108 protein-coding genes, 1 other RNA gene and 4 pseudogenes (1 of these 113 cut by a window edge) are annotated in these 101,473 nt (G+C 36.3%); 87 read left to right on the forward strand and 26 right to left on the reverse strand.

Annotated features, from left to right (window positions below; translation table 11 throughout):
* Nucleotides 1–26: the final stretch of a zinc metallopeptidase gene (locus BMZ31_RS08420; protein WP_090831278.1), read on the forward strand. 652 nt of this gene lie to the left of the window's left edge; 26 of the gene's 678 nt are visible here — the last part of the coding sequence; its start codon lies beyond the left edge, outside the window; the stop codon is at nt 24–26.
* Between the two features lie 72 nt (nt 27–98).
* Here BMZ31_RS08420 and BMZ31_RS08425 read toward each other — a convergent pair whose 3' ends face one another.
* Nucleotides 99–971: a YitT family protein gene (locus BMZ31_RS08425; protein ID WP_090831279.1), complete on the reverse strand. Its 873-nt coding sequence runs from the start codon at nt 969–971 to the stop codon at nt 99–101.
* A 227-nt stretch (nt 972–1,198) separates the two neighbouring features.
* Between BMZ31_RS08425 and BMZ31_RS08430 the strand changes: the two genes are divergently transcribed.
* From BMZ31_RS08430 to BMZ31_RS08515, 18 genes are all read left to right on the forward strand, one after another.
* Nucleotides 1,199–1,516 (forward strand): nucleotide pyrophosphohydrolase, encoded by a 318-nt coding sequence (locus tag BMZ31_RS08430; protein WP_090831401.1) that lies wholly within the window; start codon nt 1,199–1,201, stop codon nt 1,514–1,516.
* Nucleotides 1,517–1,521: 5 nt separating this feature from the next.
* Nucleotides 1,522–2,322 (forward strand): 4-hydroxy-tetrahydrodipicolinate reductase, encoded by an 801-nt coding sequence (dapB, locus tag BMZ31_RS08435; protein WP_090831280.1) that lies wholly within the window; start codon nt 1,522–1,524, stop codon nt 2,320–2,322.
* A gap of 10 nt (nt 2,323–2,332) precedes the next feature.
* Nucleotides 2,333–2,758, forward strand: coding sequence for a methylglyoxal synthase (gene mgsA / locus BMZ31_RS08440; RefSeq protein WP_090831281.1), 426 nt, complete (start codon nt 2,333–2,335; stop codon nt 2,756–2,758).
* Nucleotides 2,745–3,458 carry a bacillithiol biosynthesis deacetylase BshB1 gene (bshB1, locus tag BMZ31_RS08445; RefSeq protein WP_090831282.1) on the forward strand — a complete coding sequence of 238 codons (714 nt, stop codon included), beginning with the start codon at nt 2,745–2,747 and terminating at the stop codon, nt 3,456–3,458. The genes mgsA and bshB1 overlap by 14 nt, the downstream gene beginning before the upstream one ends.
* Complete coding sequence (bshA, locus tag BMZ31_RS08450; protein ID WP_090831283.1) at nt 3,458–4,606, forward strand: N-acetyl-alpha-D-glucosaminyl L-malate synthase BshA; 1,149 nt, start codon at nt 3,458–3,460, stop codon at nt 4,604–4,606. Before bshB1 ends, bshA begins: the two co-directional genes overlap by 1 nt.
* Nucleotides 4,599–5,795 carry a CCA tRNA nucleotidyltransferase gene (locus tag BMZ31_RS08455; RefSeq protein WP_090831284.1) on the forward strand — a complete coding sequence of 399 codons (1,197 nt, stop codon included), beginning with the start codon at nt 4,599–4,601 and terminating at the stop codon, nt 5,793–5,795. Before bshA ends, BMZ31_RS08455 begins: the two co-directional genes overlap by 8 nt.
* Entirely contained in the window at nt 5,780–6,757 is a 978-nt protein-coding gene (locus BMZ31_RS08460) for a biotin--[acetyl-CoA-carboxylase] ligase (protein ID WP_090831402.1), read from the forward strand. Before BMZ31_RS08455 ends, BMZ31_RS08460 begins: the two co-directional genes overlap by 16 nt.
* Nucleotides 6,758–7,098: 341 nt before the next feature.
* A complete protein-coding gene (gene panB / locus BMZ31_RS08465; RefSeq protein WP_090831285.1) occupies nt 7,099–7,935 on the forward strand; it encodes a 3-methyl-2-oxobutanoate hydroxymethyltransferase in 837 nt (278 codons plus the stop codon).
* Nucleotides 7,932–8,789 carry a pantoate--beta-alanine ligase gene (gene panC / locus BMZ31_RS08470; RefSeq protein ID WP_090831286.1) on the forward strand — a complete coding sequence of 286 codons (858 nt, stop codon included), beginning with the start codon at nt 7,932–7,934 and terminating at the stop codon, nt 8,787–8,789. The genes panB and panC overlap by 4 nt, the downstream gene beginning before the upstream one ends.
* 14 nt (nt 8,790–8,803) lie before the next feature.
* A complete protein-coding gene (gene panD / locus BMZ31_RS08475; RefSeq protein ID WP_090831287.1) occupies nt 8,804–9,187 on the forward strand; it encodes an aspartate 1-decarboxylase in 384 nt (127 codons plus the stop codon).
* Between the two features lie 205 nt (nt 9,188–9,392).
* Nucleotides 9,393–12,197 (forward strand): ATP-dependent DNA helicase DinG, encoded by a 2,805-nt coding sequence (gene dinG, locus BMZ31_RS08480; protein ID WP_090831288.1) that lies wholly within the window; start codon nt 9,393–9,395, stop codon nt 12,195–12,197.
* A 219-nt stretch (nt 12,198–12,416) separates the two neighbouring features.
* On the forward strand, nt 12,417–12,587 hold the full coding sequence (locus BMZ31_RS08485) for a YpmA family protein (protein WP_090831289.1): 171 nt from the start codon (nt 12,417–12,419) through the stop codon (nt 12,585–12,587).
* Nucleotides 12,588–12,601: 14 nt separating this feature from the next.
* Nucleotides 12,602–13,075 carry a cell wall elongation regulator TseB-like domain-containing protein gene (locus tag BMZ31_RS08490; protein ID WP_090831290.1) on the forward strand — a complete coding sequence of 158 codons (474 nt, stop codon included), beginning with the start codon at nt 12,602–12,604 and terminating at the stop codon, nt 13,073–13,075.
* Between the two features lie 27 nt (nt 13,076–13,102).
* Nucleotides 13,103–14,290 carry a pyridoxal phosphate-dependent aminotransferase gene (locus tag BMZ31_RS08495; protein WP_090831403.1) on the forward strand — a complete coding sequence of 396 codons (1,188 nt, stop codon included), beginning with the start codon at nt 13,103–13,105 and terminating at the stop codon, nt 14,288–14,290.
* A 142-nt stretch (nt 14,291–14,432) separates the two neighbouring features.
* A complete protein-coding gene (asnS, locus tag BMZ31_RS08500; protein ID WP_175478052.1) occupies nt 14,433–15,725 on the forward strand; it encodes an asparagine--tRNA ligase in 1,293 nt (430 codons plus the stop codon).
* Nucleotides 15,726–15,939: 214 nt separating this feature from the next.
* Entirely contained in the window at nt 15,940–16,644 is a 705-nt protein-coding gene (locus BMZ31_RS08505) for a DnaD domain-containing protein (RefSeq protein WP_090831292.1), read from the forward strand.
* A 168-nt stretch (nt 16,645–16,812) separates the two neighbouring features.
* Entirely contained in the window at nt 16,813–17,466 is a 654-nt protein-coding gene (gene nth, locus BMZ31_RS08510; RefSeq protein ID WP_090831404.1) for an endonuclease III, read from the forward strand.
* Nucleotides 17,466–17,837 carry a YpoC family protein gene (locus tag BMZ31_RS08515; RefSeq protein ID WP_090831293.1) on the forward strand — a complete coding sequence of 124 codons (372 nt, stop codon included), beginning with the start codon at nt 17,466–17,468 and terminating at the stop codon, nt 17,835–17,837. The genes nth and BMZ31_RS08515 overlap by 1 nt, the downstream gene beginning before the upstream one ends.
* Nucleotides 17,838–17,874: 37 nt before the next feature.
* On the opposite strand, the gene BMZ31_RS08520 is transcribed toward BMZ31_RS08515, so the two are convergent.
* On the reverse strand, nt 17,875–20,538 hold the full coding sequence (locus tag BMZ31_RS08520) for a penicillin-binding protein 1A (RefSeq protein WP_090831294.1): 2,664 nt from the start codon (nt 20,536–20,538) through the stop codon (nt 17,875–17,877).
* A 31-nt stretch (nt 20,539–20,569) separates the two neighbouring features.
* Entirely contained in the window at nt 20,570–21,184 is a 615-nt protein-coding gene (recU, locus tag BMZ31_RS08525) for a Holliday junction resolvase RecU (RefSeq protein WP_090831295.1), read from the reverse strand.
* A 112-nt stretch (nt 21,185–21,296) separates the two neighbouring features.
* Here recU and BMZ31_RS08530 point away from each other — a divergent pair, with 112 nt between their 5' ends.
* The 3 genes from BMZ31_RS08530 to BMZ31_RS08540 all read left to right on the forward strand — a co-directional run bounded on the left by BMZ31_RS08530 (nt 21,297) and on the right by BMZ31_RS08540 (nt 23,714).
* Nucleotides 21,297–22,274, forward strand: coding sequence for a DUF2515 domain-containing protein (locus tag BMZ31_RS08530; protein WP_090831296.1), 978 nt, complete (start codon nt 21,297–21,299; stop codon nt 22,272–22,274).
* Between the two features lie 372 nt (nt 22,275–22,646).
* Nucleotides 22,647–22,889, forward strand: a complete 243-nt coding sequence (locus BMZ31_RS08535; RefSeq protein WP_090831297.1) for a hypothetical protein — start codon at nt 22,647–22,649, stop codon at nt 22,887–22,889.
* Between the two features lie 468 nt (nt 22,890–23,357).
* Entirely contained in the window at nt 23,358–23,714 is a 357-nt protein-coding gene (locus BMZ31_RS08540; protein WP_090831298.1) for a YppE family protein, read from the forward strand.
* 103 nt (nt 23,715–23,817) lie between these two features.
* Here BMZ31_RS08540 and yppF read toward each other — a convergent pair whose 3' ends face one another.
* A complete protein-coding gene (gene yppF, locus BMZ31_RS08545) occupies nt 23,818–24,030 on the reverse strand; it encodes a YppF family protein (RefSeq protein ID WP_368086634.1) in 213 nt (70 codons plus the stop codon).
* A 190-nt stretch (nt 24,031–24,220) separates the two neighbouring features.
* Nucleotides 24,221–24,583 (reverse strand): hypothetical protein, encoded by a 363-nt coding sequence (locus tag BMZ31_RS20710; RefSeq protein WP_254778707.1) that lies wholly within the window; start codon nt 24,581–24,583, stop codon nt 24,221–24,223.
* Here BMZ31_RS20710 and BMZ31_RS20715 point away from each other — a divergent pair.
* The 3 genes from BMZ31_RS20715 (at nt 24,538) to BMZ31_RS08560 (ending at nt 28,279) form a co-directional block, all read left to right on the forward strand.
* Entirely contained in the window at nt 24,538–24,807 is a 270-nt protein-coding gene (locus tag BMZ31_RS20715) for a YppG family protein (RefSeq protein ID WP_368086638.1), read from the forward strand. The genes BMZ31_RS20710 and BMZ31_RS20715 overlap by 46 nt on opposite strands.
* 219 nt (nt 24,808–25,026) lie before the next feature.
* Nucleotides 25,027–25,890: an ABC transporter permease subunit gene (locus BMZ31_RS08555; RefSeq protein WP_090831300.1), complete on the forward strand. Its 864-nt coding sequence runs from the start codon at nt 25,027–25,029 to the stop codon at nt 25,888–25,890.
* Nucleotides 25,883–28,279: an ABC transporter permease subunit gene (locus tag BMZ31_RS08560; RefSeq protein ID WP_090831301.1), complete on the forward strand. Its 2,397-nt coding sequence runs from the start codon at nt 25,883–25,885 to the stop codon at nt 28,277–28,279. The genes BMZ31_RS08555 and BMZ31_RS08560 overlap by 8 nt, the downstream gene beginning before the upstream one ends.
* Before the next feature lie 75 nt (nt 28,280–28,354).
* On the opposite strand, the gene BMZ31_RS08565 is transcribed toward BMZ31_RS08560, so the two are convergent.
* Nucleotides 28,355–28,834 carry an Hsp20/alpha crystallin family protein gene (locus BMZ31_RS08565; RefSeq protein ID WP_090831302.1) on the reverse strand — a complete coding sequence of 160 codons (480 nt, stop codon included), beginning with the start codon at nt 28,832–28,834 and terminating at the stop codon, nt 28,355–28,357.
* A 188-nt stretch (nt 28,835–29,022) separates the two neighbouring features.
* Here BMZ31_RS08565 and hcp point away from each other — a divergent pair, with 188 nt between their 5' ends.
* Nucleotides 29,023–30,321: a hydroxylamine reductase gene (hcp, locus tag BMZ31_RS08570; RefSeq protein WP_090831303.1), complete on the forward strand. Its 1,299-nt coding sequence runs from the start codon at nt 29,023–29,025 to the stop codon at nt 30,319–30,321.
* Between the two features lie 37 nt (nt 30,322–30,358).
* On the opposite strand, the gene BMZ31_RS08575 is transcribed toward hcp, so the two are convergent.
* Nucleotides 30,359–31,054, reverse strand: a complete 696-nt coding sequence (locus BMZ31_RS08575; protein WP_090831304.1) for a Crp/Fnr family transcriptional regulator — start codon at nt 31,052–31,054, stop codon at nt 30,359–30,361.
* 155 nt (nt 31,055–31,209) lie between these two features.
* Here BMZ31_RS08575 and BMZ31_RS08580 point away from each other — a divergent pair, with 155 nt between their 5' ends.
* The 15 genes from BMZ31_RS08580 (at nt 31,210) to BMZ31_RS08640 (ending at nt 47,805) form a co-directional block, all read left to right on the forward strand.
* Complete coding sequence (locus BMZ31_RS08580; protein ID WP_254778670.1) at nt 31,210–31,989, forward strand: alpha/beta fold hydrolase; 780 nt, start codon at nt 31,210–31,212, stop codon at nt 31,987–31,989.
* 227 nt (nt 31,990–32,216) lie between these two features.
* Nucleotides 32,217–34,517, forward strand: coding sequence for a DEAD/DEAH box helicase (locus tag BMZ31_RS08585; protein WP_090831305.1), 2,301 nt, complete (start codon nt 32,217–32,219; stop codon nt 34,515–34,517).
* On the forward strand, nt 34,508–35,773 hold the full coding sequence (locus BMZ31_RS08590; RefSeq protein WP_090831306.1) for a ribonuclease H-like domain-containing protein: 1,266 nt from the start codon (nt 34,508–34,510) through the stop codon (nt 35,771–35,773). Before BMZ31_RS08585 ends, BMZ31_RS08590 begins: the two co-directional genes overlap by 10 nt.
* Before the next feature lie 199 nt (nt 35,774–35,972).
* Nucleotides 35,973–36,068 carry a hypothetical protein gene (locus tag BMZ31_RS20720; RefSeq protein ID WP_254778672.1) on the forward strand — a complete coding sequence of 32 codons (96 nt, stop codon included), beginning with the start codon at nt 35,973–35,975 and terminating at the stop codon, nt 36,066–36,068.
* An 86-nt stretch (nt 36,069–36,154) separates the two neighbouring features.
* A complete protein-coding gene (locus BMZ31_RS08595; RefSeq protein ID WP_090831307.1) occupies nt 36,155–36,538 on the forward strand; it encodes a spore coat protein in 384 nt (127 codons plus the stop codon).
* 134 nt (nt 36,539–36,672) lie between these two features.
* A complete protein-coding gene (locus BMZ31_RS08600; RefSeq protein WP_090831407.1) occupies nt 36,673–37,233 on the forward strand; it encodes an SLOG family protein in 561 nt (186 codons plus the stop codon).
* 92 nt (nt 37,234–37,325) lie between these two features.
* Nucleotides 37,326–37,628, forward strand: coding sequence for a cell division regulator GpsB (gene gpsB / locus BMZ31_RS08605; protein WP_090831308.1), 303 nt, complete (start codon nt 37,326–37,328; stop codon nt 37,626–37,628).
* A gap of 80 nt (nt 37,629–37,708) precedes the next feature.
* An RNA gene (gene rnpB, locus BMZ31_RS08610) (RNase P RNA component class B) lies at nt 37,709–38,102 on the forward strand.
* A 94-nt stretch (nt 38,103–38,196) separates the two neighbouring features.
* Complete coding sequence (locus BMZ31_RS08615) at nt 38,197–39,348, forward strand: THUMP domain-containing class I SAM-dependent RNA methyltransferase (RefSeq protein WP_090831309.1); 1,152 nt, start codon at nt 38,197–38,199, stop codon at nt 39,346–39,348.
* 106 nt (nt 39,349–39,454) lie between these two features.
* The gene (locus tag BMZ31_RS20275) at nt 39,455–39,619 is read left to right on the forward strand and encodes a hypothetical protein (protein WP_175478033.1); all 165 of its coding nucleotides are present in this window, start codon (nt 39,455–39,457) and stop codon (nt 39,617–39,619) included.
* Between the two features lie 121 nt (nt 39,620–39,740).
* Nucleotides 39,741–41,669, forward strand: coding sequence for an ATP-dependent DNA helicase (locus tag BMZ31_RS08620; RefSeq protein WP_090831310.1), 1,929 nt, complete (start codon nt 39,741–39,743; stop codon nt 41,667–41,669).
* 548 nt (nt 41,670–42,217) lie between these two features.
* A complete protein-coding gene (locus BMZ31_RS08625; protein WP_090831311.1) occupies nt 42,218–43,594 on the forward strand; it encodes an LVIVD repeat-containing protein in 1,377 nt (458 codons plus the stop codon).
* A gap of 362 nt (nt 43,595–43,956) precedes the next feature.
* Complete coding sequence (locus BMZ31_RS08630; protein WP_254778674.1) at nt 43,957–44,400, forward strand: Imm26 family immunity protein; 444 nt, start codon at nt 43,957–43,959, stop codon at nt 44,398–44,400.
* 463 nt (nt 44,401–44,863) lie between these two features.
* A complete protein-coding gene (locus BMZ31_RS08635) occupies nt 44,864–46,366 on the forward strand; it encodes a malate:quinone oxidoreductase (RefSeq protein ID WP_090831312.1) in 1,503 nt (500 codons plus the stop codon).
* 455 nt (nt 46,367–46,821) lie between these two features.
* The gene (locus BMZ31_RS08640) at nt 46,822–47,805 is read left to right on the forward strand and encodes an NAD(P)-dependent alcohol dehydrogenase (RefSeq protein WP_090831313.1); all 984 of its coding nucleotides are present in this window, start codon (nt 46,822–46,824) and stop codon (nt 47,803–47,805) included.
* A gap of 220 nt (nt 47,806–48,025) precedes the next feature.
* On the opposite strand, the gene BMZ31_RS08645 is transcribed toward BMZ31_RS08640, so the two are convergent.
* Both BMZ31_RS08645 and BMZ31_RS20280 read right to left on the reverse strand, forming a co-directional pair.
* The gene (locus BMZ31_RS08645) at nt 48,026–48,715 is read right to left on the reverse strand and encodes a Crp/Fnr family transcriptional regulator (RefSeq protein WP_090831314.1); all 690 of its coding nucleotides are present in this window, start codon (nt 48,713–48,715) and stop codon (nt 48,026–48,028) included.
* Between the two features lie 200 nt (nt 48,716–48,915).
* A complete protein-coding gene (locus BMZ31_RS20280; protein ID WP_175478034.1) occupies nt 48,916–49,071 on the reverse strand; it encodes a hypothetical protein in 156 nt (51 codons plus the stop codon).
* A gap of 164 nt (nt 49,072–49,235) precedes the next feature.
* Here BMZ31_RS20280 and BMZ31_RS08650 point away from each other — a divergent pair, with 164 nt between their 5' ends.
* Entirely contained in the window at nt 49,236–50,744 is a 1,509-nt protein-coding gene (locus tag BMZ31_RS08650; RefSeq protein WP_090831315.1) for a carboxypeptidase M32, read from the forward strand.
* A 43-nt stretch (nt 50,745–50,787) separates the two neighbouring features.
* Entirely contained in the window at nt 50,788–51,732 is a 945-nt protein-coding gene (locus BMZ31_RS08655; RefSeq protein WP_254778675.1) for a DMT family transporter, read from the forward strand.
* A gap of 55 nt (nt 51,733–51,787) precedes the next feature.
* Here BMZ31_RS08655 and BMZ31_RS08660 read toward each other — a convergent pair whose 3' ends face one another.
* Genes BMZ31_RS08660 through BMZ31_RS08670 form a run of 3 tightly spaced genes read right to left on the reverse strand, consistent with a single transcriptional unit; the run spans nt 51,788 to nt 54,089 of the window.
* Nucleotides 51,788–53,443, reverse strand: a complete 1,656-nt coding sequence (locus BMZ31_RS08660; RefSeq protein WP_090831316.1) for a b(o/a)3-type cytochrome-c oxidase subunit 1 — start codon at nt 53,441–53,443, stop codon at nt 51,788–51,790.
* Entirely contained in the window at nt 53,443–53,919 is a 477-nt protein-coding gene (locus tag BMZ31_RS08665) for a cytochrome c oxidase subunit II (RefSeq protein WP_090831317.1), read from the reverse strand. Before BMZ31_RS08665 ends, BMZ31_RS08660 begins: the two co-directional genes overlap by 1 nt.
* 20 nt (nt 53,920–53,939) lie before the next feature.
* On the reverse strand, nt 53,940–54,089 hold the full coding sequence (locus tag BMZ31_RS08670; protein WP_090831318.1) for a cytochrome c oxidase subunit 2A: 150 nt from the start codon (nt 54,087–54,089) through the stop codon (nt 53,940–53,942).
* Nucleotides 54,090–54,637: 548 nt separating this feature from the next.
* On the opposite strand from BMZ31_RS08670, the gene BMZ31_RS08675 reads away from it, so the two are divergent.
* On the forward strand, nt 54,638–55,411 hold the full coding sequence (locus BMZ31_RS08675) for an SDR family NAD(P)-dependent oxidoreductase (RefSeq protein ID WP_090831319.1): 774 nt from the start codon (nt 54,638–54,640) through the stop codon (nt 55,409–55,411).
* 66 nt (nt 55,412–55,477) lie between these two features.
* Here BMZ31_RS08675 and BMZ31_RS08680 read toward each other — a convergent pair whose 3' ends face one another.
* The gene (locus BMZ31_RS08680) at nt 55,478–55,945 is read right to left on the reverse strand and encodes a chemotaxis protein CheX (protein WP_254778677.1); all 468 of its coding nucleotides are present in this window, start codon (nt 55,943–55,945) and stop codon (nt 55,478–55,480) included.
* A gap of 356 nt (nt 55,946–56,301) precedes the next feature.
* Here BMZ31_RS08680 and BMZ31_RS08685 point away from each other — a divergent pair, with 356 nt between their 5' ends.
* The 5 genes from BMZ31_RS08685 to BMZ31_RS08705 all read left to right on the forward strand — a co-directional run bounded on the left by BMZ31_RS08685 (nt 56,302) and on the right by BMZ31_RS08705 (nt 63,316).
* Complete coding sequence (locus BMZ31_RS08685) at nt 56,302–57,390, forward strand: type III polyketide synthase (RefSeq protein WP_090831321.1); 1,089 nt, start codon at nt 56,302–56,304, stop codon at nt 57,388–57,390.
* A gap of 2 nt (nt 57,391–57,392) precedes the next feature.
* Nucleotides 57,393–57,944, forward strand: a complete 552-nt coding sequence (locus BMZ31_RS08690) for an isoprenylcysteine carboxyl methyltransferase family protein (protein WP_090831410.1) — start codon at nt 57,393–57,395, stop codon at nt 57,942–57,944.
* A gap of 7 nt (nt 57,945–57,951) precedes the next feature.
* A complete protein-coding gene (locus tag BMZ31_RS08695) occupies nt 57,952–58,137 on the forward strand; it encodes a hypothetical protein (RefSeq protein WP_139205924.1) in 186 nt (61 codons plus the stop codon).
* Between the two features lie 521 nt (nt 58,138–58,658).
* Nucleotides 58,659–62,318, forward strand: a complete 3,660-nt coding sequence (locus tag BMZ31_RS08700; RefSeq protein ID WP_090831323.1) for a dynamin family protein — start codon at nt 58,659–58,661, stop codon at nt 62,316–62,318.
* A 107-nt stretch (nt 62,319–62,425) separates the two neighbouring features.
* Nucleotides 62,426–63,316 (forward strand): 5'-3' exonuclease, encoded by an 891-nt coding sequence (locus BMZ31_RS08705; RefSeq protein WP_090831324.1) that lies wholly within the window; start codon nt 62,426–62,428, stop codon nt 63,314–63,316.
* Nucleotides 63,317–63,647: 331 nt separating this feature from the next.
* Here BMZ31_RS08705 and sspL read toward each other — a convergent pair whose 3' ends face one another.
* Complete coding sequence (sspL, locus tag BMZ31_RS08710; protein ID WP_090831325.1) at nt 63,648–63,785, reverse strand: small, acid-soluble spore protein L; 138 nt, start codon at nt 63,783–63,785, stop codon at nt 63,648–63,650.
* Nucleotides 63,786–63,866: 81 nt separating this feature from the next.
* Between sspL and BMZ31_RS08715 the strand changes: the two genes are divergently transcribed.
* Both BMZ31_RS08715 and BMZ31_RS08720 read left to right on the forward strand, forming a co-directional pair.
* Nucleotides 63,867–64,364, forward strand: a complete 498-nt coding sequence (locus tag BMZ31_RS08715; RefSeq protein ID WP_090831326.1) for a divergent PAP2 family protein — start codon at nt 63,867–63,869, stop codon at nt 64,362–64,364.
* A 36-nt stretch (nt 64,365–64,400) separates the two neighbouring features.
* Nucleotides 64,401–64,670 carry a DUF6123 family protein gene (locus tag BMZ31_RS08720; RefSeq protein WP_090831411.1) on the forward strand — a complete coding sequence of 90 codons (270 nt, stop codon included), beginning with the start codon at nt 64,401–64,403 and terminating at the stop codon, nt 64,668–64,670.
* 87 nt (nt 64,671–64,757) lie between these two features.
* On the opposite strand, the gene BMZ31_RS08725 is transcribed toward BMZ31_RS08720, so the two are convergent.
* On the reverse strand, nt 64,758–65,681 hold the full coding sequence (locus BMZ31_RS08725; RefSeq protein ID WP_090831327.1) for a DMT family transporter: 924 nt from the start codon (nt 65,679–65,681) through the stop codon (nt 64,758–64,760).
* The gene (locus BMZ31_RS08730; RefSeq protein ID WP_090831328.1) at nt 65,674–66,081 is read right to left on the reverse strand and encodes a reverse transcriptase-like protein; all 408 of its coding nucleotides are present in this window, start codon (nt 66,079–66,081) and stop codon (nt 65,674–65,676) included. The genes BMZ31_RS08725 and BMZ31_RS08730 overlap by 8 nt, the downstream gene beginning before the upstream one ends.
* A 145-nt stretch (nt 66,082–66,226) precedes the next feature.
* On the opposite strand from BMZ31_RS08730, the gene BMZ31_RS08735 reads away from it, so the two are divergent.
* On the forward strand, nt 66,227–66,883 hold the full coding sequence (locus tag BMZ31_RS08735; protein ID WP_090831329.1) for a reverse transcriptase-like protein: 657 nt from the start codon (nt 66,227–66,229) through the stop codon (nt 66,881–66,883).
* Between the two features lie 16 nt (nt 66,884–66,899).
* A complete protein-coding gene (locus BMZ31_RS08740; protein WP_254778679.1) occupies nt 66,900–67,079 on the forward strand; it encodes a zinc-finger domain-containing protein in 180 nt (59 codons plus the stop codon).
* Nucleotides 67,080–67,154: 75 nt separating this feature from the next.
* Here the strand turns inward: BMZ31_RS08740 and cspD are convergent, their stop codons facing one another.
* A complete protein-coding gene (gene cspD / locus BMZ31_RS08745; protein WP_090831330.1) occupies nt 67,155–67,355 on the reverse strand; it encodes a cold-shock protein CspD in 201 nt (66 codons plus the stop codon).
* A gap of 269 nt (nt 67,356–67,624) precedes the next feature.
* Between cspD and BMZ31_RS08750 the strand changes: the two genes are divergently transcribed.
* Together BMZ31_RS08750 and BMZ31_RS08755 are read left to right on the forward strand one after the other, a co-directional pair.
* Nucleotides 67,625–67,927, forward strand: coding sequence for a hypothetical protein (locus BMZ31_RS08750; RefSeq protein WP_368086635.1), 303 nt, complete (start codon nt 67,625–67,627; stop codon nt 67,925–67,927).
* 121 nt (nt 67,928–68,048) lie between these two features.
* A pseudogene (locus tag BMZ31_RS08755) lies at nt 68,049–69,599 on the forward strand (DNA topoisomerase 3); the annotation flags it as partial.
* 211 nt (nt 69,600–69,810) lie between these two features.
* On the opposite strand, the gene BMZ31_RS08760 reads toward BMZ31_RS08755, so the two are convergent.
* Nucleotides 69,811–70,086, reverse strand: a complete 276-nt coding sequence (locus BMZ31_RS08760) for an HNH endonuclease (RefSeq protein ID WP_302846842.1) — start codon at nt 70,084–70,086, stop codon at nt 69,811–69,813.
* 17 nt (nt 70,087–70,103) lie between these two features.
* Complete coding sequence (locus BMZ31_RS08765) at nt 70,104–70,688, reverse strand: hypothetical protein (RefSeq protein WP_090831334.1); 585 nt, start codon at nt 70,686–70,688, stop codon at nt 70,104–70,106.
* 130 nt (nt 70,689–70,818) lie between these two features.
* Here BMZ31_RS08765 and BMZ31_RS08770 point away from each other — a divergent pair, with 130 nt between their 5' ends.
* From BMZ31_RS08770 to BMZ31_RS08810, 9 genes are all read left to right on the forward strand, one after another.
* The gene (locus BMZ31_RS08770; RefSeq protein WP_090831335.1) at nt 70,819–71,157 is read left to right on the forward strand and encodes a helix-turn-helix domain-containing protein; all 339 of its coding nucleotides are present in this window, start codon (nt 70,819–70,821) and stop codon (nt 71,155–71,157) included.
* 583 nt (nt 71,158–71,740) lie between these two features.
* Complete coding sequence (locus tag BMZ31_RS08775) at nt 71,741–73,930, forward strand: type IA DNA topoisomerase (protein ID WP_090831336.1); 2,190 nt, start codon at nt 71,741–71,743, stop codon at nt 73,928–73,930.
* 745 nt (nt 73,931–74,675) lie between these two features.
* On the forward strand, nt 74,676–74,957 hold the full coding sequence (locus tag BMZ31_RS08780; protein ID WP_090831337.1) for a hypothetical protein: 282 nt from the start codon (nt 74,676–74,678) through the stop codon (nt 74,955–74,957).
* Nucleotides 74,954–75,172 carry a DUF7660 family protein gene (locus BMZ31_RS08785; RefSeq protein WP_090831338.1) on the forward strand — a complete coding sequence of 73 codons (219 nt, stop codon included), beginning with the start codon at nt 74,954–74,956 and terminating at the stop codon, nt 75,170–75,172. Before BMZ31_RS08780 ends, BMZ31_RS08785 begins: the two co-directional genes overlap by 4 nt.
* Nucleotides 75,173–75,464: 292 nt before the next feature.
* Nucleotides 75,465–76,142, forward strand: coding sequence for a DUF2711 family protein (locus tag BMZ31_RS08790; protein WP_090831339.1), 678 nt, complete (start codon nt 75,465–75,467; stop codon nt 76,140–76,142).
* 297 nt (nt 76,143–76,439) lie between these two features.
* Nucleotides 76,440–76,970 (forward strand): hypothetical protein, encoded by a 531-nt coding sequence (locus tag BMZ31_RS08800; RefSeq protein ID WP_090831341.1) that lies wholly within the window; start codon nt 76,440–76,442, stop codon nt 76,968–76,970.
* 289 nt (nt 76,971–77,259) lie between these two features.
* The gene (locus tag BMZ31_RS08805; protein WP_175478035.1) at nt 77,260–77,679 is read left to right on the forward strand and encodes a DMP19 family protein; all 420 of its coding nucleotides are present in this window, start codon (nt 77,260–77,262) and stop codon (nt 77,677–77,679) included.
* 268 nt (nt 77,680–77,947) lie between these two features.
* Entirely contained in the window at nt 77,948–78,112 is a 165-nt protein-coding gene (locus tag BMZ31_RS20285; protein WP_175478036.1) for a hypothetical protein, read from the forward strand.
* 239 nt (nt 78,113–78,351) lie between these two features.
* Nucleotides 78,352–78,621: a hypothetical protein gene (locus BMZ31_RS08810; protein WP_090831343.1), complete on the forward strand. Its 270-nt coding sequence runs from the start codon at nt 78,352–78,354 to the stop codon at nt 78,619–78,621.
* A gap of 968 nt (nt 78,622–79,589) precedes the next feature.
* On the opposite strand, the gene BMZ31_RS08815 is transcribed toward BMZ31_RS08810, so the two are convergent.
* The gene (locus tag BMZ31_RS08815; protein WP_090831344.1) at nt 79,590–80,801 is read right to left on the reverse strand and encodes a translocation protein TolB; all 1,212 of its coding nucleotides are present in this window, start codon (nt 80,799–80,801) and stop codon (nt 79,590–79,592) included.
* Nucleotides 80,802–81,387: 586 nt separating this feature from the next.
* Here BMZ31_RS08815 and BMZ31_RS08820 point away from each other — a divergent pair.
* From BMZ31_RS08820 to BMZ31_RS08850, 7 genes are all read left to right on the forward strand, one after another.
* A complete protein-coding gene (locus tag BMZ31_RS08820; protein ID WP_254778681.1) occupies nt 81,388–81,876 on the forward strand; it encodes a DUF2750 domain-containing protein in 489 nt (162 codons plus the stop codon).
* Nucleotides 81,877–82,075: 199 nt separating this feature from the next.
* The gene (locus tag BMZ31_RS08825) at nt 82,076–82,480 is read left to right on the forward strand and encodes a hypothetical protein (RefSeq protein ID WP_254778683.1); all 405 of its coding nucleotides are present in this window, start codon (nt 82,076–82,078) and stop codon (nt 82,478–82,480) included.
* Between the two features lie 181 nt (nt 82,481–82,661).
* Nucleotides 82,662–82,946 carry a hypothetical protein gene (locus BMZ31_RS08830; RefSeq protein WP_090831345.1) on the forward strand — a complete coding sequence of 95 codons (285 nt, stop codon included), beginning with the start codon at nt 82,662–82,664 and terminating at the stop codon, nt 82,944–82,946.
* Nucleotides 82,947–83,047: 101 nt separating this feature from the next.
* Nucleotides 83,048–83,650, forward strand: a complete 603-nt coding sequence (locus tag BMZ31_RS08835) for a hypothetical protein (protein WP_090831346.1) — start codon at nt 83,048–83,050, stop codon at nt 83,648–83,650.
* Between the two features lie 209 nt (nt 83,651–83,859).
* Nucleotides 83,860–84,357 carry a GrpB family protein gene (locus BMZ31_RS08840; RefSeq protein WP_090831347.1) on the forward strand — a complete coding sequence of 166 codons (498 nt, stop codon included), beginning with the start codon at nt 83,860–83,862 and terminating at the stop codon, nt 84,355–84,357.
* A 91-nt stretch (nt 84,358–84,448) separates the two neighbouring features.
* Nucleotides 84,449–84,670 carry a hypothetical protein gene (locus BMZ31_RS08845; protein ID WP_090831348.1) on the forward strand — a complete coding sequence of 74 codons (222 nt, stop codon included), beginning with the start codon at nt 84,449–84,451 and terminating at the stop codon, nt 84,668–84,670.
* Between the two features lie 257 nt (nt 84,671–84,927).
* A complete protein-coding gene (locus tag BMZ31_RS08850) occupies nt 84,928–85,614 on the forward strand; it encodes a hypothetical protein (protein WP_139205925.1) in 687 nt (228 codons plus the stop codon).
* A 231-nt stretch (nt 85,615–85,845) separates the two neighbouring features.
* Here the strand turns inward: BMZ31_RS08850 and BMZ31_RS08855 are convergent, their stop codons facing one another.
* The 3 genes from BMZ31_RS08855 to BMZ31_RS08865 form a co-directional block, all read right to left on the reverse strand.
* A complete protein-coding gene (locus BMZ31_RS08855) occupies nt 85,846–86,238 on the reverse strand; it encodes a hypothetical protein (protein WP_139205926.1) in 393 nt (130 codons plus the stop codon).
* The gene (locus tag BMZ31_RS21025; RefSeq protein WP_175478038.1) at nt 86,201–86,341 is read right to left on the reverse strand and encodes a helix-turn-helix domain-containing protein; all 141 of its coding nucleotides are present in this window, start codon (nt 86,339–86,341) and stop codon (nt 86,201–86,203) included. Before BMZ31_RS21025 ends, BMZ31_RS08855 begins: the two co-directional genes overlap by 38 nt.
* 853 nt (nt 86,342–87,194) lie before the next feature.
* A complete protein-coding gene (locus BMZ31_RS08865) occupies nt 87,195–88,094 on the reverse strand; it encodes a hypothetical protein (protein WP_090831352.1) in 900 nt (299 codons plus the stop codon).
* Between the two features lie 389 nt (nt 88,095–88,483).
* On the opposite strand from BMZ31_RS08865, the gene BMZ31_RS08870 reads away from it, so the two are divergent.
* The 8 genes and pseudogenes from BMZ31_RS08870 (at nt 88,484) to BMZ31_RS08905 (ending at nt 93,105) form a co-directional block, all read left to right on the forward strand.
* The gene (locus BMZ31_RS08870; protein WP_090831353.1) at nt 88,484–88,666 is read left to right on the forward strand and encodes a hypothetical protein; all 183 of its coding nucleotides are present in this window, start codon (nt 88,484–88,486) and stop codon (nt 88,664–88,666) included.
* A gap of 156 nt (nt 88,667–88,822) precedes the next feature.
* Nucleotides 88,823–89,192 (forward strand): annotated as a pseudogene (locus BMZ31_RS08875) (VOC family protein).
* 178 nt (nt 89,193–89,370) lie between these two features.
* Nucleotides 89,371–90,030 carry a suppressor of fused domain protein gene (locus BMZ31_RS08880; protein WP_090831354.1) on the forward strand — a complete coding sequence of 220 codons (660 nt, stop codon included), beginning with the start codon at nt 89,371–89,373 and terminating at the stop codon, nt 90,028–90,030.
* 223 nt (nt 90,031–90,253) lie between these two features.
* On the forward strand, nt 90,254–90,685 hold the full coding sequence (locus BMZ31_RS08885) for an SMI1/KNR4 family protein (protein ID WP_090831415.1): 432 nt from the start codon (nt 90,254–90,256) through the stop codon (nt 90,683–90,685).
* 158 nt (nt 90,686–90,843) lie between these two features.
* A complete protein-coding gene (locus BMZ31_RS08890; RefSeq protein WP_175478039.1) occupies nt 90,844–91,422 on the forward strand; it encodes an SMI1/KNR4 family protein in 579 nt (192 codons plus the stop codon).
* A 50-nt stretch (nt 91,423–91,472) separates the two neighbouring features.
* Nucleotides 91,473–91,793 (forward strand): hypothetical protein, encoded by a 321-nt coding sequence (locus BMZ31_RS08895; RefSeq protein ID WP_090831356.1) that lies wholly within the window; start codon nt 91,473–91,475, stop codon nt 91,791–91,793.
* 169 nt (nt 91,794–91,962) lie between these two features.
* On the forward strand, nt 91,963–92,676 hold the full coding sequence (locus BMZ31_RS08900; RefSeq protein WP_090831357.1) for a hypothetical protein: 714 nt from the start codon (nt 91,963–91,965) through the stop codon (nt 92,674–92,676).
* Nucleotides 92,677–92,814: 138 nt separating this feature from the next.
* Nucleotides 92,815–93,105 carry a hypothetical protein gene (locus tag BMZ31_RS08905; RefSeq protein WP_090831358.1) on the forward strand — a complete coding sequence of 97 codons (291 nt, stop codon included), beginning with the start codon at nt 92,815–92,817 and terminating at the stop codon, nt 93,103–93,105.
* Between the two features lie 108 nt (nt 93,106–93,213).
* Here the strand turns inward: BMZ31_RS08905 and BMZ31_RS08910 are convergent, their stop codons facing one another.
* Nucleotides 93,214–94,053, reverse strand: a complete 840-nt coding sequence (locus BMZ31_RS08910; protein ID WP_090831359.1) for a tyrosine-type recombinase/integrase — start codon at nt 94,051–94,053, stop codon at nt 93,214–93,216.
* A gap of 182 nt (nt 94,054–94,235) precedes the next feature.
* Between BMZ31_RS08910 and BMZ31_RS08915 the strand changes: the two genes are divergently transcribed.
* Nucleotides 94,236–94,772: a hypothetical protein gene (locus BMZ31_RS08915; RefSeq protein WP_090831360.1), complete on the forward strand. Its 537-nt coding sequence runs from the start codon at nt 94,236–94,238 to the stop codon at nt 94,770–94,772.
* Nucleotides 94,773–95,184: 412 nt separating this feature from the next.
* Here BMZ31_RS08915 and BMZ31_RS08920 read toward each other — a convergent pair whose 3' ends face one another.
* Complete coding sequence (locus BMZ31_RS08920) at nt 95,185–95,805, reverse strand: hypothetical protein (protein ID WP_090831361.1); 621 nt, start codon at nt 95,803–95,805, stop codon at nt 95,185–95,187.
* 972 nt (nt 95,806–96,777) lie between these two features.
* Between BMZ31_RS08920 and BMZ31_RS08930 the strand changes: the two genes are divergently transcribed.
* The 7 genes and pseudogenes from BMZ31_RS08930 to BMZ31_RS08955 form a co-directional block, all read left to right on the forward strand.
* Nucleotides 96,778–97,209: a hypothetical protein gene (locus BMZ31_RS08930; protein WP_090831363.1), complete on the forward strand. Its 432-nt coding sequence runs from the start codon at nt 96,778–96,780 to the stop codon at nt 97,207–97,209.
* Between the two features lie 118 nt (nt 97,210–97,327).
* Nucleotides 97,328–97,945, forward strand: coding sequence for an SMI1/KNR4 family protein (locus tag BMZ31_RS08935; protein ID WP_090831364.1), 618 nt, complete (start codon nt 97,328–97,330; stop codon nt 97,943–97,945).
* A 102-nt stretch (nt 97,946–98,047) separates the two neighbouring features.
* Complete coding sequence (locus BMZ31_RS20295; protein WP_175478040.1) at nt 98,048–98,200, forward strand: hypothetical protein; 153 nt, start codon at nt 98,048–98,050, stop codon at nt 98,198–98,200.
* A gap of 71 nt (nt 98,201–98,271) precedes the next feature.
* The gene (locus BMZ31_RS08940) at nt 98,272–98,643 is read left to right on the forward strand and encodes a hypothetical protein (protein ID WP_090831365.1); all 372 of its coding nucleotides are present in this window, start codon (nt 98,272–98,274) and stop codon (nt 98,641–98,643) included.
* 368 nt (nt 98,644–99,011) lie between these two features.
* Nucleotides 99,012–99,647, forward strand: a pseudogene (locus BMZ31_RS08945) (SpoVR family protein); the annotation flags it as partial.
* Nucleotides 99,648–99,891: 244 nt separating this feature from the next.
* Nucleotides 99,892–100,437 carry a signal peptidase I gene (gene lepB / locus BMZ31_RS08950; protein WP_090831366.1) on the forward strand — a complete coding sequence of 182 codons (546 nt, stop codon included), beginning with the start codon at nt 99,892–99,894 and terminating at the stop codon, nt 100,435–100,437.
* A gap of 479 nt (nt 100,438–100,916) precedes the next feature.
* Nucleotides 100,917–101,159 (forward strand): annotated as a pseudogene (locus tag BMZ31_RS08955) (IS3 family transposase); the annotation flags it as partial.
* Nucleotides 101,160–101,193: 34 nt separating this feature from the next.
* On the opposite strand, the gene BMZ31_RS08960 reads toward BMZ31_RS08955, so the two are convergent.
* The coding region (locus tag BMZ31_RS08960) for a DUF3231 family protein (RefSeq protein ID WP_254778685.1) at nt 101,194–101,473 on the reverse strand (280 nt) is incomplete at its 5' end.

Raw genomic sequence — 101,473 nt, forward strand, 5'->3', positions numbered from 1 at the left:
TCACTGGTATGAATAGACAACAATAGGAGTCAATTAGTTGATAACAAAAGCGATGCCGTATATTGGCATCGCTTTTGTTACATATCTAATCTAATTATTTAATGTTCAATAGGTTTCTTGTCTTGGTCTAATGTAAAACCTTCACCTAAAACGTCATGGACAATGCTTACTGATACAAAGGCATGTGGGTCTACAGAGGTAATTACGTTTTTCAGACGGACGATCTCGTTTTTACCAACAACACAGTAGAGAACTTCGCGATCACTTTTCGTGAAAGAGCCATAACCCCTTAATACGGTTACACCACGATCCATTTCTTTCATAATTTTGTCAGCAATTTGCTCGTTTTGTTCAGAGATAATCATCGCACCTCTTGCAGAATATGCACCTTCTTGCATAAAATCAATCACTCGTGCACCGATAAAGACTGCTACTAACGTATACATAGCTTCACGATAATTCAGATATGTAATGAGTGAAAGAGCAATTACGCAAGCATCGAACAGGAACATTGTTTTCCCCATGCTCCAGCCCACGTATTTATGTGCGAGTCTCGCAATGATGTCCACTCCACCAGTCGTACCTCCATATCTGAAAATGATTCCAAGTCCAATCCCGATAAAGACACCTGCAAATAATGCAGCGAGAGTCATGTCTTCATATAGTGGCATATTCACCTGATAGCGTTGGAAAATCCAAAGGAAAACAGAAACCCCCACAGTCCCAATCATAGTGTATAAGAATGCATTCCTACCTAATAATTTCCAACCAATAAAAAATAGCGGAATGTTTAAGAGTAAGTTGGTATATGCAGGGTCCCATTCGAACAAGAAGTAAAGGAGCAATGTTATCCCTGTAAAACCGCCTTCCGCCAAATTGTTTTGCATGTTGAAATTTACAATGCCAAAAGAAAAAATGGCTGAACCAAGCAATATGAACGCAATATTTCTCAATTTTAAGTTAAATATCATACAATAATGCCTCACTTTTCGACTTTTTTCACCTATAGCGGCTTTTATTATATAGGATAAACATTCTAAGAGCAATGAGTCCTAGCCGATGTGGCTGTTTAGGACAAAAACATTTGTAAAAAGAGGATAATTTAGCTAACATGTTAGATGAAAAGTGATAAAACAATCTTACTAAACTAAGCCTTCAGAGGTGAATCCATTTGGATAAAGATAAAACATTAAAAGAAATGCAAAATGAAGTTGATACATATATCAGCCAATTTAAAGAAGGTTATTTCTCTCCTTTGGCGATGTTGGCAAGAATGACGGAAGAGTTAGGTGAACTTGCACGCGAAATCAATCATTATTATGGTGAGAAGCCCAAGAAATCAACTGAGAAAGAAAAGACAGTAGATGATGAAATGGGTGACATTCTGTTTGTCCTCATTTGTTTCGCAAATTCTCTTAATATTGACCTTGAAGAAGCCCATAACCGAGTTATGGCAAAGTTTCAAATACGTGATAAAGACCGATGGACAAGAATTAACGAAGATGAAAAGGAGTGATCGCTATGGAAAAAACAAAGATTATCATTGCCGGTCCACGAGGTAGAATGGGATCAGAAGCTGTTAAGTTGGTAAATGAAACGGATCATTTTGAATTGGTAGCTGTAGTGGATTATAAGAATGGTGGTAAACATTTAAGTGATCTCCAAGGATTCTCATCAATAGATGCACCCATTTTTGCAGAGCTAGAAGATTGTGTGGCAAAAGTTAAGGCGGATGTTCTGATTGATTTAACGACCCCTGAATTCGGAATGCATCATGCGAAGACGGCACTTCAACATAACATTCGTCCAGTTGTTGGAACAACTGGCTTTACTCAAGAAAATCTAGCCGAATTGGAAGAATTATGCCTTGAAAAGGAGCTCGGTTGTATCATTGCTCCTAATTTTGCCATTGGCGCTATCTTAATGATGAAATTCTCAAAGATGGCCGCTCAATATTTTTCAGATATTGAAATCATTGAACTTCATCATGATAAAAAATTGGATGCCCCATCTGGAACTGCCATTAAGACTGCAGAAATGATTTCTTCAGTTAGGGAATCGAAGAATCAAGGCCATCCTGATGAAAAAGAAACCTTAACAGGTGCTCGTGGTGCCAATTTTGAAGGAATGCACATACATTCAGTCAGACTGCCTGGGTTGGTTGCGCATCAACAGGTTATGTTTGGTTCCGAAGGTCAAACTTTGACAATTCGACATGACTCCTACAATCGCACTTCTTTTATGTCTGGCGTAAAACTTGCTGTGGATCAGGTTATGAAAATCCAATCATTTGTATACGGTCTTGAAAATCTCTTAGATTAGGAGCTGACTTATGAATATCGCTTTAATTGCCCATGATAAAAAGAAAAATGATCTTGTTCAATTTACAGTCGCCTATCAATCCATTTTTGCACAACATACATTATTTGCAACTGGAACAACGGGATTACGCATTAGCGAAGCGACAGGGTTAAATATACATCGTTTTAAATCTGGACCTCTTGGAGGAGATCAGGAAATTGGTGCAAAGATTGCACAAAATGAAATGGATGTTGTATTTTTCTTCCGTGATCCGCTCAGCTCCCAGCCGCATGAACCTGATGTAACCGCTCTGGTTAGACTATGTGACGTCTATGCCATTCCGCTAGCAACGAATATGGGTACTGCTGAAGTTTTAATCCGAGGCGTTGATGAAGGGCTCCTACAATGGAGAGAAGTAGTGAAAGAGAGATTAGGTGAAGGTAATGACAAACAGTAAATTACATATCCTTGCTTTTGGTGCTCATGCTGATGATGTTGAGATCGGCATGGGTGGTACCATTGCAAAAATGTCTGCAGAAGGAAAAAATATTGGTATATGTGATTTAACAGAGGCAGCGTTGTCGTCTAATGGTACGGTAGAAATTCGCAAAGCGGAGGCTCTAAAGGCTGCTCATGAAATTGGAGTGAAAATCCGTAGCACTTTGTCACTGCCAGATAGAGGTCTTTTCCTTAAAGATGATTACATTAAAAAAATAGTTGCAAAGATCAGAGAGCATAAGCCTGAAATTGTCTTTGCCCCTTATTTTGAAGATCGTCATCCTGATCATGGAAACTGTGCCCGCCTTGTTGAAGAGGCGGTTTTTTCGGCTGGTATTCATAAATACCTTTGCGAAGATGATTCTTTGATGGCTCATAAAGTAAAACGGGTTTATTTCTATATGATGAATGGTTTTCATCAACCTGATTTTACAGTGGACATTACTGATTATATACAAAAAAAGATAGCTTCCTTACAAGCTTACGAAAGCCAGTTTGTAAAAGGTATTGGAAGTTTTGATACACCTCTCGTAAATGGTTACATTGACACCATTGAAGCAAGAGAAAGACTTTACGGTAAAATGGTTGGAGTAACATATGCTGAAGGGTTCAAAACAAAGGTTCCCGTATTAATGAATGACTTATTAGGAGAAGTGTAATGAGAAAGCTGAAAATTGGAATTACCTGTTACCCAACGGTTGGGGGATCAGGAGTTGTCGCAACTGAATTGGGTAAAATGCTTGCTGAAAAAGGACACGAGATTCATTTTATTTCTTCTAGCATGCCATTCAGACTCAAAAAAATGTACCATAATGTGTTTTATCATCAGGTAGAGGTTAACCAGTATTCGGTTTTTCAATATCCTCCATATGATATCGCACTTGCTAGTAAGATGGCAGAGGTCGCAGATCGTGAAAAGCTGGATATACTTCACGTTCACTATGCTATTCCTCATGCAGTGTGTGCAATTTTAGCCAAGCAAATGAGTCGTCGCGACTTAAAAATCGTTACAACTTTACATGGGACTGATATCACTGTATTGGGTTATGACCCTTCCCTTGCTGATGCTATTAAATTTGGAATCGAGAAGTCAGATTATGTCACTGCCGTTTCTCATTCATTGATAAAGCAAACATATGACTTGATGAAAACCGAGAAAGAAATTGAAACAGTATATAATTTCATTGATCAAAGAGTTTATTACAAACGTTTAGATGCTCATTATCTAAAAAAAGAATATGGAATTAAAGAAGAAGAAAAAGTCATCATCCATGTTTCCAACTTCCGTCCGGTTAAAAGGGTACAGGACGTTGTCAAAACGTTTGCTAAAATCTCTGCTCAAATGCCTGCCAAGCTTTTACTTGTAGGAGACGGTCCGGAGATTTCGCTTGTTTGCAAACTCGTATCAGAACTTGGACTAAATGAAAAAGTCATTTTTCTTGGTAAACAAGACAATGTAGAGGAATTATATTCAATCAGTGATTTGATGTTACTTCTTTCAGAGAAAGAAAGTTTTGGTTTAGTGGCTCTTGAAGCGATGTCATGTGGTGTCCCGTGCATTGGTACTAATGTAGGTGGTATTCCTGAAGTAATTACAAATGGCGAAAATGGCTTTATTTGTGAGCTTGGCGATATTCAAAGCATGTTTGATAAAGGAATTACATTGCTTTCTGACAACATTTTACATGAAAGCTTTTCTCAAAATGCCATACAGACGGTAAGAGATAAATTCAGGGCAGACCTGATTGTCGAACAATATGAAAAGATATACTTCCGATTACTAGATAGTGGTGAAAACCATGAATAAAATGTTTCTGGCTGCCGCTCCACTATTGAAAAAAATAGAAGAAGCAGGTTTTGAAGCATATTTTGTAGGCGGAGCTGTTAGGGATTATATTCTCGACAGGGACATCTCGGATATTGACATAGCGACTTCGGCCACGCCAACCGAAATAAAGATGATTTTCCCAAAGACGATTGACGTAGGAATCGAACATGGAACAGTTGTTGTCATATATCAAAACGAATCCTATGAAATTACTACATTCAGAGCTGAATCTCAATACGAAGACTTTCGACGTCCTAAGGAAGTTTCATTCATCCGATCTCTTGAGGCGGATCTTATGAGAAGAGATTTCACGATGAATGCAATTGCTATGGACTACAATGGCAGACTGTTAGACCCCTTCGGTGGTAAAGAAGCAATACGTAATAAAGTCATTTCTACTGTTGGGAAACCTGAAGAGCGCTTTGGTGAAGATGCATTAAGAATGCTAAGGGCCATTCGCTTCTTAAGCCAGCTTTCTTTTTCAATTGAAAGTGAAACATATAACGCTCTGATTAGCCAAGCCCCATTACTCGTCAATATTGCGGTAGAAAGAAAAAAAACAGAATTCGAAAAAATGCTTCAAGGCCCAAATCGTAAAGAGGCATTGGAACTTCTCATTGATTCTGGGACTCATAAATATTTACCTGGATTTGACGGGATGAAGGAACAGCTTACTAAGCTCTTGAAATATGATTTAGAGATGCATTCTATCACTGAATTGTGGGTTTTAATTCTTACCTGTTTAGACTTAAAAGAGAAATCTGCTGAATCATTCTTGAGGTCCTGGTGTCTCCCTGTTAAGCAAATCAAATACATACAAAAAATTTCGAAGTACTTGTCTAAGAGACTAAGTAGTGAATGGGGACTATATGATCTTTATTCGGCCAAATACAATGTTATTGAATCGGTAGAGAATTTGTATGCTTCTCTTAACGATACTATTAATCGTCATGCATCCTACTGGCTGTCAAAATATGATTCACTTCCTCTTAAAGATAGAAATGAGCTATGCGTAACTGGAAAAGAAGTAATGGAATGGCTCAATCGTTCCGGGGGACCTTGGTTAAAAGATTTGTTAAAGTCGATTGAAATAGAAATCCTGGGAGGAAAGTTAGCGAATAATCCGGATGAAGTAAAAGAATGGGTGATGAGATGCAATCAGAAATAAGGAAAAGCCTATTAGATGCCTTTACAAACGCAGGGGAAGAATATCTTTCTGGTCAAAAGCTGGCGGATTTACTTGGATGTTCGAGAACGGCAATTTGGAAGCATATTGAAGACCTTCGAAAAGATGGTTTCGTCCTTGAAGCCGTAAAAAATAAAGGTTACCGAATTATTAGAACCCCTGAGAATATAACCGCTGATGAAATTCGTTTAGGATTGCGAACAAGTTTCATTGGAAAGAGCATTCATTATGAGGAAAGTGTAGGATCTACGCAAAAAATTGCGCATGAACTCTCATATAATGATGCTGAGGAAGGAACCGTTATCATTGCAGAAGAACAGATAACAGGCAGGGGAAGAATGGGGCGGGAATGGCATTCTCCTAAATTTACGGGCATATGGATGAGCCTTATTTTACGTCCGAAAATTTCGCCAGCAAAGGCTCCCCAGTTGACATTGCTAACAGCAATAGCAGTTGTCCAGGCAATCCAAACCGTTACTGGTCTAGAACCTCAAATAAAGTGGCCAAATGATATATTGTTGAATGGAAAGAAAATAACAGGAATATTAACAGAAATGCAAGCCGAAGCAGATCGGATTAATTCTATTATCATTGGTATTGGTATGAATGTTAACCAGAATAAAGAAGACTTTCCTAAAGAGCTTCAGTCGATAGCGAGTTCCTTACTGATCGAAGGGGAGGAATATGTTTCCCGAGCATCTCTAGTAAGGGAGTTTTTCATTCAGTTTGAAAAGCTTTACTTGCTATACTTGGATAAGGGGTTTTCTCCTATTAAATATCTCTGGGAAAGCTATGCTATAAGTATTGGGAAAACCGTAAGGGCGCGCACTCTAAACGCAGTGATAGAAGGTAAGGCTCTTGGAATTACAGATGATGGAGTGTTAAGGCTTGAGGATTCATCCGGAGAGATACATTTTATATATTCGGCTGATATTGAATTGTGATAGTGCTAACACTATAAGTAGCCAAAAATTGTGTTCATTGCTATAATCTTTTTGGGCAGTATCGTTAAGAACTGCACCTCTGAACAAACAATATAAAATAGTTTCTGCCTAGATCCGAATTCGGACAAGGACAGAGGGATAAAGAATAACGAGTAACGGGATCCTTCTGGCAATTGAGGGGTCTCTTTTGTTTATCTAAACGGCTTTGTTACAGCTCAATGTTGATTTCGGCACGATCTTGATTGGAGAGCCAGAGGCGGAAAATCAACCAGTTATGTTAGCAGAGTCTTTTAAACATACTCTATAACTTTTTCTCCTCTTTCATCAAAAGGAGGTTAATTATGAAGAAAACTACTGAATTTCTAAAAATGAAGCAGGCAAGTGAAAAAATAGTCATGCTTACAGCTTATGACTATCCATCTGCCATGCAGGCAGAACAAGCAGGAGTCGATCTCATCTTAGTTGGGGACTCGCTTGGAATGGTCGTTCTTGGTTATGATTCAACGGTTAACGTAACAGTGAATGACATGATTCATCATGCAAAGGCTGTTAGACGAGGGGCAAAGGAGACATTCGTGGTTGTAGACTTGCCATTCCTTAGCTACCATCTTTCCATTAAGGATACGCTTTTAAATGCAGGTAGAATTCTTCAAGAGGCAGATGCCAATGCTGTAAAACTTGAAGGGGCTGACGGAGTACTTGATCATATACATGCATTGACAAGTGCAGGGATACCAGTGATGGCACACCTTGGATTAACTCCACAATCAGTCGGTGTCTTAGGTGGTTATAAAGTACAAGCTAAAGATGCCACAGCTGCAAGAAAGTTGCTTGAAGATGCCAAGAAATGTGAGGAGGCAGGAGCATTTGCGATTGTCTTAGAGTGTATTCCTATGCAATTAGCAGAAGAGATATCAAGTACGCTTAGCATTCCTGTTATTGGTATTGGAGCAGGTGTAGATGTTGATGGACAGGTTCTCGTTTACCATGATGTGTTGGGTTATGGAGTAAATCGTGTTCCAAAATTTGTAAAGAAATATACGGATATTGATCCCCATATTAAAGACGCATTGGTACAATATAGTTCGGATGTAAGAAATAGACATTTCCCTGAAAGACAACATTCGTTTACAATGAATGAAGAAGAACTGAAAGGTTTTTATGGTGGAAAAGAATGAAAGTAATTACAACCATCCAAGAAATGCAACTTCTTATGAAAAAAGAACAACAGCTGAATCATTCAATCGGGTATGTGCCGACAATGGGTTTTTTGCACGAAGGACATGAAAGCTTACTAAAGCAGTCACGTAAAGAAAACCAAATCAGTGTACTTAGCATATTCGTAAATCCTTTGCAATTCGGTCCGAAAGAAGATTTATCAACTTATCCAAGGGATTTTGATAGAGACAGAAAAGTAGGCGAAGAATGTGGAGTGGATTATATTTTCTACCCGAGTGTAGAAGAGATGTATCCTAGTAAGTCATCGGTTAAAGTAGTCGTAGAAGATCGTACAAATGTTTTGTGTGGAAAATCACGTCTAGGACATTTTGATGGCGTTGCTACAGTTTTAACAAAACTTTTTCATATTATCATGCCTACACGCGCCTACTTTGGAATGAAAGACGCTCAGCAGGTTGCAGTTGTCGAAGGACTAATTAATGATTTTAATTTTCCTATCACGGTGGTGAGAGGCACAACTGTTCGTGAGAGGGATGGCCTTGCCAAGAGTTCGAGGAATGTATACTTAAGTGAGCGAGAACGAAGTCAGGCACCTGCACTGTATAAGAGCCTTCAAGTCGCAAAGTCAGCCATTTTAAAAGGTGAACGAAACCCTGATACTTTAAGGAATCAAGTAATTGAGACGATCGAGAGGGAAACTTCAGGTCAAATCGACTATGTAGAGGTATACAATTACCCGGAATTGACAGAAGTAAATGAGTTGGAAGGAACGACAATCATTGCGATTGCCGTGAAATTTTCCAAGGCTCGTTTAATTGATAATATACTAATAAATAGAGAAGAACTGAAATAGAGGGGGAGCAAAAAATGTTTCGCACAATGATGAACGGGAAGATTCACCGTGCTAGAGTAACCGAGGCGAATTTGAATTATGTTGGCAGCATTACCATTGATGAAGATATTCTAGATGCTGTAGGTATGATAGCTAATGAAAAGGTGCAAATTGTTAATAATAATAATGGTGCAAGACTTGAAACGTATATCATCCCAGGTAAAAGGGGTAGTGGAATCATTTGCTTAAACGGTGCAGCGGCACGTCTTGTTCAAGAAGGAGATGTAGTTATAATCATCTCTTATGTGATGGTTCCAGAAGAAAAGGTAATGTCCCATCAGCCAAAAGTTGCGATTATGGATGAGAATAACCGAATTGTTGAAATGATAAATGCGGAACCAGCTCAAACGATCATGTAGTCCCCTTCATTAAGGGGGCTTTTCTTTAAAAATGGCTCTGTTTACTTTTAGTGAAAAATCAAAAACATAATAAGAAGATAGCTAAAAATAGATAAATTGTTGTTCATTTGCTTCTGAGGGTAGTTTTTCTTTTTCGTTTCCTTTTTCTTTTATTGGTTTTTGTGTTACCGTTTGAATGAACAAAGTTTGAAGGTGTGTTGTGAGAATGAGTAAATATATCGTAGTAGATTTGGAAACGACAGGCAACTCACCGAAAAAAGGTGATAAAATCATTCAATTTGCGGCAGTTGTGATTGAAGGCGGCAAAATAATTGATACGTACTCTTCCTTGGTGAATCCTGAAAGAAATATACCCATTTTTATTGAAGAACTTACTGGAATTAATGACGAAATGGTAAAGAGCGCACCTGTGTTCTCCGAAATAGCGCCAAAAGTTATGGAGCTACTAAAAGGAGCTTATTTTGTGGCGCACAACGTACTGTTTGATTTGTCTTTTTTACAAGAAGAACTTTTTCAAGCTGGCTATGAGGGTTTTTATGGACCTTCATTAGACACTGTAGAATTAACTCGAATATTGAATCCGACAGCAGATGGTTATAAATTATCCGACCTAGCACAAGCATATGGATTATCCCATGATCGTCCACATCAAGCTGATAGTGATGCCTATGTCACCGCTGAACTTTTACTTTTACTTCTAAAAAAGTTGGAATCTCTGCCAAACAAAACTTTAAAACTGCTAGTTGGACTTGCTGGCGGACTAAAAGGGGACTTAAAAACCCTTTTTGATGAAACACTGATACGCAAGCAAGCTTATCTGGAATATTTGGACGAATCCTTGGAAGAGTTTCATGGATTGATAATTAAGAAATTCCCTCATCAATCGGACTTAAATACCGTACAATTTATACATAGTTTTCCTTCTAGTGAAGAAGAAAAAATAAGTCTTTTTCAAAAATCATTTTCTTCAGGTATTGAAAAAAGAATGGGACAGTACCGGATGATGGACGAAGTCATGGTTTCTTTTGACAAAGGTAAACATCTTGCAATAGAGGCAGGGACAGGTGTAGGTAAGTCTTTAGCGTATCTGGTTCCTGCTGCGTATTTTTCTAATAAGCATGGAACTCCCGTGGTGATTAGTACACATACCATACAATTGCAGGAACAGCTTCTTCAAAAAGAAATCCCGCTACTCATGAAAATGTTGCCGTTTGATACAAAAGTCGTTTTGCTAAAAGGAAGGCAACATTATTTAAGCTTGGAAAAATTCATGTATAGCCTAAATGAAGCTTTCGATAATTACGATACAACTTTGACGAAAATGCAAATTCTTGTTTGGCTGACAGAAACGAATTCCGGAGACAGAGATGAATTGAATCTATCAAGTGGTGGACAGCTGTACTGGAATAAAATTAAGAGTGATCGTTCTCTATTCTCTTCAAAAATTAATTGGAAAGATAGAGATTTTTATACAAGGGCCAAAGACCAGGCAGTAAATGCAAATATTGTAATTACAAATCATTCGCTATTGTTAAGTAATATGGAGAATCCATCGACTGTCCTGCCGCCTTATGAGTATGTTGTTATCGATGAAGGTCATCACTTTGAAAAGACTGCGGGCAGATATTTAGGAACCTCTTTAGATTATTTGAATTTGAGGATGACACTGAGCCAATTTGGAACATTCGAACAGCGTCAACTTTTTTATAAGCTAGAGCAAATTTTGGAACAAATAAATGTGGATACTGACGGAATTATAAGGGCATCAGAACTTAATGAATTAATGTTCAATATTTCTTTAGAAAATGATGAACTTTTTAAAGTAGCCTTAATCCTGGCTAAAAGGAAATATAGTATCAATAGGTCTTCTACAAAGAGAGTACAATTCAGTATGGAAAATAGGACTCATAGCATGGAATGGCAGGCTCTAAGCAATAGTGGGGAGCGATTGTTCTTTGCTTTGAAAGATTTGATAGCGGCCATTGAACGGCGCCTACAAATTCTTCAGTCTGTCGATTCACGTTTGAACCATATTCAACGAGGTGTACTCGAAGAATTATTAACTTATGTGACTGAGCTAGAAGAAATAAGATCGTCTTTGAGAACGTTTATTTTTGAAGACCCAGAATTAGTTAAATGGCTGGAAGTCGATCTTAGAGCACCACAAAATGCGACTACGTTCCACGCGCAACCCCATGCAATTGGTGAGAAATTAGCAAAGAGATTCTTTTCTCTAAAAAAGAGCGTCATCATTACTTCTGCTACATTAACTGTGAATAATTCTTTTACTTATTTATTCAAAGGCCTTGGAATGGAGACTTCAACTAAATCTATTCAAGTTCCATCTCCATTTCACTACGATAAACAAGTACAGCTTATGGTTTGTGAGGATCTACCTGAAATAAATTCCGTTCCGATGGATGAGTATGTTGCGTCAATTACAGAGCATATTATTTCAATTGCTGAAGCAACAAAAGGTAGAATGTTAATCCTTTTTACTGCACATGAGATGTTAAAGAAGACATATGAGCTGGTGAAAGAAAGTGGATTCCTCGAGGATTTTGTTATAATGGCTCAAGGCATTACAAGCGGTAGTAAAACAAGGCTAACAAAGAACTTCCAAAGATACGAAAAATCTATTTTATTAGGAACAAGCAGTTTCTGGGAAGGTGTAGATATCCCAGGAGAGGACTTAACATGTCTTGTTATCGTCCGCCTTCCATTTACTCCACCAGACGAACCTTTGACAAATGCAAAATGTCAGCAGATAGAAAACGAAGGGGGTAACGCCTTCCACGACTTTTCATTGCCAGAGGCCATTTTAAGATTTAGACAAGGCTTTGGCAGATTGATACGGACAAAAAACGATCGTGGAATAGTCGTTGTATTTGATAGAAGAATCATATCTGCAAATTATGGAAAGTATTTTCTTGATTCAATTCCAAAAGTATCTATTTTCAAAGGGAACATTGACAGTGTTACAGATAGAATCCATAAGTGGTTATCGTAATCATTGAGGTGTTAAATGACAGAAAAAAAAGGACTGCGAGCAAGTCGCAGTCAATGACGTGTGAAGTAGAATTATTAGATTTGTGTTGCATGACATTAATTTTATGAAGCAGTCCTGCTATAATAATTAAGAGTTATTAAATCTGTGTAATTATATTGTAGCCCTTCATGATTGATCGTATAAGTTACAATATTTGTTCATTTCTAGGAGGAATAAAGTATGGAAAGCAAAATTGAAATTATTTCGACAGTAAAACTTCAACACAGTCCTGATTTATACAAAGTGGTAGATGCGCTTAATCGGACATTGAAAGACAGAGACTTAATGTTTGGCCTTGCTCTCGATAATGAAGATCAAAATAAAGCGGTATTTACCATTTATCGTACATAAGAAGTGAGATTAAATTGAAAAAGTGGATTTGGATCATAACCATTGTAGTCATAGTTGTCATAGGATTATATGTAAGAGTATATCTGAAGGCGGTTGACCCTTTAGACGTAGCTGAAAATAAGGCCGTAGCGATAGCTAAGGATAAAACCGATTTAGATGTGACAGAAGATTTCCACCTTTATCACGGTAAAGAAACAGTGTATGTGATTGAAGGTAGGAATAACAAAAATGAAAGAATTATCGTATGGATTCCAGAGAAATCAGGGAAGCCAACCGTTATACGTGCAAAAAAAGGGCTTTCACAACAAGAAGCAATAAAAAGGCTCTATGAAGATGGAAATCCCAAAGAAATTTTAGCAGTCCGTTTGGGAATGGAAAATAATTTTCCACTATGGGAAATTTATTACCTTTCTGATAATAATTTAATAAATTATTATTATGTACACTTTGAAACAGGGGAAAGACTTAAGCTAATTGAAAATTTGTAAGATTGCTACGGAGGGGAAACAATGAAAATACAGCTTGCAGAAAGAGTGAAAGCTTTAACTCCATCAACAACATTAGCAATAACTGCTAAAGCCAAGGAATTAAAGGCTCAGGGCATGGATGTCATTGGTCTTGGAGCTGGAGAACCGGATTTTAATACCCCGAAACACATTATTGATGCAGCATTCAAGTCAATGAATGAAGGTAACACAAAATATACCCCTTCTGCTGGACTTCCTGCTTTAATTTCTGCAATCATTGAGAAATTTAATAAGGACCAAGGCATCGAGTATAAAAAGAACCAAATTATCGTAACAAATGGGGCAAAACATGCACTTTATACATTATTTCAGGTTTTGTTAAACGAAGGCGATGAAGTAATCATCCCAACTCCATATTGGGTAAGTTATCCTGAACAAGTAAAGTTGGCAGGCGGCGTTCCTGTATATGTCGAAGGAAAAGAAGAAAATGATTTTAAGATCAGTGTAGATCAACTTGCTTCTGTTATTACTTCGAAAACAAGAGCATTAATCATCAATTCGCCAAGTAATCCCACTGGAGTTATTTATTCTAAAGAAGAATTATTGGCAATAGGTAACTTGTGTATGGAGAAAGGAATTTTAATTGTCTCCGATGAAATTTATGAAAAGCTGATTTATGGAAATAATGAGCATGTTTCTATAGCTCAATTATCAAGCGAACTCAAAGAACAGACAGTTATCATAAATGGTGTTTCAAAGTCACATTCAATGACTGGGTGGCGAATTGGCTATGCTGCAGGAAACGAAGAGATCATTGAGGCTATGACAAATTTGGCTAGTCATAGTACGTCAAATCCAACGACCACAGCTCAATATGGTACGATTGCAGCATATACTTCTTCACAAGAAGCACTGGAGGAAATGAGAAGTGCCTTTGAAAATAGATTAGAAACTATCTATGATCAATTACTTGATATCCCTGGTTTTTCATGTGTTAAACCACAAGGCGCTTTTTATTTGTTTCCAAACGTAAAAGATGCTGCTGAACGTTGCGGCTATGAAAATGTAGACGCCTTTGTTGAAGGTCTATTGGAAGAAGCAATGGTTGCTGTCATTCCTGGTTCCGGATTTGGGGCACCTGATAATATCAGACTATCTTACGCAACTTCACTTGATGTTTTAGAAGAAGCAATTAGACGAATGAGGAAATTCGTCGATTCAAAAATTTTCGTTTAAAAACATAAATAATTGGACGTCTCATTATTGCGGCGTCCAATTATTTAATATTATTCAAAGAATATTGCTTGCAAAAATTTAGAACTGTATAATAAGACGGTACATAGATGTTTTTTAGGCTTTGGAGGGATAATAAACGATGATTAAAACGACAATTTCGAACGTTTATAAATATGTCGATCAAGAAGTTAAATTAGGTGCTTGGGTAGCAAATAAGCGTTCAAGCGGTAAAATTGCATTTTTACAACTCCGCGATGGGACAGGCTTTATCCAAGGTGTTGTGGTGAAATCGGAAGTAGCGGAAGAAGTTTTTCAAACAGCTAAATCTGTTACACAGGAATCTTCTTTGTATGTAACGGGTGTTGTACAAAAAGATGAGCGTTCTCCACTTGGCTATGAGTTAGTAGTAAAAGGACTGGAAGTATTGCATCATGCGGTTGACTTCCCAATTACTCCTAAAGAACATGGAACTGAATTCCTTATGGATAATCGCCATTTATGGCTGCGCTCACGTAGACAACATGCCGTGATGAAAGTTCGTAATGAAATCATTCGTGCAACATATGAATTCTTCAACGAAGAAGGATTTGTAAAAGTAGATCCGCCTATCCTTACTGGCAGTGCTCCAGAAGGGACAACAGAACTTTTCCATACAAAGTACTTTGATGAAGATGCATATCTATCTCAAAGTGGTCAATTATATATGGAAGCGGCAGCTATGGCGATGGGTAAGGTATTCTCATTCGGCCCTACTTTCCGTGCAGAAAAATCTAAAACTCGTCGCCATCTGATCGAGTTTTGGATGATTGAACCAGAAATGGCTTTTTGTGAATTTGAAGAAAATCTTGTAGTACAAGAGCAATATGTATCGCATATCGTACAATCTGTACTGAAAAATTGCCAATTAGAGCTTAAGACACTTGGACGTGATACGAGTAAACTTGAACACATCACTGCTCCATTCCCAAGAATTACTTATGATGACGCAATCAAATTCTTACATGAAAAAGGCTTTGAAGATATTACATGGGGTGATGATTTAGGTGCTCCACATGAAACAGCTATAGCTGAAAGTTTTGACAAGCCAGTATTCATTACTCATTATCCTACTACATTGAAGCCATTCTACATGCAGCCAGATCCAAATAGGGATGATGTTGTTCTATGTGCAGATATGATTGCACCAGAAGGTTATGGTGAAATCATCGGAGGTTCTGAGCGTATTCATGATTATGATATGTTAAAACAACGTTTAGAAGAGCATGGGTTAGCTTCTGACGCTTATAAATGGTACCTTGAACTCCGTCAATATGGTTCAGTACCACATTCAGGATTTGGATTAGGTTTAGAAAGAACAGTAGCTTGGTTATCAGGCGTTGAACATGTTCGTGAATCCATTCCATTCCCACGTTTATTAAACCGTCTATACCCATAAGCTAGAAGTCCGCAAAAGCGGACTTCTTTTATTCGAAGGCTTAGATAGTATTTAACAAAAGATAAACCAGAGAGTCCGCTGAAAGGGAGAGGCTTTCAATGTTTATCAAACTAGAGTCTAATGAATAACTAGAAAATGAAACATATTTCTAATTACTTAAATTTCTTACTCGGTTAAGTTGTTCGTGTTATACTGAGGGAGAGGTGGCAATACCATGAATAAAAGTTTAATGTCATGGTTGCAGGAAGGAAATATTACCATTCCTGCGGCTTTAATATCACAATATAAGAACTTAAATTTAAGCGAATATGACCTTGTTCTCATTCTTAACTTACTGGCATTTCAGGAAAAAGGAATTAACTTTCCCACTCCAGATGAACTGTCACTAAGAATGACTTTACCTGTAAGGGAATGCACTGATAAATTACGTAAACTTATCCAAAAAGGTTATATAGAAATTATTGAAGAATATTCCCATGATGGAATCCGCTTTGAAAAGTACTCTTTGCAACCCCTTTGGGAAAAATTAATTGATCAATTCCTTTTAGTTGGTAAACAAGCCGAGACAGTTGTTAAAAAGAATGAAGAAACGAACTTATATACATGCTTTGAAAAAGAATTTGGAAGGCCATTATCACCGTTTGAATGTGAGACATTGGCGATGTGGATGGATGATGATTTACATGATCCGATTATCATTAAGGCTGCTTTAAGGGAAGCAGTAATGTCAGGTAAATTAAACTTCCGTTATATCGATCGAATCCTTTTCGAGTGGAAGAAAAATGGTATTAAAACAATAGATCAAGCGAAAAGCCAAGGGAAGAAGTTCCGCCAAAATCAATTTTCCAACAAACCGACAAAGCAAGATATTCAACCTCAAGCGAACCCTGTACCTTTCTATAACTGGCTTGAGCAATAAATGGATTTTGGAGAGATGCTGTCTCTCTTTTTTTGAGTCGTTTTAGACAGTTATTCTGCATATAGGGTGCGGTTTCTCTCTAAAACAACTCGTAATTGAACACTTTTTTTGGATAATGGTTTACTGTCTGATGAGACAGTTTTTCGCTTTTAAGTGAGGTGTAATATTATTATGAATAAAAGTGAAATTCGATATTGTCTGGATCAAATGGGAGAAATGTTTCCGGATGCCCACTGTGAGCTTGTACATTCCAACCCGTTTGAACTTGTTGTAGCTGTAGCTCTTTCTGCACAATGTACAGACGCGCTAGTTAACAAAGTTACAAAGGGACTTTTTATGAAATATAAGTCGCCTGAGGATTATTTAAGTGTGCCATTAGAAGAACTGCAGCAGGATATCCGATCGATAGGTCTATATCGTAACAAAGCGAAAAACCTTCAAAACTTATCTAAGATGATTATTGAAGAATATGGGGGAGAAGTACCGCGTGATCGAGATGAATTGACTAATCTCCCTGGTGTAGGTAGAAAAACTGCGAATGTAGTCGTTTCAGTTGCATTCGGTGAGCCTGCTATAGCTGTGGATACTCATGTAGAGCGAGTTAGTAAGAGGCTGGGTATTTGTAGATGGAAGGATAGTGTCCTTGAAGTAGAAAAAACGCTGATGAGAAAAATCCCCAAAGAGGAATGGTCGGTTACTCATCATCGCCTGATATTTTTCGGTAGATACCATTGTAAAGCGCAAAACCCGCAATGTCCAGAATGTCCATTGCTTTCTGTTTGTCGAGAAGGCAAAAAGCGAATGAAAAAGGTGAAAGGGTAATGGAAAACATTTTTGATTCTCAGGAGAATTCGATTTCGTTGCTCATAGAGAAATGGAATGAAATATATCCTATCTTGAAAAATGCTTTTGAGCAGCGAGAGTTGTCTCAGGTGAGTCGCCAGATGGAGAACGGAATGCAGTTATTTATTGAATTCCTATTTCGTAGCAATGGAAAGTCAGTGCAACCCTCACTAAATGCAGAAATGTTGGATTTTTATCCTGTAAACTTTCAGGAACGCATACAGTTTGTAAAATCTAGACCAACATCCTATCATGCCTTCATTCAATTATCTGAGCTATTCCGAGAACATGAAAAACTATATGCAAAGAATATAGCATTAAAAAAAGCGTCTAAACACAAAACTGTTTAGACGCTTTAATTTTATTATCTTTTTGGTCATTAAGAATTTAGGTTCCAGTACCACCAGTACCACCAGTACCACCAGTACCACCAGTACCACCAGTACCACCAGTACCACCAGTACCACCAGTACCACCAGTACCACCAGTACCGCCAGTACCGCCAGTACCGCCAGTACCGCCAGTACCACCAGTATCACCAGTACCGCCAGTACCACCAGTACCGCCAGTACCACCAGTACCATCGTTGCCTCCAGTGCCAGGAGTGGTGTCTTCACCATCGTCTCCGGTGTCACCTTCTCCATCACCTTTGTCTTTATCTTTATCTTTGTCCTCATCTTGAGGTGTTTCACCAGGAATTAATACTTTCGCGACACCTGGTTCACTGCTTTCAGTTCCTCGAACAGCTATGACCTTGAAGGTATAAGTTGCTCCTGGGGAAGCGTTCGATAATTTAAGGGCTTTTTCAGATGTGGTAGAGATTTTTTGTTCTCCACCTGCATCGAGTGAAACATATACGTCAAATTTAACATCTTTGGATTCTTTGTGATTCCATGAAAGTAAAATTTCGTTTTTCTCAGCATTATATTGAGCTGCTACATTTGTTGGTGCCTCAAGCTTATCAAACTTTTCAGAGACTGTTTTTGGTCCATGACCTTTAACTGCATATTCATGTAAGACTTGGTCATCTGGTGTAAATTCACTTGCAAGCTTTGCTGGGAACGAGCCCTTTTCAATTCTCACTTTCTCTACGCTTTTTGGTACCGAAAAATCTGCAGTCTTTATATCTTGAGAAACATAGTTCATTAGATTTTTAAACAAGTATTGGGCAATTTTCTGATCATCGCCAGCCGGAATCGGAGTGGAACGGTCCTTGTAACCAGTCCAAATGGCAGCAGTATAGTTCGTTGTGTAGCCAGCGAACCAAGAGTCGGGAACTGCTCTACTATCCGAGATTCCATATTCCCTTAGCTCATCGTCTGTATAATTTGTTGTACCAGTCTTACCGGCAATAGGAAGGCCAGGTACTTTTGCTTTTGTTCCTGTACCGTATTCCAGTACACTCTTAAGCATATCAGTAATCATGAACGCCGTATAATCTTTCATTACCACTTCAGTTTCTGGAGTAGTATCTATGACGGTATCATCACGAAGTTCAATTTTCTTAACCGTATACGGTTCTGTATAAAATCCATTATTACCGAATGCACTGTACGCCCCTGCTAATTGAAGAGGGGAAATACCGACTGTCTTTCCACCAAATCCGCCAATCGCATAGGACTCATAAATTTCTTTAAGCGGAATTCCTAAATTAATAGCGAAAGCCTTAGCTTTTTCAAGTCCAACTTGCTGCAACGCTTGAACAGCAATCGTATTTTTTGATTTCGCTAGAGCATTGCGGATGGTCATTGCGCCTTCGAATTTATCATTCCAGTTTCCAAATGAAGTCTTCTTCTTATCTGAATAGGTCATGGCTTTGTCTTCAAGCATTTGATACGTTCCCCATTGTAAATACTCAACAGCAGGACCATAATCCAGCACAGGCTTTATGGTTGAGCCTGGTTGACGCTTGATATCAGTTGCGTAATTGAAACCGCGCTTAACAATGTTTCTTCCTCCACCGATAGCTCTGATTTCACCTGTCTTTGTATCAAGTAAAGTGATACCGGCTTGAAACTCATCATCAGGATATTGTACGATTTCATTTGAGTTTAGCATCTTTTCTACATAGGACTGTGCTTTTGGATCCAAAGTAGTGTGTATAGTCAAACCATCAGAAAAGATATCAAAATCACCAAATTTTTCGACTTCCTCGATAACTGTGTCAACAAAAGCATCATATGGCTCTTCATTATGTTGACGTTTATCAGCTGCAACAAGTGTAGATTCAACAGGGATTTTCTGTGCAGCTTGCATTTCAGCTTTTGTTATGAATCCGTGTTTATTCATTAATAGTAGAACGATATTTCTTCTCTTTTCTGCTTCTTCAGGATGTTTAAAAGGATTATAGTTATTAGGGCTTTGTGGCATTCCAGCAAGCAGTGCTGCTTCATGAAGCTCAAGGTCTTTTAATGGTTTACCAAAATAGATTTTTGCAGCAGTAGCAACTCCATGGCTTCCTTCTGACATGTAAATCTTATTCACATACATTTCGAAAATTTCATGTTTCGTATATTTTTGCTCTAATTGATAAGCTAGCCAAGCTTCCTGTACTTTACGAGAAATGGTCTTTTCGAATCCAAGGAATGAGTTTTTCACAACTTGTTGTGTAATCGTACTAGCACCTTCAGAACCAAATCCACTCGTCACATTGGCAATAACAGCTCCTCCAAGACGAATCAAGTCTACACCATGATGCTTATAGAATCGGACGTCTTCAGTTGCTAAGAAGGCATCCTCCACTAACTTAGGTATATCTTCATAATTCACATAATCCCTGTTTTCAGAGCCGACTTCAGTTACAACATTGCCGTCTTTATCTAGGATTTTTGATGAGATAGGGTCCTTTAGTAAAGACTCATCCAATTTAGGTGTATCTTTTACAAAAAATGCAAAAGTGGCAACGCCTGCAAGCATACCGATTAGTCCAAGAGAAATGAGAATCAGGAATACTTTTCTAAAGAATCCTGTCTGTTTTTTCTTTCCTTTTATTTTATCCTTATCGGTAATCTTCTTGCGGCGCTCCTCTCTTGATTGATACTTTTCAGCCATATATCTGTTCCTTCCTTTCGTGCTACAAAAATCAATAATGCATAGTGATTTGATCTATTATCTTAATATAGTCAATTCTCGGATGAAATCCAAGCGGAATGCTATAACCAACTTTCATGATTTCTTCCTTAGGAATGGACTTCCTACCGCCTTTCGACATTTCATCCCAGTAAATGAGCAAATGCCTTGCTTCCAACAAAAATACTTCTTCACTTTCAGAGAATCTCAAAATGATAAAGCATATGCCATTATGGAGTATAACATTCTTCATATGATCTATCTGATGTTGATGGAAATTTTTTAATGGGAAAGATGTCTTGTTTTTTGTTTCCTTCGCTTCAAAGTCGATGTAATGTCCTTTGTATAACCCATTGTAGTCTGTTGTTGAAGCTTGTTTGAAGTATGCCTCCTTGATGACGGCTGCACTTCTTTTTGGATAATCTACCTGAACGATTTGTATTGGGGTAGGTTTCTTGTGAATGACAGCGATTTTCCTTTCAAGGTAAAAGGTATTCGTTTCGTTTAGGTCATCCTCAAGAGTCATTCCTCTATTGCTGTAGGTCGTTTTTTTTACTTGCTTTACTTTCAAATTGGCTTCTGATGTTCTTGGGACAAATTTTCTGCCGTTCGGATAATTGAAATTCATTGATAAGCACCTCGCAATACTCCTTATCATAACAAATCTCACCGAAGATTGGTTGAATAAAAAATCCTATTCCGCGTTACTATAACTTTAAACATAAGAGGGAAGAAGACCCATGGACAAGTATGTGCTCACTTTTAATGACAAATGCTTAATCAATGAAATCAGGAATGAAACGAAAAGAAATAATTTGGATAATATTTCGAGAACACAGGCATACTTTGAGTTTTTCAAAAAACATCCGGAAATCAATTGGGCCTTTCTTGCTAGCATGGTGTCCCGAAATGGCGGATATAACATGTGCGACCTCGAAGGTGGAATTTTTAGAAAGATCATTCATCCGAGAGAAAGGAAACAACTATTCCTTACATATGAAAGGGCCAATTGGCTGATTTTTCATGATATCTTTCCTCAATTACTTCTCTACCATCATTCGACGAAAATAAACCGCCCAATGTTTCATCTCATGCCATTTTTAGAAATTTCTTTCTTTATTCAATGTGAATGGGAAAACTTTTGGAAATACAATGATCAAATTCGATTAATGTATGCACTTATCATTAACGAACAGAACGTTATACAAAAACCTATTATTGAACATCCTGTGTATAGAAGTAAAGTATTTCGTTCCTGGATGTTTTCAATTCAGGACTGGCTTCACTTCAGTTCGGTCGTCTTTCCTACCTGTGGGGGGGAAATTTATGGAGCAAGTGTAAACGAATTTCGCAAACTCCATAAAAGGATTGATCTTGGAAAAAGGCTCTCTTCTATATTGTTTCATAGGAGATTATTTCCTTATTTCCTTGAGTTTTCGGAGAAGACTCCACACACGGGGTCAAGACACGATTATGAAAGATATTTTAAATTAAAGATAATAAGGGAAACTCCATTTTTGAGGACTACTTTTCCTATCATTCATCACCATCGTCATGAGTATTTAGATTGGAGTAAAACGAAGAAGATTTCAGAAAGATATATAAAAAGAATTCCTAAACATATTCATCCAATCCATATTACAGATTGGTATTTGGCTAAACGTGACGAGCTTCACTTATTATCGGCAGCTAAAATTGTTTTATCAGGAAAAGATTAAAGTAATAAAAAAGCAAGGAGACCCTTGCTTTTTCGTTTTTTTCTTCATTTTTTACCATTATTCAACCCATTGTGCCTATGTGGAAGGTCGATTCGGGCCGTTTAGCTTTTTATCGCCAGTACCTGGTTTTCCATTTTCATTCATATTAGACTGTTGCTTGTTTTCTGTACCCTTTTTTGCCATCTGTAAACACCTCCGAGATTAGTTTGCTCGTAGGAAACTCTTTTATTCTTAGATTGGCTGTCGAAATGAAGCGATGTATAAGAAATCTCACTTTCTTTGCCGAATTACTTCTAGTTTTGTCGGTGTGGAAGGAGGCATATTAGGAACAACGAATATGTATAGTGTAAAAGCGTAAAAGGGGGCCAAGAAATGAACGGAACAGTTACCAAAAAGGAAGAGCTATTAATGATGCTAAAACAAATCAATCAGGAATTAGATGATTTGGACAATAAGGTGAAGGATTCTTTTTCTGGCCTGAAAACGGATTTGCACAAAGAGGAGAATTCAAAATTAAACACACAAGCAAAAAGAATTGCAAAGATAGAAAAAAAGCACATTGAAGCTTCTAGAAATGAAAGTTCTGCAGTGTTTACCTTACAGGCAGCTCTTTAAATTTGTAATCCTATCTAATATGATAATAAAATAGAGTATGCCAGCAGCTATTGATTCATAAAGCTGCTTTTTTTAATGGACACTTTTATTGATTAGGCTCTGTTGTATGTTACTGTTGTTTATTAATAAAGCTATTTTAAAATACAATGTTGATTTTCTGCACTTTGTTGATTGGAGCGGAGGGCGCTTGACTCCTCGAAATTCCTCAATGATGCTATCGCATCATTTCGAGCGATGTAAATTCGAGGATGCTTTCCTTGTGCTAACGCATTTTCTTCGTGCGTGGGCTTTTTCGAGGAAGATCATCAATGTCCTGGGGGATTAGCGTTACAGGCTCGACGAACGCCCCCAAGACGAATTTGCTTATTCGTACCGGAATGCAAGCGTCAGGAGCGGAAATCAACAGGCAACAGAGCCAAATATAATTTATGACTGAAAAGAGAGATTAATTAAAGGAGAACAATAAGGATGACAAATGAATTGTTAACGTTGACAATGAAATTACTTAGATATAATGATGAATTAATGAAAAGATTTGAACATACAAAAGAGACGGGGAAGGATCCTGATTTTTTTGTAGAGGTGAAGCCATTTGTAGATGAAGTGAAGAAGTGGAATGACCAATGGCTTGAACATGTAACGGTGTGGGTTAAGCAGGAAAGGCCTAGACAGCTATACATGAATCAAATTGAATCTACTCACAATCATTTAGAACAAATTTCTGTACAGGCATTTTATTCTTCATCAAGTAAGAAAAGATTCATTGATGCATCGAAATCCATTGAATTTGTATTAAAAACGATTATTCAAAAGTTATCTGAGTAAAAATAGGTGCAATTCACTACAATACTTTAAGTAGAAGATAAGATTCAACGAGTTTCTTCTACTTATTAGTGTTGAATAGTGTAATGCACCCGGAATTTTACGACTAGTGTTTCTCGATGAGAGGTTTTTTCGAAAGAGATTCAGGTAGATCCGCTCCCTGGGCTTCTAACATCCCAACAATTAAGCGATAATCTTTGATACTAATTTCGTTGTGGATATAGGCTTTCTTTGCATAGTCCATTAATTCGTTTACATCAATTGCTGAATAATTGCGACTTTGGTAGAATCTTTCTTTTAATTCCTGAATATCCATCATGTTTCCTCCCCATCTTTTTTTCTATCGTATCATGAAAAGGAAGCTTTTCTAGTTTTTAAAAAATTGAAACTTCCGACAATAAATATCAAGTTTTGACAAACGTGAATTAGGCACCATTAATGGGGGGCAATCATACTATACAGTAATGAAGAGAAGAGGAGATGTTTGCCCATGTTTGGGAGATATCAAGTTAGACCAACCTTTCATTCTGGGTATATCCAGCAGCAAATGGGTGGCGGACAGCAATTTCAATATTTTGGAAGGCAAACTCCGCCCTTAATGCCATATCAAAGTCCCTTTCAAATGCAGACGAACATGAATTTACCTTACATGCAACAAATGCAAGGGTATTACGAAAATTCACAGCAACCAACCAATCAATTTTCAAATCCATACTTTCAAACAAACTTAAATTATCAAAACCCGCAGCAACCGCTATACCCACAACTCCAACAAACACAACAATCACCTTATAATCAATCACCAGTTTCAAGCGAAGCCCAGTTTTTGTTTCAGAACCCTTTGCAACCCCAAGATGATTTGCTGCATCCATATTATCAACATCATCAAAAACCGGTTTCTAATGCAAATCCATACCCTAAACAAGCAACCATGAATAAACAGGGAAGTAGCGGTAAATCAATTTTAAACTCATTTAAAAGTCAAGACGGATCAGTTGACCTAAATAAGATGATGGATACAGCAGGACAGATGATGAACGCGGTGAATCAAGTCTCGTCACTTGTGAAAGGACTTGGAAGCATGTTTAAAGCATAAATGAATCAAATCCATAAAATGCGGAGAACGTCTGAGTGGCGTTCTCTTTTTATTGTGTTTTCACATTATGTACATCTGTCTTTAAAAACCAATGATATTTCACCCGCAAATTCCTTCCATTTTCATGTAAAATATGGTATTTTTAAAATTATGACAATTTACCTTGATGTTTGAAATGGTAAAAATTAACAGATAGATAGAGTTAAAGGGGGAAAAGAGATGTTTCGGGTTGTTCAGCAGGCAATTGTTATTTTTGTTCTCATCTTGTTTTTGGCAGCTCTTCCCATGCTAATTAGCATCGATCCTTACGAAAAAACATTAGCTTGGGATTTTGAAAAGTTACCACAGATTTATAACGATTTTGTAAATGAAATTGGAAGCGGAAGCTTAGGTACATATCAGCTTGGTAGCGAAACTCGTGAAATCTCCGCAGACATTGGGGACAATTTCGTTACGAGTCTTACTATTATGATCATCGGGGTGAATATTGGTGTTATTTTCAGCTTGATATTCGGCATATTTATTAGTAGATTCCGTCTAACTAAGTTGTTTAATAGTGTATTAAATATACTTTCAACCATACCTGATTTTATCATCATCATTTTATCGTTAATTTTGGCTGTAAAGATTTACAAGGCAACAGGTATCAGGATGGTTTCACTACGCCCTGATGCAGGGGCCATCAATTCCTGGTTTCCTATGCTGCTAGTAGGGATTGCGCCGACCCTATATTTGTTTAAACTTGTGGCAGTGAAATATTATCAAATCAGTGGCGAAGATTATGTGAAAACAGCTGTCGCAAAAGGGATGGGCTTAAATTATATCAATTTCCAGCACGTGTTTAAAAATATCGAACCTTTCATAATAGCGGAACTTACAAAAGTCATTTCAATTGGGATCGGAAATCTCTTCATCATTGAATATTTATTAAATGTGTCGGGCATCACAAAGTTCATATTTTTGAGTAATGAAGTCCAACCTTTAGCTATTGGTCTGTTTTCATTGTTGGCGATATCATTGATTGTATATCTATCTATCAGGTTCATATTATTCTTGATCAAGAGAGGGTTTATATATGAATAAATTCTTGAGGATTAACTATTCTTTGTATATCGGAGTATTCTTAGTTTCGGTAATCCTGTTTTTATCAATATTCGGTCCAATCATTGCTCCACATTCATTAACTGAAACATTTGAGACCTACTACAGCAAGGGGAAGGTATTTGCTCCACCACTAGAACCTTTCAAGACAAAGGATTACCCTCTTGGTACAGATCGTTGGGGGTATGACTTAGCTTCAATGGTCCTGAACGGAATTCGTTATACGATATTTGTGGCTATTGCCATAACCATTATTAAAATATTGGTAGGAACGATTATTGGAATATATATGGGTACGTTGAAAAAAACGCCAAGTGTTGTAGAAGCTTTCGAAAATGCTTGGAGTTATGTGCCTGTATTTATTATTTTGTACTTTTTCCTTCGCCCCATTTCATTCAATAGCGGGTTACAACCTGTTACACTAGCAATTTATTTTATTGTGATTACAGCTCTGATAAGTGTGCCAAGTATCATATCTTCCATTCGTAAAAAAACGCAGGAAGTTCATAAGTCCGTTTTTATCGAAGCTTCTAAAACACTTGGTGCAGGAAGACATAGAATTGTTTGGAGACATATCTTTCCGCAGATGAAAGAATCGATCATGATTATGTTTGTCATAGAAATTGTTCATTCGATTACCATTATGGGGCAATTGGCATTAATGAACATTTTTATTGGTGGCACTATCATGCGTACAGACCCTGTCTTTTACATTTCAATTACGAAAGAACTTTCTGGGCTGGTAGGAGCGGCACGTGGGAATATTTATTCCACGATTCATGTACTGACAGTTCCACTTATAGCTTTATTGATTACGACTCTAGCTTTTAGTTTGCTTGCAAATGGTTTGAAAAATAGATATCAATCAAACTATCAAAGAACTCCATGGATTAGAACGGGTTTTGAACCAACGCTTGTTCCTGTACGTAAGCAGTTTAACGGGCAGAAGTGGTGGACTTTAAAAGGGGAGAATTTAGCCTTTGCCATTCTACTTATTTCTTTTGTTGGAGCAGGAAGCTATTTATATGCAACTAAAGATGATGATATCGGTGTAAAAAATTATTCGCAAGCTGAGTATGAACTTTCCTTGAAAATGGATAAGAACGGTACATTTCATACGAAAGCGGAAATGGATGTTGAAAACCTTTCGATGCAAGCATGGGATGAACTTGTTTTTTATTTCATTCCGAACGTATTTCAAAAAGGACATCGTTTCGAAGGGATTAAAGGCGAATCTGAAGTGAAAATCAAGAGCGTTAAAGTCGATGGGGAAAAGGTGCACTTCGAACTTCAAAATGACTCACTTAAAATTAGTCTAAAAGATAAAATGGAAAAACGTGACAACAGCTCTGTGGAAGTTGATTATTCTTTTACCGTTCCTGAAGGGGGCAGTCGTTTCTCGAAAGTCGGAAATGAATATTACCTTGCTCAGTGGTATCCTATGTTAGCGACTTTCAAAGATGGAAAATGGAACAAAAATGATTATATGGAAGGTCTTGAAACATTTGATACTGGTTTCGCTGATTATAAGGTAAATTATAAAATACCTAAAGGATATTCTTTTGTATCTACAGCAGACCAAGATGCAAAGTTGGGTAAAACAGAAGGAATCGTCGAGGCTAAAAATGTCAGAGACTTCTTTATCGCAATTGTAAAGGATATGGATGTACTAGAAACGAAATCAAAAGACGTAAAGATCAGACTCTTTGCGAGGGATAATACAATACAAGATCCTAAGGAAGCATTGGAACTGGCAAAGAAAGCATTAACTTTTTACCAGGACAACATCGGGGAATATCCTCATGAACAACTTGACATTGTGCTTGATCAAGGTCAGAACATGGAGTATCCAGGGATTGTAACGGTTGATCCCGATCACGATCAAACGGCCTTTTTTAGAACAGCCGTCGTACATGAAATTGCCCACCAATATTTTTATGGTGTAGTCGCAAATGATTCTTATAATGAAGCATGGTTAGACGAGGGCTTTACGGAATTTGCAACGAATATGTATTTTTTCATTGGCGAAAAACAAGGGATGATTCGTTCCCAGAAGCTTTCCATGGATAGAATGAGTAGAATCGAAGCAAAGGGATTGGGGAGATCATACTCAAATCGTCCACTTCATGAGATTAAGGATGTTGGATATGTTTATGGTCAACCTGCATTAAAATTATTTACTCTTATCCAAGACAACTATAAAGTCAAGGGTACAGATTTAGAAGCTGTTACGATGCAGTATCTATCAGATTATTATCATCACTTCCAACATAAAGAAGTCGATACGAATGAGTTTTTAAAGTTTACAATGGATTATTTCCAGGTTCCAAAAGGGTACTTCACCGAATGGTTGGACACATCAAAAGGCTAAACAAGCAGGGAGTTTCCCTGCTTGTTTTTTTACTCTGTTAAACTACTTTGATGTTTGTTACAGCGCTACCACTTTTTATTCTTGTATGAGAATATTTTTGCCTTTTTGTTTTTTGATATGAATCTCAAGCAGGCCATCTTTATATGTTGCCTTAGTGGTGTTTTCGTTTATTGGATAAGGCAAAGTAAACGTCTTTGAAGAGTGCTGCCTCCATTGTCTGCTGAGAAAGGTAGAATTCTTGCTATCTTCTTCTCTCATTGCTTCTTCATGTTTCACAGAGATGGTCAGTTCCTTGCCGAGGATATCAATCTTTATTTGCTCTCGTCTAATACCAGGAAAAGCTGCACGAATGATGTGCTCATTCTCGGTTTCTTCTAGGTCGGATTGAAATAGCGACAAGGAATTTGGATTGTGGAAAAATTCATCCATTGTCTGCAATAGGCCCCGAACAGGTTTTTCTTGAAAAAAATCATTCATGGATTTCATCAGCTGTCCGAATGGCTGATCACTTCGTTTTGTTTCCTTCGGTTCATTTCCTTTAGATTTTTCCGACATAAAACCGCTCCTTTCAAAATTCTTCAAAATATCTTATGTCTAAATACGCCCAAGAGTGACCGACAAAAAATCTGCAAAAGTTTGTGAACGATTCTTGACAAAAGCTAAAAGTGTGACGTGCATCACATTTTTTTGCTTTGTAACCTTGTTATGCTGAGAACAGAATTTACAGGGAAGAGGGGATTGGAATGTTTTGTTATCAATGTGAACAAACGCCTACGGGTGGTTGTAAAGTGGTTGGAGTCTGCGGGAAAGACGAAACGATAGCAAGTTTACAGGATACCATCATTTTTGCTTTGAAAGGTATTGCTGCATACCGTACTCATGCGAATCAATTGGGGTATAAGGATGACTTTGTAGATGCCACTACACATGAAGCACTCTATTTGACACTTACAAATTCAAATTTCAATGTTCAAGAGCATATAGAAATGGCTATGAAGGTTGGAAAGTCCGCGGTAAGAATAATGGAAGTACTTGATGAGGCCCATACAAATTTGTTAGGTGTTCCAGAACCAATTAGAGTTTCTCAAAATAAAATCAAAGGAAAGTGTATCGTTGTAACAGGACATAACTTATTTGCCCTTGAACAACTACTTAAACAAACTGAAGGAAAAGGCATCAATATCTACACTCATTCTGAAATGCTTCCTGCTCACGGCTATCCAGCTCTGAAAAAATACTCGCATCTTAAAGGGAACATCGGAAAAGCTTGGTACGATCAGCGAAGATTATTCGAGAAATTCCCTGGCGCCATCCTCGCTACGACTAACTGTGTGATGCCTATTAAGGGAAGTTATGCAGATCGGTTTTTCACCTATGAAGTTACAGGGCTTGAAAACGTTAAAAAAATCGAGAATGATGATTTTACAATTTTAATAGAAAGAGCACTTGAACTTCCAGAAGCAAATATCGAATCCGATCAGAGCTTATTAACGGGCTTTCACCATGAAACAGTTCTCGGTTTGGCTCCTGAAGTGATCCAAGCCGTAAAAGAAGGGAAAATTAAGCGATTCTTTGTTATTGCTGGTTGTGATGCCCCGGGAAAAGGTGGAGATTATTACCGGGAATTGGCTACCTCATTACCTCCTGAAACCGTAATTTTAACGACTTCTTGCGGTAAATTTCGATTTAACGATGTAGACTATGGATTAGTTCCAGGTACGGAGATTCCTAGATACATTGACTTAGGACAATGCAACAACTCTGGCTCTACTGTAAAAATAGCATTAGCATTAGCGGATGCCTTTGGATGCCAAGTAAACGAACTGCCTGTAAGTATTGTTCTTAGTTGGTTTGAACAAAAAGCTGTTGCCATTCTTTTGGGGCTATTCAGCCTTGGAATACAAGATATTCGCATTGGACCGAAGCCGCCTGAGTTTATCTCAGAAGGTGTGCTACAAGTTTTACAAGAAAAGTTCAACTTAAAATTGATTACTAACGCTCATGACGATATGAATGATATGCTTCAGTTGACTACTATATAAGAAAAGAACCGCATTTTTTCTAAATGCGGTTCTTTTCTTATTGTAATATTTCATTGAGAAGTTGGTCGGGCTCAATAAGCATATTACCTTCTTCATCTGCTTCAATCAATTCATCTTTTTTCATTTTTGTCAGCGTGCGACTAACCGTCTCTCTTGTTGTACCTATCATATTAGCAAGATCACGATTCGTAAATTCTGATTGAATAAGTATTTTGCCATTTTCCTGAACTACCCCGTGTTTTTTTCCGAGGCGAATGATTAATTTAATAATTTGTTCATAAGTATTGTTTAGTATCTGTTCTTCTAAACGGTCTTGTAAGTCAACAATTTTTTCACCAAGGACTCTAAAAACTTTAATGCTTAATTCAGGGTTCTCAATCAAAACCTTCTCAAAATCAAGTATAGGAACAGCTATTAGAATAGATGGCTCCAGAACTTCCGCAAATGCAGGATAATTTCCTTTACGGAAAAAACCAACATGTGGAAACATTTCGCCTTGCTTAAGCATTGCGACAATTTGTTCCTTCCCATGTATATCGCTCTTGTAAATTTTTATCTTTCCACTGTAAATGAAATATACACTTTCGAGAGGATCTCCCTGTAGAAATACATGACTGTTTTTCTTCCATTCTCTAGTAATGGAAATATTTACGATATCTTCAATTTCGTTTTCAGTTAGTTCTTTGAAAAGTGAAAACTGTCTTAGCGTTTTTTTGATATCAAGTGATTTCAAAAAATCTCCCCCATGAAAAAATCTATAAGATAATTTTATCAAATGAAAGGAGCAATGGCACTTTTATTATTAATTTCAAGGTTAATCCTCGTTGCATGTTTAGGCAACTGACTTACGGGAACGGTAATATTATTAGAATCGAAAGGGGAATAAAAATGGAGAAGTTGATTTTGTCAAACGGATTGGAACTTGCTTATGAAGAGGATGGGGAAGGAAAGACGGTTATTCTCCTACACGGATTTTGTGGTTCACACTCATATTGGGACTATGTATTTCCAACCTTAACTCAAAATTCACATGTCATCAGAGTGGATTTGAGAGGACATGGACAATCTGGCGAAGTGAACGGTGAATTTTCGATTGATGATATGGCTGATGACATAGCCGGATTTTTGGAAAAGAAGAAATTGAAAAATGTGTGTTTATTAGGACATTCATTAGGTGGATATATTACATTAGCCTTTGCAGATAAATATCCAAAAATGCTTTCCGCACTAGGGTTGATCCACTCAACCGCTTTTCCAGATTCTGAAGAAGCGAAAGCAGGTAGGGGTGCATCTGTTCAAAAGATAAAAAATGAAGGGATTAACGAATTTGTGAATCAGCTTGTACCTAAGTTGTTCTCAAATAATCAAGTTAAAGATGCCCAAAATATTGTAAAGGAAATCGGTTATCGTACCAGTCAAGAAGGCGCCATCCATTCATTGATGGCAATGAAACTTCGTGAAGATAAAAGACAAGTGCTCGAGAACAGTGATATACCAATACTGTTAATAGCTGGCAAAGAGGATAAGGTTATTCCGCCAGAAAAGGTTTTTTCAACAGACGGTACTCATATTACAAAAGTTAATTTGGAAAAATCAGGGCACATGAGTATGTATGAGCAACCGAATGAGTTAGTCTTGAGTCTAAAGAATTTCATAAAACAGATATAGGTAAAGGAATTATCCTCTTTTAAAGAGGTTCTTTTCTACAAGATTGTTGTTCATATATAAGTTTTATGAAAGCAAGCCATCAACTACTACAAACTATTTGATAAATAGCAACAAAGTTTACGAAAACAGTCTTTAAATATTACCAATATTTTTTTTTACTTTTAAGTGTCTTTCTCTTTCGCTCCGAACGTTCATTCGATAAAATGATAGTTAATGAGGTGAAAGAGATGAAGGTAAGAAAGAATCTCCAGGAAGTTCTGGATCAATTACGAACGGATGAAGGGTTTAACGAAAATGTAGTTAGTTGGAAGACAATTGATGAAAAACCAGCTGTTACAATGCCGTTCCCTGCATCATTAAACCCATTACTTCGAGAGGCCCTTGAACAAAGAAATGTGAATCGCTTATATACACACCAGTTAACAGCTTATGAAGCTGCTATGAATAAAGAAAGTTTTGTAGCTGTAACGCCAACAGCATCCGGTAAAACGCTTTGCTATAACCTCCCGGTGTTGCAGACAGTCATTGATAATCCTAATGCACGAGCATTATATATATTTCCAACTAAAGCTCTTGCGCAAGATCAAAAGAGCGAAATCAATGAGATTATTCAACAAACGGGACTAGATGTAAATAGCTATACGTATGATGGAGATACTCCAGCAAATATTCGCCAAAAAGTCAGGAAATCTGGACATGTCGTGATTACTAATCCTGATATGCTTCATTCCGCTATACTTCCACATCACACAAAATGGGTTTCCCTTTTTGAAAACCTTAAATTCGTTGTAATAGATGAACTTCATACTTATAGAGGTGTTTTTGGAAGCCATGTTGCCAATGTAATTAGGCGATTAAGAAGGATTTGCCATTACTACGGAAGTGACCCTGTATTCATTTGTACTTCTGCTACAATCGCCAATCCTCTAGAGCTTGCAGAAAATCTCATCGAAAAAGAAATGAAATTAATTGATAATAACGGAGCTCCGAGTGGAAAGAAACATTTCTTATTTTACAATCCACCAGTAGTAAATAAGCCATTAAATGTTCGGAGAAGTGCTACGCTGGAAGTAAGAAAAATCGCGGGTAATTTATTGAAAAATAGGATTCAAACGATTGTTTTCGCCAGAAGCAGAGTAAGAGTCGAAATCTTATTAACATATCTTCAGGAGTTAGTGAAAAACCAATTGGGCCCTAAATCGATTCGAGGTTATCGAGGAGGATATCTTCCTACAGAAAGACGTCAAATCGAAAAAGGGCTACGATCAGGCGAAATATATGGAGTTGTCAGTACAAATGCTCTTGAACTTGGTGTCGATATAGGACAACTCCAAGTCTGTATCATGACGGGCTATCCAGGAACGATCTCCAGCGCTTGGCAACAAGCTGGAAGAGCAGGCAGAAGACATGGGGAGGCTCTTGTCATCCTTGTGGCAAGTTCAAGTCCTCTAGATCAATATATTATTCAGAATCCAGATTATTTTTTCACCAGAAGTCCAGAAACAGCCAGGATTAATCCTGATAATCTGATTATTCTTGTTGACCATCTGAAATGTGCGGCATACGAACTTCCTTTTAAAATGGGAGAGAAATTCGGTACGGTGGAAACAGAAGATCTCCTTGAATATTTAACGGAAGAAAGAGTGTTATATCAAAATGGTGATAAATGGTATTGGATGAACGATTCTTTTCCTGCCCATAACATTAGCCTGCGCTCAGCATCTCAAGAAAATGTAGTAATCATTGATCAAACTGATGTTGCAAATGTGAGGGTAATAGGCGAAATGGACCGTTTTTCAGCTATGACATTATTGCATGAAGAAGCCATCTATTTGCATCAAGGTGTACAATTTCAAGTCGAATTTCTCGATTGGGACGAAAAAAAGGCGTTTGTAAGGGAAGTAGATGTAGATTATTTTACTGATGCTAATCTTGCGGTCCAGCTAAAAGTACTTGAAGTAGACAAACTTACTGAAGGTCCTGGGGCAGAATGCGGATTTGGTGATGTCAGTGTCAGGGCGATGGCTACAATTTTCAAAAAAATAAGATTCGAAACGCATGAGAATATCGGCTCAGGTCCTATTCATTTGCCCGAAGAAGAACTTCATACGAGCTCAGCATGGATTTCATTAAATAAAACCTTTAAGGAAATGGGTCATGACCAACTCGAACAAGGTCTTGTTGGAACTGCACATGCACTTAAACATATTGCACCTTTATTTGTAATGGCCGATCCACAAGATATACATGTTGTGCCACAAGTAAAGGCGGATCATAATGAGAAGCCAACCATTTTCTTTTACGATCGTTATCCTGGAGGCGTCGGGTTAAGTGAAAAGATTTTTGTCGGCATGAAACCTGTATTTGAGGAAACGAGAAAAATGGTAGCTGGATGTCATTGTGAATACGGGTGTCCTTCTTGTATAGGGACAGATACCATCTCAAAAACAGCTAAGAAGGATGTCCTTGAAATCATTGATGTATTTATAGAAGAGTCATCTAAAACGGAGAGAGAATCATGTCGTTAAAGAATAAGCTTAACAGGCTGAAATCTCATATGGCACATGAGCAGCCGAAAACACAATTCGAAGTACCTATTGTTACTTCAAAACTTTCAGTCCCATTTTTAGAGGAGTGGGAAAATAATCAAGTAAAACCTTACTATTTCGACGATCAATTCTGTTTGATAAGGGAAGTTAGATATCCAATCTCACATCAGCATGGACGCTATCGCTTTTCTGATTTTCAAAAAGCGGTCACTGCATGGAAAAAGTCAGGACTGAATCACCCTTTATCTACAGCTGATCATGAAGCTGGAGAATTGTTCTTTTTTGACACGGAAACGACAGGTCTTGGTGGTGGGGTGGGGAATACCATTTTCTTGCTAGGGTATGCGAGTGTAACTGATACGGAGGTTATTCTAAAACAGCATATATTGCCTCACCCTGGGGCAGAGGTGGCACTTTACCAAAGTTTCTTGGAAAGCATCAATTACCGAACATTGGTCACGTATAATGGGAAGTCTTTCGATTGGCCACAGGTGAAAACGCGACACACTCTTGTCAGGGAACATGTACCCAAGCTGCCTCCATTTGGACACTTCGACTTGTATCATGCTGCAAGGAGAATGTGGAAGCATAAGCTTGAAAGACTCAAACTTTCAATCGTTGAAAAAGACATTCTAGGCGTAACTAGGAAAGATGATATCCCTGGTTACTTGGCGCCCATGATCTATTTTGATTATATTGAACGCAAAGATCCAGAAGGAATGATCGGCATATTGAAGCATAATGAAATTGACATACTTTCTCTCATCACACTCTATACGCATCTTTCACAGCAGTTGCTTCATAAGGACGATGAGATTTCACGCAACGAATCATTTGAAGTTGGAAGATGGCTCGAACAGTTAGGAGAAAAAAGTGCTTCAAGCAGTGTTTATATGAACTTAGCTGACGGCACGGATACGGCGTCGATTAAGTCGAAAATGGCCATCGCCAAACAACTGAAAAAAGAACAATCTTGGAACAATGCCTTAGATTTGTTTTTGGAGGTGGCCAATAGTGAAGAAGTCCTGATGCAGGTCGATGCCTTCACAGAAGCTGCTAAGATTTTTGAACACAAACTAAGAAATTTTGATGAAGCATTTTCATGTTGTATGAAAGTAGAGGAACTTTTGCACACCCATAAACACGAATTCGGGAAATCTAAAGAAAGTATCCATGAAGATCTAGAAAAACGGATTCGCAGATTACTAGGGAAATTGCAGAAATTTCCCGGGTAAGCGCAAATTTCGGTAGGATTCGATTCAAGAAAATGTGTTGATTCGCCTTCATTCATCAACATTCTTCTTTTTGTAACAAAATTTTAATCATTTATCGGTAAAAAACCACTATTTCCTTGTTGTTTCTATAAGTCGAACAGAGTAAAATGTGTAATTGTATGATATTAAAACGACTTAAGACACAATGGAGATGATAACTATGTACAAAGCTGTTCTTTTTCTATTCTTCGTTGTCGTTTGTCTAACTGCATTTATTTTTACAAGCTTAAAAGATAGTTTTTACACGATTCTTTAAAAATAGGTATTTTCATTAGTACAAGAGTATCCCTTTCGACATAGGCTATGAATGTAAGCTATACAATACGAAGGGAGTTTTCATTCATGTACTGTAGACCAAATGTTATGCCTGCAGTTGTTCATCCGACAAAATGTTGTGTGAATCATACGTTTAGCACAACGGTGGTTCCTCATATTCATCCTACACATACTACTAATGTTCACCATAACATGATTCAGCATAAGCACTTCTTCCCGCAGACACAATCTAATGTGAACGAAGTTTCAAATCAGCAGTTTGTTTGCCCTCCAGGTGCAGCTCCAGGTTTTGGTGGCCCAGGCTTTGGTCCAGGACCAGGTCCAGGCTTCGGTGGCCCAGGCTTCGGTGGCCCAGGCTTCGGTGGCCCAGGCTTCGGTGGTCCAGGATTCGGCCCAGGACCAGGTCCAGGTTTTGGTGGTCCAGGACCAGGCCCAATGTGGGGTCGTTGATTTTGCAAGGGCTTAAGGGCCCTTGTTTTTTTATTATTTATCCAGCTTTTATTAAACATATTATGCTTGTCTTATTAAAAAGGACAATCATTAGCAAAAAAATGATGAAAACGTCACGTGTTAGGAGCATAAAATTGACTAAAGTACTTGCCATTTCCGGCTATAAAATGCACGAACTTGGGATCTTTAAACGAGATCATGATTCTGTAACGTACATAAAAGCGGTTTTAAAAAAAGAACTTCTATCATTCGTAGATGAAGGACTCGAATGGGTGATTATTAGTGGACAGCTTGGTGTAGAATTATGGGCAGCTGAGGTAGTGTTTGAAATGCAACTAACATATCCTCATTTACAATTGGCTGTTCTAACGCCGTTTCTTGAACAAGAATCAAATTGGAGTGAAAATAATAAGGAATGGTATGAGTCTATTCTTGTCCAGGCTGATTTTATTGATTCAATATCGAAAAAGCCTTATGAAAAACCATGGCAATTCAGGTTGAAGAACCAATTCGTGCTTGAAAAAAGTAATGCCTTACTATTACTTTTTGATCCAGAAAACGATGGCAGTCCCAAGTATATGTATGAAATGGCCAAAGAAATGCAAAGTAGAAAAGATTTCCCGATCAGACTAATCACGTTTTATGACATTCAAACCATTGTAGAGGAAGAAAACTATAATCAGTCCTTTGAGTGAGGTCACAGTGGTTTTGCAAAAGAAAATTGACAAAAGAACATATTTTTGAAAAAATAAGAGTTAATGATTTGGGATAGACTGAGGTGAATGGAATGCTTTCTGATAAAATTAAATTAACTGCAAAAGATATTTTGGAAAAAGAGTTTAAGTCTGGCATGAGAGGCTATAAAGCTGAAGATGTAGACAAATTTTTAGACATTGTCATTAAAGACTATGAGACTTTTCATCAAGAAATTGAAGAGTTGAAACAGGAAAACATGAGATTAAGAAAACAGGCTGAAGATGCAGTACGTAAACAGCCTGCAACCCAACAAGCGGGAACGACTAACTTTGATATCTTAAAAAGATTATCGAACCTAGAAAAGCATGTTTTTGGAAATAAATTGTACGATTAGTAATTTAAAGTGTAATTGGATTTAAAAAACATTGCATAGTTATATTAAATTACATATAATATGATTTGTGTTCATTAATGACGTTCGGGTAATCGCTGCAAAATTACTTTGTAATTTGTAGAGGAAAGTCCATGCTCGCACGGGCTGTGATGCCCGTAGTGTTCGTGCCTGGCGAAAAGATAAGCCAGGGCAGTCGGTATGTCCGATTGACGGCTGGGAAAATACCTAAGTCCTTTAGGATATGGTATGAATACCTATAAAAGTGCCACAGTGACGGAGCCTTTCCAGAAATGGAAAGGGTGGAACGAGGTAAACCCCACGAGCGAGAAACCCAAATAATGGTAGGGGCACTTTCTTTCTGGAAACGAACGGGAAGAAGGACAGATTCTTTGAATCTGTAGATAGATGATTACCACCTCAGTACGAGACCTTTGGTCGTTTGCAGTACTATGGTACAGAACATGGCTTACAGAACGTTATTAATGGAATAAATAACAGTGAGATATAATGGCTCTCCTATACAGGAGGGCTTTTCTTATAAATAAAACCAATTATTAAGGGTGACAAAATGGCTAAAAAATATGAATTAATCGCAACAGCTGCAATGGGTTTAGAATCTTTAGTAGCAAAAGAAGTAAGAGCACTAGGTTATGATTGTACAGTGGAAAACGGTAAAGTTACTTTTACCGGAGACGAAAAAGCGATTGCTCGTTGTAACCTATGGCTCCGTACGGCTGACAGAATCAAGATTAAGGTCGGTGAGTTCAAGGCAACGACCTTTGATGAGCTATTTGAAAAAACTAAAGCTTTGCCTTGGGGAGAATTTCTACCTGAGGACGCTGAATTTCCGGTGATTGGAAAAAGCGTAAAATCTACACTATTCAGTGTCTCTGATTGCCAGGCAATTGTGAAAAAGGCTGTTGTAGAAAAAATGAAACAACATTATAAGCGAAATAGCTGGTTTGATGAAACGGGTTCCCTTTACCGCATCGAAGTTGCTTTGCTTAAGGACATTGTCACGATCACATTAGATGCAAGTGGACATGGACTCCATAAGCGTGGATATCGTACTGATCAAGGGGAAGCTCCGTTAAAAGAAACTCTTGCAGCTGCGTTGATCATGCTAACTAATTGGAACCCTGATAAGCCATTTATTGATCCATTCTGTGGTTCTGGTACAATTCCTATTGAAGCGGCTATGATTGGACAGAATATCGCTCCAGGCTTCAATCGTGAATTCGTATCTGAAGGTTGGGGATGGATTCCGAAGACGGTTTGGGATGATGCGAGAATGGAAGCTGAAGATCTTGCTAAATACGACCAACCTTTGGATATTTCAGGATCTGACATCGATCATCGTATGGTTGCTATTTCTGAGGAAAATGCGGCTGAGGCTGGTTTTGGAGATATCATTCAATTTAAGCAAATGCAAGTTAGAGACATTACTACTCGCAAGGAATATGGTGTCATCGTCGGAAATCCACCATATGGAGAAAGACTGGGTGACAAGCCTGCTGTAGAGAAAATGTATAAAGAGATGGGACAGGCATTCCAAAATCTAGATACATGGTCCATTTATATTTTGACTTCAAATGAAGACTTTGAACAAGTATACGGGAAGCCAGCAACAAAGAAACGTAAGCTCTTTAATGGTTTTATTCGTACTGACTTATATCAATATTGGGGTAAACGTCCACCGCGTCCAGAACGCAACGAATAATTTCAATCTAGTCTTATCAATACATGAATGAGAATTGTCATCTATGATGTATAAATTCTCTCGAATTCGAATAGGATAGAATTATTGAATTCTGGGAGGGATGACAATGAATCATTCTTATGTCGATTTTGCCAAAATCTCTAATGCGCTCAATATTTCTCGAGAAGCGATTGAAAGTGAGAATCACTTTTCTGAAGATGCCATCCGCAATCTTATGGAAGCACAGGAAGAACTTAAGATGGCGTTGTCATTTTCGTCTTCATTAAAGTAAAAAGTAGTTAATATCTTTTTCTTGACAGTAATTTATGATGCGGTAAAATAATAGGATTGATATTAATGATAAGGTACATTTTTAGGCGTCCATGTGGCGTCTTTTTTTTCGGAGGGACTACATGCAAAATCAATTGCCGTTTACTGTTTCAAAGACTGAGTCTTTTTTTGATAGATTGGGCGAATGGATAGGGGATGTTTTTTATGATGTTCTGCCAGAAGCCGGATTTGAATTAAGAGATGAACAAATTTATATGGCCTTTCAACTTGAAAAGGCATTTAAGGAAAAAAAGGTCATATTTGCTGAAGCTGGTGTAGGTACAGGAAAAACGATTGTTTATTTACTTTACGCTGTCTGTTATGCACGTTATTTGAACAAGCCTGCAATCATCGCTTGCGCTGATGAAACCCTTATTGAACAGCTTGTGAAAAAAGAAGGGGATATTGCAAAGCTTGAGAAAGCTTTAGGAATGAATTTTGATGTTCGCTTGGCAAAATCCCGCGATCAATATCTTTGCTTGAAGAAATTTGATGATGTAATGCGTGTGGATGATTCTGAGGATTATGATATCGTAATGGATCAATTACCTGCCTTCGTTTATAGCGGTTCATCAATGAAATCATTTGAAAAATATGGGGACCGCAAAGAATATCCCCATCTTTCAGATGAAATGTGGTCGAAAATTGGCTGGGATCCTCTTCAGGATTGCTTCAGTTGTGACAAGCGTCACCGTTGTGGACAAACATTGCATCGCGATTTCTATCGTAATTCAGCCGATTTGATTATTTGCTCACACGATTTCTACATGGAGCATATCTGGACGAAAGAATCCCGAAAGCGAGAGGGACAATTACCGTTGTTGCCAGATCATTCCTGTGTTGTTTTCGATGAAGGGCATTTACTTGAATTTGCAAGCCAAAAAGCGCTGACATACCGTTTTACTGAGCAAACTCTTGATAACTTATTATCAAGGCTGCAAGAAAATGATGTTCGTGAAAAGACTTTATATACGATTGAAGAAGCATTGGTGGAAAACGAAAAATTCTTTGCCTTTTTAGCTCGTTCAGCATCGGAAACGTTTGGTTCAGATAAGCAGCGAGTAGAAAAGACGAAGCAACTCTTAGATCAAGGGAAAAAACTTTTTTGGACATTAGAAAGTTTAAGTGAAGAATTAGTATTTGATAGTGAATTATACGTAATTAATGATTATGAACTTAAGATTGTAGAGGAATATTTGGAGCAAATATCTTATTCCTTATCACTCTTTACGAAAGAAATGAACGGCATTATCTGGTATGAAGAGAAGAATGGTGAGCGCACTCTTGTAATTATGCCAAAAATGGTAGAAGAAATAATGAGAGAAGAAGTGTTTTCACAAAATAAGCCTTTCATTTTCTCATCAGCAACTTTATCCGATAAAGAATCATTCAATTATCTTGCTAAGAGCCTTGGTATTGATCAGTTTGTTTCATTTTCAGTAGCCTCTCCATTTGACTATGATGAAAATATGAAAATTAAACTTCCAAGGTTTAACGAGAATGATGTGAATGGTAAAAATGATTACATTTCAGAACAAATAAAGAATTCAAACGGAAGAGCTCTCGTTCTGTTGAATGATAAAAAGGAACTCCTTCAATTAAAGAATCATTTGGAAGAACTACAGTTTGATTTTCCTATTTATTATGAAGGGGATGCTGAGGTAAGTACACTAGTTTCCAACTTTCAAAATAATGAAGACAGTGTACTTTGTGCCATCAACCTTTGGGAAGGGCTTGATATTCCAGGAAGATCATTGGAAAATGTATTCATTTATTCCCTTCCATACCCTCCTAATGACCCTGTATTTACTGCAAAGCGTGAAGGATCGGTTGATGCTTTTACTGAAGTTGATTTGCCTTACATGTTGTTACGTTTGCGTCAAGGAATTGGAAGGCTGATTAGGACACATGAAGATCAAGGTACAATACATCTGTTGCTAGAAAAAGAACTTGATCCTATTGTATGGGAAAAAATTTCAGAAATCTTACCAACAACACCTATCAATCAATAACAAAAATCCCTTTCCGAAATTTGGAAGGGGATTTTTTATTAGTTTATAGTAGTTGATCATCTTCAAGTGATACTTGTATATATCAATTATCATACGAAGATGAACATACAGTTGCAATTGCTCATATGGCAGACAATACACTTGAACATCATTGAATATGATGAAAGCAGTGATACTTGCAGGGAAATCAATTAGCGATAAAAAGAATAGTAAAACTCCATTGAACTAATAAGAATAAATGCGTTTTTTTGAGCCTTTATAGGAAAAAGTCTTTTAGTTTGTTTCCTCCAAAAGTCTCAAATCAAACAAGTGATTATAGTGTAAACATCACATTTTCCAGGAAAATCTAGTTAATATTGTTCATGGGAAATATGTTAATTTATGTAAAAATAACAGTAATTTCAGGTCATGTTAAATATACAAAATATTCCTTATAATAATTGAAATCATACTACTCCGAGACTCGAAATTTGTTTCAGGTAGTTATAATGTAAGTCAGCACGTTCTACATAAGGAGTTACTGAATACAGGCAAGGGGAGGAATACAATTGAAAAAAAAGATTCTAGTGAACACAGCTTTGGCAGGATTATTAGTATTTTCGGCAGGAGGAACATCCGTTTTCGCCCATGATGAATTTGGAGGGGGAGTAGAAAAAGGTGAAAACCTTGCTGGTGTGGAATTGGCTGTACCGTTACTAGAAGGCAGCAAGAATGTTGGAGCCCTTAAGGAAGTTGCTGCTGTTCAATTGAAGCAGATTCGAGATGGCGTCAAAAACACTACAGGGGATGTATATGGCTATAAGGGATATGCTTACTTAGGAACACATTCAGCTAACGGAGGTGGAGGAGGTGTCCGTGTTTTTGATATGAAGAATCCTTCCAAGCCTGAAGAGGTTTCCCACTTTGCTGCCATTCCAGGTACTTGGCAAGAAAAAGTAATTGTTAAATCGGTAAATACGGAGCACTTTAAAGGTGATTTGGCTGCTGTTAGTGTGCAAAAACTAAATCGACTTGATCCTAATTCAAAAGGTGGTTTTGTTCTTTATGATGTAACAAACCCTGTTGAACCTAAAGAACTTGGTTTCTGGGAGGACACTTCAGGATCACGGGGCACCCATGAACTATATTTAACAGTACAGGGAAACAACGTGTACGTTCTAACTGCGAATTGCTATGCTGACTTGTACTCGCATGGAGAAAAAATGGATGTTAACATTGTTGATGTATCCAATCCGACAAAACCAACTGCAGTTTACGCGTTTGATCCACGTGACCATATTGCTGAAGTCACCGATGCTAACTATGATGGCTACAGTTGGACAGATGAGGCAGGAGTAAAACGGACTGCCTTTGCCCACAGTGTAAAAACAGATGAAACAGGAAAAACAGCATTCCTTTCATACTGGGATTTAGGAACAATCATTCTCGATATTAGTGATGCTGCAAATCCGGTTTATCTTGGAAGAACAGACTTTGCGAATAATGTCCAAGGGGCAGCGCATTCCATGGACTTGGCAAAGGGAGGAACGGTTCTGGTTGAGACAAGAGAAGTGTTCGGTCCGACTAGGGATGGTTTTGAATCAGCATATGGCTACACGATGCTTTATGATATTAAAGATAAAACGAATCCAAAGCTATTAAGTACATTCAGGACAGATTTTACCGAGAAAATTCCAGGCGGTGCAACTGTTCATGACCCAAAAGTTCATGGCAATACACTCTATCTCTCCCATTACTCTGGCGGAGTTAGAACCGTGGACATCACTGACCCAGCTTCACCAGTTGAAACGGGTATGTATATCCCAAGTAAATCAAATATCTGGGGAGTTTTTGTAGATAGAAACTATGTCCTGGCTTCTGATATCGGATCCGGCTTAAAGGTTTTACAAAAAAACAATGCAGCATTTCGAGGTGAAGTTGATTAAATGAAACAGGCAGGAACTCCATTAGGGGGTTCCTGTTTGTTGTTTCAAGGAAGCTTATTCAATGTCCTGCGGGAGCAGCGGGACAGGTGAGACACCGCAGGCGCAATGTGCCGAGGAGACTCACTGCCCGTCGAAGATGAATTTGACCATGAAAAAGCGGCATTAGGACTTTTTCATAATTAGTCAGCGGAAAGCTAGCATCTTGGAACGGAAATCAACCACTACATTTTGTTTGTTAAAGAGCAACCAAGTTTACGAAAACAGCCAATGAAAAAGATATTATGATCACCGTCTACCCTTTCAATGCGAAAGAAGGAAGTTGATTCAAATGCGTTGAACTATATATCGAATAGTGAAAGAATGTGGTGATTATAATTATAGGAAAGAAACGTAAACGAAAAAAAATTAGAGATATATATGCAATACCTTTGCCTAATGGTAAATATGCTTTCGGAAGAATTTTTAAAGATGCGGGTATTGGAATATATAATCATATAGTAGAAAATATTGAAGATATCCCAATGACCGAGGAATATCAATTTATCGTTGATGAATATGAATATGTTATAAAATCTGGTGATTGGATTTTGCTAGAAAATCGTTCCTTCTTGAATGAAGAAGATGCGTATCCACCTCCGACCTGTATCATTGATAGTATTTCAGGGGAATATTCCATTTACCATAAAGGAGAAATAAGAAGTGCAACAAAATCGGAATGTGAAGGATTGGAAATATCAGCTGTCTGGGCGGATAATCACATCATTTACAGAATTATGGGAGAAGATAAGTGGCATAAAAAAAGATAGTATTTAATACTTATTCTTTCAAGAAAGCTTTGTCAACAATATTCCGTTAGATGTTCCCACGACGCTCTTATCGTAACCAGGCGTGAAGAACTATCTGAAACAGACTTTTACGAGTTAATACTTTGTTAGATTTTCCTAAAAATAAGTGGAGAATCTTTGTTTGTCAGGATAAAAATTCGTGTTAAATTTTTATCTACCTTACTAATTAATAATTTTTTTGGTAGTCAATATATACTTGAATTACTTCAATTTTTTGTTTCATGATATAAGATTTATTTACTTAGTAATCTATCCGTGAACTTATTTACGGACTTCTAAGTTATTACTAGCTTTTAAATAATTTAAAATTATCGTATAATTGAGATATAATTGAGACAGAAAAGGTGTATGACTAGGTTGCGCCTTAGCCTGAAATAACGCCTAAATCTTTTTATTCAAATTTTAGGAGCAAGGGTTGGTAAAAATGAGCAACATAGAAAATAAGACAGACGTCATTTTAATTGGCGCCGGAATCATGAGTGCTACTTTAGGGACAATCTTGAAAGAATTAGTACCCGAATGGGAAATTAAAGTTTTTGAGAAGCTTGCAAACGCAGGAGAAGAAAGCTCTAACGAATGGAATAATGCGGGAACGGGGCATGCTGCACTGTGCGAGCTTAACTACACCGTCGAAAATCCGGATGGATCTGTAGATATTAGCAAAGCTATAAAAATTAATGAACAGTTTCAGGTTTCAATGCAGTTTTGGTCTTATCTTGTAAACAAGAAGCTGATACATGATCCACAGGACTTTATTATGCCATTGCCTCATATGAGTTTGGTACAAGGTGAACAAGATGTTACTTTTTTAAAGAAACGATTTGAAGCGCTTACAAACAACCCTCTATTCCAAGGGATGGAATTTTCCGATGATCCCAAAACACTAATGGAATGGATTCCGCTTATTATGCAAGACCGCGAATGGGATGAACCTATAGCGGCAACAAAAATCGACTCTGGAACGGATGTCAACTTTGGAGCATTAACACGAATGTTGTTTGACAACTTAAAGAGTAAAAATGTCGATATAAACTACAATCAAAGTGTTAATGATATTAAACGTAATGGTGACGGATTGTGGGAATTGAAAGTGCGTAATCTCGATAGCGGTACTGTTGAAAGCCAAACTGCCAAATTCGTCTTTATCGGTGGCGGGGGAGGAAGCCTACATTTACTGCAAAAGTCTGGTATTCCTGAAGGGAAACATATCGGAGGGTTCCCGGTAAGTGGAATATTTATGGTGTGTAACAATCCTGATGTTGTAGCACTGCATCATGCAAAAGTATACGGAAAAGCTAAGGTTGGGGCTCCCCCAATGTCTGTTCCGCATCTTGACACAAGATTTATCGACAATAAAAAATCTTTACTTTTTGGACCATTTGCCGGCTTCTCACCAAAGTTCTTAAAAACTGGTTCTATGTTCGATTTGGTAACGTCTGTAAAACCAAATAATGTCTTAACAATGTTGGCTGCTGGCGCAAAAGAGATGCCATTGACAAAATACCTGATTCAGCAAGTAATGTTATCGAAAGAACAGCGTATGGAAGAGTTACGTGAATTTATCCCGAACGCAAACAGTGAGGATTGGGATTTTGTAGTAGCGGGCCAGCGTGTGCAAGTTATCAAAGATACAGAAGCTGGAGGCAAAGGAACTCTTCAATTCGGTACCGAAGTGATTACTGCCGCTGATGGCTCAATTGCAGCATTATTAGGCGCTTCTCCGGGTGCATCCACGGCCGTTCATGTAATGCTTGAGATAATCAAAAAATGCTTCCCGCAACATATAAAAGAGTGGGAAATGAAAATCAAAGAAATGATTCCTTCTTATGGTATGTCACTTATGGAAAACCCAGAGCTTCTTCATGAAATTCACACTTCAACAGCGCATTCGCTTGGTCTAAGCGGAAAAGAGCGCGTCTTTAGTTAATTCTTAGGTTGTACAACCCTAGGGATTGAATGAAAAGTACAAATAAAAAAACAGAGGAAAAATAAATTTTTACTTAATGAGTAAGAAAAGTGAATTTCAAAGGAAATAAAAAAAGAACCTTCAGATCTATCATAGGATTGAAGGTTCTTTTTTTTATGGCTCTTTTCGTAAACTTTGTTGCTTTCACACGTATAAGTAAAAATCGGCTTCTGGATTTTTGCGTTTTTTTATGAATTCTTGGTTCAGGTACTTCTCGAAAAGAGCCCCGAAGTTAGAATGCGGGATGAGAGTAGTATCCGAAAAGCAAATATCAATGCGAAAACAGCCTTTATTTACAATAGAATGGCAATGATGTAATGAATCATAAGTGATATTTAACTCTAAAAGGCTAAAAGGTCTATTTATTCGTAATTTTCGTATCATGATAAAGAATATTACGAATTAGAGGTGGATAAATGAAAGCGATTGTATATTCAAATTACGGTCCCCCCGATGTTCTTAAATTGACTGAGGTAGTAAAACCTATACCAAAAGATAATGAAATTTTGGTAAAAGTAAAAGCGACAACCGTAACTGTAGCGGATATTCGATCACGGAGTTTTACAGTTCCTCCAGCTTTTTGGCTGCCTGCCCGAATAACACTAGGTTTCAGACAGCCCAAAAAGGAGATATTAGGAATGGAGTTAGCTGGAGAAGTTGAGTCAGTTGGGAAAGAAGTCAAAAGGTTTAAGCAAGGTGACCAGGTTTTTGCAGCATCTCTGGTGGGATTTGGTGCTTATGCCGAGTATAAGTGTCTGCCTGAAGATGGTCCTGTATCAATTAAACCTTCTAATATAACTTATTCGGAAGCTGCTGCCATTCCAATTGGAGCACGCACGGCATTGTATTTTCTTAGAAAAGCTAATATTCAGAGCGGCCACAGGGTTCTAGTTTATGGTGCTTCAGGAAGTGTAGGAAGTTATGCGGTCCAAATTGCCAAGAATTTCGGAGCAATCGTTACAGGGGTTTGCAGTACCACGAATTTGGAGCTGGTAAAATCTCTAGGAGCCGACAAAGTAATTGATTATACAGCAGAAGATTTTTCTAGGATAAACGAGAGATATGATGTTGTCTTTGAAGCGGTAAACAAGAGTTCCTTTTCAGCTTGTATGAAATTGTTAAAGAAGGACGGTATCTATATAAATGTCACTGAACCGCTACCTAGTGTACGTATGATTTGGACTAAATTGACAAGTAGAAAGAAAGTATTATTGAGCCGAAATTCTCCTGAAACCTCAGAAGCACTAGAATTTCTTAAAGAACTTGTTGAGACAGGGAAGTTAAAAGTGGTTATAGATAGGTACTATGAGTTTGAAGAGATTGTTGAAGCTCATAGATATGTCGAAAAAGGACACAAGAAAGGTAATGTTGTCATAAATGTAGAAAACAACAAATCCTAATCGATGAAAAACATCATACACTCACTAGACGAATGAAATATTTATTTAAGAGTTCTTTGTTAAACTGAAGGGTGTTATTCCCAAAAAGAACATACAAAAAAAACCGACTTAAATGAACTGCACCCTACTTGTTAGTTGTGTCTATCAATTGGAATGTAGCTCATAGAACGGTCTTTTTTCTATAGCCAATAGAACCTTGAGAATGAGAAGGAACTAACTATTAAAATAATTCTTGCTTTAATAATTCACTATCAATCAAGTAGAGTCCATCATCGTCCTGATGTATGTACTCTTTTTTTCTTAAATGATTAATCGTCCTGCTAACGGTCTCTCTAGACGTTCCAATCATATTTGCTAATTCTCTATTTGTAAAATGTGTGGTGAATTTATAAATTCCTCCCATTTTTTCGCCATTGGATTTACACAATCTGATTAGCAAAAGGACGATTTGCTCATAAGTATTATGGAGGATTTGTTCTTCTAGTCGTTTTTGCAAATCTACTATTTTTTCACCTAATACTTTAAAGAGTTTGATACAAAGCTCAGGATAGAGGATTAATATCTCTTCAAATTTATCAATGGGAACAACAATCAAATGGGCATCTTCCATTATTTCTGCATGAGCTGGATATCGGCCTTGTCTAAAGAATCCTGCGTGAGGAAACATTTCACCAGGCTCAAGAACTGAAACAATCTGTTCTTTGCCTGAAAGATCTGTTTTATAGATTTTAACTTTTCCAGAATGAATGAAAAAAACTCGATCAAGATAATCATCCTGCATAAAGACATACATCTTATTTCTGTAGAATCGTGTTTGAGAGATTTTAATAATTGGTTCCATTTCTTCTTTAGAAAGTTCCTTAAATAATGGAACCTCTGACAATCTGCGCAAAATATCTTCTTTTTTCATCATAAATCACCCGAAATTCGTCTGATTTCCTTCACATTGACAGTTTATCAGTCAATTATGTTCCATGCAGTGACCTTCATCATAGGTATCAGCTACTTTGAAAATAATTCTCACTTGTGTGATAAAAATCACAACGAGTAGTTGAGAAAACTCACTTTTTGTGTAGTTCTAACATGCCAAATAATATAAAACGAGGCTGATTATTCAGCCTCGTTGTTTACACTTATCTTGTTTTGTTGTTCCATACATTCAAAACAAGAAACTGTTTTGTCTTCATTCACGACTCCATTAAAAAAACCTTCTAAGCAGAATAGCTCTTTCCCACAAGTTTTACACTTACCAATAAATTCTTTCAAATTACCACTCCTTTACGTTGGTTTGGACTGGATATCTGATATATGTTTCTTATAGAATAACAGATTTATCATCACTTTTTTAATAATTCAACATATTGCAATCACCTTTATCAGAAAAATGTGATAAAATTTACGTGGTAAGAAAATGGGAGGGTGGCACAAGAATGAGAGAGAATACAACATCCATAGAAAAAGAATTTCTCGATTACGTTAAGAAGATGTCTGCATATAATGAAGCGCTTTCGCTTGTGTACTGGGATTTAAGAACTGGTGCACCAAGGAAAGGAGTAGAACAGAGGGCAGAAGTGATAGGAATGCTTTCAACTGAAGTATTTAAAATGTCTACCTCAGAAGAAATGGCTTTATACATAGCAAAATTAAGTTCTCAAGATCTAGCTCCAGTGACAAGAAAAGTGTTAGAAGAATGTAAAAAGGAATATGATCGAAATAAAAAAATTCCTGCCGAAGAATATAGAGAATATACGATTCTTCAATCTAAAGCTGAAACAGTTTGGGAAGAAGCTAAAGCCAATTCAGATTTCTCACTATTTCAGCCATACTTAGAAAAACTTGTAGGGATGAACAAGAGATTCATTCAATATTGGGGTTATAAAGAAAACAAATATGACACTTTACTTGATATGTATGAACCTGGTATATCGGTTGAAGTCCTTGATAAAGTATTCGGAGAGCTTCGTGAAAAAATTGTACCGCTTGTAAAGAAAATAATCGACTCGTCAAATAAACCTGAAACAACTTTCTTATTTGAGACATTTAAGAAAGAAAGTCAAAAAGACTTCAGTCATGAGATATTAGCACAAATGGGCTATGATTTTAATGCGGGCAGGCTGGACGAAACCGTCCATCCCTTTGCAATTGGACTTAACCCAGGAGATGTTCGTGTAACGACTAAATATGATGAGAAAGACTTCCGTACTGCCGTATTCGGCACGATCCATGAAGGTGGGCATGCTTTATATGAGCAAAACATTTCCAATGAACTTGTTGGAACTCCTTTATGTACAGGGACCTCGATGGGGATTCATGAATCTCAATCATTATTTTATGAGAATTTTGTAGGTCGTCATTATTCATTCTGGATGAAGAATTACGATTTGTTAAGGGAATATTCAGATGGCCAGTTCGAAAATGTTAGTCTTGAATCATTTTATAAAGCAATAAATGAATCGAAGCCATCTCTTATTCGAATTGAAGCCGATGAGTTAACATACCCTTTACACATAATCATTCGATATGAAATCGAAAAGGGCCTTTTTAATGACGAAATTGATGTGAAGGACTTACCGAAGATTTGGAATGATAAATACGAAGAATATCTTGGTGTAAGACCTGAAAATGATGCCAAGGGTGTACTCCAAGATGTTCATTGGGCTGGTGGAAGTTTTGGTTATTTCCCTTCATACGCCCTAGGATACATGTATGCAGCACAGTTTAAACATGCAATGATGAAGGATTTGCCTGGATATGACCAACTGTTGGCTGAAGGGAACTTAATTCCGATCAAGGAATGGTTTACACAAAGAGTACATCAGTTTGGAAAACTCAAGAAACCTCTTGAAATTTTACAGGATGTAACGGGTGAAGGGTTAAATGCAAAATACCTTGTTGAATACCTTTATGAAAAGTACAATACAATTTATCAATTAAGTTAATAAACAGGAGGGAGATTAATAGATATTAAATCTCCCTTTCGTCATGAAAAGAGATGTTTACACTATGGGAAACAAGAAATTATACCCTTTTTTGCTTATTGCAACAGGTGCCAGTCTTTGGGGAATCATTGCCGTTTTTATAAGAGGGCTAGCTGAAGCAGGATTTGATTCAATGGAAATCGTAACGATAAGGGTATGCCTATCAACTCTTATTCTCGGTGTCGTTGGAATCCTCTTTTTTCGCTCCCATTTATTAATCAAAGTAAAAGACATTGGTTTATTCATTGGTACAGGAATTTTCAGCATGATCTTTTTTAATTGGTGTTACTTTTATGCTATTAATAAAATGGACATTTCCCTTGCGGTTGTTTTGTTATATACTGCTCCAGCGTTTGTTACAATGCTATCATACCTGTTTCTTAAAGAAAGAATAAATTCTAAGAAGATATTTGCTGTTATCGCGACCATCGGAGGTTGTATATTAATTGCAGGTGCAAATTTTGCAGGTTCATCTTCCTTCACCGTATCTGGAGTGCTTGCCGGATTGGGAGCGGGATTTGGTTATGCGCTCTATACGATCTTTGGGAAGTTTGCCTTAAAAAAATATCACCCTTTTACGGTTACGTTTTATACGTTTCTAGTTGCTTCAGTAGTCTTATTGCCTACATCAAACGTTCTGGAAAATAGTTACCCCATTGTGAGAGGGGAAGTAGTAAAGTATGGGGTAGGATTAGCTTTATTCTCTACTGTGATTGCCTATTTCTTATATACAAAAGGATTGGAAATGGTGGAAGGGAGTAAGGCGTCAGTGATAGCGACAGTGGAACCGGTGGTCGCAACGATAATGGGAATATTCTTATATAACGAAACGATGAACCTATATCAAGTTTCTGGTTCAGCACTCATCCTGTTCTCTGCGATTTTCGTCAACTTACCTGAGAAAAGTCAAAAAATAGATCTGAATCAAAATGCAAAGGCTCCAATCTAAAAGATTGGAGCCTTTGTTTGCTAAACTATTAAATTTGTTTTATTGTGCTATCTTCCTACCAGAACTTATATCCTTTAGAACCAATTGGAGCATTCTGTATCATATCGATGAAAGGAATGGTATATGCGAACAGGATAAGGACTGCTGTGATACCAAGCCATAATTTCCAGTTTTCAAAAATCATAGGTGATTTTTCTGCTGCGTCCGCTACTTCACCTACAGGGAATTCCTCTTCACCTTTTGGTGCAAAGAAGGCAAGGTTTACAAAGATGACAAGTATTAAAATGATGCCAAGGAACAAGATTGACCCACCGACAGCTTGCGCAATTTGGTAAGGAATCCAATCAGAAGCTTGCTGTGCACCGCCGTATTCAGAGAACGCTGAACGTCTTGGAGCACCTATAAGTCCTGCAGCATGCATGGCACCGGACATGAAACTCATACCAATTGCCCAAACAAAAGCTTGAATAATCGCTAACTTATTCATTTTCTTTGTTAATCTACGGCCTGTTAAATGCGGTATTAGCCAGTAAGAAATGCCGAAGAATGTAAGTACAACACTAGTAGCTAATGTTAAGTGGAAGTGACCAGTAACCCAAATAGTATTATGAACGACCTGGTTCATTTGGTGCGAAGCGTTGATCACTCCACCTGCTCCAGCAGGAATGAAAGCAGCCATACCGATGAATGGAACAACGAAGCGAGCATCACCCCAAGGAAGTACACGAATCCACCCGAATAATCCTTTTGCTCCTTTGGCACGTCCAGCTGATTCAAAAGTTGCGAATAAAGAGAAAGCAGTCATTAAAGATGGTATGATTACCAGGAAGGTAAGGACAACTTGTAAGAACTTCCAAGCAGGGTCAATTCCAGGCTCCGTCAATTGATGGTGAAATCCAACCGGAATAGAGAATAGTAAAAATAGTATGAAAGATAAACGAGCCAACGAATCTGAGAAAATCTTTCCTCCGATGACTTTTGGAATAACGACATACCAAGCCATATAGGCTGGCAATAACCAGAAGTATACTAATGGATGACCAAAGTACCAGAAGAGAGTACGACTGACTAATACATCAACACGGTCTACCAATCCAAGTGACCATGGAAGTAATTGAAACAGTACTGTAGCAGCAACACCAAGAGTAGCCACGATCCATAAAACGGTATTAATTATTGCCATGAAAGTTAATAGCGGGCTTGACTTACCAGGGTTATTTTTGCGCCATCTTGTGTAAGTCACGATCATAGCCGCTCCACCTATCCAACTTCCTACGACAACAAAAGTTAAACCACCGTAGAAGATAGGGTGTGCTTTTAATGGTGCATAGAACGTATAGAGAACAGTCGCTTTATTAAGCAGAACCATTGTAGCAGCCATGGCAGTACCGATGGTCATGAGCCAGAATCCTACCCAGCCGGTTTTACGTGCACGATCTGTCATTGCTCCTGCAGTTCTGCTAACTGCTGCAAATTGAAATCCTAGGATGAAAAAAGTTGTAAGTACAAGTCCTAGTAAAACACCATGAACAGTTAAAACTTGATAGTAGGTAATTCCAAAAGGTAATTCATATTTTCCAGAGCGGACTAATGTTTGTAATAATCCTGCAAGACCTCCAAGTGCTAATGCAATAAAGGCGACATAAAAGTGCGCCATGGAAAGCTTAGCATCCCTTGGATCAACTTTAATTGGAGCTTTTGAGCTAAGCATTATTCAACCACCTCAATCTTAGAATACATCATGTGATGCCCAGTACCGCAGTATTCATTACATACAATCAAATAGCTGCCGACTTTATCGAATGTTGTTACATACTCACTAACATAACCTGGTTCAAGCATCATATTGATGTTTGTACCTGCAACCTCAAAACCATGAACTACGTCCTTGGTTGTAGCGATTACTTTTACTTTTGCGCCAAGCGGGACTTTTACTTCCATTGGATTATAAGAAAACGCTTGTGCAACATAAACCAATTCATAGTCCCATTCCTTACCTTCAACTTTGTTAAGGCCTGGTTTATCGAATGGTTTTGTCGTATCAACTTTTTCTTGATCAATGGTTGTTAAACAGCTGGGTGGCTGATTTCCTAAGTAAAAAGCACTCACCCCAACAGTTGTCAAAAAAACGATTAAAGCTGTAATTCCGAATATAAGCCATATTTTTTCAAATTTGTGAATGTGCATTTTGATATCTCCTTTCTAAACTAAAAACGATCAAGGAATAGGAAGTAAACGCTTACCCATGTAACGATGAGGAACAATCCTAAAAAGAAAACCGAAGCTAACGTTCCTTTAAGTGATGTGTTCTCTTCGCTGTGTTTCTTATGGCTGGCTTTACGGACTGTATTTGCCATTGCTTATCACTCCCTTCTGAATATTGAAAATAAACTAATGAGTTCTACTTCATAATACAAAACAATTTGAAAAGTACCATATGGTTTTGGGGATTTCACAAATTGTTCAAACATGAGTTAATTCCTATCTTAATAGTGAAAACCTGATAAATCAGTGATTTAAGTCACTTTTTCAGTTTCGAAATTGTGAATAAACTGTGAAAACTGAAAATCGTGCTGTGACAAAGGTTGTTGCAAAAGCTTGTCTTAAAAATTCCGAGAATTTCCTGTCACTATATTTATTAATGTTAAATATGATGAACTATAGGGTGCGTCTTTGACAGGAGAGAAGATATTATGATGGAGAAGTTTTATTGTGAACGGTGTAGACTCCTATATAACAAAGAAGAAATTTGCAAAATTTGTGGCGAGGTAGCGACAAAAAAGATCAAGATTGAAGTTCAAAATCAGAAAGAAAAGAAATAACAGCATTATGCCGGAATATGATTCTGGTATTTTTTTATGCCCAAAAGTATAATGATGGTAAATTATTGAGAGGGGAAATGTGGATGTTCTTACCGTCGTTTCTATTAGAAGGAAAGAAAGCGATTGTAACAGGAGCGGGAAGAGGAATTGGAAGGGCGTTAGCAATCGGTCTGGCAGAAGCAGGTGCTGATGTCGCAATCTTAGCTAGGACGGAATCAGATTTAGAGGAAACTGCCGGATACATTAGAGAGTTGGGTAGACAAGTATTGATCGTGCCTTCTGATGTAACAAACAGGGAACAAGTACATAATGCAGTCAAACGAATTAGGGAAGAGTTTGGCAAAATAGATATTCTCATTAATAATGCAGGCATGAACATTCGTTCACAGGCATTGGATGTGACAGATGAGGAATGGCATACCATTATGGATACAAACTTGAAGTCGGCTTTTATGTTTGCACAAGAGGTTGGGAAAATCATGAAAGAAGATGCGAATGGAGGCAAAATCATCTCGATTACCTCGGTTGGAGGTCATGTGGCATTGCGAACGGGAGTTGTTTATGCAGCCACAAAAGCAGCACTTATCCAAATGACAAAAGTATTGGCTTTGGAATGGGGCAAATACAATATTAACGTGAATGCTATTGGGCCTTGGTATTTTAGAACTCCACTGACAGAAAAACTTTTAGCAGACCCTGAATATGTGGAAGATATCCTTTCTGTTACTCCTTTGAATAGAATTGGAGATTTGAAAGAATTAATCGGACCAGTTGTCTTTTTGTCGTCTGAAGCAGGAAATTATGTACATGGACAGACACTCTTCGTTGATGGTGGCATGACGATAAATGGATTTTGATCCAGCAAAGGGACATAAACTTGACCATCTAGTTCAATCTAATCCGAGTGGAAAAGTCACCAATCGTTAATCGGTGACTTTTCTTGTTTCAAAAATCAGATAAAACAATATTTCATAAGAGTTATCCATTTTTGCTCGTATGCAATAAGCTTCATGAAAACCGTGAAGTGTAGCTTCACCTACCAGTACTGTAGGAGGAGTAATATCCATTGTGAAACCATTCTTTGTCAAGTTAGTGGAAAGATGCCCAGCCATCATGTTGCCGAGTTCTCCAGCAAAAGAATGCAACATTTCTCCTTCGAGTACCATACCAAACAAACCCTCACTAATCTTTGCAAAAATATCCTCTTTACCTTCTATGATAATCGTTCCTTTTACATCACCTGTAAGTCCAATTAAGACACCAATATCACCATTAGAAAAAGGATGATTGATGAGAGTAGGCTCTTCGGTTTCCAATTTGAAAGGAAAGACATGTTTAGCAGCTTCTATAAGCGCATTTATGACGTTCGTAACACCTTTATCTATTGACACGATTAAATCCTCCTGAATTGCTTCATTAAGTTGCAAAATGCAATTGTCCATTAACTTTATCCCTGTTTTGGAAATGTTTACAGAATGATTATGCACTAAAAATCAATTATAATAAAGGGGCACAGCAACACTTCAAAACGTTTTGGCTTCCTCCTACGAGGAAGTCTTTTTTTTTACATATGGGTTTGTATATTCTTCTCTTGGTTTCACTCGGTTTAAAAATCCGCTCATTCATTCATTGCTTTAAGGGTATATTTTTTACGATTTAGGGAAAAAGCCGAATATCCCACTTTTAGAAGCATATTAAGAGTGTTTTTGGAAAACATACCCTTACGTAGATTAAAGGAGAATGAAAGATGCCAAAGATTATTTCAATAGCAGAAGCTATTCCTGCATTTACTCTTCAGCAGTCAGATGCAGTGGATTTTGCAAGGGAACTATTTTCAGAGTCTTTTAAGGATATTGAACGGTTGTTGCGCGCCTTCGAAAATGGTCAAATTCAAAAAAGGCATTTTGTAAAAGATCTGGATTGGTTTAAAAAGGATCATACTTTTGAAGAGAAAAATGATTCCTTTATTGAGGCTGCTGTTAAATATGGCACGGAGGCGATTCAAGCTTGTTTAGGTAACGATAATTTCCTTCGACAATCGGTTCCCTATGAAGAAATCGAGGCCATTTTCCTGATTACGACAACCGGACTTGCCACTCCAAGTATTGAAGCAAGGATCATGAATCAATTGCCGTTTTCCCCACATACCAAAAGAATTCCTATTTGGGGACTTGGTTGTGCTGGAGGGGCAGGTGGATTGGCGAGAGCATCAGAATATTGCCGAGCGTTTCCGAAAGCAAAGGTACTTGTACTTACAATTGAACTTTGTAGTTTAACGTTTCAGCGAAATGACCGCTCCAAAAGTAATCTTATAGGTACATCGCTTTTTGCAGATGGAATATCCTGTGCATTATTATGCGGAGATGAAGTAGACATATCAAACCTTTGTTTGAAATCATCATCACCCGCTATTGTTTCATCCCAGTCGACGTTAATGCCTAATTCATTGGATGTAATGGGGTGGGATGTGAGAAACAATGGGCTTTATGTGGTCTTTTCTAGAGATATTCCAAGTATTGTTGAGGAATGGTTAAGTCCTAATGTGACGGATTTTTTAGATCAACATGATCTGACCATTAAAGAAATAGAACAATTTGTTGCCCATCCTGGCGGAAAAAAAGTTCTAGAAGCCTATGTTACGGCATTAGATTTACCGGAATCGATGATAGATATCCCGCTAGAAATCTTAAGGGAATACGGCAATATGTCATCAGCTACGATTATGTATGTATTGAGAAGAACAATGGAGATGGATATCGAAAATGGAACTTACGGGTTAGGTGCGGCGCTTGGTCCTGGATTCAGTTCAGAACTTTTACTTTTGAGGTGGGAGTAATGATTGCTTTTTATGTATTCTTTTTTGTAATCGTCATACAAAGATTGATTGAATTAGTAATCGCTCATAAAAATGAAAAATGGATGAAGGAGCAAGGAGCCCTTGAATTCGGGAAAGGTCATTATCCATACATGGTATTGATGCATATCCTTTTCTTCCTTGTACTCTTTATTGAAAGCGTATTTTTTGTAAAAGAAATATCTGCTTTTTGGATACCACTGGTTGGTGTTTTTCTTCTTACTCAAGCAATACGAATCTGGGCTTTATCATCTTTGGGGAAGTACTGGAACACCAAAATCATTGTTCTCCCAAACGCTAGTGTGGTCAAAAAAGGACCGTATCGCTTTTTGAAACATCCTAATTACGTCATTGTAACCATTGAGTTGCTTATCATACCTTTAATATTTAAAGCCTATTTTACGCTTATTCTTTTCGCTATTTTAAACTTTATTATTCTTTCGATCAGAATACCAGAGGAGGAAAAGGCGTTAAATAGTTTGACAACGTATGACGGAACTTTTGCAGAAAGTAACCGCTTTGTTCCAAAACTTTGAGAGAAATGTGACAATTTATCAAATGGTATTGAAAATCATTCTCGCTTTTGTTAAACTTTCCTTAGAAGTGAAAAACATTCTCATTCACCTAAGGAAGGTGCTACATATGACAATTGCTTTTATTGGCGGAACAATTGCTATCTATACCCTTGTCATGAAACATGTCTTAAAAAATGTGTCTCCAACATCATAAAAAATTCTATTTTTTCTATTTAAGTCAGGGATGTAACCCTGACTTTTTTCTTTATGCAGGCTATGTAAAAGTACATTGTTGATTTTCTGCACTTTGTTGATTGGAGTGGAAGGCGCTTGACTCCTCGAAATTCCTCAATGATGCTATCGCATCATTTCGTGCGATGTAAATTCGAGGATGCTTTCTTTGTGCTAACGCATTTTTTTCGTGCATGGGTTATTTCGAGGAAGATCATCAATGTCCTGGGGGATTAAAGTTTAAGAAGAGACCCTCCGCAAGAGCGTTAGCGACGAGGAGGCTCGACGAACGCCACTATTGCTAATTCGTCCCGGAAAGCAAGCGTCCTGGAGGGGACATCAACAGGCAAGTTTACCAGAGTCTTTATGTAAATAAGCTAAACCGGCCGGCAATTTTGCGAAATTGGAGTTTGAGCTTTTCTTTTTTACGTTAACAATAGGAAAAATTAGAATAATCATATAAAATAAAATCATCAAAAGGATTAAACGAGGAGTAATACAGATATGGTACTAACGATTAATCAACAAGAAAATGCTTTAGAGCTTACAAACAGAATGGTTGCTTTATATGAACATTTGATCGGTAAAGACACTGAGACGGCTGAGAAAATCCTGCAATTGGGCAGGAAATTGACAGCTGGTGAATTTGCCATCGCCATGTGTGGCCATTTTTCCGCGGGAAAATCAACACTCATAAATACAATTCTTGATGCGAAAATTTTACCATCAAGTCCTATTCCCACTAGTGCCAATTTAGTAAAAGTAAGATCAGGGGATGGGTATGCCAAAGTATTTTTTAAGAAGGAAAGACCAAGGTTGTATCTTGAGCCGTACGACTACGAAATGGTTAAGAGCTTTTGCAAAGATGGCGACCAAATTCAAGAGATAGAGATTAGCCATTCAAATACAATTTTACCTATCAATACAATGATTTTAGATACTCCAGGCATCGATTCTGCAGATGATGCACATAGAATTGCAACAGAATCAGCGATACATCTTGCAGATATCGTTCTTTATGTAATGGATTACAATCATGTACAGTCTGAGTTGAATTTTTTATTTACTCAGGAGCTATCTAGTGCAGGAAAAGAGCTTTACCTAGTAATCAATCAAATCGACAAACATAAAGAGGAAGAATTAAGTTTCGCTGATTTCCAACAAAGCGTGGTGAATTCCTTTGCTTCCTGGGGAGTCAAACCAAAGAAGATTTTTTATACAAGTCTAAAAGATGAAAATCATCCGTCGAATGAATTCAAACAACTCCAAGAGATGATTCAATCTCGTTTGCAAAATAAAGACGCTTCCTTGGTTCAATCCGTTCAGGCCTCCCTTCAGAAGGTAGTGGAGGATTATATTGATCAGGAGAGAGAAAAGGTCGTATCAAAAGTAAGTGAGGAACAAAAACAATTAAGCAGCCTTTCACAATACGAACTAAGTAAAATCAATGATGACTTAATAAAGTGGAATCACAATATGCAAAATGTCCGGGGACTTTTGGGTTCAATGGAAAAAGAATTCACTTTAGAAATTGAAAAGATATTAAACAATGCCTATTTGATGCCTTTTTCGATACGCTCTCTTGCAGAGTCGTATTTACAGTCATGTCAGCCAGGCTTCAAGGTGGGTTTATTATTCTCTAAAGGGAAAACTGCTACCGAAAGAAACATGAGGCTCGAAAAGTTTTACAGTGAGTTAAATGAAATCATAAAATCTCAGATGGAATGGCATTTAAAGGACTATTTAAGAAATATTTTAAAGGACCATGAGATAAATAATGAATCGTTAATAGAGGAAGTGCAGTCTTACCATGTCCCATTTACGAAGGAAATGATTGAGGAATCTGTTAAGACAGGAGCCTTATTATCAGGAGAATATTTATTAAATTATACCGATGAGATAGCTTCAAATATAAAGAAAATGGCTAAAAGTAATCTCGAAAAGTTTAAGACGTTATTTTTTGTTTCATTAACAGAAAAAATAGATGTACAGATTGCGGAACTTGAAGAAGAAGGCAAACATTTGGCAGAAGCTGAACACATATTTAACAGGACCATGGAAATGGACACAGAGTTTCAAGCGATTGTTGTTAAGTTGCAATCACTATTAACTGAAGAAATGGATATGAACAAGGATTTATCTATCTTTCAACATAGCGGTGAAGAAGTGGATATTGTTCAACCACTCCAATCAATCAAAATTGACGCTGAAATTCCTATAACAGAAAATAGGACTCAAGCGTCACATGCTGAAACCGCGCAACAACTAAAAGAAAATCATTTGGATGAATCGATTGTAGAAAAATTATTCTCTTCTGCTACTCTTATTCAATCTCTACCTGGCTTTGAAAAGACAGCTATGGATTTGAAAGCTAAGGCAGAAAACATTCAAAACAAAGGTTTTACTGTGGCATTATTCGGTGCATTCAGTGCCGGTAAATCCTCGTTTGCTAATGCATTAATCGGCGAAGCTGTCTTACCTGTGTCACCCAATCCTACAACTGCTGCCATCAATAAAATAAAACCAATAACAGACATACATCCTCATGGAACCGTTTTGGTGAAAATTAAGGACCAAAAGTTAATTCTTGAAGATGTGAACAGGGTGATGCATTATTTTGACTTGAGCATCTCAACTTTAGAAGAAGCTAGTAAAATCATTCAACGCATGTTAGCTGATCCAAATCTGGAGGATCCTTCAAAAAGAACACACTATTCTTTCTTAGCTGCCTTTGAAAAAGGATATGAAGTATTTAAATCCAAATTCGGTAAGCAAATCGAAACAGATATAAGTGAATTTAGTGATTATGTTGCGAATGAAGAAAAGTCATGTTTCGTTGAAAGCATAGAGTTGTATTACGATTGCGAGTTAACAAGGAAGGGCATCACCCTCGTTGATACACCTGGGGCTGATTCAATCAATGCCAGACATACTGGTGTTGCGTTCGATTATATTAAAAACTCTGACGCAATTCTTTTTGTGACTTACTACAATCACGCATTTTCACGTGCTGATCGTGAATTCCTTATTCAACTCGGAAGGGTAAAGGACTCATTCCAATTAGATAAAATGTTCTTTATTATTAATGCCATTGATTTAGCTGAAGACGATGAAGAAAAGAACCTTGTGATTTCGTATGTAGAAGATCAACTCGTAAAATATGGAATCAGAAAACCAAGCATGTATCCTCTATCAAGCCTAGAAGCGTTGAAGGAAAAACAAAACGGTGAAGTTTCAGGAGTAATGGCGGATTTTGAGAAATCGTTTTACCGTTTTATTTCACATGATTTGATGGAAATGACGGTCACTGCAGCAGAGAATGAATTGAATCGAGTTTACGAAAGAATCATGAAGTTCATTGAAGCATCTGATGCAAGTAAAGATGCAAAACAGCAAAAAAAATTGCAACTTGAAAAAGAAAAAGAGGGCATTCGAAAGATTATTGCCAATCAAAATGTCAGTATCCCATCAACTCGTGTAATTCAAGAAGCTGAGGAGCTTATTTTTTACATTAAACAGCGAGTATTCTTAAGGTTCAGTGATTTCTTTAAAGAAGCTTTTAATCCGTCTGTTCTAAAAGAGGATGGTCGTAATTTGAAAAAGGCTTTACAGACTGCCCTTGAAGATTTATTGAACAGCGTAGGATTTGATTTCTCTCAAGAAATGAGAGCCACTACGCTAAGGCTTGACCATTTTGCTATCAAAGCAATGAATGAGTTCCTTTCAATGATTGAATTGGAAACGCGGAAAGTAAATGAAAATCTATCTTTTTCTGATCATGAGTGGTCAAATAAAGAAGCTCTTGAGTTCACAAATGCTTTTGAAGACATTGATAAACAAATCTTCGCTAAAGCGATGTCGTATTTCAAGAACCCAAAATCCTTCTTTGAAAAGAATGATAAGAAATTTATGAGTGAGGAAATCTATGCTGTTTTACAGCAGAAAGCGGATGAGTTTTTATCCACAGAAAGTCAGAGGATTCGAGTGTTTTACGAAGAAGTATTGATAAAAGCAGCTGACAGCATTCTTAAAGACATGGAATCGCAAACGGAAGATTACTTTAAAGGGCTCTTGTCCATGCTTAGCGAAGACACTGTAATCGATAAGATGAAGCTAATCCAGAAAGAATTAGAACGTAATATTCGTAGTTGGAAAAATCATTAAGATTAATGGAAAAGACTTCTTCAAATATTCTCACGCCAATATGATATAATGTGACGAAGTATTTTTTATTAGGGCGCTTGCGCTTTTCTTTTGGGGGGCTATATAAATTGATTAAAGATAAACCTTCATTCATGCTTGTTGACGGTATGGCACTATTGTTTCGTGCTTTTTATGCAACTTCAATAACTGGTCAATTCATGATTAATTCAAAAGGGTTACCAACTAATGCGATTCAAGGTTTTGTGAAACATTTATTAACGGCTGTTACTACCTATCAACCGAAACACCTTGCTGTATGTTGGGATATGGGAAGTAAAACTTTCCGTTCTGAAATGTTTGATTTATATAAAGCTAATCGTTCAGAGGCTCCACTTGAACTGATTCCGCAATTCGACCTAGTAAAGGAAGTTGTTGAATCATTTGATATACCCAATATTGGTGTTCCAGGATTTGAGGCTGATGATTGTATCGGAACAATTGCAAGACATGCTTGTAGTCATGCGCATGTGTCGATTTTAACAGGCGATCAAGACATCCTCCAGCTTCTAGATGAGCATATTTCCGTTATCTTGCTGAAAAAAGGATTCGGCAATTATTTACTCCATACCCCTGAAACATTCTTTGAAGAAAAAGGAATCAAACCTCGTCAGATGATTGATTTAAAAGCTTTAATGGGTGATCCAAGTGATAATTATCCTGGTGTAAAAGGTATAGGAGAAAAAACGGCCCTAAAATTGTTGCAACAATATGAGCATGTCGAAGGAATTGTAGAGAATATTGCCCTACTATCCAAATCACATAGATCAAAGATTGAACAAGATTTAGAAATGCTACACTTATCTAGGAAGCTTGCAGAAATTAAATGCGATGTCCCGCTTTCATACTCATTGGAACTGGCAAAATTTAATTACGACCACGAAAAAGTTTCCGCTAAATTTTTGGAATTGGAAATGCGCGGACTACATCGTTTCTTACCACAACCAATAGAAGTTATATAATTTGAAGGCTGTTTCGCACCGCGGAACAGCCTTTTTCGTGGTCTAAGAAATTATAAAACAAATTAATTTGGATATTTTTCTAGTTTCTATTAGTCAAGCTCCAGCGCCCAGCCCCTCGGGGTTGTTTCCAAAAGCATAAACAACCAAAATTGTTTTCTAAAGCCAAAACAATTTTGGTCATAAGCCAAATCACTCCAGAAATCAGGACAAGGAACGCTTCGGCAGCATCATCATCGCACGAAGAAAAGGCGATAGCCTTTTCGAGGATGAACTGCGTGATTCGTCTTATGCCTGTCGGGGCTAACCAGGGCACTAGCGCCTTTTGTTCTGTTTATTTCGTATTCTTTTTCTTTGCTGCATTTTCAAGTTTTGATTTCGGTTCTTCAGCAAATTCTGCATCTTGTCCATAACCTTGACTATTTACTCCCGGTGCCGTAATTCCACGATTTCTTGATTTTCCTTTACTCAAATTGCTCACCTCCTGTTTTCTTATTATCTCCTTGGGGAATAAATAAAAACATCTTTCTAACACTATATAAGAGGTGATTGTATGAATAAAGGGGTATATATCTCGTTGCTCGGTATCGGGCTCGCTCAAGGATTGAAAATACCTATACATTACTATAAGAAAAAGGAATGGCGCCCAGAATTGTTCTTTCAAACAGGGGGGATGCCGAGTTCCCATTCTGCTGGGGTCTCATCATTAACTACCTACATTGCACTTGAAAGAGGCTTGCCAACGATAGACTTTGCACTTTCGCTTGTCTATGGCCTTATCGTTATGTATGATGCGCAAGGCATACGTCGTCAAACGGGTGAACTCACCCTCAAGGTTAATAATTTGGATGAATTAATGGAAAAGATCCACAAAGATGAAACGGTAGAGTTTAAACAAAAATCCCCTAAAAGATTGAAGGAAATGTTGGGACATCAGCCTGAAGAAGTATTAGGTGGTGCAGTACTCGGGGTTCTATTAGGAGTTGTTGGACATCTTTTGACAAAAAAGGATAGAAAAAGGTCGAAATTTAAGTTAAGATTTAGTGAGTAAAGTTTCGACAAGGCCGGGAGAGGGTTGGTTAAATCAGTGCTTACAGTGGAAGATTATTTGAATGATTTGCAAGGGAAAGGGTTCCAATTCGAGGAAGATGCAATAGGGTTTATCTATTTCGGCAAACACTACACAAATGCTTCTGATGAATTAATTAATACTGCAATCGAGCTAACTTTAAAAGCACAGAAAAGATTTGATGGCAGTTTTTATATTTCTTTACTGGAAACGTTCACATCTCAGAAAATCAAGACTAGAAAAGAAGCAGTACGGCTTGTTACAGAGAAAAAAATCCTCGTAGGATAAAGGGTGCTATCCAGCACCCTTTATCCTTTATAAGGGGAATTATTCGATTTCTTGCGGATATTTTCTTAGTGTAAATGGTCTAAAACCTTAACGGTTAAAATTCTTTATTCGTTTTCGAAGTAAAGTAGTAAGTTCAGAAGGAACTTCTGCAAGAAGCATTCCAAAGAAAATAAGGAAACAACCTAAAAAAGCGAGATTGGACAATCTTTCACCTGCCCAAAAATAACCTGCAACTGCTGCAAAAACAGGCTCCATGGCAAATATGAGAGCAACTCGAGTAGCAGAAGTATACTTTTGGAAGTTTGTTTGAGCAAAAAATGCAAAAGCAGTCGCGAATAGAGAAGTAATGATCAAGGCTGTCAAAACTTCTTCCGTGAACAATACTTTTATTTGTATTGCCTGTTGCCAATCTTCAAACAGATATGAACAAATAATAGATAGAATGGCTACTGTAGAAATTTGAATGATCGTTAATAAAAGCGTTGGAAATTGACCGCTGAATTTTCCTGTAAGTAAAATATGCAGTGCAAATGCAATTGCACACATAAAAACAAATATATCACCAATATTAATAGCAGAAATGTCTCCCATTGTTAATAGGAATAAACCGAATGTCGCAATCAACACACCAATAATCGCATTTGTGCTAAGTAGGATTTTCCAAATTAAAAAAGCAAATAATGGGACAAGTACAACACTTAACCCTGTAATAAAACCCGCCTTAGATGAAGTTGTAAAAAGCAGTCCGATTGTTTGAAAGGCATAACCAAGGAAGAGCCAAAAGCCGAGAAAAATTCCTGAGATCAATATTTTTTTATTACACATTGCAATCTGATTTCTTTCAAATAACCACAACCATACAATAAGAAACAAAGCAGCGATTGCAAATCGAATTCCGTTAAATGAAAATGGTTCAAGGAATTGAATCGCATCTTGTACGAGAACAAATGTTATTCCCCAGATAAACGCAACAATCAACAAACTGAAATCTGCAAGTATTGTTTTATTCATGATCATTGATCCTATCATTTTTTCTGATTGCCGTCCTAGCTAGTTCATCCGCCACTTTATTTTCGCTACTCGGTATCCATTTCATAAAGAAGAGGTCGAATTTTCTAGATAACTCAAGAGCCTCTGATAGAAGTGGGGCAAAAGCTTTGTTTTTTGCAAACTCTTTTTCGACCCCTCTATTTACTAGTTCTGAATCTGTACGAAATGAAACGGTTTTGTATTCTTTTTGGTGGCAAATCTGTAATGCCTTTATGAAAGCATGGTACTCAGCTTCATGATTAGACATGATGCCTAACGGAATCGAGTATTTTTCAGCTGTACCGTGTCCCTTAATGAAAACACCCGCACCACTTGGACCAGGATTCCCAGCGCTAGCACCATCGATGTAAACTTCAATCAATAGAAACTCTCCCCTCTGCATAGTCTTTAGCATTTTATCATATACGATAAGAGAATATGTAAAAAATTTCTCGTATTTAGTTTGAGGATTCCACAAAGGGAATAATAAAAGCATTCTTAAAAATAAGTAAGGAAAGGTTGACAAAATGAAATATAAAATCGAGTGGAAGTATAAGATTAAAGGTCATCAAGGTGTAACGTTTAATTCTGATTATCTCGATGGTGAGGTAGCCATTCAGACAGGGGAGGAGCTTGAGAAATCCGGAAAGGCGACTGAACTATATTTTTATGATGAGCTTGGTACCTCATGGACACTAAAAGAAGTCAAAAAATTAAACGCAGAGATAGAACCAGAGCCACATGATCTAACCGTATTCTTCGATGGTGGTTTCAACAAGGATACCAATCAAGGCGGACTTGGTGCAATCATCTTCTACAAACAGGGGAAGAAGAAATTTCGTATCAGGGCTAATGAGTTATTTGATGAAATGGATACGAATAATGAAGCTGAATATGCTGCGTTATATTTTGCTTTAAACCTAATTGAAGAACTGGGAGTGCATCATCTTCCATGTGAATTTAAAGGCGACTCGCAAGTGGTTTTGAAACAATTGGAGGGTGAATGGCCATGTTATGAAGAAACTCTGAATAAATGGCTTGATCGGATCGAAGAGAAGTTGAAAAATCTTGGTTTAGAGCCGCGATACACCAATATTCCTAGAAATGAAAACAAAGAAGCAGATAAGTTAGCAAGTCAAGCTTTGGAAGGAAAAAAGATATTCAGTAAAACTCAACTTATTTAAAATGGAGTGTTGAGGGTTGAAACAGAGAAAAGATCTGATGATGAAGGTTGATCAATTAGTAAAAGAGTATTGTGATGGTTGTTTCTTATATAGACATATAAGAAAAGAAGAAGGAAGAACGGCAGCACATCGTTTTTGTATCACACAATGTACCGTAGGTGAGAAGTTCGTGGAAATAGGAAAAAATCTTTCCTGATACCATTTGGAGAATAATAAAAAGGCTGGCGATAAAGCCAGCCTTTTGCTATAAGCTTCGTTCATAAATAAAAGATTAAAGTCTAACTACGTTCGCAGCTTGCGGTCCGCGGTTTCCTTCAACGATTTCAAAAGAAACTTCTTGGCCTTCTTCTAAAGATTTGAAACCTTCGCCTTGGATAGCGCTGAAGTGTACGAATACATCGTCTCCGCCATCAACTTCGATAAATCCAAAACCTTTTTCGTTGTTAAACCATTTAACTTTACCGTTTTGCATGATTCTTTTTCCTCCTAAAACTTACAGGATCGATGAAGACCCTAGTTAAATATTATCATATTGCCCTAACTTAGGAGTATCCTAAATACAGTGCCATATGATGCTTATAATATACACGAATAGATTTGGACAGTCAAGAATGGAAGCGTTTTATCGAGAGAATTTACAAAATACTTACAATATTAAAAATGTTTTAAAATAATTACTATTTATAAACCTGTACATAATTTTTCGATGCCTTCATAGAATTTAACATTAAACTAAAAGTAGTGAAGGGTGAGAAAATGTACCGTTTTTCTATTGAAGGTGAAGACTGGATACTGAGATTTTCCCCAAACATCGTACTTGAAGGAAATGAAAAAAAGGCGATACTCACTTCACTCCTGCAAATAGGCAAGGATTTAGACAGTTTTTCACATGGACATTCCTTTTTGATTTTTAATAAAAACATTGGTGCTATTGTTTTCAGTGTTGAAAGAATCCCGTCACTTATTCTTACAATAACCAATATCGTGCCAAAATCGGATTGGTATATTCAAGACCCATCTCTTGATCAGAAATTAAACGAATAACGTCGGAAAAACCTCTTCGATTTGAAGTGGTTTTTTTTGTTGTGTGACAAAACACCTTTACGAGGAACCTTTGAATGAGTAAAATGAACACGTAATTAAAGTCGTGATAGGAGTCATAAAGATGAAATTAATAATCGCGGAAAAACCCGATCAAGGCTCAACTTTAGCCTCCATTTTTAAAAATAAAAAACATCAAGGCTATATTGAAATCTTTCCAAATGAGATGTTCAAAAATGGTGCGTATGTTACCTGGGCTGTCGGCCATTTATGTCAGCTCGTTTCACCTGAAACGTACCAGTCAGAATGGAAAAAATGGGCATTAGATACATTGCCGATGATCCCTTCACAATTTGAGTATGAAGTGACCAAAGATAAAGCGAAACAATTCGCTATCATAAATAAACTAATAAATGATACGAGAGTCTCGGAAATCATACATGCGGGGGATGCCGGGAGAGAAGGCGAATTGATCATTCGTAACATACTGCGACTCTGCCGTTCAAAGAAGCCTATGAAACGACTATGGATTTCTTCACTCACTGCAAATTCAATAAGAGAAGGATTTGAGAGGCTTTTGAATGAAGATGACACTCGTAATCTTTATTTTGAGGCTTACACTCGAGCTTGCGCAGATTGGGTTGTGGGAATGAATGCATCGAGACTATATAGTCTATTATTGCAACAACAGGGATTCTCTGACATTTTTTCAGTGGGAAGAGTTCAAACTCCTACACTAGCTCTTATTGTAAAAAGAGAACGGGAGATTGAAAATTTCATTACGAAACCTTTTTGGGAAGTGCAAGCGCAATTCTCTATAAATGGAAAGAAGTATAATGGTAAGTGGGAAAAAGATGGTGAAACACGTTTAGATTCCAAGGAAATGGCAGAAAAGATAGCTGCCTTTTGTCATGGCAAAGAAGCAATGGTTGCCGAAGTCCAATCGGAGAAAAAAGAATTCCCACCGCCACTTCTATATAATTTGTCTACTCTCCAAGCGGATGCGAATAAGAGATTTAAGTTTTCACCTAAAAAGACATTGGATGTACTACAGAAGCTATATCAAAAAGGAAATGTTTCTTATCCTAGGTCGGATTCACGTCATGTCACCGAAGAAGAAGCAAAAGCTTTTCCAGAAATCCTGAGTAAATTGAATAAATTACAAGATTATGAAAGTCATTTCCCACTTCCTTATTCCTCATTGTTGGATAATAAACGATTTGTGAATGACAAAAAGGTAACGGATCACTATGCTATCATTCCAACTGAACAAATACCAAATTTGTCTAAACTTGATGGTGATGAGCGGAAGCTTTATGACCTCATTGTGAAGAGTTTGATAGCGGCACATTATGATAAAGCCATTGCTGAATATACCACGGTTAAAACCCTTGTGGATAAGCGAGCTTCTTTTATTTCCAAAGGAAAGGTGCAAATCCAAGAGGGATGGCGTAAGGTTCTAGCAGTAAAAGAAAAAGACGATGAACCAATATTGCCTGTCCTTACACAAGGTGATGAAGGAAAAACAACGAAAATTGAAGTGAAAGAAAGTCAGACTCAGCCTCCCAAAAGGTATACAGAAGGCCAACTCATTACTTTAATGAAAACGGCTGGAAAGCATATTGACGATAAGGAACTAGAAAAAGTATTGTCAAAAACAGAGGGTTTAGGCACTGTATCTAAAAGAAAAATTTGTGCATAAATCTAACTATGATTTAAACCCTTTATTTGTATGGTTTTTTTAAAAAAAGGTAAAGTGCTTAAATCGAAAATGAGCATAAATGCTTTTTTAGAGATAAACCTTATCAGTAACCTGCCCTACCGGACCGCATCTTACCGGACCCAACCGTACCGTATTAATAAATTGTTGATTAGTTATAATTAAACTACTCCCACAAATGTTCTCGCCAATTAGATTGGATTAGGCCTTCATGAAGGGCCTTAGATATTAAGGCTCTATGTCGATAATCCAAACGCAATACGTGACATCTTTTACAAAGCACTCTAAGATTACTTAAAGCGTTTGTTGAATTTACTCCTGAATTAATGTGATCAATATGGCATTCATTTAGCGAAAGCATTTTTTTACAATGCACACATGATTGCTTATCCCTTTTCCAAATTAGTGGTCTTATATTTATTTTCCACGATTCACTCGGCATTCTTTTTTTAGGCAAAATTACACTCCTTCCAAAATGTCAAAAGAAGTAACGGCAAAACGTCCAAAACCAATCTTTCTGCCATCCCCCAATCCAGCGAATGTTCCAGCATCCCTACATATGGATTCCATTTGCTGTCTATTAATCAGAGACCCTTCCCAACTAATCTTAAAATCTGTTTCCCAACCACTGGTTAAAGCAAGTCGATATCTTATATTTTTTGCCCCTCGTCTAGAAACAGGCTGAACATCGATATAAACAGTATTCCTGTTGTCTCTTGTAATTAGGTCTTCCGGGGGAATAAAACGATTAATTAATATTTTTGAGTTCATAACTTCTAAACATGCAGACACATATGGTTCAAATGAGCCTCTTCCTCTTGGAAGATGTTTTCCTCCTGCTCTTATACACGAATAGACATATCTTGGCTCTAAATAAAATTGGCCCTCTTCTGTGACTAAAAAAGTCTTCTTCCATTCATCTGGATTATTCCCTGGCACTCCCTCTCTTTCTCTCTTTTCTAACGGAATTGAATCAATGTTAAAATGATTAAATAACAAAGGCTTAACTCCTCTGATTCTTATTTCGGCAGTTAATATTGGCATATAATCCCTCCATCGGTATTATTAACAATAAAAAAAGAACTTATAAGTTCTTTTTTAGTTAAATTATTGATAATTTGATGCTCTTAATAAATGGGTTATGCTTCTCTACTCTTGTAGAGAGGTGGTTAAAATGTCGATCTTTTTAATTTCTGTTGGAGAAAAAATTAGAACTTTTAGAAAAAGCAAAGGCTTAACCCAAGAAGAGCTTGCAGAAAAAGTACAATTACAAAGTTCTTACATAGGTAGTATTGAAAGAGGAGAAAGAAATATCTCATTATTAACTCTTCAAAAAATACTTGATGGGCTTGAAGTCAGTCTTGAAATATTTTTCAGAAAAGAAAATCTGGAACAAAGAGAAATTGTTTCAAAATTAGTTTCCAGTTTAAATTTTAGATCCGAAGATGAAGTTAAACTAATTTACAATTTAACTGAGGAATTAGTGAGGTTTTTAGATAAAAATAGAAAGTGAGTTATCAACTTGTATAATTTATTTGCAGAATTTAAAAGAGAGAGATTCTAATCCTCAATAAACCTCATATTACCTTTTTTAGCATGTGGTAATTATTTGGGGATTTCGGGTTATTTGAGTTTCTAAGGTAATCGTTGTCAGTTGATTTGATTGGCACCACAAGCTGAAACAATAGTTGTACAGTGATATAACAGAAATAGTTACTTCCCATTCGTGGACTGAAAGAAACAATAAATGAAATTGACATTCTTGCTATAAAAAATATTAAAAACATCGAATGGGATTGTTCATTGTGAAGTGCAAGTGAGTGTTCGTCCTGTTGGATATATCAGCAGACTACTTAAAAATGTTATGACAGTAGTTAATTATAATTCCGTTCAGTAATACTACTTTTCAACTCCTTAAAAATAATAGTATAATTGTAAATTGAATTGAAGGTAATGAATGTAGCTAATAAAAAATTAGTTATGTTTATTACCTATTTTTGTTGGTATTAAGGACAAAGATTATTTTTTTCCTTTTCTAAAGGAAGCTCTTGCCTTAAAGAAAAGTTAGTAATCGATGTTTTTTAGGAGGTTCTTGATTGAGCAGAGTAATTATTGCAGAAAAACCATCTGTTGCAAAAAACATTGCGGAGGCTTTAAAAATAAGAGGTAGAAACGATGGATATTTTGAAGGGAATGGCTATTTTATTACATGGGCTTTTGGTCATCTTCTTCAGCTCTACGATGCAAAAGATTATGATGAAAAGATGGCGAAATGGAATATGGATAACTTTCCTTTTATTCCACCATACTTCCGCTACAAGGTAAAAAGTGATCCAAAAAATAAGGGGAAAGAAGACTTAGGAGCAAAGAAGCAACTTAAAATAATATATAACTTAATTAAACGAGATGATGTGGATATGATTATATCTGCTTGCGATTTTGATCGTGAAGGTCAAATTATTGGTGATACCATTATTTACAATCTAAAGACACAGAAACAGGTCTTTCGGCTATTATTAAACGAATGGACACCTGATGAAGTGTTAAAAGGTCTTCAACAAATAAAGCCGAATTCGGAGATGAGGTCTCTTCAAGATGCAGGTATTGGCCGTCAATGGGCTGATTGGGTGATTGGAATCAATTTAACTTCGGTTGCTACATTGAAATATCAGAAAGGTAAAGGAAAGGCACTTAATATTGGTAGGGTTCTAATGCCAACATTGAAAATTATTTATGATCGTGATAAAGCAATTGAAAATTTTGAACCAGATCAATATTTTAAATTGGCAGGATCCTTTAAGACAGACGAGGGAAAAGAATATGAAGGCACTTATTTTGAAAATGAAGAGGATAAATTTAAAAATAAGGATAGTCTCGAATTAATTAAACAAGCTCTATTGAATCAAACAGCAACCATCAATGATAAACAGGTTGAACTGAAACGAGAGTATCCACCATTCTTATTTAATCTTTCAAATTTACAAGGCTTTATTACAAGCAAATACAAAGGGTGGACTTCTGATAAAGTATTAAAAGTTGCACAGTCACTTTACGAGAAGAAATACATTACGTATCCAAGAACGGCAAGTGTTGTTTTAGAAGAAAGCCTTGTAGGTAAAGCAGCAAAGGTATTAGAAAATTTGAAAAGAGGACTACCTTATGAACATGAAATCAATTTCATAAAGCATAAGCGAGTTTTTGATAATTCAAAAGTGGATAGTCATAGCGCCATCATTCCAACGTACTTGATTCCAAAGTCCTTAACAAGGGAGGAAGAGATTGTTTATACAGCTATAAAAAATCGATTCATTATGCAGTTTATGCCTATTGCTGAACATGAAGAAACAAAGATCTATACAAGAATCAATAATAGCAAAATCAATGGAATATTTATCTCTAGGGGCAAGGTTCAACTTGTTGATGGGTGGAAAAAGGTGGAGAAAATTGAATCAAAGGATACGATTTTACCACTAGTACGTGTAAATGATTCAGTAAGTATTATCGATTACAATCTTAGTTCACATACTACAAAACCACCTAAGCATCATACTGAAAAAACACTACTAAGAGTGATGGAAACATGTGGGAAAGGTCAAGAAGACGAAGAAAGTGAAGAAATGATGGCTGCTATTTTAAGTGGCTATAGTATAGGTACGCCAGCTACTAGGGCAGAAACGATTAAGAAACTCAAAGATGTTGGTTATATTGATACTCAAAACAAAAATCTAATTTGTACTGAACTAGGTAAAAGACTAATAGAGACATTTCCAGTAAAAGAATTATTTGACTTAGAATTCACTGGGAGATTGGAAAAAACTCTCTCTGATATAGAGAAACGAAAGTTCACAAAAGAAAGTTTTTTGGATTTAATATTCGACTTTACAACAAAATCTGTTGCAACAATAAAAAATGAGAGAGACATCATCATTCACGAGGTTTCTTATGAAAATAAATCTGTTGAGGTGTTAGGGAAATGTCCAATATGTGGGAATGGAGTTGTTGAAGGACAAAAAGGGTTTGGCTGTAGCAATTGGAAAAATGGCTGCAAATTTGTCATTTGGAAAAACGATAAGTTTTTGGCAACGATGAAAAAGAAACCTACCAAAACATTGGTAAAAGCACTGTTGAAAAATGGAACGGGAATAGTAAAGGGACTTACAAGCAAAAAAGGGAATAAATTCGATGCTAATTTGAGGTATGAAAAAAATCCAGATAATGAATATTTTAGTTGGAAGATGGAGTTTCTGAATAGCACACCGAAAAATAATACTAAAGACATTGGTTAATTTTTAACCAGTGTCTTTTTGTAATATTGAAACTAGATAAAGAGATTTATAAAAAGAATCAGAATATAAAATGCAAAAGATGGAACTCCGTGATAAAAACGGACATGGGGAAAGTGCTTGCAGTAATCTTGTTTGGTTTATCTGAGAATGGTAATTAAGATTTACTATTTTTACCATATTTTGCATTAGTCTTTGATAAATAATTTGCTAACTTCTTACTGGATAAAAGACTCCTCTAATTCACTATTATGTAAGTAGGGGTAGCGTCAGAAAAATTCGTATAGACACAGTATTGAAATTAAATCGCACAATTAGTTCTTCTATTAATGTATTTTTTCGGAAAAGACGAAGAATCTCTTGGTGATTCCGGCCATTGGAATGTATCACCTTTGACATTGTTTTTACCACAGAATGACAAAGAATGTACCAAAGAATGACAGACTGTTTACCACTGCAATTTATCTGGTGATAAAAAAACCATAGTTTTGAGAATCAAAATGTTATAGAAATTGATTGACTTTCAATATGATCAGTCTTCTGCAAACGGTCCAGATTAACTCTTGTATTACTTAGTAGACCATTACTGCGCAACAAGGTATTCTATAATTTGTAAAAAATAAGAACAAAGACTTTTTATCTTTTGGTATAAATTTAGTGTGAAGATACGAGATATTGTGAAGTTATTCACTTAAACTAAAGTGGCAGAATAGTTAAAGAAGCCTATGTAATTTTGGAGGTGTTTTATATGGTTACTCCTGAAGAACAATTAGAACATTATATAATTTCTTCAAAAGAACTATTAACTATAGAAGACATTAAAGAATTAGAACATTTTTTTAATCACAGGGAATACGAGATGGCTTTTGAAGGTTTAATCATTGAACTTACAAATATAGATAAGTATCCAAATAACTTTAGTTTTTCACATTGGAAGAGTCTTGGTAAACATTTTAAACTTGATAAAGAAACGGTTTTTGACGAATATATTTGGGAAAAGTTCATGAAATGGGGTAAATCATATTTATGAATACTAAAAATATTGAAAATAGAGAAGAATTTATTTCGTTTATTGATGAACTAAAGAAAGATTTATTTGCTAATAAAACAGAATGGGAAAACTTAACCTTAGAGGACTACTTGGAAGCTATTAAAGGATGGATGGAAGATACAAATTCTTTGCCTAGTAACCCAAACTGGAGTACCTTTGCTGAAATTCTTATGTCAGGAAAATTCTATGAGTAATAATTTCTTATTATGCTAACGGGGGCGTTGATCTAGGAAGGATTAACGCTTTTTATGTTGAACTTACTTATTGAACAAACAATGCAGTTTAGTTTAATTAGCAAAAGCCAAAGTACATAGTTACATATGTATCCTATTCATAGGAGGTGTTCTCATGAGAGAAGTTCTTTCAAATCTACTTGAAGATAAACATATAGAGAATTATCCTTTGTTTAAGGAGTTTGTTTTTGAAAGGACAGATATATATGATAGCTTAGTTTGTCTAATTTAGTGCCTAACAGGAGGTAATACTTTGTTAGATTATATTTGGATTGATGACAAATCTCCCATTTTAAAACAACTTCCGAGCAACTTTAAATCCGCAGCAATATTACTCCACCCTTTTGTCCAAATGCCTTCAGGGTGGGAGGAAACTATGAGAAAAAACCCTTGCCAACACATCTATCCAAGTAATGAAGAGATCTATAATATTGGAAAGCCTGTTTCTTGGAGGGAAATTATGTCTTATAGTGGGCTAGAGTCTTACAAAGAGCTAGCCGTAGCCTTGTTAACCTCCATCGGTGCTTTCAAAAAAGGATTTGAAAGAGAAGACTTGGCTGATAAGTTAAATTTAAACCTAAAATCAGACCTTTACTATCCAACAGAAGATAGTACATCTGTATTTTTGTTAGATAGTTTACTGAAAGTCATTTGCTCAAAAGGTGCTTGTAAATTATATTTTTCAAATCCAATCTTCGATAACAGTGGGTTATTAAATTTAAATGATACTACTCCTTTAGATATATGTAACCTATCGGATAACGAGTTAATTGTGACTGATGAAAATATGGATTACGCTTTTATGAGTTTGTATGACTCCTTTGCAACCTTGTTATTTACGAAAGATAAAAATATTGAGCATATTGTCCAATCGATGAAATGCGAAGGTGTTATATGTGAACAAAGAACGTTTATTAACTGGTATTTTTAAATTTGGAACCAAATAATAAGAGATAAAGAGGTGATATGTTTGAAGTATTCTAAATTAATTATTACAACCTCCTGTTTATTTGTTTTGATCGCTGGGATAATCGGTATAATCAATTTTGTAGAACAAAATAATAGACCGATTTTCGTACTAATATTAGGTTCAATTGTATTGGTGTTGCAGCAAATATTGTTGAGAGCCGCGAAAAATAAACTCATTAATTTTCATTAAGAGTGTCATTTAGGTAGCTTTTCTTATTGAGGTAACCGGACTGGAAAACGAAAGAATTGGGTGTTGAAATTGTACGATAACATAAAACAATTATTTGAAGGTACACGTTCGTTATCACTATTTCTTATAGAAAATGAAGATTTTAGTCACAAGGATTCCGAGTCATCTGATACATATTCATGTGGATATGTATCAATCCTTTTAGATGGGGAACGCCTTCTAAATATAAGTGGAACGGAACACTATTTTTCGGATATAAGGGATGAGGCTTTTGGACTGAAAGTAGAATCAGGGTGGAATAAATTTACGATATTAGGTAAACGACGACCACGGCTTGAATTCGGCGAAGCTTATTATGACACACCAGATTTTTCTGAACTATGGTGTTATACTTCGCTTGATAATTGCGAAATCAAAGTAGAATTGGAGGTTGTAGAAGAAGAACTATCTGACCCGTATTCTGAGCACGTAAAGAGTGTAAAAGTCTTAAAGGCAATTATAATAAAATCACCTACTAAAACAGTATATATAGGTCAGAGAGATTTGGCATATGTATTGATTGTGACCACGGATATAAGAAAAATGCAATTTGATGTCTAACTTAACTAACGGTTGCTCTTCTTCAATAAGAATAAAATTAAAGAACCTTATTTGAGGTCCTTTATTAATATTTGATTATTTCTGTGAGACTAATAAGTTTGTGAGAGAATACACTTGAACTAACATATTCGATGATCCTGGAAGGATTACGTACTTTTTTTGTTGAACTTCTTATGAAGCTAAAGGGCAGGATTGTTGAAGAAGAAAAAATATGGTGCATAATCCAGGAAGGATTTATGCACCTTTCTATTGAAATTAATGTGTACAACAATAAGAAGGAATGACAATAGTGAATATTAATTTTGAAGAGTTTGTCTTTAGAAATGATGATGACTTAGAAATTATTAATGATGCAAATTGGATTATTACAACTAGAAAGCATGATTTAGCCTTAATGACTGAAGGAGAAAAAACAATTATCCATATTCTCAGGCTTGTTGGTGAAGTTGGTAATGGAGGATTTGAACAATACTTTTATAATACTCAAGGACAATTTTTACCAGAGACACTTGATGCCTTAGAGCGGATAAATGATTCTAATGTGAAATCATTATTCCAAAAAGCTGTTATATGTTTTAATTCGGATAAAGTAGAAACGCTAAAAGAAGAAGAGTGGTATAAACTAGATAAACAATTTTATAATTATGATATGTATCTATATAAATTAATGGTTAAGTATATTCGAGACAATATTGAACAGTTTGTTTAAAAAACTCGATTTTTTCACTAAAATGGGCAGGTTTGTGGGAAAAAGGATATTTTATTCCTGTAAATTGTACCAATGAGATAACTTACCTTTCATGGCTTATAGTTTGTGAAGAAATATACTTAAACTAAAGGGTGCAAGAGTTAAAGATTGGGATGGCTGCGGCAATCCCTTTTTTTATTGCACTAACGAAGCAGGATAGTTTAATAAGAGTTATAATAAAAATGGAGAATTTTTATTTGTTTTCTATATTAAATAGGAGGTCTTTCCTTTGAAGAAAACGAACATTACCTTGATTACATTGGCAATAGTTATTACCGTTTTTAATCAGTTTGTTTATCCCATTTTCTTTGATATGCAACCCGATAGTTTAGGTACAGGCTTATCTATAATTTTTGTGGCTTCTGCACTATTAAATCATCTTAGGGAAAATTAATAATATACTAATTGGTGCTTGAAAAAAACTCTGAATTGTTATTTAAACTGCTATTCTTGTTCCACTAACGGGTGCGTTGATCCAGGAAGGATTAACGCCATTTTTGTAGCAATTTTATTGGAAGAATGGAGCAGGAAAGTTTAATTTGGAACAGAAACCGACATAATTATTAAAAGAAAAGTAGTAGTATTGAACTTAAAGAAGGCAGGTTAGTAAATCATTTTATAGGAGGGAGCCAGATGAAGAAAATTAAAACAAGACATTTATTTGTCACAGCTATTTTCTATTTGGGTTGGCATGTTGTTCTTAATACTTTTGAGTTGCTTATGCCGCAACAGTCGTTCTGGAAGATATCACTACTTTGTATAGTAGGTTATCTACTTGTGTTTTCCATGTTTCGTTTATGGAAGATTAATATCATGAATTCAACGCCAACTGCATTCATGTGGGTAGCTTTCCTAGTTACATGGATATTTGGAGGATTTGGTATAAAGTTACTGTTTATTTAAGGGTAAGTGTTACCTATAAATTTTTTCACCATCTTTGTGGTAACAATACTAGGATATTTACTGGGAGAGCTTATTAGGCTTTTTATATGGCAAAACAATAAAGTGAAAAATAAAATGTCATTTAGTCATGGTTTTATTACCGGATGAAAGATAAGGGTGCTGCCTCAGCCTTTTTTTGCTTGTTCAACTATCGAGCCTAGAAGAAGTGGAATAAATTAATTATTAATATCAGCGGGTTATGTTTATTTAGCTAGACAAGTGGTTTGAAAAATGTTGGAACTGAAACCTTTAGTATGGCAGCTCTGTTACGGAGGTGTTTTTTCTTTTTTACAAAACAATGGTAACCATCAGGATTTATTGAGGAAACATAATAAAAACCAAAATGGGTTGCTGTAAGGTGGTGAAGTATGGATGAAAAGGTTAATAATTTTAATCCTAGTGATTTCTAGGATTTTTCTCCCAGTTCAACTAGCAAATGCAAATGTCCTATTGAAATCGGATCGGGTGCGTTGATCCATGAAGGATTGAGGCATCTTTTTGTTGATTTCCTTATTGAACAAACGGAGGATAGGATAGTTAAACAAGATCTTCGTCCCTAGGGTAAAGCATGGGTGAGAGATATTTGACATGACCACAAAGGAGGAACAATGAACATGCCCACCACGAGCTCGTGTGACGCACTTGTACCGAGGAAAAGGAACTCACCGACTGATTGCCTTCAACACCCTTGGAGACCATCTCCTTCGATGTTCGCGAAGGTGAACGCTACAGCTACACGAGATCAACATCGAGACCGGCGATGAGTATCCCACCTGAGGTGTGTTTCTCGACGTCGTACCATTGCATTGGAACGGCTCGTTTTCACGATAACCAGTCCAAAAGTTCAAAGCGGACTGGCTGCTATTCTAGTGCGTTTTTGGTTGTTTTTAAAAATTTCACCTCTCTTTTGAAACTACTTTTACTCATGGTTACTTTTTAAAAAGAGCAGGTGAAAAGTCTACATCTTCTATCCAAACACTTACATCTTTCTGCTTGTCATGCTTTATCCATACATCACCATTTTGAATTGCGTCTTGTCTGCGTATCCATGTGAGATAGGAACCAACAGACTGAGGATCTTCATCTAACTCATTTTCTTTTGGAAATGTTATTTGTTTTTGAATGTCTGAGCCTAAATCTATTTCATATAAGGAGGTGAACATTGTAGGAACTGGACCTTCTTTCCATACTTTGTTTTCCTGTGACCGTGCGACAATCACTTTGGAAGGTGACCACCATTCCAAATCTAGGTCCACATATCCGTTCGGAGTATATTCAACCTGTTTGGTGGATGCCTCTATTTCAGCAATTTTAGTGATCTTGTTCTCAACAAAAAAACGCCCTTCTCCTGAAATATAAGCTAATTGGTTTGATTGTGGTGCCCACTTAGACCAGTCACTAAATCCTAACATCCTACCAATATCTTTGAACACTTTTCCATCGGAAGATAGAACACCTAAAGGATTACTGTCCATAGCCCAAGAAGGTGTTGGGGTGCCTAGAAAGCTAATCCACTTTCCGTCATGACTCCACTTAAAGTTACCTACATCAACGGCAAATAAATTATTTTCGTCGATTCGGATTGAGTATAATAGCTCCGCTTTTTTCTCATTTAGATTCATATCCTTTGGAACTCGATACAATTTAATTGGCTCCCAGCCTGTTGGAAGGCGGTTTGAGCTAGCAGAAACAATAAACTCTCTCCCGTTTGGATACCACTCAAATCCACTAACCCCTAACGACACATTTTCAAATCCATAAGGTCTGTCATCTTTTGTCTTTGTAACGTTTAGTACCCATCCTGATGTGAATGCTAGTTCATTTGCAACAGGAGACCAAGTAAAATAAGAAGTCTGAATGCTATGATATGGTTCATAGTTTTCTTTCCTTTTTGTATCATAAACCCACAGGTTAGACTTCTCTCCCTTCTCATCACCGTCGATATACGCAATAAATCTTCCATCATAAGACCACTTTGGTGAATAGACAGATTTATCTTTAGTAAGCTGTATTTCTTGATTCCCTTCTTTTATCCATAACTGGTGATCGCGAATAAAAGCAGCCTTCAATGCCACTTCTGCCTTCGTCACAGTTGAGTAATGAAATAAAAGCATCAAAAATAATAAAAATTTTATTGGCACGGCAATCCCTCCTGCTAATTATATTTACCTAATAGATTTAGGATAATGCTTATGCAAAGTGAATCGTTCTTTACTCTAGACAGGCAAAATAGATTTTTTGATCTTTTTGAAATAAAGGAGGGAGAATATAGAAAAAAACGAAAGTTTTGTTATAAGCAGGATTTGTAACTATTCATATTGAAGCAAAGGGGAGGGGAGTTGCACATTAAATTGGATCATTAATGTCTCATTTGAAACAAATTGCGACATTAAAAAGAAGAAATTACAATAGATATAACTTTCATTGTTTTAGGAGTTCTCGTTCTTACCAATCCAAATAAACAAAACTATATAAAGTTCGATGAAGGACGAGCAGGAGTTCCCATACCTGAAGATGTACGAATAGTAGAAGCGAATTTTTTCTTTTTTTCTGTTTATGCAACAGCCCCAAAGAATACAATTGATGAATTTGGCATAGCCCATATAGGATGTATGGGACATTTTTTTCAAGTCAAAGATGGAAGATGGACAATTTTATGATTCAATACGGGAAGACTTCTTCAAATAACGGGGGCGTTGATCCAGGAAGGATAAGCGGCCATTTTTTTTGAATTCCTTATTGAGCAAACGGTGCAGTTTAGCGAAAGAAGGTATTTTATTTCCTGCTGAAGAATTTATAATTGAATGGATTTTTTTAATGGAATTGCTGGAGGAAAAAGATATGAATCAAAAAGAATTTGAATCGGTCATAAAACAACCACCAAATATTAGATATGAGTATTTTATTAAAAAAGTTGTAGCTTATGAAGAAGTTTGGGGACTATATGATGATGGTTGGGCAACTGCACAGGATGATGATGGAAATATGCTGATTCCTTTCTTTCCTAAAAAAGAATTTGCGGAAAACTGTTCAGTTTGTGAGTGGAGTAACTTCAAAGCTGAGCCAATTGAATTGGATGAGTTTATTAATGAATTTCTTATTCCAATGAAAGAGGATAGAGTTAAACCATCCATATTCCCTACAGACAATGATACAGCAGTGGTCGAAATAGATGTAATCTTAAGGGACTTAAACAATGAGTTAGAAAATTATTAAAAAAAGACCCTTTTTGAGAATTAGAAGTTTGTGAAAAAATGTACTTACGCTAACGGGTGCGTTGTTTCAGGAAGGATTAACCGCCTTTTTTGTTGAAATCCTTATTGAGCTAACGAAACAGGTTTATTCAAGAAGGAATAGCGAGATTAGATTACGAATTAGGTAGAGGGAAAATATAGGAGGGGTGGTGGGAATTGCTATGTCAATAAATTTAGATAACTTCCGAATCGTTGAAGTATCTAAGGATAAAGTTGGACTATACATTAAATTGGACGTTCAGCTTCCAGATGGTGATTGCATAATTCGATGGGATTTAGATGATTTTACTTACAAACAAATTAAAGAAGTTGTATCTAGAAAGCATTTTGATTCCCTTGCAATAAACTATCTATATGAGATTGTCCCCTATGTTTCTACTTACCAGGAAAAAACCAAGAGCCAACCCTATTACAGAGGGGTAATTAGATGTATCCAAGGAAATCGTGCAGCAAGGATTGAATACCCTTGTTCCGAAAGGTTCGCTGGAAATATGGAATGGTTCAGAAAAGAAGTTAAAAAAGTGGAAGATATTAAGCATTTAGTTTGGGAGAATTTTCTCAATTGAATGCTTTTTATTTTACGAATTAAAATAGTTTGTGAAGAAATGTACTTAAACTATCGGGTGCAAGAGTTAAAGATTGGAATGGCTGCGGCAATCCCTATTTTTATTGCACTAACGGGCAGTTTAGTTGAAGAACCATATTTGATAAACTTAAGGAAAAGGAAGAAAAGTTGAGGTAAGAAAAATGTATGAATTTAAAGATGAGTTTGAGAGAAAGGAAAAAAAATTTAAGATTTACATTTTTTTATTTGTTATCTCTGTTTTAATACATACATTCATTGACGTTTTTGACTTGGGAATTGAAAAAGTTTCTGGAGTTGGCTTAGTGATTAGCCTTTTATTTTTTTGTGTTATCCTTTATTTTGGTTTGCGTAGAAAGTTATGGGCTGAGGTTATGATTAAATTTTTTGTCTGGCTAAATATTATTTTATTGTTCCTCATTATTACTGTTAAGATTTTAGGGTTGTAGGGCTAACGGGGCAGGATAGTTGAATAAAAAAGATTCCTTTAAATACCAAATTTTGTTAATATTATACTAAGCATTTTTAATAAGTTTGAGGTGGTGATGTAATGAAACGAATGCATTTTGACCAACCGACGGAGCATTATGATGAACGTCTAATCCCAATCGATGAACAAATATGTTCTTTGCTAAAACAAAGAAAGGAAATCTCAAATAATAACCCAGGTTTTCCACCGCTTGAAGATATTTCAAAGTGGGCAGACAAGTTTAATCTTTATGAGGACTTGCTAAGGTCTTTATTCGGTGTATTAGAAAATGATGACCATTTCCGACCGCAGGTTGAACCAATAGATTTTCAAAAGTATATACCAGTCTTAAAGTCTGTAGAAAAAGACAAGTGTTTGTATTCCGTAACATTTATTAGGCAATACGGAAATGCAAGTGTTGTTAATTTTAATATTGATTGGGAACCTGAAATGGACCCAAATAGGGAAAGGTACCATCGGCATAGTTTTTGGGAGTTATGGTTAGGGGAAGGATATGATTGTAGAGTAACTGGTGGTGGAGGAACTGATGGACACATTAGTTATAACTTTATTGTGTCTCCTCCGTTACCAGACAATATTTCTGGATTGGATTTGAACATTAAAGAATATCAAACTCCATTCAAAGGCAGACCAACAGGTCTTGAGCTTGTAATGCATTTATAATATAAATTGGGGTCTTTTCAATATTGGAATAGTCTCTTTTTTTTAGCAAAGGGGAAGTTTGTGAAGAATTGCACTTAAAGTAACAGGTGCAAGAGTTAAAGATCAGAGGCTGCTTCGGCAGCTTTTTTTTGCTTGTTCGACTACCGAAGCAGTTTAGTTGAATAAGATGGTAAGATTAACCTTAAAGAATTTCTTATGGGGAGGGTAATATGGAACAAGTTAATTTTTTTGAAAACAGTCTTTTATATGAAAAGGCAGAGAAAACTTTCTTAGTACACAAAAAGATAATTAAAGAACGTATGCCCGAAGCAGATGTTCAGCACGTTGGAAGTACGGCTGTCCCTAATAGCCTTACAAAGGGTGATTTAGATATACAAGTGCGTGTTAATTCTGAACAATTCCCAAAGGCAGTTCAGACACTCTCAGCATTATATGAACTTAATGAAGGTAGTGTAAAAACGGACTGGTTCAGGGCTTTTAAAGACGATTCAACCGTTCCACCTTTAGGAGTTCAATTAACTGTCATAGATTCTGAATATGATTTCTTTTGGAAATTTCGAGATGTTTTATTACTAAATGATACTTACAGGATGGAATATGATGAGTTAAAAAGAGAGTTTGAAGGGAAAGAAATGGATGAGTATAGGGAAGCTAAAAATGAGTTTTTCCAAAAATTAATGAACACTTCTGAATTTAAAAAACTGTGACATAAGATTGTGAACAATTGTACTTAAGCTAACGGGTGCATTAGGATAACAAGGATAGAAATTCATAATAACCAAGGAGTAGTGAGTTTTTATGACAGAGGGAGAAGAATATTTAAGAATGTATCCCCAACTTAGAAAATGGATTAATCAATGTGTTTCTTGTCAGGATATTGGTTATAAACCTGAATTACCGTTTGAACTATCTACTTATGGTAATGAAACTTCTGCTGCCGCTAAAAATTTAAGAAAGTATTTCAAGCCACTAGTTTTAAACGAAAGTGGTCTTTGTGAAGTTTGTAGAAAATTTATTTAGATTTAAACAATGACTGTTCTTCAACTAACGGGTGCTTGAGTTTAACAAAGAGTCGTAGCTGCGGCTCTTTTTCTTGTTCCACTAACACGGCAGGTTTATACAATAAGGTGGGGACGCTCATTTTTTTGGCAAGTAAGGGAGAGCTTTCTGTTACAAGAGTTATAATATTTAAGCTTTTTATAGAAAATAATTCCGAAATAGTTCGTTTTGTTAATGCGAATTATAATAGAAAATGTTTTGAAAGAGGGGTTTTTTTATTGAAGAAGCTAGCGCTACTATCCCTGATTAGTATATTGTTTCTCTCTGCATTGGCGAAGCCACAGGAAGTCGTGCCATTTTTACGACCGTTTGTAAGTAAGGTAACAGATCATACAAATGTTCCGGTTTTGTTGCCGACCTATTGGAACGTACAGAAAAGTAAATCAAAAAAGCAAACTTCTGTAAAAGTGAAAGCTTATGAAAATGAATACATGATTTATTTTTTATCAACAGATAAGGCATATCGAAATGATCCAGATTTATTCCCTCCACCTGAATCAAGTCGAATCGGTGAACTAGCCGGTTTTGTTGGTAGTGTTACACGCAGTGACCGACCGAATGATTTTGTTTTTTATAAACAGAAAGCCGGCGTTAAATTATGGATTCAACCATGGATTAGATCTATCATTTACGCAAAACACGGACCGTGGTCAATGCGTTTTGATGGTGATAATGGGGATCAGCCCTATCAACAGGTAGATGATTTATTTGACGCTATGAAAAAAGCGAATTGGCTTAAAAACAAAGACATTCACGAAGGAAGTATTAATATTCGAGGTACAATAAGTGAAGCATACACAAATTTTGATTGGGAAACAGATGATGGATTTGTTTATCATTTCTACTATAAAGGTCCCATTAAGGAAGCGGTAAAAATCTTTGATAGCCTACAATATGTTGAATAGCACCATCCGGGTTGCTTATTTTAATTTCAGGCTCCTGTGGGGAGTCGCTACTGCGACTTTCTTCTTGTTTGACTAATGGGCAAAAGTTTGTGAAGAATTGTACTTAAGCTAACGGGTGCGTTGATCCAGGAAGGATTAACGCCTTTTTTGTTGAAATTGTTCTTAAGCTAACTGGCAGGTTAGTTTTATAGAAAACATAACGCTTGGGAAGTTAAATCCCAAGCGTTTCTTTTATTTAACCATTTGATTAGCAATTTCAATCATTTCTTTTTTATGTTGTTCTTTGGTAATATCATCATTCATATAAAGGGTTGAATAGGAAATTCCATCTTGAATAAAGGATAACGATTTATTTGCGTAATAAGAGGTTATGTCATTATTAAGTTTAACCTCTTCCGAATTGGTGGTATCAAACCCATCTTCAGAGTTAGAAACTGATATTAATACACCTAAAGGCTTTCCAAATTTAGATTTTGTAAATGTTTTGAACTCAACCATTAGTTTTTTACCTTTATGGGTCATATCGTTAATAACTGGTGGTTGAAAAGGGCTGAGGTCAAAAGGTAACTTTTCAGGTAATTTCATTTCAAACGGTAGTGCATCTAGGCCATCTTTTTTTTTCATTTATCGGTTTTAATCGTTTATCTTTTATGTATTTATAGATCGTTCCTTCTGTTACACCCAATCTCGTTGCAACATCAGAAGTACTTAACGTTCCTTGTTCCACTAATATTCACCTACTTAAATGGTCATCGTCCTTCTATTATATAGTATGGTACTCGGTTTTTGTCGCCCTGCATTTCTTCTCATAACAAAACACCTCGCCTGCTGCATTCACACCCATTCGTGAAGGAAGTTAAATAAACGTGTCACAAGTATAAGGGTTGAAGTATACTTCTGATTCTAACGCTTCCTTTAGCTGAGTACCTTGAAACGTTCCTCTAATATAGGCTAAAACGGATTTTCTCTTTTGGACACAGGTTTTACAATACCTTATGCATTTGAAATCCGATAATTATGAGACGACCAATTGCCGCCTTACGGTCTTGAAACAACGACACTTAGAATCCCCAAGCTCGAACTCTAAAATTTTTGAAGATGAAGATACTTCCAATTATAAACTAACTGAAGATAAGTATAAGTATAAATAAAAAAGCGAGAGGATAGCCTCTCGCTTAACGGTACCTGTTTGTATTTAACCACAACACCTGCCTGTTTGCATTGCACCATTCCCATTATGGAGTAAATGCATGTACAATTGACGAGTACTATCCTAATACACATATCACCATCGTAGATTCATCCCGTCTTCATAGCACCAGTTGAAACTCAATATTACCATTGGCGGTCATTGTGTTTATACCAGCCTGTAAAAGAATGTTGCTATCGTCAATGCGAAAGAATATTAATTCTTACAGTCCATTGAATAAATATAGCAATAAGAAGAAAATAAATAACATAGAGTAACCGGACATTTTCTTCCTTTTGTCGCTCAATTTACCTTCTATTATTTGATAAAGGAAAAATGTAATGAAGAAACTGATGACTAAACCTTGAATAAATTGCATATTATCATATCCTTATCTCAGAAGATTATAAGCTTCATTCATATCAGCTTTTGCTGTATTACTATTTACATATATCTGATATGCAGCTATTCCAGCAGCGCCAGCAGAACCAATAAGTGCTATAACAGTCCACCAATATAACGCACTAATTCCCGCAGCTACAAGAGTAGCACTGGCGGCTAAAATATTTGCCCTAGCGTCAGATACCCTTCTAGCTAAGTTTTTAAAATCAACAACCTTTGCCCCATATTTAACATTTGTTTTGACTCTGGGGGTACCCTTAGGTCCATCCAACATAAAATTTTTGGGTTCTCTATATGCTGTTAAAGTGTAATAACTACTAGAAGTTTCTTTGTAGTGAGTCAACCAACTTAATCCGCCACTAGCTAATTTAGTAGTAGCCAATGTTGTAAAACCAGCAGAAGTTTTAGGTTCTAAAGACATTATATATGCAGGTGGTTCGACATCATTAGTTGGAGGCTTAGGTCCAGATGTTGTTGTGTAAAGTGGGGACTTTAAATCTTCATCAGAGACTCTAACACCCTGAATCTGAAAATCACCATATTTACTAAAAGAGATAACCTCAGGAGGATTCACTTGGATGGTTGTTTGTCCATGTATGGTTGTGGCTATTTCACTTGTTATAGTAATTGTAACAATTTTCATAATAGGATCTTTTACAACAGTTCTGTTGGTTGTAGTAACTTCCTGCCCAATTATTAGGTCATTCTCATCATAGATGCTTTTACTTTCTGTAAAACTATCATTAACATTTGTTATTTCATCATAAAAACCTACAACACCATTTACATAATCTTCTGTTGGTGTAATAGTCATTGCTTTTGTTCTTGGAATACTAAGAGTGCTAAAAGTCATACAAAAAATTATCAACGTTACAATTATCCTTTTCATTTTGCCCCTCCTATTTATCTATATATTGATATTAAATTAATTGTTTAAAAATGTAAATATTCAAAATAATTAAAGTTTTTTTGTTTACACAGTAATTTTCATTATTTATCATTTATGCATAAACTTATTAGATTTAGTTGGATAACGGAAATTATAGATCTATTAATTTTTTTAAAACAGGTAAATCTTCCTTTAAATACTGACCTAAAACATTTTTACGAGTTTAGTTCCATCAATGGAAGGTAAATATACGGGATAATGAAAATTACGTTTTCTAAAATAAGTGGGTTCCTTTTCAAGATATACTTCTACTGAGCCATGTTCCTGTTTCCACATTTCATATTTTAGGGGCATCGCATTGTTAGGTGAATAACACATAGGAGAGAATAATGGGACCAATAATGGATTTTATATCGATTTATTTACTGCCTGTAGTTAGTATTATTTTTATTGTAAAAGGTGTTGAATTAGCTAAGCAGATAAAAGGTAATGAAGATACAGAAGAAAATACGGTATGGGTTGCAATTTCATTCACTATTATTATTTATTGTTTTGTATGGCTGAGTTTTTAACGTTTTGTTTTATTTCATTTATCGGTGCGATTCTTCAATTAGAAGATCGCTTTTTCTTATTGCACTAAAGGGCAGGTTAATTCAAAAATTTGGAAGGAAAGAAACACAAAAAAGAGAATTATTTGATATACCAGATTAAAGTAAGGAGAGGTAAATATGAGTAAATCATTTATTGAGCAAGTACATTATATTAGAATTCCTGTTTTTAGAACAGTCTGCACAATGGTATAGAGATGTATTAGGGATTCAGTTATTAAAAATTACTGACGATCCATTTGCGATTTTTAAAGTAAATGAGGGAGCTTTTTTACTTATCTTAGTTCCAACTGACGATGAAACATTTGCCCACTTTACAATTAATAATGAATCAGCTTTTAGTATTGGCTTTACAAGCCCAGAACTATCCGAATTTCGTCAACACCTAATTAATAATCAAGTTAAAGTCGAGGATATACAAGGAGATAACGGTCATTCGTATTTCCACTTTTATGATCCAAATGGTAATAAACTTCAAGTACACTGGTAGTAACAAAATAAATTTCCTTATTGCATTAACGGGGTGCGTTGATCCTGGAAGGATTACGTACTCTTTTTGTTGAACTCCTTATTGAACAAACGGAGCAGAATAATTGAAGAAAGAAATGGGATTGTCTGTATAGAAATAGATGATGAAGAGTTCTGTTCTTAATGGAGGTTTATACTAGATGGATTTAGAACAATATAAAAAGCACGCGGCGGAACAGGAAGATTGGGCACCAGGCTGGGAGGCTATTGATGAGGTATTTAATAGGCTCTATCCAAATCAAAGTCCTGCACATTATGGAACAGATATTCAAAAGCGGGCTATTTTCGGTGGAGACCAATATCTGGATGGGTATAGTATCTTTGAATCCTCAAATGATTATAAACACATTCTGACATATGGGCTTAGCGAGCTCTATGTAAATGAAGAGGCTTTTGAAGGTAAATGGAGCGGTTGGGGTTATGAAATGACAATAAAATTGAAAGAAGAATCAAATGAAGATTGTCTGTGGGCTATAAATATGTTAGCTAATCTTGCTCGCTATACTTATACACAGGAAAGATTTTTTGAACCAATGCAGTTTGTTGCAGGAAATGGAAAGTCAATACACTTAGGAGTGGAATCAGCAATAACTGCATTACTTGTCGTAAATGACACCGAGGCTATGAGTATTGACACTGTTCACGGCAAGGTAGACTTTTTGCAATTAGTTGGAATTACACAAAGGGAATTAGAAGTTCTAAAAGAGGATAATACGAAGGCACCGAAACTTGTTGAAAATATGAAGAGAGAAAATCCTAATCTGGTAACGGATATGAAACGAAAAAAGTCTTTTTTATAAAAATATAAATACTCAGCTAACTAAGTAGGAGCTTAAGTTCTAGCTGCCATTTTGGCGGCTTTTCTTATTGGACTAACCGGGTGCTTTACTTGAAGATCTAGTTCCCATTGTGCAGCCATTTTTTTATTGAACTAAAGATGCAGTTTAGTTGAAGAAGGAAAAGCATTATTCGATATTGAATTAATCAAAGTGGTACATATGTATGGTAAGGGAGTTTTATCAAATGCAGTATGTAATAAACTTAATTCAAACAAAGAAATCTGGCGTTGATGAATTGGATATAAAGTTGGCAGAGGAAAAGTTAGGTGCGATTTTTCCCGAACAGTACAAAGAACTATTTAAGTTAGTAAATAATGCTGAAATAGGTGAATGGATACTTTATCCTATCAAAGACCATAGAAATCCTAAAAAAACTTGGGATGATGTTGTTAGGCAAAATATTGAAGTTATTGAAGAAGGAATGTCTAAAGACCTTATTGCAATCGGTGACGATGGTTCAGGAGATAAAATTTGTCTAAAAATTAACAACGGTAAAATGGAGGATGTTATTTATCTTTGGTATCACGAAACCACAGAAATAGATGAATATGCCCCTAATCTAGAGGGATTTATTATACTAATTTCTGAAGAAAATGGTGACTTTGATGATGAGTAAAAAGTAAAACCTTATTAAGCTAAACGGGTGCTTGAGCATAAGAATAATCGAGGCGGCGTTCTTTCATTTTCAAGCAACGGGGCACTTTAGCTGAAGAAGGAACGATGATGTAATCAATAACAGTATTATTAATGGAGAAATTGGCGAGGGGGACCAGAATGAGTAATAATTTTAAAGAGATAGTAAATGAACTAGATAAATGGAAGCAAACAGGAGAGAGAGTTTTAGAAAACGGAACGATTCTTATATGCAAGGTGCCACATATTGCCCCTGAAGCCTGGTTCCACATTATATATCCTCAAATAGGAACAACAGCAATAAATGAAATCGAAAAAGAACTTTCCGTATCTTTACCAGAAGATTTCAAAGAAATCTTGCTAATAACAAATGGGTTAAATATTTTTTCGGACAGCCTAAGTATTTATGGAAAGAGAAATTCATATGTAAGAGAAGGTGACGAAGCAATTCAACCATATGACTTGGTACTTCATCATAGCGAGGTAAAACAATTTATCCCTGATAATTTATTAGTAATTGGAAGCTATAATTGGGACGGTTCATATATCATTTATGATATAAAAACTAATCAAATCCATCGCTGTGAGAATTATTCAAGTAAAGTGTTAAATAGTTGGGCTAATCTCAAAACATTTCTAAGCGATGAAATCAAAAGGTTAGCAGCTTTGTTTGATGAAAACGGTATTGAGTATGATGAAAATGTACCGACCACACCTTAATAAGATTCCTTGTTCAATCAACGGGTGCTTTTATAAAATTAGGAGGTTTTATGAATAAAAAGAAATTAATTGAATTATTACTTGATGAACAAGTTGACGATGCCACCCGTGATGATTGTGCTATTTATCTTGCTGACTTTGATGATGAAGAAGTTATTTCTGTACTGATTAATGTTGCAAACAATAAAAATGAAGAAGAAATGATAAGGGCAACTTGCGGCGAATCACTTGCTGAAATTTGGATTAGAAAAAATCAAATAAATTTTGATGTCCTTGCCAATCTTGAAGAGTCAGCTTTAGAGGAAGCATTGGGGTTAATAAAACATAAAAACCCTCAGTGGTATATGGAATATGAAAAGCATAATAAGTAGCCATTATTTAAGTTATAGTTGCGATTTCTTAATAAGGGATTGATGAAGCTATCCCTTGTTTTATTGAACAAACGAGGCAGGTTAGCTTAACAATAAAAAGCTCCAAATGCGTATTAGACTATATAGATAACTCCTTTTTGGGAATTTTAAATAAAAAGGAGTGAAGATTATGAAGAGATTTGCCGTAATTTTATTAATATATATTTTGATTTGTCATACCGGTAAAGCTTATGCTGCCGATAGGCTAGTTACATCCTATATCATTTCCGATAAATGGTATGACGATATTTTTTTAATAGCAGATAAAGCAGGAAGTATGGCTACGAGAAATTTTACTCTTCAAGTTGGTAGCGGTGGCGGCAGTGTTGGCGGCGAATTAATATATAACTTTCCTAACTGGTACAATGATAAGTTTGCTCCTAAATTATTTTATGAAGATATAAACGACGATGAACTAAAAGACATAATGGTTGTATTGATATCCGGGGCAGGTTCCGGATTGTCAACAAAAGAAAATCATATTTTGAATCAGGTACGGGACCCTAATCAAAGATTCGAAGAAGTTCCAGTTGAACCTATTGATATCGCAGTCAAGAAACTTGTCAAAATGAAACGAAACGGAAACATAGCATCCATTAGTATTGGCAAAGTTGAACACAATGTTGACATCTCCAAGTTTCAATATTTACCGAACACAATCGACCCGAATCCTAGTGTTGGGCAACTTGAGGATTATTCAATTGAAAATGGGATATTAACAGGCTCAACAGTAGTTTTTATTTCACCTGCTGGGCAAATTGGCGATTTAAGAATTGAGTATGGTTGGGATGGAAAGATATACAAAGCAAAGTCCGTCTCTTTTAAGGAAGCAGAGCCGTTATAGCTCGAGTTAGCTCCTTTAATATTAAGTTGGCCAGGGGCGTTAATCCAGCAGGATTAACGGCCTTTTTTGTTGAATTTCTTATTGAACATACGATGCAGAATAGCTGAATTAGAAAAGGTGATATGCAGGAGGTTATTAATGGAGATTCCAAGTGAACTTGATGGTGCAAAGGTCATACATATTACTAAAAATTCTTTAGAAAATAGGTACGGATATGTCGGAATAGTCGATGATAGCAGAAATTTAATTGATAAGATTTATATAACTGCTGTTGCTATTTGCCAATATGATGGTAGTAAAGAATGTTATCTTTTCTCTTGTGACTTAAATTGGGACGTTATTGGTGATATAGATTACGACACAATAGAAGAGGCAAAAGAGAGTGCTGTAAACAATCATAACGTTAAAGAGGAGGATTGGATATTTTAACTAACGTGGCAACATTCCTGAAATAAGTTTGTGAACAAATGTACTTAAACTATAGGGTGCAATAGTGGAAAGGCAGCGGAGTAATCCGTTGCCTTTTTGCCATCCAATCTAAAAGTATTTTCTATAAAACTCCCTTCTAAGGCTCCCGCTTAACTGAGCATAAATCCTTGTAGTCTCGCTTTTTTCGTGTCCTAATAAACTTTGAATAACATCAATGGGAGCTCCGTTATTCAAAAGGTGTGTGGCATAGCTGTGGCGTAGTTGGTGAGGATGAGTTTCTTTGTTAATTCCTGCCCGACTTGATATTCGTTTTATGATGTACCTCATCTGTCCAATACTCATCCTATGTGGGTGCCGTTCAGTAACAAAAATAGCTGGATCTTTATCCTGGCGAAGGTCTAAGTATCGTTTGAGCCAGATTTCACATCGTAAATTAAAGTATACCTCTCTCTCCTTGTCACCCTTTCCAAGCACAATGGCTGAACGATTTGACCAATTAATACAATTCTTATCTAGAGAAACAATTTCACCTATTCTACAACCTGTTGAAAACATAAATTCAAATAATGCCTTTTCCATTGGATTTAAACAGGCTTCCCTTAAATTTTCAATTTCTCTCTCCGTTAGAAACTTCGGAATCCGTTTACCTTGTTTAGGTTCTTTTATTTTTGCTGCTGGGTTTCTAGGTAAATGCCCTTCCTCGTGTGACCAACGAAATAAAGATTTTATAAAGCGAATTCGATGAGCTAAACTTGATGGCTTTAGGTGTTCACTGGATTTTGCTAAGTATCCTTTCAGTTGATCAGTCGTCAATGACTGAATATCCACATCGTTAAAGTGTTGAATCAGTAACTTGGACTGGAGCTTATATGCATTTAATGTATGAGGAGAGAATCCTTCAATCCTTTTGTCTGATTCATATAATTCCCAGGCTTTTGATAATAACAAAATAATTCCTCCTTTTCGGTTATATTAGAGGAATTGTTGCCTTGATTATAGAATTGAAAACGTGGTATTGAAGTAACGGGCAGGTTACTTGATGAAGGATTCTTGAATCCAACTGACGAATTGTTAATTTAACCCGGTTCCAAGGATTGTATTAAGTTGTAAATAAGGAGGAAGTATTTATTATGCTAAAACAATTGGAAGAAGCGAAAAATAACAAACAATTGCTTGAAATATACAGGGATTTAAGTGATGTTGAAAAATTTAAGGCTGGTAAAGTATTAAATGTAAATGAAGAATATACCATTTTAGCGGATATTTCAGCCGATGGTTTGTACGATGGTTTTTCTCTGATTATAACGGAGAACATTTTTCAAATAAACAAAAATACACGTTATCTTAAAAACCTTGAAATATTATTTGAAGCTAAAAAACAGAACCATTTTAGATTTGATGTGGAGAATGAAGACTTAATTCAGGGTTTTTTTGAGGTTGCGAAAAAACAAGCATTGGTTGTTATAGTAGAAATTTCAGAAGTAGGGACAATTCAAGGGCTTGTTAATAGAATCGAAGATGATATTGTCGTTATATCTGCCTTAACAAATGACGGGGTACTTGATGGTGAAACATTTGTAAAAAAAGAAGATATAACTTGTATTACCTGTGATAATCAAGAGGCCAATTGTTTGAAAATTTTATACTCTTTTAATATCAAAGAGTAAATAAAACTAGTTTCACGCAAATGCAACACAAGGAATTTGTGAATCTTTGTACTTAAACTAACGGGTGCCTTACTTGAAGAAAATAATACTAACTTATAAAAGATGAGGACCTTCTCGAATGAACTGAAAAGAGGCTATTTATTCTTACTTCCATTCGAATAATTTTCTCACAAGGAATAGCAAAAGGAAGATTTATATAAAATCAGGTGAAAAGTTATTTATTTTATTTTCAACATTTACTAATCCATTTAGCCCTAGGTTGACATGCTTAACTCCATCAATTAATTCAATATCCAAACCCGTTGCTTACTCTCTTGCAGCTGAGCACTTTTTTTTCATATTAGAAACCATTTGAAAAACGAAAAAAGAATTTAACTAACGACTGAGAGAAATAGGAGGTAATATTTATTTTTTATTTATCATTTTTTTTCAATTTCTTCAAAAGACTATTAAAGACAAAATCTTTAATGTTTGTAATATTAACATTTAAAATTTTCTCTTCTTCAATAACATCCTTAACCTTTTCAGTTACAATTAAGCCACCTTCCCAATTTGAAAAATAAAAAAGATCTGATCCATCCCAAGTTTGTAAATTTATACTCAACCCCAAAGCTTCATCTTTGATTGAAGGAGGAATACGGTGACATACTGGACAATGTTCAAGTATCTTTCCCTCGCTATCTTGTACTAAACCAGCTCTCCCAAAGATGTAGAGTTCTTTTAACCCCTCTAAGTATTCGCTGTTGATTTTTGAAGGACAACTTTCTAAATTTATTTTTGCATCTAAAATTTCGCATCCTAAAAAGTTATGTTCTTTTAATAAACGCTGAAACCTATCACTAACAATTTTATATGGGACGATATTATTATAATAATCTGCTTGTTTACTACCTTTTAAATAAAATTTAATTGGCCGGATTATTTTCACCATAATTCCTTCACATTCATAGCAAATCTCTTTTTCGGTTGTGTTGTCGATTGGTATAGTCTTTGCATAATCTTCATAAGTTTGTTTGATTACATAGAACTCCATTGTTATTAACCCCACTTATTTATTTTGTTTTGCCCTATAGGAAGATAGGTTGGCTTCTTTTTCCATCTTCATTAGTTGAGTTTCTATATCACTCACTGTTGCATTTGGGTTATCTTCAATCAAATTCTCCCATATTTTGTTCCACCCTTTCCCTAAAGGACTATTATTAGTATGAATACCGTTATAGTCTGAATATCGATGTAGTTCCTTAGGTAAATCATATAAATATTTTGGATCATGAACACTTATTCCGCGCTGCTCAAACAATCTTATAATTCAGCTTGTTTTGGTAAAACATGATGTACATCACCTTTGGCTTGAAAACCAGTATAGTTTTTAAACATTAACCTATATTTTCTTACTAGATTTTCTGTTAATGCATATGCCTAAGCCAAATCCGTGGTGTGACCTTAATATTAGGTTCTTTAGAAGCTTCAATTTTTCCTGTTCAAACGGAAGGAAAAATCTTAATTGTTATTTCCATTTTAAAATTCTTTTGTATTTTCATTTTTTCAGTTAATTATTTTTAAAGGTTAAATCCCTTAACCCATTTTGATCATAGTGAATGACAAAGGTTTTGTTGAACAAACTGGGCAGTTATATACAGTATCGGGAATAAATCCTTGGAATAGTGCACCTTTTATGTTTGTTTAAATGTATCCATAAATAAGCACTTAAGGACTTTCCTTTGGGACGCCGTGGGTACAATTTGTCTTGAAAGGCTGAAGCAGTTGTTCAATCAGCCAACCAAGCCTATCATTCCTACACTCCAATTAAAGTCCTATGTTTGTTAACGTTGAAAACTATAAATACTTACTGAAGATAATTAAACAAAGTTAGAAAATATGCAGTTTGTGTTTCATTATTTACGATGGATACGGTTAGAAAGCATACTGTATATAAGAAGAAGGAAAGAGTGTGTTCATATCGAATTTTAATATATACACCTTATATGAGAGAGTGAGTGAATGAATGACTGATTCAGCAAGGACTGGCTTAAGAATAAAGAGCGAACTAGGAATTCATCCTGAAGTAAGAAGGGCATGTCTTGAGTTTGCAAAATGGGTAAGAAAAGAATTCGAATTTCCCAAACGTGTTGTTGTTTATCTCAAAAAAGACTATCAAATTAAGAATAGATTCACTAAGGAATTAGTATCTGCAACATTCTTTGCACCTTTCGATAAAAGCGAAGAACCATACATAAGAATAGCCACAGGTGACTATAAGGAGCTTTTGGAGCAGAACGGACAAGATAATGCACTGGCGGCAATTCTTGGTTCAATTGCACACGAATTAGGGCATTATTATCAATGGATTGATGACCTTGAACTTGATGAAGATGGTGCTGAAAATAATCGTGAGTATATGCTTGATTTGTATTCCCAAACTAGAGACCATCCGTAAAAATTTTAGCATTGTGCCATTAAGCTATCGGGGCAGGTTACTTCAAGAAGGAATAACAGTTTTAGGTATAGAATTTATAATAACAGTTTTGTAATAGATTGCATTAAGGAGATTAATTATGAATCCGATTAAGGCACAAATTAAAGAACAAATAGAAGAATTTCCAAAATACCTATCTCCATTAAAAGAACATTCCTTAAATTATCTAAAATACTCATCTTGTATAGACTTGAACGACACCATGCAGATAGCCCACGAACCTTGGAATGGTGTCTATAGTTTTGCAATCCGTCTTTTTCCACCTTCCAAAAAAAGTTGGATAAGCAACTATCAGAAGAAATTTGGACTTGTTATTCCTAAATTCTACAAAGATTTTTTACTTATATGCAATGGCTGTAGTTTCTATGGAATAGACCTTTTTGGTTTACCGCCTTCTATTGTAAAGGAAAATGTATTAAATCGATTAGACCCTGAACCACTTGACTTATCAACGGCAAATATATGGTGGAAGAATGAATACAATAATACTACTGAACTCTTTCATTTTGGCGGAAGACAATATAGTGATGACGAAAATTTGGGATATTTTTTAGAAGGTAAAAGTAAAATCCTCGCTATAAAAAAAACCGGAGAAATACTGTTTAGTTGGGATACATTTTCAGATTTCTTGTACGACGAATTGAAAATTTCTGAGTCTATTATGAAAGAAGAAATTCCAGAGGACTGGTGGAGTTAATAGAGATTTCTTATTCAACTACCATGAAAAAAAGTTGATACAGAATAGAAAAATGACAAAACTTAAGAAAACTCTGCTCGATCGTTAAATAAAGAGGAGAGCATGAAAATAAATCTTCTATGGATTAGGGTTGACTGGATCAAGGTCTGTATCAGTATTGACACTTTCTATCCATTTTCATTCTCTGTGGTGAAGCGCCGTTTTTGCGCTTCATGGATGGCTAACGGGGCAGAAGAGTTGAACAAGAACTTTTAACTAAATGCAACCGATACTGAATGCGTTCACTCTAATAAATGAACAAAATTCTAATTTGCGAGGGTAATTAAGTGAAAAAAGCAATTAAAGTTATCGCATTAACATTAGGCTCACTTGCAATCATTATAGGCGGAATCATTTACGTGCTATTTTTGTTATTAACACCTAATCAATTCAACCAAGAGAAATGGTTAAATAAGCCTGCTGAAAGAGTCAATATGGTGGATAGTATGCTCTCGGAAGTGAGGTTAAGAGGAAAGTCTAAAACTGAAATTATAAAACTTCTTGGTGAGGAAGAAGAAAAGGTATATTTTAAGGAACTAAACAATCTTGTATATTATTTAGGTGACGAGCGGGGTTTTATGAGTATTGATAGTGAGTGGCTCGTAATTTGGTTTGATGATAAAGACAAAGTGACAGATTATGAAATTAAAACCGATTAACGATTAGCAGAGCTTTTAGGCAAGTAAGGTATAAAAAAAATCGTGAAAAAATCCACTTAAACGAACTTGTGCTTGAGTTGAAGAACAAGATACCGTATGAATGTTTTTTCCTTATTGAAAGTGGCTGGGGGGAGAGAAAATAAGTGTTTGAGCTTAGGTTGATCCACGGGTACATGCTGGTCAACTAAATAAGTACAATCGTCCATCATCCACCCGGGAAGAATATAAAAAAATCAAAAATAACTCTATTACGCAGAACGATAATTCCTAACCTTCTGGAAGGCAACCTAAGCAATATGTATCATAGAAATATCCGGTGATGTCAAATGGAAGACAATATACTGCTGATTAACGAACCGCCTTAGTGGAACGAAGGCTGGGCAACTTTTTGGCATCAGCGCATCCTCCGTGAAATGGATTTAACGAGCGGTGAAGCGATTGAATTTGCCAAACTGAATGCAGGTGTCGTGCAGCCATCAAGAACGGGAATTAACCCTTACTATTTAGGTATCAAGATTTTTGAAGATATTGAAGAGCGCTTTAATAACCCGACTGCGGAAATGAAGAGAAGGGGAGTTAAACCTGGCTCCGGTCGTGAAAAAATGTTTGAAGTTCGTGAAATTGAATCAGATATTTCATTTTTAAGGAACTACTTAACAAAGGATCTAGTTATGCGTGAAGACATGTATTTATTCCAGAAACAAGGCAAGGAATATAAGGTAGTAGACAAACAATGGGAACACGTACGAGATCAGCTCGTCAGTATGCGTGTCAATGGTGGCTTCCCGTATATAACCGTAAACGATGGGGATTACATGAAGAATGGAGAACTATACCTTAAGCACTGGTTTGAGGGAATTGAACTTGACCTGAAATATTTGGAGAAGGTTTTGCCATATGTTCATCAGCTATGGGGAAGAATCGTTCACATGGAAAGTGTCATCGAAGGCAGGGCAATGCTATTTACCTATGATGGGAAAGGGATACATCGTAAATATTTATAACAAAAAGGAAAGCCCGATTTCAATTAGAATTCGGGCTTTTCTTTTGGAACTCATCATTTGCGAAAAATCTGACCACAAAGCCATCTAAGCATGAAAGCTAACCGTGTCGTTTTTGCTTTTTCGTCAGATGAGGACAAGATCATAATACGAAAGGGCAGGATAGCTTAAGAAAAATAATATATACCCAAACAAATATGGTAAAATGAGGATATAAATTAAGGTGAATATTAAGGGAGAATGAGTAATGACAAAGAAGAAAAATGAAACGTTTGAATGGGTTAAATCCATATTGGGTGCTCTTGTAATAGCATTCATTATTCGCTCTTTTATCTTTACCCCCATTGTTGTTGACGGTGAATCAATGAATCCCACTCTCCAGGACAAGGACCGTATGGTTGTAATCAAAATTGGGGAACCGAAAAGATTTGATATTGTTGTGTTTCACGCCCCAGACGGTAGGGATTACATAAAACGTGTAATCGGACTCCCAGGTGACAGTATTGAGTATAAAAATGATGTTTTATATATAAATGGGAAGGCATACAACGAACCTTATTTAGAAAAATATAAGAAAAGACTTAATGATGAAACTTTAACATACTCTTTCACTTTAAAGGAGACCGCTGTAGGTAGTGATACTGTCCCTAAAGATAGTTTGTTTGTAATGGGAGATAACAGAAGGGATAGCAAAGACAGCCGTGATATTGGAGCGATACCCATAGAAAAGGTAATAGGGACAACAAATGTTGTTTATTATCCAATAAAAGAAATTAAAATCGTAAATAACTAATTGCTGCTTATGCATATTGTTGGACTGGTCTCTTCTATAAAACCATCGGGTGCGTTGACCAGGAAGGGTTAACCACCTTTTTTTGTTGAATTCCTGTATTAAAGCTAAGATTGTGAAAAAATGCACTTAAACTAATGGGTGCGATAATTTAAGAAGGTCTGTAAAACATAAATGTAAAATGTGACAGAGGATGAAATAAATAAGTTACGGAATTCGAATACTTTTGGGTCTTTTAATATTTGCGATATTATCTATTATTATCAATTTGACTTTCACATGTGATAGTAAACTATACTCTATTTTAATCGGTTTGGCTGTATTTATTTCTGTTATTACCGTAAATGTCACTGCAAACTATAAAAACAAGCCTAAAAAGTAAGGTGATATTTTGTTGAATCCCTTATTAAACAAGCGATGCAGTTTAGTTGAAGAAGGTTAATTAAGACTGGCACAGAATCATTATGTATATAAATATACAGGGAATTGGCCAGTCTATGTCAACGAGAGGCAACTGTTGGGATAATGCCCCGCAAGAATCATTCTTTGGCCATCTTAAGGACGAGGTACATTATAAATCCGCTAGAACCTTGAACGAATTGAAGTCAAAAATAAATCATTATATGGTTTACTATAACAACTACCGCTATCAGTGGAATTTAAAAAAGATGACCCCTATTCAATATAGGAATCATCTTCAAGCTGCTTTACCTCTTTTTTTATAGTGTCCTTGACATAGGTGCCAGTTTACCAGCCACCTCACCCTTTGTTTTTAGCTAATTTTTCACGATCTTCTGCCAATGGCGGCTGCTCTAACCAGCCGTTTTTAATCATTAAATCCATCCACTCTTTTCCTATCTTTGCATCATCGGAAATGGCTGACAGGTATTTTGGTGTCAAATCTCTTCTCGGTGAAGAGGCCCAGCCCGTACCGTAATAAATCATTGCGGTAGAAAATAAGAAACCTGTATGAAACATCATTAACTTATCTGAGAAAGGTGATGAAGTTGAATCCGTAATTTCCGCATCAAGCGTAGGC

Source organism: Bacillus sp. cl95 (assembly GCF_900115925.1).
In the GTDB taxonomy this organism is placed as follows: Bacteria; Bacillota; Bacilli; order Bacillales; family Cytobacillaceae; genus Neobacillus_A.

Bases quoted from the DNA above. Each gene is read 5' to 3' on its own strand.
- BMZ31_RS08870 (WP_090831353.1), top strand. From the start codon at position 88,484: ATGGGACCAATAATGGATTTTATATCGATTTATTTACTGCCTGTAGTT.
- BMZ31_RS08635 (WP_090831312.1), top strand. From the start codon at position 44,864: ATGAGCAACATAGAAAATAAGACAGACGTCATTTTAATTGGCGCCGGA.
- panB (WP_090831285.1), top strand. From the start codon at position 7,099: ATGAAGAAAACTACTGAATTTCTAAAAATGAAGCAGGCAAGTGAAAAA.
- BMZ31_RS08765 (WP_090831334.1), bottom strand. From the start codon at position 70,688: ATGCCAATATTAACTGCCGAAATAAGAATCAGAGGAGTTAAGCCTTTG.
- BMZ31_RS08505 (WP_090831292.1), top strand. From the start codon at position 15,940: ATGAATAAAAGTTTAATGTCATGGTTGCAGGAAGGAAATATTACCATT.
- BMZ31_RS08780 (WP_090831337.1), top strand. From the start codon at position 74,676: ATGGTTACTCCTGAAGAACAATTAGAACATTATATAATTTCTTCAAAA.
- BMZ31_RS08595 (WP_090831307.1), top strand. From the start codon at position 36,155: ATGTACTGTAGACCAAATGTTATGCCTGCAGTTGTTCATCCGACAAAA.
- BMZ31_RS08540 (WP_090831298.1), top strand. From the start codon at position 23,358: ATGACAAATGAATTGTTAACGTTGACAATGAAATTACTTAGATATAAT.
- BMZ31_RS08620 (WP_090831310.1), top strand. From the start codon at position 39,741: ATGCAAAATCAATTGCCGTTTACTGTTTCAAAGACTGAGTCTTTTTTT.
- BMZ31_RS08900 (WP_090831357.1), top strand. From the start codon at position 91,963: ATGAAGAGATTTGCCGTAATTTTATTAATATATATTTTGATTTGTCAT.
- BMZ31_RS08485 (WP_090831289.1), top strand. From the start codon at position 12,417: ATGGAAAGCAAAATTGAAATTATTTCGACAGTAAAACTTCAACACAGT.
- BMZ31_RS08935 (WP_090831364.1), top strand. From the start codon at position 97,328: ATGAATCCGATTAAGGCACAAATTAAAGAACAAATAGAAGAATTTCCA.
- BMZ31_RS08735 (WP_090831329.1), top strand. From the start codon at position 66,227: ATGAAATATAAAATCGAGTGGAAGTATAAGATTAAAGGTCATCAAGGT.
- BMZ31_RS08555 (WP_090831300.1), top strand. From the start codon at position 25,027: ATGTTTCGGGTTGTTCAGCAGGCAATTGTTATTTTTGTTCTCATCTTG.
- BMZ31_RS08770 (WP_090831335.1), top strand. From the start codon at position 70,819: ATGTCGATCTTTTTAATTTCTGTTGGAGAAAAAATTAGAACTTTTAGA.
- BMZ31_RS08590 (WP_090831306.1), top strand. From the start codon at position 34,508: ATGTCGTTAAAGAATAAGCTTAACAGGCTGAAATCTCATATGGCACAT.
- BMZ31_RS08835 (WP_090831346.1), top strand. From the start codon at position 83,048: ATGAAACGAATGCATTTTGACCAACCGACGGAGCATTATGATGAACGT.
- BMZ31_RS08930 (WP_090831363.1), top strand. From the start codon at position 96,778: ATGACTGATTCAGCAAGGACTGGCTTAAGAATAAAGAGCGAACTAGGA.
- BMZ31_RS08830 (WP_090831345.1), top strand. From the start codon at position 82,662: ATGTATGAATTTAAAGATGAGTTTGAGAGAAAGGAAAAAAAATTTAAG.
- lepB (WP_090831366.1), top strand. From the start codon at position 99,892: ATGACAAAGAAGAAAAATGAAACGTTTGAATGGGTTAAATCCATATTG.
- bshB1 (WP_090831282.1), top strand. From the start codon at position 2,745: ATGACAAACAGTAAATTACATATCCTTGCTTTTGGTGCTCATGCTGAT.
- BMZ31_RS08560 (WP_090831301.1), top strand. From the start codon at position 25,883: ATGAATAAATTCTTGAGGATTAACTATTCTTTGTATATCGGAGTATTC.
- BMZ31_RS08845 (WP_090831348.1), top strand. From the start codon at position 84,449: ATGACAGAGGGAGAAGAATATTTAAGAATGTATCCCCAACTTAGAAAA.
- BMZ31_RS08430 (WP_090831401.1), top strand. From the start codon at position 1,199: ATGCAAAATGAAGTTGATACATATATCAGCCAATTTAAAGAAGGTTAT.
- BMZ31_RS08670 (WP_090831318.1), bottom strand. From the start codon at position 54,089: ATGGCAAATACAGTCCGTAAAGCCAGCCATAAGAAACACAGCGAAGAG.
- BMZ31_RS08840 (WP_090831347.1), top strand. From the start codon at position 83,860: ATGGAACAAGTTAATTTTTTTGAAAACAGTCTTTTATATGAAAAGGCA.
- BMZ31_RS08865 (WP_090831352.1), bottom strand. From the start codon at position 88,094: ATGAAAAGGATAATTGTAACGTTGATAATTTTTTGTATGACTTTTAGC.
- BMZ31_RS08455 (WP_090831284.1), top strand. From the start codon at position 4,599: ATGAATAAAATGTTTCTGGCTGCCGCTCCACTATTGAAAAAAATAGAA.
- BMZ31_RS20720 (WP_254778672.1), top strand. From the start codon at position 35,973: ATGTACAAAGCTGTTCTTTTTCTATTCTTCGTTGTCGTTTGTCTAACT.
- BMZ31_RS08645 (WP_090831314.1), bottom strand. From the start codon at position 48,715: ATGAAAAAAGAAGATATTTTGCGCAGATTGTCAGAGGTTCCATTATTT.
- BMZ31_RS08515 (WP_090831293.1), top strand. From the start codon at position 17,466: ATGGAAAACATTTTTGATTCTCAGGAGAATTCGATTTCGTTGCTCATA.
- BMZ31_RS08425 (WP_090831279.1), bottom strand. From the start codon at position 971: ATGATATTTAACTTAAAATTGAGAAATATTGCGTTCATATTGCTTGGT.
- BMZ31_RS08760 (WP_302846842.1), bottom strand. From the start codon at position 70,086: ATGCCGAGTGAATCGTGGAAAATAAATATAAGACCACTAATTTGGAAA.
- BMZ31_RS08660 (WP_090831316.1), bottom strand. From the start codon at position 53,443: ATGCTTAGCTCAAAAGCTCCAATTAAAGTTGATCCAAGGGATGCTAAG.
- BMZ31_RS08890 (WP_175478039.1), top strand. From the start codon at position 90,844: ATGAGTAATAATTTTAAAGAGATAGTAAATGAACTAGATAAATGGAAG.
- hcp (WP_090831303.1), top strand. From the start codon at position 29,023: ATGTTTTGTTATCAATGTGAACAAACGCCTACGGGTGGTTGTAAAGTG.
- BMZ31_RS08685 (WP_090831321.1), top strand. From the start codon at position 56,302: ATGCCAAAGATTATTTCAATAGCAGAAGCTATTCCTGCATTTACTCTT.
- BMZ31_RS08785 (WP_090831338.1), top strand. From the start codon at position 74,954: ATGAATACTAAAAATATTGAAAATAGAGAAGAATTTATTTCGTTTATT.
- BMZ31_RS08920 (WP_090831361.1), bottom strand. From the start codon at position 95,805: ATGGAGTTCTATGTAATCAAACAAACTTATGAAGATTATGCAAAGACT.
- BMZ31_RS08895 (WP_090831356.1), top strand. From the start codon at position 91,473: ATGAATAAAAAGAAATTAATTGAATTATTACTTGATGAACAAGTTGAC.
- BMZ31_RS08655 (WP_254778675.1), top strand. From the start codon at position 50,788: ATGAAAAGAGATGTTTACACTATGGGAAACAAGAAATTATACCCTTTT.
- BMZ31_RS08715 (WP_090831326.1), top strand. From the start codon at position 63,867: ATGAATAAAGGGGTATATATCTCGTTGCTCGGTATCGGGCTCGCTCAA.
- BMZ31_RS08825 (WP_254778683.1), top strand. From the start codon at position 82,076: ATGTCAATAAATTTAGATAACTTCCGAATCGTTGAAGTATCTAAGGAT.
- BMZ31_RS08460 (WP_090831402.1), top strand. From the start codon at position 5,780: ATGCAATCAGAAATAAGGAAAAGCCTATTAGATGCCTTTACAAACGCA.
- cspD (WP_090831330.1), bottom strand. From the start codon at position 67,355: ATGCAAAACGGTAAAGTTAAATGGTTTAACAACGAAAAAGGTTTTGGA.
- BMZ31_RS08640 (WP_090831313.1), top strand. From the start codon at position 46,822: ATGAAAGCGATTGTATATTCAAATTACGGTCCCCCCGATGTTCTTAAA.
- BMZ31_RS08855 (WP_139205926.1), bottom strand. From the start codon at position 86,238: ATGAAAAAAAAAGATGGCCTAGATGCACTACCGTTTGAAATGAAATTA.
- BMZ31_RS08885 (WP_090831415.1), top strand. From the start codon at position 90,254: ATGCAGTATGTAATAAACTTAATTCAAACAAAGAAATCTGGCGTTGAT.
- BMZ31_RS08520 (WP_090831294.1), bottom strand. From the start codon at position 20,538: ATGGCTGAAAAGTATCAATCAAGAGAGGAGCGCCGCAAGAAGATTACC.
- panD (WP_090831287.1), top strand. From the start codon at position 8,804: ATGTTTCGCACAATGATGAACGGGAAGATTCACCGTGCTAGAGTAACC.
- recU (WP_090831295.1), bottom strand. From the start codon at position 21,184: ATGAATTTCAATTATCCGAACGGCAGAAAATTTGTCCCAAGAACATCA.
- dinG (WP_090831288.1), top strand. From the start codon at position 9,393: ATGAGTAAATATATCGTAGTAGATTTGGAAACGACAGGCAACTCACCG.
- BMZ31_RS08530 (WP_090831296.1), top strand. From the start codon at position 21,297: ATGGACAAGTATGTGCTCACTTTTAATGACAAATGCTTAATCAATGAA.
- BMZ31_RS08580 (WP_254778670.1), top strand. From the start codon at position 31,210: ATGGAGAAGTTGATTTTGTCAAACGGATTGGAACTTGCTTATGAAGAG.
- BMZ31_RS08650 (WP_090831315.1), top strand. From the start codon at position 49,236: ATGAGAGAGAATACAACATCCATAGAAAAAGAATTTCTCGATTACGTT.
- BMZ31_RS08565 (WP_090831302.1), bottom strand. From the start codon at position 28,834: ATGTCGGAAAAATCTAAAGGAAATGAACCGAAGGAAACAAAACGAAGT.
- BMZ31_RS20295 (WP_175478040.1), top strand. From the start codon at position 98,048: ATGAAAATAAATCTTCTATGGATTAGGGTTGACTGGATCAAGGTCTGT.
- BMZ31_RS08880 (WP_090831354.1), top strand. From the start codon at position 89,371: ATGGATTTAGAACAATATAAAAAGCACGCGGCGGAACAGGAAGATTGG.
- gpsB (WP_090831308.1), top strand. From the start codon at position 37,326: ATGCTTTCTGATAAAATTAAATTAACTGCAAAAGATATTTTGGAAAAA.
- bshA (WP_090831283.1), top strand. From the start codon at position 3,458: ATGAGAAAGCTGAAAATTGGAATTACCTGTTACCCAACGGTTGGGGGA.
- panC (WP_090831286.1), top strand. From the start codon at position 7,932: ATGAAAGTAATTACAACCATCCAAGAAATGCAACTTCTTATGAAAAAA.
- BMZ31_RS08585 (WP_090831305.1), top strand. From the start codon at position 32,217: ATGAAGGTAAGAAAGAATCTCCAGGAAGTTCTGGATCAATTACGAACG.
- BMZ31_RS20710 (WP_254778707.1), bottom strand. From the start codon at position 24,583: ATGGATGCAGCAAATCATCTTGGGGTTGCAAAGGGTTCTGAAACAAAA.
- BMZ31_RS08915 (WP_090831360.1), top strand. From the start codon at position 94,236: ATGCTAAAACAATTGGAAGAAGCGAAAAATAACAAACAATTGCTTGAA.
- BMZ31_RS08725 (WP_090831327.1), bottom strand. From the start codon at position 65,681: ATGAATAAAACAATACTTGCAGATTTCAGTTTGTTGATTGTTGCGTTT.
- mgsA (WP_090831281.1), top strand. From the start codon at position 2,333: ATGAATATCGCTTTAATTGCCCATGATAAAAAGAAAAATGATCTTGTT.
- BMZ31_RS08665 (WP_090831317.1), bottom strand. From the start codon at position 53,919: ATGCACATTCACAAATTTGAAAAAATATGGCTTATATTCGGAATTACA.
- BMZ31_RS08675 (WP_090831319.1), top strand. From the start codon at position 54,638: ATGTTCTTACCGTCGTTTCTATTAGAAGGAAAGAAAGCGATTGTAACA.
- yppF (WP_368086634.1), bottom strand. From the start codon at position 24,030: ATGATGGATATTCAGGAATTAAAAGAAAGATTCTACCAAAGTCGCAAT.
- BMZ31_RS08905 (WP_090831358.1), top strand. From the start codon at position 92,815: ATGGAGATTCCAAGTGAACTTGATGGTGCAAAGGTCATACATATTACT.
- BMZ31_RS08535 (WP_090831297.1), top strand. From the start codon at position 22,647: ATGAACGGAACAGTTACCAAAAAGGAAGAGCTATTAATGATGCTAAAA.
- dapB (WP_090831280.1), top strand. From the start codon at position 1,522: ATGGAAAAAACAAAGATTATCATTGCCGGTCCACGAGGTAGAATGGGA.
- BMZ31_RS08810 (WP_090831343.1), top strand. From the start codon at position 78,352: ATGAAGAAAATTAAAACAAGACATTTATTTGTCACAGCTATTTTCTAT.
- BMZ31_RS20275 (WP_175478033.1), top strand. From the start codon at position 39,455: ATGAATCATTCTTATGTCGATTTTGCCAAAATCTCTAATGCGCTCAAT.
- BMZ31_RS08615 (WP_090831309.1), top strand. From the start codon at position 38,197: ATGGCTAAAAAATATGAATTAATCGCAACAGCTGCAATGGGTTTAGAA.
- BMZ31_RS08700 (WP_090831323.1), top strand. From the start codon at position 58,659: ATGGTACTAACGATTAATCAACAAGAAAATGCTTTAGAGCTTACAAAC.